This is a genomic window from Dongia sp. (assembly GCF_041909655.1).
Taxonomy (GTDB): Bacteria; Pseudomonadota; Alphaproteobacteria; order Dongiales; family Dongiaceae; genus Dongia.
The window spans coordinates 628,805-713,625 of sequence record NZ_JAYRDA010000001.1; the positions used below are offsets into that span (position 1 = coordinate 628,805).

General features: G+C 63.4%; 78 protein-coding genes and 1 pseudogene (1 of these 79 cut by a window edge). 52 read left to right on the forward strand and 27 right to left on the reverse strand.

Going from position 1 to position 84,821, the window contains the following annotated elements; translation table 11 throughout:
* From ACE3PR_RS02790 to ACE3PR_RS02825, 8 genes are all read left to right on the forward strand, one after another.
* A protein-coding gene (locus tag ACE3PR_RS02790; RefSeq protein WP_374367891.1) for an MmgE/PrpD family protein crosses the window boundary here: on the forward strand, positions 1–385 show its final stretch. 1,010 nt of this gene lie to the left of the window's left edge; only the last 385 of its 1,395 coding nucleotides appear in the window; its start codon lies off the left edge, out of view; its stop codon occupies positions 383–385.
* Positions 386–420: 35 nt separating this feature from the next.
* Positions 421–1,842: an MmgE/PrpD family protein gene (locus tag ACE3PR_RS02795; protein ID WP_374367893.1), complete on the forward strand. Its 1,422-nt coding sequence runs from the start codon at positions 421–423 to the stop codon at positions 1,840–1,842.
* A gap of 7 nt (positions 1,843–1,849) precedes the next feature.
* Positions 1,850–3,214 carry an MmgE/PrpD family protein gene (locus ACE3PR_RS02800; protein ID WP_374367894.1) on the forward strand — a complete coding sequence of 455 codons (1,365 nt, stop codon included), beginning with the start codon at positions 1,850–1,852 and terminating at the stop codon, positions 3,212–3,214.
* Positions 3,215–3,227: 13 nt separating this feature from the next.
* Positions 3,228–3,980 carry an SDR family NAD(P)-dependent oxidoreductase gene (locus ACE3PR_RS02805; protein ID WP_374367897.1) on the forward strand — a complete coding sequence of 251 codons (753 nt, stop codon included), beginning with the start codon at positions 3,228–3,230 and terminating at the stop codon, positions 3,978–3,980.
* A gap of 122 nt (positions 3,981–4,102) precedes the next feature.
* Positions 4,103–4,849 (forward strand): GntR family transcriptional regulator, encoded by a 747-nt coding sequence (locus ACE3PR_RS02810; RefSeq protein ID WP_374367899.1) that lies wholly within the window; start codon positions 4,103–4,105, stop codon positions 4,847–4,849.
* A gap of 76 nt (positions 4,850–4,925) precedes the next feature.
* Entirely contained in the window at positions 4,926–5,903 is a 978-nt protein-coding gene (locus tag ACE3PR_RS02815) for a tripartite tricarboxylate transporter substrate binding protein (protein ID WP_374367901.1), read from the forward strand.
* 29 nt (positions 5,904–5,932) lie between these two features.
* Positions 5,933–6,484, forward strand: a complete 552-nt coding sequence (locus ACE3PR_RS02820; protein WP_374367903.1) for a tripartite tricarboxylate transporter TctB family protein — start codon at positions 5,933–5,935, stop codon at positions 6,482–6,484.
* Positions 6,485–6,498: 14 nt separating this feature from the next.
* Positions 6,499–7,992 carry a tripartite tricarboxylate transporter permease gene (locus ACE3PR_RS02825; RefSeq protein WP_374367905.1) on the forward strand — a complete coding sequence of 498 codons (1,494 nt, stop codon included), beginning with the start codon at positions 6,499–6,501 and terminating at the stop codon, positions 7,990–7,992.
* A gap of 4 nt (positions 7,993–7,996) precedes the next feature.
* On the opposite strand, the gene ACE3PR_RS02830 is transcribed toward ACE3PR_RS02825, so the two are convergent.
* The 6 genes from ACE3PR_RS02830 to ACE3PR_RS02855 are packed head-to-tail and all read right to left on the reverse strand — an operon-like array spanning position 7,997 to position 13,429.
* On the reverse strand, positions 7,997–8,899 hold the full coding sequence (locus ACE3PR_RS02830; RefSeq protein WP_374367906.1) for a flagellin: 903 nt from the start codon (positions 8,897–8,899) through the stop codon (positions 7,997–7,999).
* 18 nt (positions 8,900–8,917) lie between these two features.
* Positions 8,918–10,663, reverse strand: a complete 1,746-nt coding sequence (flgK, locus tag ACE3PR_RS02835) for a flagellar hook-associated protein FlgK (protein ID WP_374367908.1) — start codon at positions 10,661–10,663, stop codon at positions 8,918–8,920.
* 32 nt (positions 10,664–10,695) lie between these two features.
* Entirely contained in the window at positions 10,696–11,130 is a 435-nt protein-coding gene (locus ACE3PR_RS02840) for a hypothetical protein (protein ID WP_374367910.1), read from the reverse strand.
* A gap of 26 nt (positions 11,131–11,156) precedes the next feature.
* On the reverse strand, positions 11,157–11,462 hold the full coding sequence (locus tag ACE3PR_RS02845; RefSeq protein ID WP_374367912.1) for a hypothetical protein: 306 nt from the start codon (positions 11,460–11,462) through the stop codon (positions 11,157–11,159).
* The gene (gene flgE, locus ACE3PR_RS02850) at positions 11,459–12,736 is read right to left on the reverse strand and encodes a flagellar hook protein FlgE (RefSeq protein ID WP_374367914.1); all 1,278 of its coding nucleotides are present in this window, start codon (positions 12,734–12,736) and stop codon (positions 11,459–11,461) included. The genes ACE3PR_RS02845 and flgE overlap by 4 nt, the downstream gene beginning before the upstream one ends.
* A gap of 27 nt (positions 12,737–12,763) precedes the next feature.
* A complete protein-coding gene (locus ACE3PR_RS02855) occupies positions 12,764–13,429 on the reverse strand; it encodes a flagellar hook assembly protein FlgD (protein WP_374367916.1) in 666 nt (221 codons plus the stop codon).
* A 259-nt stretch (positions 13,430–13,688) separates the two neighbouring features.
* On the opposite strand from ACE3PR_RS02855, the gene ACE3PR_RS02860 reads away from it, so the two are divergent.
* The 13 genes from ACE3PR_RS02860 to ACE3PR_RS02920 all read left to right on the forward strand — a co-directional run bounded on the left by ACE3PR_RS02860 (position 13,689) and on the right by ACE3PR_RS02920 (position 27,206).
* Positions 13,689–14,516 (forward strand): flagellin, encoded by an 828-nt coding sequence (locus ACE3PR_RS02860; protein WP_374367918.1) that lies wholly within the window; start codon positions 13,689–13,691, stop codon positions 14,514–14,516.
* A 78-nt stretch (positions 14,517–14,594) separates the two neighbouring features.
* Positions 14,595–16,274 (forward strand): flagellar filament capping protein FliD, encoded by a 1,680-nt coding sequence (gene fliD / locus ACE3PR_RS02865; RefSeq protein WP_374367920.1) that lies wholly within the window; start codon positions 14,595–14,597, stop codon positions 16,272–16,274.
* Between the two features lie 29 nt (positions 16,275–16,303).
* A complete protein-coding gene (locus ACE3PR_RS02870; RefSeq protein WP_374367922.1) occupies positions 16,304–16,744 on the forward strand; it encodes a flagellar protein FliS in 441 nt (146 codons plus the stop codon).
* 94 nt (positions 16,745–16,838) lie between these two features.
* Complete coding sequence (locus ACE3PR_RS02875; RefSeq protein ID WP_374367924.1) at positions 16,839–17,399, forward strand: sigma-70 family RNA polymerase sigma factor; 561 nt, start codon at positions 16,839–16,841, stop codon at positions 17,397–17,399.
* A 34-nt stretch (positions 17,400–17,433) separates the two neighbouring features.
* A complete protein-coding gene (locus tag ACE3PR_RS02880) occupies positions 17,434–17,847 on the forward strand; it encodes a hypothetical protein (RefSeq protein ID WP_374367926.1) in 414 nt (137 codons plus the stop codon).
* A gap of 16 nt (positions 17,848–17,863) precedes the next feature.
* Entirely contained in the window at positions 17,864–18,313 is a 450-nt protein-coding gene (locus tag ACE3PR_RS02885) for a periplasmic heavy metal sensor (protein WP_374367928.1), read from the forward strand.
* Between the two features lie 111 nt (positions 18,314–18,424).
* A complete protein-coding gene (locus tag ACE3PR_RS02890; RefSeq protein WP_374367930.1) occupies positions 18,425–21,148 on the forward strand; it encodes a LuxR C-terminal-related transcriptional regulator in 2,724 nt (907 codons plus the stop codon).
* Positions 21,149–21,310: 162 nt separating this feature from the next.
* Positions 21,311–22,411 carry a class II histone deacetylase gene (locus tag ACE3PR_RS02895; RefSeq protein ID WP_374367932.1) on the forward strand — a complete coding sequence of 367 codons (1,101 nt, stop codon included), beginning with the start codon at positions 21,311–21,313 and terminating at the stop codon, positions 22,409–22,411.
* Positions 22,412–22,503: 92 nt separating this feature from the next.
* Entirely contained in the window at positions 22,504–23,829 is a 1,326-nt protein-coding gene (locus ACE3PR_RS02900; RefSeq protein WP_374367933.1) for an ABC transporter substrate-binding protein, read from the forward strand.
* 19 nt (positions 23,830–23,848) lie between these two features.
* Positions 23,849–24,649 carry an ABC transporter ATP-binding protein gene (locus ACE3PR_RS02905; protein WP_374367935.1) on the forward strand — a complete coding sequence of 267 codons (801 nt, stop codon included), beginning with the start codon at positions 23,849–23,851 and terminating at the stop codon, positions 24,647–24,649.
* Positions 24,646–25,359 (forward strand): ABC transporter ATP-binding protein, encoded by a 714-nt coding sequence (locus tag ACE3PR_RS02910; RefSeq protein ID WP_374367938.1) that lies wholly within the window; start codon positions 24,646–24,648, stop codon positions 25,357–25,359. The genes ACE3PR_RS02905 and ACE3PR_RS02910 overlap by 4 nt, the downstream gene beginning before the upstream one ends.
* A 3-nt stretch (positions 25,360–25,362) precedes the next feature.
* Complete coding sequence (locus tag ACE3PR_RS02915; protein WP_374367940.1) at positions 25,363–26,241, forward strand: branched-chain amino acid ABC transporter permease; 879 nt, start codon at positions 25,363–25,365, stop codon at positions 26,239–26,241.
* Positions 26,241–27,206 (forward strand): branched-chain amino acid ABC transporter permease, encoded by a 966-nt coding sequence (locus ACE3PR_RS02920; protein WP_374367943.1) that lies wholly within the window; start codon positions 26,241–26,243, stop codon positions 27,204–27,206. Before ACE3PR_RS02915 ends, ACE3PR_RS02920 begins: the two co-directional genes overlap by 1 nt.
* Before the next feature lie 5 nt (positions 27,207–27,211).
* On the opposite strand, the gene ACE3PR_RS02925 is transcribed toward ACE3PR_RS02920, so the two are convergent.
* The 4 genes from ACE3PR_RS02925 to ACE3PR_RS02940 form a co-directional block, all read right to left on the reverse strand.
* Positions 27,212–28,075: an inositol monophosphatase gene (locus ACE3PR_RS02925; protein WP_374367945.1), complete on the reverse strand. Its 864-nt coding sequence runs from the start codon at positions 28,073–28,075 to the stop codon at positions 27,212–27,214.
* Between the two features lie 23 nt (positions 28,076–28,098).
* Positions 28,099–29,034 (reverse strand): diacylglycerol kinase family protein, encoded by a 936-nt coding sequence (locus ACE3PR_RS02930; RefSeq protein WP_374367947.1) that lies wholly within the window; start codon positions 29,032–29,034, stop codon positions 28,099–28,101.
* 2 nt (positions 29,035–29,036) lie between these two features.
* On the reverse strand, positions 29,037–29,654 hold the full coding sequence (locus ACE3PR_RS02935) for a hypothetical protein (RefSeq protein WP_374367949.1): 618 nt from the start codon (positions 29,652–29,654) through the stop codon (positions 29,037–29,039).
* A gap of 268 nt (positions 29,655–29,922) precedes the next feature.
* Entirely contained in the window at positions 29,923–30,942 is a 1,020-nt protein-coding gene (locus ACE3PR_RS02940; RefSeq protein WP_374367950.1) for a zinc-dependent alcohol dehydrogenase family protein, read from the reverse strand.
* Between the two features lie 223 nt (positions 30,943–31,165).
* On the opposite strand from ACE3PR_RS02940, the gene ACE3PR_RS02945 reads away from it, so the two are divergent.
* The 3 genes from ACE3PR_RS02945 to ACE3PR_RS02955 all read left to right on the forward strand — a co-directional run bounded on the left by ACE3PR_RS02945 (position 31,166) and on the right by ACE3PR_RS02955 (position 36,634).
* Positions 31,166–32,083 (forward strand): LysR family transcriptional regulator, encoded by a 918-nt coding sequence (locus tag ACE3PR_RS02945; protein WP_374367952.1) that lies wholly within the window; start codon positions 31,166–31,168, stop codon positions 32,081–32,083.
* Positions 32,084–32,209: 126 nt separating this feature from the next.
* Complete coding sequence (locus tag ACE3PR_RS02950) at positions 32,210–33,439, forward strand: efflux RND transporter periplasmic adaptor subunit (protein ID WP_374367954.1); 1,230 nt, start codon at positions 32,210–32,212, stop codon at positions 33,437–33,439.
* 24 nt (positions 33,440–33,463) lie between these two features.
* On the forward strand, positions 33,464–36,634 hold the full coding sequence (locus ACE3PR_RS02955) for an efflux RND transporter permease subunit (RefSeq protein ID WP_374367957.1): 3,171 nt from the start codon (positions 33,464–33,466) through the stop codon (positions 36,632–36,634).
* A gap of 33 nt (positions 36,635–36,667) precedes the next feature.
* Here ACE3PR_RS02955 and ACE3PR_RS02960 read toward each other — a convergent pair whose 3' ends face one another.
* The 4 genes from ACE3PR_RS02960 to ACE3PR_RS02975 all read right to left on the reverse strand — a co-directional run bounded on the left by ACE3PR_RS02960 (position 36,668) and on the right by ACE3PR_RS02975 (position 42,064).
* Complete coding sequence (locus ACE3PR_RS02960; protein WP_374367960.1) at positions 36,668–37,366, reverse strand: endonuclease/exonuclease/phosphatase family protein; 699 nt, start codon at positions 37,364–37,366, stop codon at positions 36,668–36,670.
* Complete coding sequence (locus tag ACE3PR_RS02965) at positions 37,363–39,513, reverse strand: VTT domain-containing protein (protein WP_374367962.1); 2,151 nt, start codon at positions 39,511–39,513, stop codon at positions 37,363–37,365. Before ACE3PR_RS02965 ends, ACE3PR_RS02960 begins: the two co-directional genes overlap by 4 nt.
* A gap of 108 nt (positions 39,514–39,621) precedes the next feature.
* Positions 39,622–41,397, reverse strand: coding sequence for an SLC13 family permease (locus ACE3PR_RS02970; RefSeq protein ID WP_374367964.1), 1,776 nt, complete (start codon positions 41,395–41,397; stop codon positions 39,622–39,624).
* An 82-nt stretch (positions 41,398–41,479) separates the two neighbouring features.
* The gene (locus ACE3PR_RS02975) at positions 41,480–42,064 is read right to left on the reverse strand and encodes a helix-turn-helix domain-containing protein (RefSeq protein WP_374367966.1); all 585 of its coding nucleotides are present in this window, start codon (positions 42,062–42,064) and stop codon (positions 41,480–41,482) included.
* A 194-nt stretch (positions 42,065–42,258) separates the two neighbouring features.
* Here ACE3PR_RS02975 and ACE3PR_RS02980 point away from each other — a divergent pair, with 194 nt between their 5' ends.
* From ACE3PR_RS02980 to ACE3PR_RS03045, 14 genes are all read left to right on the forward strand, one after another.
* Complete coding sequence (locus ACE3PR_RS02980) at positions 42,259–42,678, forward strand: hypothetical protein (RefSeq protein WP_374367969.1); 420 nt, start codon at positions 42,259–42,261, stop codon at positions 42,676–42,678.
* A gap of 23 nt (positions 42,679–42,701) precedes the next feature.
* Positions 42,702–44,402: a methyl-accepting chemotaxis protein gene (locus ACE3PR_RS02985; protein WP_374367971.1), complete on the forward strand. Its 1,701-nt coding sequence runs from the start codon at positions 42,702–42,704 to the stop codon at positions 44,400–44,402.
* A gap of 385 nt (positions 44,403–44,787) precedes the next feature.
* Positions 44,788–45,342 carry a hypothetical protein gene (locus ACE3PR_RS02990; protein ID WP_374367973.1) on the forward strand — a complete coding sequence of 185 codons (555 nt, stop codon included), beginning with the start codon at positions 44,788–44,790 and terminating at the stop codon, positions 45,340–45,342.
* A gap of 17 nt (positions 45,343–45,359) precedes the next feature.
* The gene (locus tag ACE3PR_RS02995) at positions 45,360–46,118 is read left to right on the forward strand and encodes a response regulator transcription factor (protein WP_374367975.1); all 759 of its coding nucleotides are present in this window, start codon (positions 45,360–45,362) and stop codon (positions 46,116–46,118) included.
* A 73-nt stretch (positions 46,119–46,191) separates the two neighbouring features.
* The gene (locus tag ACE3PR_RS03000) at positions 46,192–47,679 is read left to right on the forward strand and encodes a sensor histidine kinase (protein WP_374367977.1); all 1,488 of its coding nucleotides are present in this window, start codon (positions 46,192–46,194) and stop codon (positions 47,677–47,679) included.
* Positions 47,680–47,825: 146 nt separating this feature from the next.
* Positions 47,826–48,818, forward strand: a complete 993-nt coding sequence (locus ACE3PR_RS03005; protein WP_374367979.1) for a BMP family protein — start codon at positions 47,826–47,828, stop codon at positions 48,816–48,818.
* 21 nt (positions 48,819–48,839) lie between these two features.
* Positions 48,840–50,423 carry an ABC transporter ATP-binding protein gene (locus ACE3PR_RS03010; protein WP_374367981.1) on the forward strand — a complete coding sequence of 528 codons (1,584 nt, stop codon included), beginning with the start codon at positions 48,840–48,842 and terminating at the stop codon, positions 50,421–50,423.
* Positions 50,420–51,553, forward strand: coding sequence for an ABC transporter permease (locus ACE3PR_RS03015; RefSeq protein WP_374367983.1), 1,134 nt, complete (start codon positions 50,420–50,422; stop codon positions 51,551–51,553). The genes ACE3PR_RS03010 and ACE3PR_RS03015 overlap by 4 nt, the downstream gene beginning before the upstream one ends.
* Positions 51,546–52,520 carry an ABC transporter permease gene (locus ACE3PR_RS03020; protein ID WP_374367985.1) on the forward strand — a complete coding sequence of 325 codons (975 nt, stop codon included), beginning with the start codon at positions 51,546–51,548 and terminating at the stop codon, positions 52,518–52,520. Before ACE3PR_RS03015 ends, ACE3PR_RS03020 begins: the two co-directional genes overlap by 8 nt.
* Before the next feature lie 7 nt (positions 52,521–52,527).
* Positions 52,528–52,917, forward strand: coding sequence for a cytidine deaminase (locus tag ACE3PR_RS03025; protein WP_374367987.1), 390 nt, complete (start codon positions 52,528–52,530; stop codon positions 52,915–52,917).
* A complete protein-coding gene (locus ACE3PR_RS03030; protein ID WP_374367989.1) occupies positions 52,914–53,714 on the forward strand; it encodes a purine-nucleoside phosphorylase in 801 nt (266 codons plus the stop codon). The genes ACE3PR_RS03025 and ACE3PR_RS03030 overlap by 4 nt, the downstream gene beginning before the upstream one ends.
* Positions 53,714–55,030: a thymidine phosphorylase gene (deoA, locus tag ACE3PR_RS03035; RefSeq protein WP_374367991.1), complete on the forward strand. Its 1,317-nt coding sequence runs from the start codon at positions 53,714–53,716 to the stop codon at positions 55,028–55,030. Before ACE3PR_RS03030 ends, deoA begins: the two co-directional genes overlap by 1 nt.
* A gap of 13 nt (positions 55,031–55,043) precedes the next feature.
* Positions 55,044–56,264: a phosphopentomutase gene (locus ACE3PR_RS03040; RefSeq protein WP_374367993.1), complete on the forward strand. Its 1,221-nt coding sequence runs from the start codon at positions 55,044–55,046 to the stop codon at positions 56,262–56,264.
* Positions 56,264–57,127 (forward strand): phytanoyl-CoA dioxygenase family protein, encoded by an 864-nt coding sequence (locus ACE3PR_RS03045; protein WP_374367995.1) that lies wholly within the window; start codon positions 56,264–56,266, stop codon positions 57,125–57,127. Before ACE3PR_RS03040 ends, ACE3PR_RS03045 begins: the two co-directional genes overlap by 1 nt.
* Before the next feature lie 78 nt (positions 57,128–57,205).
* Here the strand turns inward: ACE3PR_RS03045 and ACE3PR_RS03050 are convergent, their stop codons facing one another.
* Positions 57,206–57,493 (reverse strand): GIY-YIG nuclease family protein, encoded by a 288-nt coding sequence (locus tag ACE3PR_RS03050; RefSeq protein ID WP_374367997.1) that lies wholly within the window; start codon positions 57,491–57,493, stop codon positions 57,206–57,208.
* A gap of 67 nt (positions 57,494–57,560) precedes the next feature.
* Positions 57,561–58,340 (reverse strand): helix-turn-helix domain-containing protein, encoded by a 780-nt coding sequence (locus ACE3PR_RS03055; RefSeq protein ID WP_374367999.1) that lies wholly within the window; start codon positions 58,338–58,340, stop codon positions 57,561–57,563.
* 107 nt (positions 58,341–58,447) lie between these two features.
* Between ACE3PR_RS03055 and ACE3PR_RS03060 the strand changes: the two genes are divergently transcribed.
* The 3 genes from ACE3PR_RS03060 to ACE3PR_RS03070 all read left to right on the forward strand — a co-directional run bounded on the left by ACE3PR_RS03060 (position 58,448) and on the right by ACE3PR_RS03070 (position 61,712).
* Positions 58,448–59,701 (forward strand): MFS transporter, encoded by a 1,254-nt coding sequence (locus ACE3PR_RS03060; RefSeq protein ID WP_374368001.1) that lies wholly within the window; start codon positions 58,448–58,450, stop codon positions 59,699–59,701.
* A gap of 148 nt (positions 59,702–59,849) precedes the next feature.
* On the forward strand, positions 59,850–60,335 hold the full coding sequence (locus tag ACE3PR_RS03065; RefSeq protein ID WP_374368003.1) for a hypothetical protein: 486 nt from the start codon (positions 59,850–59,852) through the stop codon (positions 60,333–60,335).
* A 141-nt stretch (positions 60,336–60,476) separates the two neighbouring features.
* Positions 60,477–61,712, forward strand: a complete 1,236-nt coding sequence (locus ACE3PR_RS03070; RefSeq protein WP_374368005.1) for a multidrug effflux MFS transporter — start codon at positions 60,477–60,479, stop codon at positions 61,710–61,712.
* Here the strand turns inward: ACE3PR_RS03070 and thpR are convergent.
* The 4 genes from thpR to ACE3PR_RS03090 all read right to left on the reverse strand — a co-directional run bounded on the left by thpR (position 61,709) and on the right by ACE3PR_RS03090 (position 65,232).
* Positions 61,709–62,272, reverse strand: coding sequence for an RNA 2',3'-cyclic phosphodiesterase (gene thpR / locus ACE3PR_RS03075; RefSeq protein ID WP_374368006.1), 564 nt, complete (start codon positions 62,270–62,272; stop codon positions 61,709–61,711). The two genes, ACE3PR_RS03070 and thpR, sit on opposite strands and share 4 nt — an antisense overlap.
* A gap of 96 nt (positions 62,273–62,368) precedes the next feature.
* On the reverse strand, positions 62,369–63,412 hold the full coding sequence (locus ACE3PR_RS03080) for an NADP(H)-dependent aldo-keto reductase (protein ID WP_374368008.1): 1,044 nt from the start codon (positions 63,410–63,412) through the stop codon (positions 62,369–62,371).
* Positions 63,413–63,436: 24 nt separating this feature from the next.
* Positions 63,437–64,591, reverse strand: a complete 1,155-nt coding sequence (locus tag ACE3PR_RS03085) for an FIST C-terminal domain-containing protein (RefSeq protein ID WP_374368010.1) — start codon at positions 64,589–64,591, stop codon at positions 63,437–63,439.
* Positions 64,588–65,232 carry an arylesterase gene (locus ACE3PR_RS03090; RefSeq protein WP_374368013.1) on the reverse strand — a complete coding sequence of 215 codons (645 nt, stop codon included), beginning with the start codon at positions 65,230–65,232 and terminating at the stop codon, positions 64,588–64,590. The genes ACE3PR_RS03085 and ACE3PR_RS03090 overlap by 4 nt, the downstream gene beginning before the upstream one ends.
* Positions 65,233–65,254: 22 nt before the next feature.
* Between ACE3PR_RS03090 and ACE3PR_RS03095 the strand changes: the two genes are divergently transcribed.
* Complete coding sequence (locus ACE3PR_RS03095; RefSeq protein WP_374368014.1) at positions 65,255–65,932, forward strand: ABC transporter ATP-binding protein; 678 nt, start codon at positions 65,255–65,257, stop codon at positions 65,930–65,932.
* Positions 65,929–68,472, forward strand: coding sequence for an ABC transporter permease (locus tag ACE3PR_RS03100; RefSeq protein ID WP_374368015.1), 2,544 nt, complete (start codon positions 65,929–65,931; stop codon positions 68,470–68,472). Before ACE3PR_RS03095 ends, ACE3PR_RS03100 begins: the two co-directional genes overlap by 4 nt.
* A gap of 22 nt (positions 68,473–68,494) precedes the next feature.
* Here the strand turns inward: ACE3PR_RS03100 and ACE3PR_RS03105 are convergent, their stop codons facing one another.
* A complete protein-coding gene (locus ACE3PR_RS03105) occupies positions 68,495–71,317 on the reverse strand; it encodes a [protein-PII] uridylyltransferase (protein WP_374368017.1) in 2,823 nt (940 codons plus the stop codon).
* Positions 71,318–71,341: 24 nt separating this feature from the next.
* Entirely contained in the window at positions 71,342–71,908 is a 567-nt protein-coding gene (locus ACE3PR_RS03110) for a hypothetical protein (RefSeq protein ID WP_374368019.1), read from the reverse strand.
* 205 nt (positions 71,909–72,113) lie between these two features.
* Here ACE3PR_RS03110 and ACE3PR_RS03115 point away from each other — a divergent pair, with 205 nt between their 5' ends.
* From ACE3PR_RS03115 to ACE3PR_RS03125, 3 genes are all read left to right on the forward strand, one after another.
* Entirely contained in the window at positions 72,114–72,890 is a 777-nt protein-coding gene (locus tag ACE3PR_RS03115; RefSeq protein ID WP_374368021.1) for an ABC transporter ATP-binding protein, read from the forward strand.
* A gap of 18 nt (positions 72,891–72,908) precedes the next feature.
* Positions 72,909–73,508, forward strand: coding sequence for a hypothetical protein (locus ACE3PR_RS03120; protein ID WP_374368024.1), 600 nt, complete (start codon positions 72,909–72,911; stop codon positions 73,506–73,508).
* Positions 73,509–73,736: 228 nt separating this feature from the next.
* Positions 73,737–75,095, forward strand: coding sequence for a sensor histidine kinase (locus ACE3PR_RS03125; RefSeq protein ID WP_374368026.1), 1,359 nt, complete (start codon positions 73,737–73,739; stop codon positions 75,093–75,095).
* A gap of 21 nt (positions 75,096–75,116) precedes the next feature.
* Here ACE3PR_RS03125 and ACE3PR_RS03130 read toward each other — a convergent pair whose 3' ends face one another.
* On the reverse strand, positions 75,117–76,037 hold the full coding sequence (locus ACE3PR_RS03130) for an AraC family transcriptional regulator (protein WP_374368028.1): 921 nt from the start codon (positions 76,035–76,037) through the stop codon (positions 75,117–75,119).
* 122 nt (positions 76,038–76,159) lie between these two features.
* Between ACE3PR_RS03130 and ACE3PR_RS03135 the strand changes: the two are divergent.
* Positions 76,160–76,618, forward strand: a pseudogene (locus tag ACE3PR_RS03135) ((2Fe-2S)-binding protein); the annotation flags it as partial.
* Between the two features lie 3 nt (positions 76,619–76,621).
* Complete coding sequence (locus ACE3PR_RS03140; protein ID WP_374368031.1) at positions 76,622–78,859, forward strand: molybdopterin cofactor-binding domain-containing protein; 2,238 nt, start codon at positions 76,622–76,624, stop codon at positions 78,857–78,859.
* A gap of 62 nt (positions 78,860–78,921) precedes the next feature.
* On the opposite strand, the gene ACE3PR_RS03145 is transcribed toward ACE3PR_RS03140, so the two are convergent.
* Entirely contained in the window at positions 78,922–79,578 is a 657-nt protein-coding gene (locus ACE3PR_RS03145; protein WP_374368033.1) for a PRC-barrel domain-containing protein, read from the reverse strand.
* Positions 79,579–79,849: 271 nt separating this feature from the next.
* On the opposite strand from ACE3PR_RS03145, the gene ACE3PR_RS03150 reads away from it, so the two are divergent.
* The gene (locus tag ACE3PR_RS03150; protein ID WP_374368036.1) at positions 79,850–80,098 is read left to right on the forward strand and encodes a GlsB/YeaQ/YmgE family stress response membrane protein; all 249 of its coding nucleotides are present in this window, start codon (positions 79,850–79,852) and stop codon (positions 80,096–80,098) included.
* 7 nt (positions 80,099–80,105) lie between these two features.
* Here the strand turns inward: ACE3PR_RS03150 and ACE3PR_RS03155 are convergent, their stop codons facing one another.
* Positions 80,106–80,765 (reverse strand): HAD family hydrolase, encoded by a 660-nt coding sequence (locus ACE3PR_RS03155; RefSeq protein WP_374368038.1) that lies wholly within the window; start codon positions 80,763–80,765, stop codon positions 80,106–80,108.
* 185 nt (positions 80,766–80,950) lie between these two features.
* Here ACE3PR_RS03155 and ACE3PR_RS03160 point away from each other — a divergent pair, with 185 nt between their 5' ends.
* On the forward strand, positions 80,951–81,460 hold the full coding sequence (locus tag ACE3PR_RS03160; RefSeq protein WP_374368040.1) for a hypothetical protein: 510 nt from the start codon (positions 80,951–80,953) through the stop codon (positions 81,458–81,460).
* Between the two features lie 9 nt (positions 81,461–81,469).
* Here ACE3PR_RS03160 and ACE3PR_RS03165 read toward each other — a convergent pair whose 3' ends face one another.
* Together ACE3PR_RS03165 and ACE3PR_RS03170 are read right to left on the reverse strand one after the other, a co-directional pair.
* Positions 81,470–81,736, reverse strand: coding sequence for a hypothetical protein (locus ACE3PR_RS03165; protein WP_374368042.1), 267 nt, complete (start codon positions 81,734–81,736; stop codon positions 81,470–81,472).
* Positions 81,737–81,776: 40 nt separating this feature from the next.
* On the reverse strand, positions 81,777–82,145 hold the full coding sequence (locus ACE3PR_RS03170) for a hypothetical protein (RefSeq protein WP_374368045.1): 369 nt from the start codon (positions 82,143–82,145) through the stop codon (positions 81,777–81,779).
* A 205-nt stretch (positions 82,146–82,350) separates the two neighbouring features.
* Between ACE3PR_RS03170 and ACE3PR_RS03175 the strand changes: the two genes are divergently transcribed.
* Both ACE3PR_RS03175 and ACE3PR_RS03180 read left to right on the forward strand, forming a co-directional pair.
* A complete protein-coding gene (locus ACE3PR_RS03175) occupies positions 82,351–83,613 on the forward strand; it encodes an MFS transporter (RefSeq protein ID WP_374368047.1) in 1,263 nt (420 codons plus the stop codon).
* A 154-nt stretch (positions 83,614–83,767) separates the two neighbouring features.
* Complete coding sequence (locus ACE3PR_RS03180; protein WP_374368049.1) at positions 83,768–84,544, forward strand: substrate-binding periplasmic protein; 777 nt, start codon at positions 83,768–83,770, stop codon at positions 84,542–84,544.
* Positions 84,545–84,821: the final 277 nt, after the last annotated feature.

Consider the following 84,821-nt stretch of genomic DNA (forward strand, 5'->3'; position numbering starts at 1 on the left):
CAGCATGCCCTTCTGCATGGCGGTCGGCTTCTTCGACCGTGCTGCCGGGCTCGAACAATTCAGCGACGAGAAGGCGCGCGATCCCCGCATTCTGGCACTCGCCAAGCGCATCAGCTACGTGATCGATCCCGACAATGAATATCCGGTGAATTATTCCGGCCACATCAAGGTTACCTTGCGGGGCGGGAACGTCGTCGAACTGCGCCAGCCGCATATGCGCGGCGGCCGGCGCGAGCCGCTCTCGCGCGAGGAACTGATCCGGAAATACCACGACAACGCCGTCTATGGCGGATGGCAGAGACCGGATGCCGAAAGGCTGCTCGATTTCTGCCTGAACATTGCCGACCAACAGGATCTGGGCGGGCTCAAAGCTGCCCGGATCTGATCGATAGAACGAAAAGAAAAGAGTGAACCAACATCATGACTGACATCACGCCCACCAATGTCACGCGCGGCGCCTGCGCCTTCATCGAAGCCAGCCGCTTCGACAATTTGCCGGCCGAGGCGATCCGCATCGGCCGCCGCTGCGTGCTGGACGGCTTGGCGCTCTATGTCGCGGGCAGTGACGAGGAATCGGTTCAGGTGCTGATTGAGGATGCGCGCGAAGTTGGGGGCAAGCCGGAAGCTTTGCTGCTGGGTGGCGGCGAGATGAAGATCCCGGCAGCTCTGGCTGCCCGCGTGCTCGGCACCGCCGGTCACGCTCATGATTGGGACGACACGCAGGTTTCGCGCGATCCCGCTCATGTCTACGGCCTGCTGACGCATCCGACCGTGCCGCCGCTCACCGCCGCGCTGGTGATGAGCCAGAAACTGGGGAGTGTCAGCGGCCGCGACTTCCTCAACGCCTTCATCACTGGTGTCGAGGTCGAAAGCAAGATTTCGGAATGGATGTTGCCGGATCATTACAAGCGCGGCCTCCATTCCAGCGGTACCGTCGGCACATTCGGCGCCTGCGCCGCGGCGGCCAAGCTGCTCGGCCTCACCGGCACCAAGCTTGCCCATGCGCTCGGCATCGCGGCGAGCTTTGCCGCCGGCATCCGTTGCAATTTCGGCACCATGTCGAAGCCGCTCCATGTCGGCCGCGCCTCCGAGAATGGCGTCACCGCGGCACTCCTCGCCGCGCGCGGCTTCACCGCTGATCCGGAAGCGCTGGACGGTCGCTGGGGCTTTATGCAGGTCCAGGGCGGTGGCGCCACCGCCGCGAAGCTCGAACAGGGTTTCGGCAAGACCTGGTCGATGGTCGAGCCCGGCATCAGCATCAAGCCCTATCCCAGCGGCATCGTCACCCATCAATCCATGGACGCCATGCTGAAGCTGGTGACCGAGAAGAATGTCGACCCCAAGAAAGTCGAGCGGATCGATTTTTATGCCGGCTCCAACATCCTCAACCCGATCCGCTATCCGATTGCGCAGAATCACCTGCAGGCGAAGTTCAGCATGGCGGCGCTCCTGGCGATGATCGTGCTGAAGCGCCAGGCCGGCCGGCAGGAATTCACCAACGCCTTCATCCAATCAGAGGCGACGCAGGACATGCAGCGCCGCATCAACGTGCATCTCGACCCCGAGATCGAGGCGCGCGGCTGGGACATCATCCGCTCGCGCATCGAGATCACCCTGAAGGACGGCAGCAAGCTCACCGAATGGGCCAACGAGCGCTATCGCGGCGGCCCGGATAACCCGATGAGCGACAAGGATCTTGAAGGGAAAGTCGCGGCCTGCACCGCAGGGCTGCTCGACGACAAGCGCCGCGAGGCGCTGATCGCCGCGGCCTATGGCGTCGAAAAGATGGCCGATGCCGGCCAGCTCGCGACGATCATCCAGCCCCAATCCAGCGAGGCCTGAGGCCGACATGAAGAAATCTGTTTCCCAGCATCTCGCCGATTGGGTGGTCGGGCTCACGCCGGAAAACCTTGATCCGGCCATGGAACGCGCGACCCTCGACACCGTGGTCGACGTGCTCGGCCTCTGCGTCGCTGCACGCGACAACGACTACACCAAATCGACCATCGCCGCCTGCGACGAGGCGGGCAATGCGACGGTGATCGCGCAGGGCTGTCAGCTCGCTCCCATCGGCGCCGCGCTGATCAACGGCACCGCGGCCCATGGTGAGGATTTCGACAACACTTTCGAAGGTTGCCCGGTCCATTCCGGCGCGGTGATCGTGCCGGCGACGCTCGCCATCGCCGAGCAGCGCGGGCTGGACGGCGCGCGGACGGTGCTGGCGATCGCAGCCGGCATCGAGATCATGTGCCGCCTCGGCCTCGTCTCCAACAAATCGGTGCACCAGGCGGGCTTCCATCCGACCGCCGTGCTCGGTACCTTCGCTGCCACCATCTCGGCGGCGATCGTGACGAAGCTCCAGCATCAGGCCGTGGTCAACGGTTTGGGTGTTGCCGGCAGCCTTGCGTCCGGGATCATCGAATATCTCGCCGACGGTTCCTCGACCAAACGGCTCCATGCCGGCTGGGCCGCGCAATCAGGGCTGCGCGCGGCGGCCCTGGGTGGTGCCGGCTTCACCGGTCCGGTCACGGTGTTCGAAGGTGTCCATGGTTTCTTCTCGGCCTTCGCACCCTCGATCAAGCCGGATTTCTCGCTGTTGCTCGACGATCTCGGCCGCAAATGGGTCGGCAGTTCTCTGGCATTCAAGCCCTATGCCTGCGGCACCATGGTGCAGCCCTATATCGATTGCGCGCTCGCCTTGCGCAAGAAGAACATCCCCGCCGACAAGATCGCTGAAATCGTCTGCGCCGTGGGCGAGGGAACCGTGCATCGCCTGTGGGAGCCGCTTGCCCTGAAGCAGCAGCCACCCACCGCCTATGCCGCCAAGTTCAGCACGCCCTATTGCATGGCGGTCGCCTATCTCGACGGCGATGCGGGTCTCGCCCAATTCACTGAGGCGAAGATCAGGAATCCCGACGTGCTGAAGCTTGCCGCCAAGATCCGCTTCGTGGTGGATCCCAAGAACGAATATCCGAAGAACTATACCGGCCACCTCCACGCCAAGTTGACGGATGGCAGCGAGATCAAGCTGGATCAGCCACATCTCAGGGGTGGCAGCCGCGATCCGCTGTCGCAGGAGGAGCTCGATTTCAAGTTCCGCCAGAACGCGGCTTTCGGCGGCTGGCAGAGCGACCGGGCCGAAGCGCTGCTCGCTTTCGGGCGCGGCTTGAGCAGCCAGCCGAACATGTCTGCGCTCGCCAAAGTGGGCGCATAAAGGGGAGAGATCAATGTCGCGTGAGCTGGACGGAAAAGTCGCCATCGTCACCGGTGCCGCCCGCAATATCGGGCGCGCAATCTGTGTGGCGCTGGCCGAGGCGGGCGCCAATGTGGTGGTCAACACCAAGAGCTCGGTCGATCTTGCGCAGGAGACGGTGCGCCAGGTACAGGCCGTCGGCGGCAAGGCGCTTCTGGCGCCGGCTGACGTGACCGATCCTGCCGCCGTCGAGCGCATGGTCGAGGCCGCGAAGAAGGCCTTCGGCGGCGTCGACATGCTGGTGAATAACGCGGCGGTGCGCAAGGAAGCTCCTTTCGATCAGATCACCTTTGCCGAATGGCAGCAGGTGCTTTCGATCATGCTGGACGGTGCTTTTCTGTGTACCAAGGCTGTTGTGCCGTCGATGCGCGCGCGGGGGGGCGGTGCCATCGTCAATATCGGTGGCCTTACCGGGCATAGCGGTGCCAAGCACCGGGTCCATGTGGTCACCGGCAAGGCAGCTTTGGCTGGCTTCACCAAGGCGATTGCCCACGATCTCGCTGGCGACAAGATCACGTCCAATTGCGTGGTACCGGGCATGATCGAGACCGAGCGCGGCCAGCACAATCCGCTGGCGCCCAAGCATCACGCCGAACGCCCACGCCTGATCGAGCCGCTCGGCCAGCCGTCGGAAATCGCCGCCTTGGTGAGGCATCTCTGCGGGCCGCAATCGCGTTATATCACGGGTCAGAGCATCCATATCAACGGCGGCGTGTTCATGCCCTAGGGCGGGAACGCGCCGGAATCCGGCCGGAATATTTGGCCGGGTGTCTCCGATCCCTGTGTTATATTCGTGCCACACAGCAATGAAGGGCGCGCATATCATAACGCGCCGGCATGGGGAAGAAGATGTCAGTCCGAAAGGCCGAAATCGAGCCGCGGCCGGAATTTCAGCCGCTTTATCTGCAGATCAAGCAATTGCTGATCCAGCGTGTGCTGAGCGGCGATTGGAAGCCTGCGCAATTGCTGCCGAGCGAGATGAAGCTGGCGGACGAATACAATGTCAGCCAGGGCACGGTGCGCAAGGCGATCGAGGAAATGGCGGCCGAAAATCTTGTCGTGCGTCAGCAAGGCAAAGGCACCTTCGTGGCGACGCATCGCAGCAGCGTGCGGCCCTATCGTTTCATCCGTTTGAAAAGCGATGCCAGCAACGAAGCCCATCCGGCCACGAAGTTCGTCTCGATCAAGACAGGCATTGCGACCCAGGCCGAGCGCGAGCGGCTGGGGCTTCCGGCAGGCGACCGTGTGCTGCGCGCCGAGCGGCTGCGCAGTTTCGCCGGCCGAGACTGCATTCTGGAACGCATCGTTCTGCGTCTCGACCGTTTCCCGGGCCTCGAGGATATTCTTGGCCGGTTGCGGCCGGGCTCGATCTATTCCCTGCTGGAACAGGATTACCGCGTCATGATCGTCCGCGTGGCCGAGCAATTGCGGGCCGCAGCCGCCGACAAAGCCGATGCCAAATTGCTCGGCGTCGCGGTGGGGTTCCCGCTGCTGGAGATCGACCGCATCGCCTACAGCCTCGACCAGCAACCCATCGAATGGCGGGTAAGCCGTTGTGATTCCCGCTTTCTTCATTACGCCGTGGAAAATACCTGACCCCCGTTTGACTTCACACCTATGATCTTATATCTTATATAAGACTTAATATAACAAGCGACCTCGGGAGGGTCATATGGGTCAGGTATTCAAAGCCACACTGGCGGCTGCGGCCATGTCTGCGATCGCCGCGTTCAGCGCCCCCGCCGGGGCACAGGAAGCGACCTATCCGGTCGACACGGTCACCATCTATACGCATTCCAAGCCGGGTTCCGGCTCCGACCTGTTCCTGCGGGCGATCAGCCAGCCGCTTTCCAAATATCTCGGCGCCAAGGTGGTGATCGATTACTGGGCCGGCGGTTCCGGTGCCAAGGCGATGGCCAATCTCGCGGTCGCTCCTGCGGATGGCTCGGTGTTCTATGCCACCACGCCGACCCATATCACCACCTCGCTGCTCAGCCAGCCGGAGAAGACCTTCAAGGACATCGATTACGTCGTGAACTTCTTCTACGACCCGGAAATCTTCTACGCCAAGGCCGACAGCCCATTCACCACGATCAAGGACGCGGTCGATTTCGCAGTCGCCAATCCGGGCAAGGCAAAGTGGGGCGGCGCCAGCGCCGGCTCGCTGGAACGGCAGATCCTGGAAAAGATCAAGCAGAAATCGGGCGCTCAGGTTGCTGTCATCCCGCATGAGGATGGCGCTGGTCTGTTGATCAACGTGCTCAACGGCACCGTCGATGTCGGTGTCGGCGAGCTTGGCGAACTGGTCGGCCAGATCGCCGGCGGCGAGTTGAAGGCTCTGGGCGTCTATATGCCGGAACGCCTCAATACGCTCGTCGATGTGCCCACCGCCAAGGAGCTGGGCGTCGATGACGAAGTGATCATCAAGTTCCGCGGCCTTGCCGGCCCCAAGGGCATTCCTGCCGAAACGATCGCCCTCGTGGAAGCGGCCGCGCAGAAGGTGCTGGCGGATTCCGATTTCAAGGCGGAATATGAAGCCATGAATCTCATTCCCGGTTACATGGGCCAAGAGGAATACCGCGCCTATGTTGCGAAGTTTATCGAAGCCCAGACCAAGTTCTATACCGATTTCGGCGTCACTGCCGAATAGTCTGACGGCATTGAAGACGGAGTGACGCCGTGGCCATCGCGAAAAAAGACGTCCTGCTCGGCGTCGCTCTGATCGTCCTCGCCGTGATCTACTGGCTTGGTGCCGATGCTCTCCCCAGGAGTATTCTTGGGGGTGGTATCGGCGCCGATGCCTTGCCGAAAATGCTCGGCATCGCGCTTGGGATTCTGTCGTTTATCCTGCTTCTGCAATCGGTCTTCGCCCGGCCTGTGGCCGCCGATGGCGAGGATGCTCCGCAAGAGCAGGCCTTCGACCACCGGACACATCTGCGCGCTTGCGGGATGCTTTGTATCGGCATCGGCTATGTTCTGCTGGTCGAGACCATTGGCTACATTCCTGCCATCGCCTATCTCCTGGGTGCGGTCGCCCTCTTTGTCGGCGGCGCTTCCTGGCGGCGGATCATTGTGTTCGCCGTGCTTGGCGCCATCTTCTTCTGGACGCTGTTCGTTGTCGTCCTTGATATTCGCCAGCCCAAGGGCTTTTGGCCGGAACTCTGGAAGCAGGTCCAGGCATCGCAGTCCCAGGCGACCCTGCTTCTCCCCGTTTCGCCCCCCGCTGCTTAAGGCAGACATCGATCATGGAAGCTTTTGAAATTGCGTTTGGCGTCCTTTTTGGTACGCCGGCCATTCTCGCCGCTTTTGCCGGCGTCGCTTACGGCATTCTCGGTGGTGCCATGCCGGGCATCTCGCCCTCGGTGGCGATGGCTCTGCTGGTCCCCTTTACCTTCACCATGGATCCGACCACTGCCATCATCCTGCTGGCCTCGGTCTATGTCGGTGCGGAATATGGCGGTTCGATCCCGGCTATTCTGATCAATACGCCCGGCACCAATGCGGCTGCGGCCACCACCATTGACGGCTATGCGCTCCATCAGCAGGGACGGGGCGGCGAGGCGCTGGGTATTTCTCTCATGGCCGGCGTCTTCGGCGGCCTGGTCGGTGTCATCGTTCTCGTCATGCTGACCGAACCCTTGGCGAAGCTGGCGCTTGCTTTCACGCCGGCGGCCTATTTCTCTCTCGGAATCCTCAGTCTCAGCGTGATCGCCAGCCTCACCGAAGGCTCGCTGGTCAAGGGCCTCATCATGGGTGTGCTCGGGCTGATGCTTGCCACGATCGGTTCCGATCCGATCTCCGGCGTCACCCGCTTTACCTTCGGTTTTCCGGAACTTTTCGGCGGCATCCATTTTGTTTTGGTGATGATGGGCGTGTTCGCAGTCGCCGAGTTGTTCAGTCAGGTCGGCAAGACGGACGTGGAGGTCAAGGGGCGTGACGCGCGCATCCGTCTGCCCAAGCTCAAGGATTGGAAGCGCCTCTGGTTCCCGGTCTCGCTGGGCTCGGCGCTGGGTACCTTCGAAGGCATCACGCCGGGTGGCGGTGGCGCCGTCGCTTCCTTCCTCAGCTATAACGAGGCGCGTCGCTGGTCGAAGCATCCGGAGGAATTCGGCAAGGGCTCGATCGAAGGCATCGCGGCGCCGGAGGCCGCCAACAATACCGTCGCCGGCACCGCCCTCATTCCGACTCTTTCCTTTGGCATTCCCGGTTCGAATTCGACCGCCGTGCTCCTCGGCGCGCTGCTGGTTCATGGCATGCAGCCGGGACCGATGCTGTTCGCGCAGAATCCGCAGGTCATGTACGGCCTCTATGGTGGCCTCTTCGTCGCCAATATCGCCCAGCTCGCGATCGGTCTGCTGATCATGACACCCTGCATCTGGCTAGTGAACCGCCCGAAGCGTTATCGCCTAGCGGTGATCTATGCTCTGGTGCTGTCGGGTGTCTATTCGATCGACAATTCGGCGCTGGATCTCATCATCGTTCTGGCCGCCGGTCTCGCCGGCTACGTCCTGAAGCGCATGCGCTTTCCCATGCTGCCTTTGGTGCTGGGGCTAATGCTGGGCTACATGGTGGAATCGAATTTCCGCCGTGCGCTCATGGTCTCCAGCGACGATCCGATGACCTTCCTCGAGGACAAGATTTCGCTGGGCCTCCTGCTGCTGTCGGCGGCGATGATCTTCGGCTCGGCGATCTGGCCAGCCTTGAAGAGACTCCTTCGCGGCAGGCTGCTGCCGTCCTGATCTCTTAAAGGTAATCCAGCAGGTTGATCGATTGCAGTTTCTTCAGCACGCTGAAGGCCGATTCCAACTGCAATTCGGTCGCCGCCAGTTGTGCCGTGACTTCGGCCACGTCAACATTCTTCAGATCGCCGACCAGCGCATCGACGTAAAGCTGGAAATCGAGATTGCGGTCGAGCGCATCATCGATGCTGGATGCCACCCCGGACAGGCGTGACTGCTCCACCGACATCTCTTCGATGGCCTCGTCGAGGAGGCTGAAGGCGTCCTGCAGCACATCGATATCGGCCGGGTTTTCGTCGGCCTGCGCCACCAGGCTGAGGGATCGTAGCAGTTTCTCGAATCCGCTGGCATCGGCGCGCGCGCCATAGGTGATGGTGAGGTCCGGGGCTGCTTCGTAACTGGCGAGGGTGTCGCCGCCGCTATAATAGCTGGTATCGGCGGTCGCGGGATCGGCTGCGGCATAGCCGGTGATGTCCACCGGGGCGGCACCGCTGATACCGCCGGCAAAGACATAATAGCCATCGACCTTGCTGTTGAGCATTCCGGCCGCTTCGGCGAGATAGGCTTCCGCCTTGACATTGGCCCCGCTCACATCGTCCGTGGCACCGGAGATCAGCGACGAGAGCCAGCTTCTGGCATTGGTCGCCAGATCGAGCAGCGAGGTCGTGGCCGAATAACCGGCTTCGACCCGGCTCGAGATGATCGTTCCGTTGCTGATATATTGATCCGCGGCTTTCATCTCGCCTTCGAGGCTGATGATCGTGCGCGTGCTGGCGCCATAGCCGTCATAGGTCAGCGACTTGGCGCCGGTCGCCAATTGCGTCTGCTCGACCGCATAGCGCTTCTGCACCTCAAGCGCCTGGGTGATGAATTGCCGTTGCTGGCTGAAAGTCGAAATTCTGTCCATGCCCGCCGTCCAACTTTCCTAAACCATGTTGAGGAGCGTGTCGTACATCTCCTGGATCACCGTGACGACCTTCGCCGCCGCCTGATAATTGGTTTGCAGGATCTCAAGCTCTGCCGTTTCTTCATCGAGATTGACGCCTGATTTGCTCGCCAGACTGTTCTCCAGGCTGGAAAGCGCGCCGCTCTTGATGGCAGCACTCGCCTCCGCCGTGCTGGCGCTTACCGCGACATGCGAGATGAAGGCACCGGCATAGCTGGCAAGATCCGTGGTGGTCGCTGCCATGCCGCCGGCACCGGGAAAGCTGCGATCCTCGGCCAAAGCGGCGATCATCGCATCGATGGCCGAGGTGTCGCCGCCGGCGATTCCGGCATCGCCCACCGCCAGCGCGGCATCGGTCGACAGCGCGCCCACGGCCAGTAATGACGGGTCGGCGAGAATGTCGGATCGCACCGACAGCTTTCCTGTGGCATCCCGGGTCATCAGATCGTTGAGGCCCAGGGCCGCCGAGAGCGTTTCGTTGTCGCTGCCCACACCACCCGAGATCTGGGCCATGCCGATCCCCAGCGATGGATCGTCCGATGACAGCACCAGCTTGCCGGCACTGTCATAGCTGGCCGAGATTCCGGCAAGGCCATCGAGCGCTCCCACTAGATCGTCGATGGTGGCATAAGCCGAAAGGTTGAGATCGGTATAGGATTGCACATTTCCGGAGGCGTCGAGGAGGGCGATGCGCAAGGTCCCGGTTCCGTTCAATGCATCGCCGCCCGTGAGGGCCTGGGAGCTGGTGAGGGTGCTGGGAGCCGGCACCGAGGTACCGGCATTCTGCGCCGTGTTGACGGCATCAAGAATGCCGGCGGTCAGGTTGTCGACCAGCGCTTGTTCGGCGACCAGGGTGTCGTCGCGTACGGTAAGAAGGCCGCCGATCGCGCCACCGCTGATATAGGACGTGATCTCCCGGTCGCCGACACTGATCCCGGAAAGTCCACCGGCCGAACTCGGGTCATAGATATCCGTGCTGTCGATCCCGGATGTCGCCGTGAAGCTCAGCTCGTGCACCGAATCGGTGAGCAGGCCGACGCCACCCGGCCCATAGACCGTCATGGCCCCGTTGGAATCGGTGAAGTAGCTGACGTTGATCTGTCCCGAGATAATCGCCACCTGCTGCATCTGCTGATCGACCAGATCGGCGGTGCTGGCGCCGGCGGCATTGGCGCGCAGGATCTGCTGGTTGAGCTCGTCGAGATTGTGCAATGCCTGGTTCACCGTATCCACGCTGTCGGCGATCTTCTGGTCGGCATCCTGGCGCAGCGACTGGATCGAGCTGGTGAGCTGGTTGGCGGAATCCGCGATCGCGGCGAGGTCCGAGACCACGTTCTGCATCTCGCTGCCGCTTTCGGGCGAGATGGCGAGGGCCTTAAGGGATGCGGTGAGATCGCCGATCACGCTGGCGATGGTGTCGTCGTCGGTTGTGCTGCCGAGCGCCGAGGACAATTCACTGAGATAGGCGGCGAGGACATCGGCCTCGGCGCTTTGAGTGCGTGCCGTATTGGTACGTTTTTCCAGGCCGGCATCCACCAGGCGCTGGATATCGGAGAGCGAGACGCCGCTGCTGATGCCGCCCACCACCACCGTCTGCGGCGCCGCCGTCTTGCGGGTATAACCCACGACATCGGCATTGGCGATATTGCTCGAAGCTATCGAGATCGCAGTCTGCGTCGTCTTCAAACTGGATGTTGCGATGGTGAGAGCGCTGCCGAGTGACATGGTTTTTCCTGCCTCAGTGGTGGGGAAGGGGCTCAGGCATTGGTGGAGCGCGAATTCATGGCGGCGCGATACATCCGCCCCTTGCGCATCCTGGCCTGCGGACCATAGGTCTCCTGGTCGCTATAGACGCTCTGGCGCGCGTCGATCACCACCTGGATGCGGTCACGGGTTGCCTCGATGGCGCCTTGCATGCATTGCCGGTGGCGTTCGGCAAGCTCGATGAGATCGGAAAGAGTGCCTTTGAGATGGTCCAGATCCGGCAATTCATGCGCCTCGACCTTGGCGCAGAGGTGCTGCAGGAGAACGGCCAGCTCATCGCGGAGGAAAGCCGCGGCCGCAAGCTTCTGCCGGTTGCCGCTGACAAGCGTTGCGAAGCAACCGCTTGCGATCTGGGCCATGTCCTGTTCCAGCAGCGTACGCAGGCCGTTGAGCGTTTCGATCGTGGCATTCACTTTCCGGTCGGTCATATCGGCACCTTTCTCCTGATATTAGGTCAGCTTGTGCTTTTTGCCCTGGTGTAGGCCTGGGCCGCCTGTACGGCGGAGTTGGTCAGGCGCAAGCGCAAGGCAAGGTCGCGGCGATGCTGGTCGAGTTCGCCGAGATCGGCATCGATCTCGTCCAGCAAGGCACGCACGCGGATACTGCGTGCCGCAAGCCAGGGCGACCGGGCGGCCTTCAATTCGGCAAAGGCCATGACCTCGACGCGCCCGGTGATCTCCAACCGCTTGGACTGCCGCAATTTCTGCTCGATCCGCGCCGCTTCGGCCGCGTCGCGTGCCTTGATGCCGTCGCCGGTCATCTGATGGCGCTGATCAATGTGTCGATCATCTCATCCGCCGTGGTGACCACCTTCGAGGCGGCTGAATACGCCTGTTGCGCGATGATCATCCGGCTGAATTCGTCGGCGATGTCGACGGTCGAGGATTCCACCGAGGAACCGCGAATGAGTCCCGCATTGCCATCGCCGGAATCGCGCAGGATGTAATCGCCCGAGGCCACGCTCGGCAGGAAAACATTGTCCGAGAGGGCCTGCAATCCGTTGGGGTTGGTGAAGGTGGCGACCGGAATCTTGTAGATCGGCAAGGTGAGGCCATTGTCGAAATAGGCGGTGACCAATCCGTCCGAACTTACCTCGACGCTGGTAAAGGCGCCGTATTTGGCGCCGTCGACATCGAGGCCGTCGAGTTGCAACTCGATGACGCCGTCGTCCGAGGCGTATTGGGTAAGGGCGCCTTCATCCTCGATATCCAGCGTCAGATTGACATCGGCGGCACCCGTGGTCATGCCGGTAAAGCTCAGTTCGGCGGGCGAGGGCACGATGGTGGCGAGGGTGCCGTCCGAGTTGAAATTGATGGCGAAGGGGCCGCTGGCGCTGGTGCCCGTTACGATACTGGCGTCGTCGGGATCGGTGGCATTGCCGACCGTCATCTCCCAGGCATTGGCGCCGGTCTTCTCCCAGGTCAATGTCGTCTCGTGGGCGACACCCAGGCTGTCATAGAACTGGACGTCGAGCGTGACCGTGTCGCCGACCGCCGCATCCGCGGGGAGGCCGGCGGCAAGTTCGATGACGCTGCTGGCCTGGGCCAGACCCGAGACGACGTCGACATCGATTTGCGACAAATCGTTGACATTGGTGACATCGCCCGCAATCGAGTTGCCATCGGCATCGACCCGATAGCCCATCAGGTAATAATCACCGCTGGTTGAGACCAGATACCCATCCTTGTCGGCAGAAAATTCCCCATTTCGGGTATAGGCAAAATCTTCCCGGCCATTTTTGCCTACCTGGGCGACCACGAAGAACCCGCCGCCATCCAAAGCGAGGTTGGTCGAAACGGTGCTTTTCTGAATGAGGCCCTGGAACCCGACGTTGCGGCTGTCCGTGACCGAGACGCCGCCCGAGGCATAGGCCGAGCTGCTGTAGTTCTGTGTCACCAGCGACGAGAAGCTGGCGGTGGTCGCCTTGTAGCCCACCGTGCTGCTGTTGGCGATGTTGTCCGAGATCATCGAGATCGCCTGGCTCTGCGCGTTGAGCGCGGAAACGGCGGTGTTGATGGCGCTACCGAGGCTCATATCTGTCTCCGTAATATGCGGGTGGAATTAGGATTCGAGGGCGACGATCGAGCTGATCGACAGGGCAAGGTCGCCAACGATGAGGACGATTTCGTCACCGCTAGTGCTCACATTGGTGATCTCGCCGATGCCATAGATGTCGGCCTCGATCTCGGTGCCCTCGGCGGATGTGGCTTCGACGGTGATCGAATAGGCGCCGTCTTTCAGCACGTTCCCGTCGGCATCCTTGCCGTCCCAGGTGAAGGTGTTTTTGCCGGAGGCGGTGTCGCCCTCGCCTTCGTAGACGATATTGCCGTCCTGATCCTTGATCGTGATGGTGACGTTTTCCGCCTCTTCGGCGAGATCGTAGCGCCAGGTCGCCTCGCCATCCGTCAGCATGCTGTACTCGCTGGCGTAGGTGGCTGTCTTGCCGATATAGGAGAGTGCCAGCGTGTTGGTGTTCCAGCTCACTAGGCTGAGGATGTCGGCTAGCGTGTCATTGGTGGCGATCGCCTGTTCGACATCGGCGTATTGTACCAACTGATTGGTGAACTCAGCCGTATCCATCGGGTCGAGCGGATCCTGGTTCTGCAACTGCGTGGTCAGCAGCGTCAGGAACGCCTCGTAATTCTCGAACAAGGTGGTCGACGAGGTGGATGAGGTCGTCGACGTGGTAGTGGTCGCGGTTGTCGTGGATAGGGCGCTGACCGACATGGCGATGTCTCCTTGATCCAGCCTTGCATGAGATCAAACGCGCCAGGAGCCGATGTCGGGCGGCGAAATTTCGATGGGCCGTTAAATTTCCATTAATCTCGCCTTGCTCAAAAATTGAGCGCCCGATTGCGGCTTCAGGCCCGTTCAATCTTCAGTCAGCCCGCATAGCCCGACGGCTCTATGGCCAGATGACTGGGGTTGATGGTCGCGTCCGGCTAAACGGCCGGCGCTGGTTCTCTCAAGCGGGTGGAGACATCTCATGCCTGTCATTGCTACCAATACCGCGGCCAATACGGCCTTGCGTTACCTCAACCTCAACTCGGCTCAGGAATCGAGCTCGGTCGCCAAGCTGTCGAGCGGCTCGCGCATCACCAAGGCATCGGACGATGCGGCGGGTCTTGCAGTCGGTGTGCGCCTCCAATCCGACGTCACAGTGCTCCAGCAGGCCTCGACCAACGCCTCTCACGGCGCTTCGGTCCTGCAGACGGCGGATGGCGGCGCGGCGCGTATCTCCGATATTCTTCAGCGCATGAAGACCCTGGCGGCACAATCGCTCTCGGGTGCCGTCACCGATGACGAGCGCACCTATATCAACGCCGAATTCGCCGAACTGATCTCGGAAATCGACAGCATCGCCTCCGGCACCCGGTTCAACGGCGAATCCCTGCTCGACGGGACGACCGATTTTGCGACCGGCGTCGACTTCCTGCTGGGAACCGATGCGGCGACCGATTCCCTCACCGTGACCATCGACGACATCGATGCCACGGCTCTGGGCGTCAATGCCTCGACGGTCGATACCCAGGCCAATGCCGATACTGCGGCGGCGGCGATCGATGCGGCCATCGATCTGGTGTTGAGTGCGCGTGCCAGCATCGGTGCGCAGATGTCGCGCTTCGACTATCGCGGGCAGATGATCGATACGTCGATCGAGAATCTCTCGGCGGCGCAATCGGCGATCATGGATGCAGACGTGGCCGAGGAGCAGAGCACCTTGACCACGGCCGAAGTCCTGACCGACGCCAGCATCTCGGCGCTGAGCCATGCCAATGACATGGCGACGCGTCTCTCGAAGCTGCTGCAGTAATCGCGGGGCGGAAACCCGGGCGGCGCAGCTTCGCCGCCCGGGACATTCCGTCCTGGCTTGTGAGAGTGGGAGAGGCAAATGGCCGTTATATCCGCGACCGGTTCCTCGAGTATCAGCGCCGTAACCTCCGCCAGCGCCAGCCTGGATACCGAGACGCTGATCAAAAATGCCGTCGAACAGCGGCTGGCCGCCGCCGATGCCATCGAGTTGAAAATCACCGATGCCGAGGCCCAACTCGCGGCCTATCAGGAGCTGGAGACATTGCTGCTCGCCTTGTCTCAGGCGTCAGACGATCTCCGTAATCCGGCCGGCTCGACCCAATCCGACGCTTTCGACGAGCGCGCCATTGCCCTCACCGCCAGCAATGGCGCCACCGCAACCGATCTGATGGGTGCCGCGGTCGAGCCCGGTGCCCAATTGGGCAGCTACGACATCGTGGTGGAGCAGGTGGCCACCAGCCACAAAATCGCGACCGACAGCATTGCCAGCAATTCCGAAGATCTCGGTCTTTCCGGCACTTTCTCCCTCGGCGCGGGTGACGGTACTGCTGTCGACATTGATGTCAGCGCCGACATGTCGCTGGCCGAAATCGCCGCGGCGATCAATGCCGAAAGCGGCGCCAGCGGCGTTTCCGCCTCGGTCCTTAAGGTCGACAGCAATTCCTATATCCTGGTATTGACCGCCGCCGAAACCAACGCGCCGATTTCCCTGGCCGACGGCGCCGGATCGGTGCTGGAAACGCTTGGCCTGGTGACGGCCGGTGGCGCGATCGGCAACGAATTGCAGGCGGCCCAGCCCGCGATTCTCACCGTTGACGGGATCGAAATCACCCGCTCGACCAATGAAATAGACGACCTCATTGAAGGCGTGACGCTTTATCTCTATGGCGCGGACGCCGGCACCACGCTCACGCTCGATATCGGCGCCGATCTTGCCGGCGTCAGCAATGCCATCACCGATTTTGTCGATGCCTACAATGCCATACGCGATTTCATCCTGACGCAGCAGGCAACCGGTGCCGATGGCGCCGCCGCGGATGACGCTGTCTTGTTTGGCGATTCACTCCTGCGCGAAATCAGCACGGACCTCCAGGCCTTGCTGACGACCAGCACCGACGATGCCGCGACCCAATTGTCCACTATCGGCATCACGATGGATGTCAATAATTATCTGGTGATCGACAGCACGGCTTTGGCCGACGCCTTGTCAGGCGATCTTGACGCCGTTGCGGCCCTCTTCCAGTTCGACGTCGCCACCTCATCGGCCGATCTCGCCATCGTCAGCAACGGCGCCGGGACCGCCGCAGGGGACTACACCTTCGATATCACTGTCGATGCCGATGGCAATCTCACGGGCGTATCGGTAAACGGCGACACTTCGCTCTTCACCGTCACCGGCAACAGCATCAAGGGCAAGGACGGAACGATCTTCGAAGGCATGACCTTCGCTTATCTTGGCACTGAATCCGCGTCGATCGAGGTGTCGATCGGCCGCGGCCTCGCACAAAGATTTTCTGATAGTCTAGCCGATTATGTGGGGGCCTATGCCGGTGCGGTGGATTCGCGCCTGACTACGGCCACCGACGGCTTGCAGGATGGCATTACGCGGATGGAATCGGATGTGAGCTCGATCGAACGGCGAACCGAAGATTACCGCCTCTGGCTGACGGAATATTACGGCCGGATCGAGGCACAGATCAATGCGGCCAGCCGCCTGCGCGAACAGCTGCAAGTATTGCTGTCCAGTGATGACGATTGAGATTTGAGGCAATGGCCTGGGGGATATGAATGCAATATCGGACGACCAAGGCAGCCACCGGCGCCTATCGTATGGCACAAACCGGCAGCCATACCCTCGATCTCATCGTCTCGTTGCTGGATGCGGCGATCGTGGCGCTGTTGCGCGCGGGTGATTCCCGTCGCAATGGCCGTCTCGATGCCGAACTGGCGGAACTGGAGACCATCTCGCGCATCATGCTGGGTCTCAACGGCGCTCTCGACCGCGGCCGTGCCTTTCCGCTCATCGCCCATCTCGAACGGTTCTACTTGACCACCAGCTTTCAGGTGCTGGCGATTCCGCGCCAGCGCGATCCGCTGGCGGCGGGGTCGCGGCTCGTCGCCCGGCTGCGTGGCATGCGGGATGCTTGGGCGCGCGTGGCCCGCCAGGATGTCAAGGCGGGTGGGGGCAGCGGCTCGGCCGCAAATCGGGACACCAATGTCGTTCTCTAGGCAAATAGAAGGATCGACGGCCTTCATGCCGGGCGAGGGCGTCGGGCGCTCGGACCTCGCGTCCGACGACCGGCGGAATGCGGGATATCACGGGATGTCGGACGAAGATCTGCTGGAGATGATGCGCGCCGATGACGAGGCGGCGTACCGTGTCCTCATCACCCGGCATGTCTATCGCTGCCAGCGCCTCGCCATCCGGGTGTTGCATGACAATTCCCTGGCGGAGGACATCGTTCAGGACGTGTTCCTGCAACTCTGGATCCGCCGCGCCGATTGGCGGCGTACCAATGCCAAATTCACCTCCTGGCTGTTCCGGGCCATCTTCAACCGCTGTATCGATGTGCGCCGCAAGCGCCGCGACGTGGCCCTCGAAACGACCGACGAACCGGCCGATCTTCAGGCCGATGCGGTGACGCGGATCTATCAGAGCCATGTGATGCGGCGCCTGCGGGAAGCCATGACGCGGCTGCCCAGCTCACAATATGTTGCCTTGTTTCTCAGCTATCACGAAGGCTATAGTATCAAGGATACTGCTTCGGCGATGGGTATCTCGGCTTCGGCCGTGGAGTCGCTCCTAAAGAGGGGCCGACAAAACCTCAGGGACCAATTAAAACGGGACCGCCTCAATGTGCAGCAAGCCTTCCCCGATTCATGAGGCAAAGCCTCGGCAATCGGTGTCTCCGCCCGTCATGTCGCTCGAGACGTTCGAGGATGGGCTCGACCGTTACGGCGCCGTTCTGGCCCGGTGGCCGGAGGATCTCCGCCCGTCGGCCGAGCGGCTATTGGCCGAATCAAGTCTGGCCAAGGCGGCTTGGCACGATGCCGGCCTGATCGACGATTTCCTGGCCTCGCGTTCGGAAGCCGGATCCCAGCCGGATCTCGTCGACAAGATCATGGCGCGGCAGCGTGCCTTGGCACCGGCTGAGGTCCCGGCCATGCATGCGGGTTTCCGGCGCAAATGGCCGAATGCCCTGGGACCGGCCTTGTTGTGCGGCGCCTTCGTGCTTTTCGGTGCCGCCGCCGGATTCATGGTCATGCCGGCTGCTTCGAGCTACGATGTCTCCGGCGTCCTTCTGCTCACCTCCGATACTTTTTATATGTAAGGCAGCGTGACGGACCATGCGTGACTCCATCGGCGGCATTCCGGCAAGCCGGCTCCTGTTTCTTTCCCTCCTGGGCAACCTGTTCCTGATCGCCTTCATGGCGGTTCAGTTCCTGGAAATCGGCCGCCCTCCGGCACCACCCATGCCGCCGCCGCCGCCGGCCATGATGGTCGAGCGGCTGGCAACCTCCGTCTCGGACGAGGGGCGCGCGATCATCATGGCGATCTACGAGCAGCGCCAACAGGTGCTCGATACCTTGTTCGGCGAAATGGGCCATGCCCAATTGCAAACCCAGCAAGTCTTCGCCGGCGAGAACTTCGACGAGGCCGGCTACAAGGCGGCGATCCTGCACCGCAAGGAAGTGGCCGACCGGTTCTTTTCCGAAATGGCCGACATGTTCCTGGAAATCGGCCAGCAATTGTCGCCCGAGGACCGGCGGGAAGCCTTGAAGCGGGGCCGTTTCTAGCGCGCCGTCTTGCCGGTTGCTGACGGCCGCCGCCCGACGTTAAGCTGGCGCTCTCGGCCATTGGCCCGTTGCATGCCGGCCAGCCGCTGATTCCGGGGGAGTTCTCGCTGCGTGCTGATTGAGACCAAGCTCCGACCGCCGCCTTTACGCGATGGCCTCATCGCCCGGCCGCGTCTCATCCGGGCCCTCGATGGCGCCCTGGCAGCACGCCTTTCCGTGGTCTCTGCGCCGCCCGGTTTCGGCAAAAGCACGTTGCTGGGGCAATGGATCGCCGAAATCGAAGGGCGCGACGCCTCGGTTGGCTACCTGGCACTTGATGGCGACGATGACGAGATCGGCCGCTTTCTCACCTATCTCGTGGCCGCGATCCGCCGTGCCGATCCTCAGGTCGCACAGCAAGTCCCGGCCTTGCTGCAATCCAGTCCGGTCCTGCCGATCGATTCCGTCCTCACCCAGATCGTCAATGACCTCGCGCAACGCGCGCAACCCTTGTTCCTGGTGCTCGACGATTGCCAGTTCCTGCAGGCGCCAGAGATCTGCCGCTTCCTCGATGCGCTGCTGACCTATGCGCCTTCCTGTCTGCATCTGGTGGTGGCGACGCGCGGGCCGCTGCCCTTCGGCCTCGCCCATATGCGGGTCAAGGGCCAGCTCATCAATCTCGACGACATGCAGTTGCGCTTCTCGCTCGACGAAACCGAAAGCCTGCTCAATGCAGCGCGGGCGCTCGATCTGCCGATGGCCGATCTTGTCACCCTGCAGCACCGTACCGAAGGCTGGGTCGCCGGTCTGCAATTGGCCTCGCTCTCGCTGGAACAGCGCGCCAGCCGGGCTGACTTCATCCGGCATTTCTCGGGCAGTCAGCGCGACGTGGCCGAATTCCTGGCCCAGGACGTGCTCGACCGGCAGCCGCCGGATCTCGCCGAGTTTCTGCTGCAAACCGCCATCCTCGACCGCATTTCGGCGCCGCTCGCCGATGCCGTGATGATGCGCGGCGACAGTGCCGCCCGGTTGGCCGAAATCGAGAACGCCAATCTCTTTCTCATTCCGCTCGACAGCGCGCGGCACTGGTTCCGCTATCACCACCTCTTTGCCGAATTCCTGCAAGCGCGCCTCGCACGGCGCGGTATCGCCGAAATCGGGGCACTTCATGCGCGTGCGGCTACCTGGCTTTCCGCCAACGGCTTCACCTCCGAGGCCGTCGCTCATGCCCTGGCGGCCGGCGATGCCGATTGGGCGGCAAGCCTTGTTGAGGATTGTGCCATGCCCCTCATCATGGCGAGCCATCTCACCACCGTGCGCGCCTGGCTCAGTCGGTTGCCGGCGGATCTCATTGCACGCCGCCCGAAATTGCAATTGGCCGAGGTCTGGATCCAGTTCCACATGAGCCGCCCCCAGGAAGGCGCGCGTACCTTGCAGGCGGCGAAGCGCAGCATTATCGCCGCCGTTGCGCGCGGTGATCTCGACGCCGGCGCCCGGGACGCTCTGGTGGCGGAATTGCGCACACTCACCGTGGGCGTCATTTCGGCCGCGGATCGATCGCGCTCGGCGCGGCATCTGGCGCGGCGCTGGGCCGAGGAATTGCCGGAGAACAAGCCTTTCTTCAAGGGAACGCTCGGCAATATCGAAGGCTTCTGCTGTCTTTCGCTGGGTGATCTCGACGGTGCGCGGCTCGCCAGCCTCAAGGCGCGCGACAGCCATGCCGCTGCGCAATCGGTCTTCGGCATTGTCTATTCCGATCTCATTCTGGGCCTGGTCGAAAAGGCCGCCGGCAATCTTCTGGCCGCCGGCCAGCTCTTCGCGCGGGCGACCGCGCGGGCGCGCGAAACCCTCGGCGCCGGCTCCTATGCGGAGGCGATGGTGGCGATCTTCGAGGTCGAGCTGCTCTACGAATGGAATGATCTCGCGGCTGCGGAGCGCCTGCTGCATACCCACCGCCAGATTATCGAGGAATGCGGCCTGGTCGTTCATGAAATGGCCTGCAAGCTGCACCTGGCGCGCCTGGCGGCGGCACGCGGCCGTCACGACGAGGCGATGGCGGTGCTGGAACGCGCCGAACGTCTCGGCATCGAAAAGCGCTATCACCGCCTGACGGCGGGTGCTCTCAACGAGCGCGTGCGGCTGCTGCTCACGCGCGGCGATACCCAGGCGGCGCGTTATGCCTTGGTGGCGCGCGGTGTGGGCGCGCGGAACGGCATGCCGGCGGCCGGCATCACGCCCTCGATCGAACCGGAATATTTGGCACTTGCGCGTGTGCAGATCGCCGAAGGCCGGCCGGAAAGCGCGCTGCACCTCCTCGATCAGGTGGCGGCGAAGATTCGCGGCGATGGCCGTTTGCGACGTCTTGCGCAAGTGCGGGCGCTCTCGGCCATCGCCGCCTATCAGGCGGGCGATGCGCTCTCGGCGCTGGCCGCGGCCGTCGATGCCGTCTCGATCTGCGCGCCGCAGCGCGCCTTGCGCACCTTGATCGACGAAGGCGGCGCCTTCCGCGAGGTGATCGATTTTGCCCGCGCGCGCATGCCGAGCTGGTCGGGTGATACGCCAGCGGGCAGCTTCATCGATGAATTCATCGCCGTCTGCGACCGACCCCAGCGCGCCGGTATCCGGCCCGCCGGAAGGCGCGGCGATCCGGATTTCAGTCAGCGCGAGAACGATGTCGCGCGCCTGCTGACCGCCGGCCAGAGCAATCGCGACATGGCCCGCAGCCTCGGCATGGCGCCGGATACCGTGAAATGGCATTTGAAGAACATCTTCGGCAAGCTGGGTGTGGCCAACCGCACGCAGGCGGTTTTGCGCCTGCAGGAAATCGGTATCGATTCCCGCCAGCGACTTTCCTGATTTTTCAATAACCTGACTCGTCTCGCCACCCGTTCGGGTGGGCGTGCCGATCCCCCCTCTACCCGTCGGGGGCGGGACAGTTCCCCGCACATGCGTCACTCTGGTGACCAATCGATGTCCGGTTTCATGAAGACCGGATGCAAGTAGGGTGGGGCAGGGCTGATGGCGACGGGTTTCGTCTTCCACGAACTCTATATGTGGCACAACACCTGGAATTGGGCGCAGGTCTTTCCGCCCAGTCTCACGGTCCAGCCCGGCGAACATGCCGAGAATCCGGAAAGCAAAAGGCGCCTGCGAAACCTCCTCGAGGTGAGCGGCCTCCTCGATCATCTCACGCCGATCAAGCCGCGTTATGCGACCGAGGACGAGATCGCGCGTTTCCACACCCGCCCCTATATCGCCAAGATCAAGGCTTTGAGCACCGAGAATGGCGGCGAGGCGAGCGCGCTAACGCCGTTCGGCCGCGGCAGTTTCGAAATCGCCCAGCTTTCCGCTGGCGGCACCATGGCTGCCTTCGACGCGGTGATCGAGGGTCGCGTCAAGAATGCCTATGCGCTGGTGCGACCGCCCGGACACCATGCCGAAGCGGATGTGGGCATGGGCTTCTGTCTCTTCGGCAATGTCGCCATCGCCATCATGCATGCGCAGAAGGTGCATGGCCTCGGCCGCATCGCCACGGTGGATTGGGACGTGCATCACGGCAACGGTACCCAGGCGGCTTTCTATGGCCGCAAGGACGTGCTCACCATCTCGCTGCATCAGGACAATCTCTATCCGCCCAATTCGGGTGCGGTGGCCGAGAACGGTGCGGGCGAGGGGGCTGGTTACAACCTCAACATTCCGCTGCCGCCCGGCTGCGGCAACGGCGCCTATCTCGCCGCCTTCGAGCGTGTCGTTCTGCCGGCCTTGCGCAAATACAAGCCTGACCTCATCGTGGTTCCGTCGGGCTTCGATGCCTCGGGCGTCGATCCCCTCGGTCGCATGATGGTCAGCGCCGAAGGTTATCGTCAGATGACGCGTCTCCTGATGCAGGCGGCGGACGAGCTTTGCAGCGGCCGGCTGGTCATGTCGCATGAGGGTGGCTATTCCCAGATGTACGTCCCCTATTGCGGCCTTGCCGTTCTCGAGGAGATGACCGGGATCAAGACGCATATCGACGATCCCTGGGCCGAACCGATGTCGACCTGGGGCCAGCAGGATCTGCAACCGCATCAGGCGGCGGCAATCGATGCCGCTGCTGCTATGCTTGAGCGGATTCGCTGATCGATAAAAGGTAAAAGGTTCGCGCCGGGCCAGCCGCGCCGGCAGCAGCCAGATCAAGCCTCACCGCGGCTGTTCGAGGGAGATGCTGAAAAATGTCCGAGACGATCAAGAAGCCCAATATCATTCCCAGCCGCCGCCTGTTCCTGAAGGGTGCCGCGGCGATGGGCAGCGGTGCCGCCATCCTCGCCGGTATCAATGACGGCGCCCGCGCCGATGGCGACCCCATTCCGGTCGGCCAGGCGGCGCCCCTCACCGATTTCGCCGCCGCCGATGGCGTCGAGTTCAAGAACGGCCTGACGCTCGCTTGCGAGGAGATCAACGCCATGGGCGGCATCCTCGGCCGTCCGCTCGAGCCCTATTTCGAAGACACCAAGCAGATGGGCGATCCCACCAATGTCCAGGCCGTGCAGCGCCTGATCGATCGCCATGAAGTGCACGCCGTGATCAACGGCTACAATATCGGTTCCGGCGCCGCGGTGCAGGACGTGATCGCCGATTCCGGCATCATCTATGTCCATTACGACACCACCATCGGCCACAACAACCTGATCAAATCGGACCCCGAGCGCTATTTCGGTTCGTTCCAGGGCGATCCCGCGGAATTCTGGTACGGCCCCGGCTTCCTCAAATTCGTGCAAGGGCTGGAGGAGCGCGGCGAATACAAGCGCCCCAACAACAAGATGGCCGTGGTGCTCTCGGCCGGCGTCTATGCCGCCAACATCGCCAACGCAATCAAGGAAACCGGCGCGCAATATGGCTGGGAGATCAGTCTCTTCGAGACCGTGAACGTGCCGATTTCGGAATGGGGGCCGACTCTGGCCAAGATCCGTCAGGATCCGCCGGCGGTCATCGCCATCACGCATTTCCTGCCGGCCGATCTGGCCCAGTTCATGGTGCAGTTTGCACCCAATCCGACGCCCAGCCTCGTCTACATGCAATACGGCCCCTCGATTCCGGCTTTCCGCGAGATCGCCAAGGAAGCCTCGGTCGGTGTGGTCTATGCGACGTTGGTGGGCGCTTTGCAGGACGAAATCGGCACCGCCTTCGAAACGCGCTACAAGGAAAAGTTCGGCGCCAATGCCGGCCACAATTCCGGCGCCCAGCCCTATGACGGCGCCTATGTCTGGGCGACCGCCGCGGCCCTGGCCGGCGGCACCGGCGAGCCGGGCAATGATGCGCAGAACCGCAAGGTGGCCGCGCGCATGAGTTCGCTCATTTATCGCGGCGTCACCGGTACCACCCGCTTCATGCCGAACGAGAACACCGCCTATTCCTATCCGACGCAGGTGGGCGATTCCTCCCTTGGCATGCCGCACCAGTTCCTGCAGATTCAGGATGCGGCGAAGAGCGGCGGCCTGATCGCGCCGCCGCCTTACAACACGACCGGCTTCAAGATGCCGCCTTGGATCAAGGGCTGAGATCAAGGGAAGTTTGATTATGGGGACGGCTGCTGGGGGTAGTCTGCTTGCCTGCCGGAATGTCAGCAAGCATTTCGGCGCGCTGGCGGCCGTCAACAATCTGAGCTTCGAGCTGCAGGCCGGCGAAGTGCTCGGCATCGGTGGTCCCAACGGGGCGGGCAAGACCACCTTGTTCGAATCGATCAGCGGCCTCAACCCGGCGACCGGCGGCGAGATTCTGTTTGAAGGCCGCGACATCACGCAGCTGCCGCCGGAAGCCGTCTGCCATGCCGGCATTGCGCGCACCTATCAGCTCAATGCCGGTTTCGATTCAATGAGTGTCCGCGACAATGTCCGCGTCGCCGCCTATTTCGGCCGCGACAACCGCGTCATTCCCGGCTTCCGTTTCGGCCGTGCCGTCGACGATCAGGTCGATGAGGCGCTGAGCCTCGTCGGTCTCTCCGATAAGCATGCCGAGCTTTTCGGCCGGCTGCCGGTGGTCGACCGCAAGCTCCTGATGCTGGCCAGCGCCTTGGCCACCAACCCGAAGCTCCTGCTGATGGACGAGCCCGTGGGCGGGCTCAACCCGAAGGAGATCGACCAGATCATGAATGTCGTGCGCAATATCGTCGGGCGCGGCATCACCATCATCCTCATCGAGCACGTCATGCGGTTCCTGGTCCAGCTTTCCAGCCGCGTCCTCATCATGCATCACGGCGAGAAGATCTATGAAGGCTCGCCCCAGGGCCTGGTCCATGACCGCAATGTCGTCGACGTCTATCTCGGCGAAGGCGCCTCGCAGCGCCTGGGTGCGTTGCTGGAGGGGCAGGGCGCCGGATGAGCACGCTGCTGCAACTCGATAACGTCACCGCCGGCTATGGCAGCCAGATCGTGCTGCGCGAGATCTCGCTTGCGATCGCAGATGGCGGCATGACCGCGATCATCGGCCCCAATGGTCATGGCAAGACCACCTTGTTGCGGGCGATCTCCGGCCTGCTGCCCTTGCGTGGTGGCGGCATTCATCTCGACGGCCGCGCGGTATCGGGCCTGCGCCCGGACGAGATCGTCGCCGCCGGCATCATCCATGTCCCGCAGGGCGACATGCTGTTCCCGGAAATGACGGTGCTCGAAAATCTGCTGATGGGCGCCTATCTCCCCGCCGCCGCGGCGGAAAGCGGGCGCCGTCTCGAGGAAGTCTTCACGCTCCTTCCCAAGCTTCGCGACCGCCGCTCCCAGATCGCCAGCACCCTCTCCGGTGGCGAGCGGCGCATGGTTGGCATCGGCCGCGGCCTCATGGCCGGTGGTCGGTTGCTGATGCTCGACGAACCTTCGCTCGGTCTCGCCCCCATCGTGATCGACCAGATCTACCAGGTGGTGGACGAGCTCGCCCGCTCCGGTCGCGCGGTGCTGGTGGTGGAGGAGAATGCCGCGCGTGTCGCCGACAAGGCCGCGCTGATGGCGCTCCTCGACAATGGCCGGCTGGTCTGGACCGGCGGCGGGGCCGAATTGATGGCGCGCCCGGAAATTCTCGCAACCTATCTGGGAGCCTGATGCATGGATGTCGCCATCCAGATCCTTGCCTCGGGCCTCACCATGGGCGCCATGTATGCGATCTCGACCATCGGCCTCGCTCTGGTCTATGGCGCCCTCAACATGCTGAACATGGCCCATGGCGCGCTTTTGGCACTGGGTGGCTATGTCTGTTATTTCGCCATGGCGCATCTGGGGCTCCATCCCTTGCTGGGCCTCGTGGCCGCCATGCTGGTCTGCGGCCTGGTCGGCCTCGGCATCTTCTGCGTGGCGGCGCGGCCGATGCTGCGTGCCGAGAATTTCGAAACCCGTATCTTCATCGCCACCATCGGCATCGGCGCCATTATCGAGAATGTCGTCCTCCGGCTCTTCGGCCCGCAGCCGACGCCGCAGCCGCTCAATCTCTCCGGCGCCATCGTCATCGGCTCGGTCCATGTCCCCAATCAGAATTTGCTGATCCTGGGTCTGGCACTCTTTCTTATGGCGGCACTCGCCTTCCTGCTGCAGAAGACACGGCTTGGCCGCGCCATCCGTGCCACCGCGCAGAACCGCGAGGCCGCGCAATTGATGGGCGTCCGGGTCGGTATCGTCTATGCCCAGGTCCTGGCCTTGTCCGGTGGCCTCGCCGCGATCTCCGGCGTCATGATCTCGTCGCTCTCCAGCCTGCTCCCCAACATGGGTGGAGATCCGATGCTGAAGGCCTTCATCATCTGTGTCGTGGCCGGTCTCGGCAATGTCTATGGCGCGGTCGCCGCCGCGGTGGTCCTCGGTCTGCTGGAAGCGATCGCGCAATATGTGCTGGGCGTCCAATACAGCTTCGCCATCCTGCTGCTGCTGGTGATCGCGGTGCTGATCTGGCGGCCCTACGGATTGTTCGGCCGCCGCCAGGTGGTGCGTCTGTGATGCTGCAACGTCGCGATCTCATCACGCTTGCGATCCTCGTGGCGCTGGCGGCCCTGCTGCCGGCACTGACCGGCATGCGCTATATCATCACCCAGGCGACCCTGTTCTTCATCTGGGCCATCGTGGTCACGCAATGGAATTTGGTGCTGGGGGTGGGCGGCATCTTCTCGCTGGCCCAGATGGCGCTCTTTGCCGTCGGCGCCTATACGACAGCGATGCTCGGCTATTACTTCGCCATGCCGATGGTGCTTGCCATGCCGCTCGCCGCTTTGGCCACCGTCCTGGTGAGCACGCTGGTGGGGGCGGCCTGCCTGCGGCTGCGCGGCCCCTATGTCGCCCTGCTGACCTTGGCCGTGGCGCAGGTGCTCTATCTTCTGATCACCAATGATACCGCCTGCTTCACCAATCCGCCCTCGGGCTGCATGCCTTTCTTCGGCGGCGTGCGCGGCTTCACCCGTTTCGGCGATCTGGGTTTTCGCGAGCTCATCGGTGGTAAATGGTTCATCGCCCATTATTATGTCGGCCTTGGCTTGCTGGCCTTGGCCGTGCTCTTTTCCCTGGTGATCATCCGTGGGCCGATGGGCCTGGCCTTCCAGGCGCTCCGCGACAATCCCGGCTGCGCCATGTCGCGCGGTGTCAGCCGCTTCAAGTATCAGCTTTGGCTGTTCGCACTCTCGGCCTTCTTCACCGGCCTTGCCGGAGCCTTCTACGCCGTCCAGTTCGCGGCTGTGGGGCCCACCGTCTTCTCGATCTCGATGCTGCTCTTTCTCATGTCGATGATCGTCGTGGGCGGGATCGGCACGATCTGGGGACCACTCCTCGGTGCGCTCATCCTGATGCTGGCCGATGAGGCGATGCGCGAGATCGGCGATTGGCGCGATATCGGCCTCGGCGTGATCCTGGCCGGTTTTGTGATCTTCTTGCCCAAAGGCCTGATGGGCCTCCTCGAGCGCTTCCGGCGCTGACCGGGTCAGGCCCGATATTGCTCTTGCAGTAAAGCCACGCCCTCGGCATCGCCCAGCAGCAAGGGACGCCGCCAATTGCGCATCAAGGCCGGGCCGTCGGGCGGGGAAGCGCTGGGTTCGAAACGCTTGAAATCCTGCCAGTGACCGTCATCGAAGATTTTGATTTCGGCGCCGCTCGCGCGCAGTAAGGCTATCCCGCCGGCGACGTCCCAGATATTGGGGCGTTCGAAGCGCGCGACGCGCATCAGCCCCGCCGCCACGAAGGCGCATTCGAGCGCTGCCGAGCCGGTCTGCCGCGTATCCCAGGGAAAGTCGCCGCTGCTGCCGGCATGGGGTGATCCGGCCAGGCGCCGCTTGATGGCGGGGTTGATATTGACCAGCAACGGTTCGCCGTCAAAGCAGAGCTCGCCGCTCTCGCGGGCGTGATAGGTCCCGGCATAGAGCGCATGACTGGCCGAGCACCAGACCGCGCCGACCACCGGCACGCCGCGATAGAGCACCCCGATCGACGCGGCAAAGAGCGGAAAGCCGTTGATAAAATTCGCCGTACCGTCGATGGGATCGATCGCCCAGATGAAATCACTCTCATGCAACAGCGCGGTATCGACCTCCTCGCCGAGAATGTCGTGATCGGGGAAAGTCTTGCCGACACGCGCCCGAATCATCTGCTCGACCGCCTGATCGACCTCCGACACCGGGTCGCGCCACATGCCGCCGGCGGCGATGGCCTTGGCGAGCTTCGCCGTTCCGACTTCCTTGTAGCGGATGGTGAGCGTGCGGCCGAGCGCTGCCACGATCTCCTTCCCGGCGAGCTTGGCAAGATCCACGACGGTCGCCTCGATTTCGTGCAGCAACCTGGCATCGAGCATGTGGCTCGTTTTTCGCGAGGCGTTTAGAGACATGTGGCTGTCCTCTCGAAAGTACTGGCATCTTGCGCCAGCGGGACCAGCACCGCCAGGCGCTGTGTTGCAAATCCGATCGAGACGCGGCCCGAACGATCCATCGTCTTCGGGCTATAATCATCGATCCGCAACAATTCGCCCTGCCATTCGATGTCCACGGCACGGGCGCGGCGGATCGTGACGGGCGGCAGATCCTTGTCCGATCCCTTCGCCAGCCAGGCGCGGAAGTCGTCGCGTGCCGCCGTGGCCAGCGTGACGACATCGAACAACCCATCTCCGGAATCCGCGTCAGGCGCCAGGCGCACGCGTGAGCCGGCATGCTGTATGTTCATGATTTCCGCCATCAGCAGGTCTTCGGCGGTCGGGGCACCATCGATCCGCAGAGGCGAGGCGAGGCTGGTCGCATACGCCACATTGCGGCTCAAGGCCTCGCGGCCCAACCGCATGCTGTCGACGGCACTCACGCCCTCGCTCTTGAACTGGATGATCGTCCGCGCCAGGGGACCGATTCCAACACCTTCCACGAAACGCTGTTCGCCCCAGGGGCCTTTGGCAAGCCCGATATCGATGAACCGCGTTTCGGCATGCTTCCAGCCGGACAGGATCTCTTCCCCCGCGCCTGGTTCGATCGAGCTGAGGATGCCCAGGGATTGCGCGATGTTGTTGGCGGTGCCGAGGGGCACGATGGCGATTCTGCGGTCGGCGCGATCCGGCAATTGCGACAGGATGCGCGCCACGGTGCCGTCACCCCCGGCCAGAATAACCAGGTCCTCCGCGCCGGCGAGACAATCGGCCAGTTGCGGGTCTTTCGGCGAGCAATGCCGCGTCGGAACGCCGGCGGCGGCCAGCACCTTTATCAGCGCCTCGGCGTCGATCTTGCCGTCGCCGGCCCCTTCGTTATGAATGAGGATCGAACTCTTCATCATCGTCACAGGACCGGCATGCGCGGGTCCTGCCGCGCGCGGGCCAGTTCTTCCTCGCTCTCGGCGCGCGCTTCGTCGTCGAATTGTCGCCAGCCATTGTCGCGGAATATCTGGGCGCGCGTTTCGAGATCGACGGTATCCATGTTGTCGAAAATCTCGCGCGCAATCTCGGCGCGCTTTTCATTGCACCGGACCGAGACTAGGGTGCCGCCGCGTTTGACGCCTTCGGCATAGACATTGGCCTCCGGTGCCGCGATGCCGGAGCGGGTGAGGGTGTCCACCAACCCGCCTGCCAACCCGCCGGCGAGGGCTCCCGCGGCGGCGCCCACTGCCATCGCTCCCAGCCATCCGATGGCGGCGACGGGACCAATCCCGGGCAGGACGATCATGCCTAACCCCGCTAGCAATCCAGTGCTGCCACCCAATGCCGATCCGATCCCGGCTCCGCCCGCGGCGGCGGCGCTGACGCCGCCTTCCTTGTCGTCGGCCGCGACATAATGTTTGTCGATCTTGTTGGAGATCAGGCTGATATCGGCCGGCGGCAAGCCGGCATCTTCCAGGGCGGCTACGGCTATTGCCGCATCGTCGTAGGAATCGAACAATGCGCTGACGGTCTGGGTCATGGGGTGGCTCCTCGCAGGAAGGGCCCGGATGATGCGCATCTTTGAGCGCGTGCCGGCGTCAGCAGCCGAACTGCGCTTCTTCCCCGAAGTTCCGCCTGGCCTTGCCAGGCGACAAATCTCTCAAAAAGCCTGGAACTCTTGGCGATCACGCCCGTTTACAAGCACATGCCGTCGATTTCCCGCCCCCCAGGCGGGCACGCCTTTCCCCCAAGGGCTCGATCGATGGCCGCGGCGGTCGCACCCCACGGCCGCCGCTTCCTTTTGGGGGCTAAAGCGTCAGGGCGACGCGGCCCAGGGTCGGGTTCGCCTCGAGATGCCGGTGCGCGGCCACGAAATCCGTGAAGGGAAAGGTCCGGTCGATGATGGCGCGCAGGGCACCGCTTTCGGTCTGCTGATTGATCCAGTCGAGAGCTGGCCGCACCACTTCCTTGTTGCAGCGGATGCCAAGTTCCATCTGTCCGGTATAATCCACCAGCGAGAAGGGGGCGAATTGCAGATGCTTGCGGAACGCGGTCCAGGCCGGGAAGGCCGCCTCGTTGCCGCCATCCAGCCCATAGAGAATAAGCTTGCCGCAGGGGGCTGCGACATCGCCCAGCACCGCCATCTTGTTGCCGCCGCAGCCATCGGCGATCACCTCGACGCCCCGCGTATCGGTGAGCTTCGCGACCGTCATGGCAAGATCCTGCTCCTCGGTCAGCACCACCGCGCTGGCGCCCAGCTTCTTCAGCAAGTCTTCCTTGTTCGCAAAGCGCGTCGCGGCGATAACCTCGCCACCCAGAGCATGGGCCACTTGCACCATGGCACCGCCGATGCAGAGGCCCGATTCCGTCACCAGCACGCGCTGGCCGGGTTTCAGCCGGGCGATATGGGTAAGGGCCAGATAGGCCGATAGCATCGCGGAGAAATAGGTGGCGGCCGCGGCCGGGCCGAAATCCTCGGTCTTCTTGTAGGCGGTGAGGGCCTCGCGCGGCATCACCATCATGTCGCCATAGGCGGGATAGCGGTTGGGGGTATGCGCCTTGAAGCTCGCCACGTTCTGGCCGATCTCGAAGGCCGTCACGTCCTCGCCCAGCTCAACCACGGTGCCGGCCAGTTCCGAACCGATCCCGGCCGGCAATTGTGCCTGCTCGGCGGCCAGGTTCTGACGCCACAGCACATCTTCCCAACTGACGCCAATAGCTTCCACCTTGACCAGGATTTCTCCCTTGCCCGGACGGGGCGTAGGGACTTCCTCGCATTGCAGGACGTCCGGCGGGCCAAAGCGGTGAAAGCGGATTACGCGGGACATGATGGCAACTCTCTCATACGCCGAACGCTCTTAAAAAGGCTGTGTACAACTACCCCATATAGAAAGGTTTCTGGAAGGGCTATTCACTCCGGTCGATAGTCCCCATGCCTTACTGTGATGCAAGAATGGGAGACGATTGGGCAATATATTAAGGTTGGCACTTGCCCCCGCCATGGGCATATATACGGCACTGCAACCAAGGCAGGATTCCCGAGCCACCCGCATGAACAGAAACGATCTCAGGCGCGTCGACCTCAACCTGCTGATCGTCTTCGAGACGCTGATGCATGAGCGCAGCGTCACAAAGACCGCCGAGAAGCTGTTTCTGGGCCAGCCAGCGATCAGTGCCGCGCTGGTGCGGCTCCGTGCCCTGTTCGACGACCCGCTTTTCGTCCGCACCGGCCGGGTCATGGAACCCACCGCCCGCGCCCAGGAGATTTTCGGTTATCTCACCCCGGCGCTCGATTCCATCTCCACCGCGATCAGCACGGCCCAGCCTTTCGACGCGGCGACCGCCACCAACGTCTTCCGGGTGGGCCTTTCCGACGACGTCGAATTCGCGCTGCTGCCGCCCTTGCTGCGGCGGATCCGGTCGGAAGCGCCGGGGGTCATCCTGGTCATCCGTCGGGTCAATTATATCCTGGCCCCGGGCATGCTGGCGTCGGGCGAGATTTCCGTCGCCGTCTCCTATCTCGACGAATTGCCGGCTAATGCCAAAAGGAAGGCGGTCCGCCGGGTGAAGGCCAAATTGCTGCGCGCCGATACCAAGCCGGGACCGATCACCCTGGATGAATATTGCGCCCGGCCGCACGCCATCGTTTCCTTTGCCGGGGATCTTAATGGCTATGTCGACGACGCTTTGGCGAAGGTCGGCCGCAGCCGCAAGGTGGTCCTGGCGGTTCCCCAGTTCAACGGCCTGGGCTCGCTTCTGTCCGGCACAGATATCCTCACAACGGTGCCGGATTACACCGCCGATTACCTGGCGGCGGCGGGCGGCCTCAGGATCGAGGAACACCCCGTCGAGCTCACGGGCGGGTCCCTTTCCATGGCCTGGCGGGGGGCGCAGGACGACGATCCGGCCGAAAAATGGCTGCGCTCGCGCATCGCCATGTTCGTCGGCGACGAGACGATCTCGCGCTGATACGGGGGTTTCCGCCCCCATCATCTCCAGTGATAGTGACTTTCACTGCGTTCTATTCGCGGGTGCACAAAACTCCCGCCACATTCCCCCAATCGCAGAATCTTCCCGCAAAGCAGGAGTGGGGGCATGTCCATGCCAACAAGTCTTAAGAATATCGCCATCGGCCCCGTCGCCGTCGCACTCGCCGCTTTATTGGCCCTCAGCGCCTGTGAAAAGCCCCAGGCAGCCCAGGAATCGGCGGCACCGCCGGCGCCCAAGGTCAGCGTGGCCGAGGTGCTGCAGCACCCGATCAATGAATGGGAGGAAGTCACCGGCCGCCTCGAGGCGCCGCAATCGGTCGTCATCCGCGCGCGCGTCTCGGGCTATATCGACCAGGTGGCCTTCGAGGAAGGGGCGCTCGTCAAGAAGGGGGATCTCCTCTTTCAGATCGACCCGCGACCCTTCGCGGCCGAGGTGAAAAGGCTGCAGGCCCAGCTCGTCCGTGCCCAGGCTCAGGCCAAGCGCGCCGAGAGCGAAGCCAAGCGCGGCGAGCAATTGCGTGCCGGCAAGGTGATCGGCATCGAAGAGGCCGATGCCCGCCAGAGCACCGCCGACGAAGCCCGCGCCGCCGTCGTCGCCACCCAGGCCCAGTTGGAATCGGCCCAGCTCAATCTCGAATTCACCGAAATCCGCGCGCCGATCGACGGCCGCATGAGCCGCGCGGAATTGACCGTCGGAAACCTTGTGCGCGCCGATGACAGCCGTCTCTCCAGCATCGTCTCCACGGACGAGGTCTATGCCTATTTCGACATCGACGAGAGCGTCTACCTGAAATACACCGCGCTCACCAAAGCGGGCGAGGTGGGCGAAGCGGCGCCGGTCTATCTCGGCCTCACCAACGAGGAAGGCCATCCGCATGAAGGCCGCATGGATTTCCTCGACAACCAGGCCAATCCGGCGACCGGCACCATTCGCGGCCGTGCCGTTTTCGACAACAGTGACGGCGCCTTCACGCCGGGTCTCTATGCGCGCATCAAGCTGATCGGCAGCGCCGGTTATGTGGCCAGCCTCGTCGATGACGCGGCGATCGGCACCGATCTGGGCAAGAAGTTCGTCCTGGTGCTCGACAAGGACAACAAGGTCGCCTATCGCGCCGTCGAGATCGGCCCCAAGCAGAACGGCCTACGTGTCGTGCGCCAGGGTCTGGAGCAGGGCGACGTCATCGTCGTCAATGGTCTCCAGCGCGTCCGTCCGGGCATGGTGGTCGATCCGCAGACGGTTCAGATGGCGGATGACAAGACCCTGGCCGGCTTCGTCACCGCCGCCGGGGGCAGCAAGCTGGCTGTCCGCAAGGCGCCGCAAGCGGCTGCGAACTAAGATCTCGTCTCAGAGGGCATCGTCATGAACTTCTCGCAATTCTTCATCCAGCGGCCGATTTTCGCGGCGGTGCTCTCGCTCCTCATCCTGATCGGCGGCGCCATTTCGCTGTTCCAACTGCCGATCGGCGAATATCCGGAAGTGGTACCGCCTACGGTCGTCGTACGCGCCACCTATCCCGGTGCCAACCCGAAGGTGATCGGCGAAACCGTGGCGGCGCCGCTTGAACAGGCGATCAACGGTGTCGAGAGCATGCTCTATATGTCCTCGCAATCGACCGCTGACGGCAAGATGACGCTGACCGTCACCTTCGCGCTGGGCACCGATCTCGACATCGCCCAGGTCCAGGTGCAGAATCGCGTTACCCGTACCCTGCCCAAGCTGCCGGAGGAAGTGCAGCGTCTCGGCGTCACCACTGATAAGTCCTCGCCGGATCTGACCATGGTGGTGCATCTGACTTCGCCGGACGAGCGTTACGACATGCTCTATCTGACGAATTATGCGCTCATCAATGTGAAGGATGAACTCGCGCGCCTCAACGGCGTCGGCGATGTGCAATTGTTCGGCCTCGGCGATTATTCGCTGCGCGTCTGGCTCGATCCCAACAAGGTCGCAAGCCGCGGCCTCACCGCGACCGATGTGGTGGCGGCGATTCGCGAACAGAACCGCCAGGTGGCCGCTGGCTCCCTCGGCGCACCGCCGGCCCCCGGTGATTCCTCGTTCCAGCTTTCCATCAACACCCAGGGCCGCCTTGTCACCGAGGACGAATTCGCCAACGTCATCATCCATGTCGGCGAGAACGGCGAAATCACGCGCCTTCGGGATATCGCACGGGTGGAACTTGGTTCCAGCCAGTATGCCCTGCGCTCGCTCCTCAACAACCAGCCGGCCGTGGCGATTCCGATCTTCCAGCGCCCGGGCTCCAATGCCATCGCCACCTCGGATGCCGTGCGCGCCAAGATGGCCGAGTTGAAGCAGGCCTTCCCGGAGGGCATCGATTATTCCATCGTCTACGATCCCACGGTTTTCGTGCGTGGTTCGATCGAGGCGGTCGTTCATACCCTGTTCGAGGCGATCGTCCTGGTCGTCCTGGTGGTGATCCTGTTCCTGCAGACCTGGCGCGCCTCGATCATCCCGCTGGTGGCCGTGCCGGTCTCGCTGATCGGCACCTTCGCGGTGATGCATTTCTTCGGCTTCTCGCTGAATGCCCTCTCGCTCTTCGGCCTGGTGCTGGCGATCGGCATCGTCGTCGATGACGCCATCGTCGTCGTCGAGAATGTCGAGCGCAACATCGCGCTGGGCTTGAAGCCCGTCGATGCCACCAAGCGCGCCATGCGCGAGGTGACCGGCCCGATCATCGCCACCGCTTTGGTGCTCTGCGCGGTCTTCGTGCCGACCGCTTTCATTTCGGGCCTCACCGGCCAGTTTTATCGCCAGTTCGCGCTCACCATCGCGATCTCGACGGTGATCTCGGCCTTCAACTCGCTCACTTTGTCGCCGGCCTTGGCCGCCTATCTTCTCAAAGATCATCACGCGCCCAAGGATTGGTTCTCGCGGCTGCTCGACGGGCTGTTCGGCTTCTGGCTGTTCCGCCCCTTCAACCGGTTTTTCGACAAGGCGAGCCACGGTTATGTGGGGGCGGTGCGGCGCATCCTGCGCATGAGCGCGGTGGCACTTTTGGTCTATCTGGGCCTCGTGGGGCTCGGCTATTGGGGCTTCGCGACCACGCCGACAGGTTTCGTTCCGCAGCAGGATAAGCAATATCTGGTGGCCTTCGCTCAGCTTCCCGATGCCGCCACCCTTGACCGCACGGAATCCGTGATCCGTGACATGTCGGCGCGTGCTTTGGCCCATCCCGGCGTCGAAAGCACCGTTGCCTTCCCGGGTCTCTCCATCAACGGCTTCACCAATTCGCCCAATAGCGGCATCGTCTTCGTGACGTTGAAGCCGTTCGAGGAACGGCAGGACCCGTCGCTCTCGGCCGGTGGTGTTGCCGGGGCGCTCAACGGCGAGTTCGCCGCCATCCAGGAAGCCTTCGTCGCCATCTTCCCGCCGCCCCCCGTCATGGGCCTCGGCACGATCGGCGGCTTCCGCCTGCAGATCCAGGATCGCGGTGGCCTCGGCTTCGAGGAACTCTACAAGGTTACTCAGAACGTGCTGGCCAAGAGCCGCGAAGTGCCGGAGCTTGCCGGTCTCTTCTCCAGCTATCAGGTCAACGTCCCGCAGATCGATGCCGATATCGACCGCGAGAAGGCTAAGACCCATGGCGTCGAGATCAGCGACATCTTCGATACGCTCCAGGCCTATCTCGGCTCGTTCTATGTCAACGACTTCAACCGCTTCGGCCGCACCTATCAGGTGAACGTCCAGGCCGATCAGCAATTCCGCCTGGAATCCGACCAGATCGGCCAGTTGAAAGTGCGCAACGCGGCGGGTGATATGGTACCGCTCTCGACCTTCGTGAAGGTCAAGGACAGTTCCGGCCCCGACCGCGTCTCGCATTACAACGGCTATGTCACGGCCGAGATCAATGGCGGCGCCGCACCCGGCTATTCCTCCGGTCAGGCGGAAGAGGCGATCACAAGGCTCCTGCAACAGGAATTGCCGAACGGCATGAGCTTCGAATGGACCGAGCTTACCTATCAGCAGATCCTCGCCGGCAATACCGCCATCTTCGTGTTCCCGCTCTGCGTGCTCCTCGCCTTCCTGGTGCTGGCCGCGCAATATGAAAGCTGGAGCCTGCCGCTGGCGGTGATCCTGATCGTGCCGATGACGCTGCTCTCCGCCATCGCGGGTGTCATCTATGCCGGCAGCGACAACAACATCTTCACCCAGATCGGCTTGATCGTGCTGGTGGGATTGGCCTGCAAGAACGCCATTCTGATTGTTGAATTCGCCAAGGACAAACAGCAGGAAGGCATGACGCGCCTCGATGCGGTGCTCGAAGCCTGCCGCCTGCGCTTGCGGCCGATCCTGATGACCTCGATCGCCTTCGTGGCCGGTGTCGTCCCGCTGGTTCTGTCGACCGGTGCGGGCGCCGAGATGCGCCATGCCATGGGTGTGGCGGTCTTCTCCGGGATGCTCGGCGTCACCTTCTTCGGCCTGCTGCTGACACCGGTCTTCTACCTGGTGATCCGCGCCATCGTCGAAGGCCGCCGGCCGAAAGAGAATCTGGTCGCGCACCCGGCGGAGTAACGCATTCCCTCTCCTCCACGCGGGGAGAGGGAGCTATGCCATTTCTGTCATCGAAAAATCCGCCAGCACCGGCAGATGATCGGATGATTGCCGACCGGCGGGATCGAGCCACCAGCCGATTGCCGCTTCCGCCGGCCGCCAATAAAGGCCGTCGAGCTCCAGCACGGGATAACGCGCGGGAAAGGTCTTGAGATTAGAGCGGCCGGGAAGGAGTGGGCGCATCGCCCGACGCAGCAGCCGGTGCCAATCGTTGAAATCCCCCATCAGGATCACGCGGCCTTCGAGGCGCGCGATGATGTCGACCAGCCGCGCCACCTGCTGCTGGCACTCCGCATAGCCGAGGCCGAGATGCGTGGCGATGACGGTAAGGGCACCATCGGGCAAGCCCACATTGGCCTCGATGGCAAAGCGCGGTTCGCGCCGGTTGACCGACAGATCGTGCAGCATGGTGGTGCGCATCGGCCAGCGGCTCATCAGCACATGGCCGTAATGACCGTCCGGGGCGACGATGGTGCGCGCCTCGGCCGCATGATGGCCCAGCGCCGTCTTCAGCGTTTCCAGCGGCAAGGCATGGCTGCGCCCGCGGGAATCCACTTCCTGCAGCGCGATGATATCCGGCTCGTGCTGGCGGATGAGGTTGATGACACGGTCGAGATCGTATTTCCGGTCCGGCCCGATGCCGGCATGGATATTCCAGGTCAGCACGCGGAAACGGTCGTTCCAGCGCGTCACGAAGAATTCTTCCGGATGGCCGAAATGCCCATCTGCAGCAGCAAGGACAATCCCACCGACAGCATCAGAAGGAGGGCGAGGAGGCCGATCCCGCCAGGGCTGGGATCCCGGATCACGTCGATCACCTGCTGGCCGACCAGGCCCATGATGGCAAAGCCCGGCAGCAGACCGAGGAAAGTGCCGATCGTGTAATCGATGGGCGATACACGCAGCGCGCCGGAGACCAGATTGACCAGGGTATAGGGGGCGACCGGTAGCAGGCGGATGATGGTCACCGCCAGGATGCCGCGTTCGGTGAGCTTCTCGGAAACACGGTTGAGGCGCGGTCCCAGAAAGCGGCGCAGCAGGGGATGCCCTACCCAGCGGCCGATGCAATAGGTCGCCAGCGCGCTGCTCATGGCACCCAATGCGGCATAGCCGAGGCCCGGCCAGATGCCGTAGATCGCCGTTGTGGCGACGATGAGGACCACGATGGGGAAGGCGATGAAGCCGGCCAGCACGAACACCGTGACGACCGCCATCAGGTTCCAGGCATTGCCGCGCGTCGCGATCCAGGTCTCGATCTCGGCGATACCCTGATCTTCCACCAAAGGCGACCAGGCCCAGGCGGCGGAAAGGCAGGTAAGGCCGATCAGCAGGGTCGCGCAGAAGACCAGGGTTGAATGTTGCGCCAGCCAGGTTGAAGCCGTCTGCATATGCTTCCTGACCGGCGGCAGCAAGGCGGGCAGCGGCTGTGCCGGGTCCGCCACGGCGAGCATGATCGGCAGGGTCGATTGCTTCTCGTCATCCTGGCGATCGATCTCCATCAGTTTTCCGGAGTCACGGGTGAGGGCTCGCATCGCCGCGACGATCGATCCATGCTTCTTTTGCGCAATCGTGAAAGCCTCCTGCGTCACGCCGCAATGTTCAGCCAGCAGGTTGTTGCGGATGCGCGCGATGGCGGCCGCATTGTCTGCATCTTCCGAGATCATGACGACGTCGCATTCGGTATCCGTCCCCATCGAGCGGTTGCACAGATTAGCCGAGCCGATACGGAGGTAACGGTCATCCACGATCATGACCTTGGAATGGATCGATATATCGATCGGCTCGCGGCCGTCGATGGCGCGCGGTGCCGCGACGATGCAGCGATCGCGTGCGCCGGCCTGTTCCAGGATGTCGACGAATTGCGCGCGGCCGGCCAGCATGGCCTGACGCTCGAACTGGCCGTGATAGCTCAGTGGACAGATCAGCACGGCCTCGAAATCCGGATCGGCGCGCAGCCGCCCGGCGATGGCTTCGGCCACTGGTAGATAAGTCAGATACTGGCTCTCTATGTATAAGGTCTTTTCCGCGGCCCCGATCATGTCCAGGAACAGGCGCTCGGCTTCCCGGATGCCGGGATCATCCGCCGTTTCCGCAGGCTCCGTGCGGGCGATCCCCACTTTGACGTGCGCCAGATCCGTCGCGACATCCGCCGGCCAGGGTGCCGCCGGGCCACGCGCGGCTTCCGGCTGCTCGCAGGTTGCCGCCTGCCAGCGCTTGCGCACGAGGTCGGCGAGTTCGCCGGCGGCCGGCCCGTCCAGCATCATCTGTACGTCATGGAAGGGGGCATAGGGTTTGCCGGCGGGATCGACGCGGAAGAAATGTTCGCTCACATGCCGCGAGTCATCCCAGCGACGGATGGTGAGGTCGAGACCGCCCACGAAGGCGAGGCTGTCATCGATCGTCACGATCTTCTGGTGATGCGATGATCCGCTGGGCACGGAATCGTCGAGGCAGAGGTCGATCTGCGGTGGCCGCTTCCAGCGCAAAGCAAGGGTCGGCAGGGGCTCGCGCTCTGTTGCGAAGAAGACCGAATAATCCCACAGCAGGATGCGGATGGTGAGCCAGGGCTTGGCCGCGGCGAGGGCATCCAGGAAATCGCCCAATGCGACCGGCAACCCATCTTGCGCCTCTCCTTCCGGCCCGACCAGTGGCGTGCGGCTGTCGACATCCCAGCCCACGATCTGGATCGACGTTTTGGCTTCCAGCATGGCTGCGCGCAACGCGCCGAAATAGCTGGCGGCGTCGATCAGGACGGCCACGCGCGCCGCTTCGCTTTCGCGCCAGACATTCTCGCCCGAGCGCAGCATCAGGTCAGTCGATTTTTCAAGCAGCGTATCCATGGCTGGCGGCATTCCCATCGGGAGGTTCCCCCGATGAAACGCCCGGCGCTGCCAAGAGTGCCCCCGACGGCGCCTGGAACTGGAAGCCGGTCGCCGGTGTTGTGCCTCTTAGACCGGCCAGACCATCAGCAGCGCAGGCACAGCCGCGGCAATCACCAGCAGCGAGAGGGGAATGCCCAGGCGCGGATAATCGGCGAAGCGATAGCCCCCGGGTCCCATTACCAGCGTGTTGCATTGATGCCCGATGGGGGTGAGGAAATCGCAGCCCGCGCCGATCGCCACCGCCATCAGAAACGCATCCGGCTTGTAGCCGAGGCTCGCCGAGAAACTCGCGGCGATGGGCGCCATCACCAGAACCGTCGCGGCATTGTTGAGGAAGGGTGTCACCAGCATGGCGACACCCAGCATCAGTGTGAGCGCCCCATAGGCCGGAAGATCGGCCGCCACGGCGGAAAGCCAGGCGGCGATGAGGTCGGTGCCGCCCGTGCTCTGCAGCGCGCTGCTCACCGGAATAAGGGCCGCCAGCATCAGGATGATCGGCCATTCCACCACTTCATAGACCTGACGCAGGGAAATCGCGCGGACGATCACCATGAGGACGGCGGCCCCGAAGAAGGCCAACGCCACCGGCACGATGCCGAGCGCGGTCGACGCCATGGCGGCGATCAGAATGATGAAGGGGAACAGCGCCCGCCGCCCCTTGCCGAGATAAATTTGCCGCTCCGCCAATGGCAGGCAGTCGAGCGCGCGCAGCCTCTCCGGCAATTGTTTGGCATTCCCCTGCAGCACCAGCACATCGCCCAATTGCAACTCGATCGTACCCAGGCGCTCGGTCAGTCGCTCGCCGGTGCGGCTCAGCGCCAGCAGATTGATGTCGTAGCGCTCGAACAAGGCGGAAGCCTGCGCCGACATGCCGATCAGCGGGGAATTGGCGCCGATCACCGCTTCGATGCTCAATACTTCCGCCTGCGGTTCCTTGGCCTCGGGCATGCGATGGCCGGATTCCAACTGCAGCTTGCCCAGCGAGACCACACGCTCCAGCGCATGGTGATCACCCTCCAGGATCACCGTGTCGCCGAGCTTCAAAACAGCGTCGGGCAATGGAGAGACACGCCGCTCGTCCGGCTGCAGAATGGCGATGATCTTGATCTCGCCATCGGCCAGGGCCTTCAAGTCAGAGAGGGTCTTGCCGAGCAGTGTCGATTTTTCCGTAACCTCGGCTTCGGTGACGTAATTTTTGATATCCACCGCCTGGTCTAGCCCCTCGGTGGTGCGCTTGCGCTCCGGCACCAGCCGATTGCCGACCATCAGGAACAGGATTCCGATCACGGCCAGCACCACGCCAACGGGCGTGAAATCGAACATGGTGAAGGGTTCGCCCGTCATTTCCGCCCGCACCCGCGAGACAATCACATTGGGCGAGGTCCCGATCTGCGTCATGAGACCGCCCAGGAGAGCGCCGAAGGACATCGGCATCAGGAAGCGCGACGGGCTCACGCCGGATTTTTTCGCCATCTGGAAGGCGATCGGGATGAGGATGGCGAGCGCGCCGATATTCTTGATAAAGGCGGAAAGCACCGTCACCGTGGCGACCAGCACCAGCATCTGCATCTGCACCGAACTCAAATAGGGCGAGATGCGGCGCATGATGGATTCGAAAATGCCGGTCTGGGCGATGGCGCTCGAGACCACCAGCGCCGAGGCAACAATGATGACGATGTCGTCGCTGAATCCGTTGAACGCATCCTCGGGTTTGACGATGCCGCTGACCACCGCTGCCAGCAAAGCGAGACAGGCGACAATGTCATAGCGCGGCCGACCCCAGACGAAGAGCGTCATCATGCCGATGATGATGGCGAAGGCCAGGCCCTGGTCGATACTCATGCTGTCTGCTGCTCCGCCATAAAGGGGCCCGGATGGGGCGACCCGGAACAGAATATCAGCTTGTTGGTTCCCCCGCGCGCTCTCAGTCGAGTGGCGTTACCAGATCATAGCGGCGTCGCAGGGCGGTGTAGTCGCGGTCGTCCAGGAACTGGATTTGATGGAACATAACGATGGCGCCGTCGAAAGGGATCGGTGTCGTTACCGTATCGAAGGTGCAAGGGCGGCCGTCGCTATAGACGCCGCGCGCGATCAGCCGATAGGAACCGGGCGCCCCCAGGAAGAAGCCCCTTTCGGTAAGGATCCGGATCGCCTGTTCCATTTCCGCGGTTGCGTGATCCTTGAGAGCCAGCCCGCGCAAAGCGGTGACGCTGGCCCCATTGAGTTCAGCCAGGCGTGGCGAAACGGCGATAAGGGTCCAATCCCGCGCGATCAATGCCATGACGAAAGGCGAATGCGCGATGATCTCTTCCGCCGTGCGCCAGGTCTTCATGTCATCCAGAAACAGCGACAGCTTCCGGCGCATCGCGGCATTCGGCTCCTGCGCACCGATTTCCCAGCGCGAAATGGTCGCCTGGGTGACGCCCAATCTCTTGCCAAGCTCGGCTTGTGACAATCCGGCTTGCGCGCGTGCCGCGACGATATCGGCCCCGCTGATCCCGCGCCGCATCGCGTGTTCCTGAATTCTGACTGGATTATGCGTTTCATACGCGGCCGCTTAAACGCGGCTTAAGCGGCGCCCATCATATTGGGGGTTGTAGGTACATATTCTTCCCCTCGCGCCGAATCCAAGAATCTTACGGATCATTTTCCTATGATTTGGTCAAATTGCAACCTGAAACGGGCTTCTGGAGGCCTGTGGTCATGACGCCGGACGAACCTTGTCACTCGCCGCTCGCCGACGTGACGTTACCCGTGGCGCAGATTGTTCCGCCGGCCATTTTGCAATTGAAACGACTTACGCGCGACCTCCGCCACTATGTCGGCGCGTTTCAGGAATTGCTGCGCGAGGCGATGGCCCAGGAAGACCGGCCCAGCCGCGAAGCCTTTCTGGCGCTTCGTGCCAGTATCGAGCGCATGCGCCACGAGATGATCGCCTCGGGCGAGATCGCGCGCGCCTCGGTGGCGGCCATCGCGCGCCAGGATCCGACCGAATTGCTGGCCTTGCGCGACCAACTGACCGGTTATCTGGCCGCTCTTAATCCCGACGCAACATCACCCAATCAGCACGCAACTTCCGTGGCCACAGGTGGGGATGCCGGCCCGGATCAACCAAATCGGTAACGGCGCAGGAGGAGGCGCCAGCCATGATCAATCTGAGCAATTGGAGAATCCGTTCCAAACTGCTGCTTCTGGTAACGGTGATGGCGGTTATTATCGCTACCGTCGCCGGCGTCGGTATCTTCTATCTCAGGAGTTCCGCCGACGGCCTCAACCTCGTCACCATCAGTGCCGGCGAGGGATTGACCAGCGCCCGCATGAACCAGAACGTCATCGCGCTCAACCGCGTCGAGTACAATCTCGCCGCCGAACCCGACAGCCTTGAACAGCGCGAAGTGCGGTTCAAGGAAGAAAAGGCCACGTTCGAGGAGCGCATGCAGATTCTGCGCAGCACGGCAGGCGAGCTGCGCAGCGCGAAACTGGACGAAGTGCAGCGGCTCTTCGACATCTACACGGCCAAAGTTGAGGCCAGCTTCAACATCGCCCGGCAGACCGCCAGCGCCGTCACGTTGTCCGATGCCCAGCGCGCCATCGTCGATGCGGTCGCTGAAAGCCGGCAACATGCCGACGCATTGCAGAAGGCCGTGCGCGCCTATTCCGAATTGGTCGACCAGCAGGGTAAGGATACCACCGATACCGCCGTCACCAATGCCGACTTTGCCCAGATGTTGATGATCATTGTGGCCGTGGCTGGTGTCGTCGGCGGTGTTGCCTTCGGCTATCTGCTCGCGACTTTGGGCATCAGCAAGCCGCTCGCAGTCTCGATCGACAGCCTTAACCGCCTCTCGCAGGGGGATCTTACGATTGAAATTACCGGCAAGGAGCGGCGTGACGAAATCGGCGACATCGCCGGCGCCCTGCAGGTATTCAAGGACACCGCAACGGCGGCCGAGGAGATGCGCGCCCAGCAGGCGGAGGAGCAACTGGCCAAGGAGCGCCGCCAGGCGGTGATCGACGGCCTCATCAAAACCTTCGACGATGCGATGTCCAGCGAGTTGTCGCAATTGACGGCGGCTTCCACCGAATTGCAGGCGACGGCACAGAGCATGTCGTCGACCGCCGAGGAAACCAGCCGTCAGGCGACGGCGGTGGCGGCGGCTTCGGAACAGGCTTCCGCCAACGTGCAGACGGTGGCCTCCGCCGCCGACGAACTCGCTGCCTCCGTGGCCGAGATCAGCCGCCAGGTCGAACAATCGACCCAGGTCGCAAGCCAGGCGGTGACCGATGCAGAACGCACCGATGCCGCGGTGAGGCTACTGGCCGAAACCGCGCAGCGGATCGGTGCGGTGGTGGGTCTCATCAATGACATCGCCTCGCAGACCAACCTGCTGGCGCTCAACGCCACGATCGAAGCGGCGCGGGCGGGCGAAGCGGGCAAGGGCTTTGCCGTCGTGGCCTCCGAGGTGAAGAACCTCGCCACCCAGACCGCCAAGGCGACCGAGGATATCAGCGCCCAGATCACCGGCATGCAGAGCAGCACGGAGGAGGCCGTCTCCGCGATCAAGGGCATCACCAATATCATCGGCCAGATCAACGAGATCACGACCACCATCGCCTCGGCCGTGCAGGAGCAGGGTGCTGCGACCCAGGAAATCGCCCGCAACGTGCAGCAGGCGGCTCAAGGCACCCAGGATGTCTCCGCCAATATCGGTGGCGTCACCCAGGCCGCGGGCGAAACCGGCGCCGCCTCGACCCAGGTTCTGGGCACGGCCAATACCTTGTCGCGCCAGTCTGAAACCCTGCGCAGCTCGGTCAACGAATTCCTCCACGGGGTTCGTTCGGCGTGAGGAAGGGCCGGCGGGCTGGCCGGCACTGTTATTCTTCCCATGTCCAATAAGGGGCGCCGTCTTGCGGCGCCCCTTTTCATTAATTTTAATATCGAGGCGCCGCCTTGGCGCCCGATGTGAGTTAAAATTTTTTTGAGCCCGGCGGGAACTCAAAGGGACCGCGCTCATTCTACAGTTGCTCCCAGCGTGGCTGCGTGATCACTATCTTGATCTTGTCGGGCCGGGGCGGGTCGGGTATCAGCGGCATCGCTTCGGTTGGGATCAAAAGCAGGTCGCTTAGGGCATCAGTATGAATTCTCGCGTTTTTTCGCAGCTAGCTAACGGAATTGTTGCGGCTTTGCTCCTTTCTGCCTGTGCTCAGACCGGTCAGGATCGCCCGAAGACGGTGGCGCCGCCGCCGCCGGCAATCGTTGAAACCACTCCGCCACCCCAACCGGTCCTGCCGATTTTGAAACCCGGAACCAAGAAGCGCGCCCCTGCCAAGCCACGGCTCGATCTCGAGGCGGTGGATGCCGCTGCCGCGGCCGCCGCGGCGGAAAGCAGCAGCACCGCGTCGCCTGGCGCCACCCTGCCGGATCCAGGCCAGGATCCGGTTGGTTCGGCGACCGGCACAGAGGGTATCGGCGCGACGGTCCCGCCCGCTTATGTTCCGGCCCCGCCCGAGCCCGAAGAACCCGCCTCGCCCGACGAATTGCGCGGCCAGACCGAGATCCAGGTGATGAATGTCCTGGGCTCGCCGGTTTCCACCCGCGCGGAAGGCACCGGCACGATCTGGAGCTATCGGCTCGATGGCTGCCGTCTTGATGTCTACTTCTTCCTTGATGTCGCCGACAATCAACGCCGCGCCCTGAGCTATGAACTCACTGCTGCCAATAGATTCGAACCGCTGGCCGACCAGCGCTGCTATCTGGCGCTCAAAAACGCCTCCGCCTCGCGCTAGAGAACGAAAGGGATTAGATGACCGAAGCCACCCGCATTGTCGTGGTTGATGACGATGACTTGTTTCGCCCGATGCTGGTCGGCAATCTGACCGAGGCAGGTTTCGCCGTGCGCGAATATCCGGCGCCCGATCTGGCGCTGGAAGCCCTCAGCGCCGACAGCGTGTTGCCTGACAGCAATCTTGATCTCCTGATCCTCGACTGGAAAATGCCCGGCCTTACCGGCCTCGAATTGCTGCAGCGCCTGCGCCAGATCGGCTTGATGACGCCTGCCATCTTTCTCACCTCGCTCGACGACGTGATTTACGAGGAAGCGGCCTTGAAGGCCGGCGCCATCGATTTCGTCGGCAAGACCCGCAGCTTTGCCATCCTGCAGCGGCGCATCGAGCTGGCCTTGAGCCGCAGCGAAAGCCAGGAAGGCGACGACGCGGCCAAGGAACCCGCCGACGGCATCATGCAGGTGGGACCGCTCACCCTCGATGCGGGCTCGCATGCCATCACCTGGCAGAACCAGCCGGTCAGCCTGACTTTGGGCGAGTTCAAATCGGTGGCGCTGATGGTGCGCGCCGGGCGCGATGTCAGCTACCGCGAAATCTACGACGCCCTGCGCGGCGAGAATTTCGCGGCGGGGCAGGGGCCCGATGGCTACCGCGCCAATGTCCGTGCGCTCATCAAGCGCGTGCGGCAGAAATTCATCGCGGTCGATCCGGGTTTCGACGCGATCGAGAATTTTCCGGGCTTCGGCTATCGCTGGCGCAGTGCGGAAAAGGATTCTTGAGCTTATTGGGGCGTTGGACTGCAACGCTGTGGCGCGTGATCGCTCGAAGATGCGCGCCGGTTAGGGGTGGGGGATGTTGAAGACGCTGGTGGGGTCGGTCCTCGTCAAGCTGGTGCTGATCGGCCTGGTCTTCTTGACGGTGCCGATGATGCTCTATGGCCGCTTTGCCGCCGTCGACGAAGAACGGCAGCAATTGCTGCTCTCCAATTTGCAGAACCAGGGCCACCTGCTGGCGCAGAGCCTCGAGCTGGCCTTGCGCGCCGAAGGACCCAGGGCGCCGGTCGCTGCCGCCGGCTGGGTCGCCAAGCTCGGCACCTCGTCGCTGCGTATCAAATTGCTGCTGCGCCCGGCGGGCGAGCAGCAGAGCTTCTATTACGTCGCCGCCTTTCCCGCGATCGATGCCGCCTATCTCGATGCCGAGCGACAGGCACTCTTGAACGCCGGGCTCTTGAGCAAGGTAGAGGAAAGCTGCGCCGGCAACCGGTCGCTGAGCCAGACCTTCACCGGTCCCACCGGCACCATCGAGATCCTGACCTCGATCTCGCCCTTCCATACCGAGGTGGGTTGCTGGGCGGTGATCACGGCCTATGCCGAAAGCGATCCCGCGGGTGCCACCTTGTCGCGCCCCTTCGCCTCGGCACCGGAAGTGCGCTGGGCCGGCGTTTTCTACGGCGTCATGGCCCTGTTGATCCTTGCCGTCGCTGTCTCGGTGACCCTGGGGCTGCGCCGCTTTGCCCGATTGGCGCGTCTCATCCGGCGTCTCCCCGGCCGCCGTCAGATCAGCTTTGCCCAGGCGACCCCGGTCCCGGAACTCAAACCCGTCGCGGTCGAGTTCGACAGTCTTGTAACCACCCTGGAAACTTCGGCGCGCTCGATCCGCGAGGCCGCCGAGGAAAACGCCCATGCCTTGAAGGCGCCCATCGCCGCCATGGCGCAGGCGGTCGAACCGGTCCGGCGCATGGCGGCTGCGACGGGCGATCCCCAGGGCAAGCGCGCGGTCGAGACAATTGAACGCGCGCTCGAGCGGCTCGAAGATCTGGTCGCATCCGCGCGGCGCATCGACGAGGCGATCGCCGAAATGATCGACGCGCCCTCGGCGCCGATCAAGCTCTCCGATATGGTGGCGAATACCGGCCGTGCTTTCGCCGAAGCTCACGGCAACAACGTCAAGATCGTCACCGATATCGAGCCCGGCATCAAGGTGGCGGCTAGTGAAGAGGCGCTGGAAACCGCGATCGAGAATCTGGTCGACAACGCGGTGAGCTTTGCGCCGGCTGGCTCGACGGTGCGTCTCGAATTGAAGCAGGGCGGCGGCCGCGCCAAGCTCTCTGTGATCGATCAGGGGCCGGGCGTTCCGGTCGATCTCCTGCCCGCCATTTTCGAGCGCCACGTCTCGCACCGCCCGCAGGGAAATGGCGCCGGTGCCGCCGGCGGTCCGCATTTCGGCTTGGGGCTGGCCATCGTCCGCCGGAACATCGAGCTGATGGGCGGCCGCGTCGCCGCCCGCAACCGCCCCGAAGGTGGCTTCGAGGTAACGATCTCGCTACCGATGGGCAATTAACGGCTAACGGCCGCATTTTCATTGATTCCTGTCCAAAGGGTCAGCATTATTCCCGCAACCACGCTGGCATTGCACCAGCCGCCGGCGCGGGCTTGGATACAGGGAATGCAATCGGCCGAAAAAGGCCCAGACGCGGGAGACGCGAAATGACCAAGAAGATGTTGTCCGCCGCCACGGCGGTGGCGCTGCTGTTTGCGGCAGGTACAGCCATGGCCGAACCCGCCGTCGTCTATGACGCTGGCGGCAAGTTCGACAAATCCTTCAACGAGGCGGCCTATAACGGCATCGAGAAGTACAAGGCCGATAGCGGCGATTCCTATGCCGAATTCGAGGTGCAGACCGATGCGCAGCGCGAACAGGCCTTCCGCCGCATGGCGCAGCGCGGCGCCGATCCGGTGATCGGCATCGGCTTCAGCCAGGCGCCGGCACTCGAGAAGGTCGCCAAGGAATTCCCCGATCGCCATTTTGCGATCATCGACATGGTGGTCGATCTCCCCAACGTGCAATCGATCGTGTTCAAGGAACATGAAGGCTCGTTCCTGGTCGGCATGCTGGCGGCGATGGCCAGCAAATCCGCCAAGGTCGGCTTCGTCGGCGGCATGGACATTCCGCTGATCCGCCGCTTTGCCTGCGGCTATGCCCAGGGTGCCAAATACGCCAATCCGGATGTCGCCGTGACCGAGAACATGACCGGCACCACGCCCGCCGCCTGGAACGATCCCACCAAGGGGGCCGAGCTTGCCAAGGGCCAGTTCGATGCCGGCGTCGACGTGATCTTCGCCGCGGCCGGCGGTACCGGTTCGGGCGTCTATCAGGCGGCCAAGGATGCCGGCAAGTTCGCGATCGGCGTCGACAGCAACCAGAACCATCTCCACCCCGGCACCATGCTGACCTCGATGCTCAAGCGCGTCGATGTCGCCGTTTATGATTCGGCGATGGCCGCGAAGGAAGGCAAGTGGAATGCCGGCGTCACGGAATTGGGCCTCGCCCAGGATGGCGTGGGCTGGGCGCTGGACGAGCACAACGCCTCGCTCATCACCGACGACATGAAGGCCAAGGTCGAGGCCGCGAAGGCCGACATCATCTCCGGCAAGATCAAGGTCCATGATTACATGGCCGACAATTCCTGCCAGCTCTAAGCTACGCGTCCCGGCAGTCTCATGCCGCAAGTGACCGATGCTACGGCAACGGCGGTGCCCGATAGGGCGCCGCCGTTCGCCATTGAACTGATCGGCATCGACAAGAGCTTCGGCGCCGTCCATGCCAATCGCGACGTCTCCATCGCCATCGCAAAAGGTGCCGTTCATGGCATCATCGGCGAGAACGGCGCCGGCAAATCGACCCTGATGTCGATCCTTTACGGTTTTTATGAGGCCGATCGCGGCGAGATCCGCGTGAACGGTAAACCTGTCACCATCCGCTCTTCATCGGCGGCCATCGCTGCCGGGATCGGCATGGTGCACCAGCATTTCATGCTGGTCGATACCTTCACCGTGCTTGAGAACGTGATGCTCGGCGCTGAGGGCGGTGCGCTGCTCAAGGAAGGTGCGGTGAAGGCGCGCGCCGAATTGCAGCGCCTCGCCAGCGAATTCGGCCTCGGGCTCGATCTCGATGCCCGCATCGGCGATCTGCCGGTGGGCGACCAGCAGCGCGTCGAGATCCTGAAGGCGCTGTTCCGTCATTGCGAAGTGCTGATCCTCGACGAACCCACCGGCGTGCTGACGCCGCAGGAAACCGAGCAACTCTTCCGAATCCTGCGCGCACTCAAGGAGCGCGGCGTCACCATTCTCCTCATCACCCACAAGCTCAAGGAAGTGCTCGCCATCACCGATCATGTGACAGTGATGCGCCGGGGCCAGGTGGTGGCCGACCGTCGCACGGCGGAAACCAATGCGACCGAGCTCGCCGAATTGATGGTCGGGCGCAAGGTGCGCCTCGATCTCGACAAGGCCGTGGCCAGCCCGGGCGATCCGGAAATGACCGTCGAGGATCTGGGCCTCGTCGATTCCCGCGGCGTCACGCGCCTCGCTGAGATCAGCTTCACCCTGCGCGGCGGCGAGATCGTCGGCATCGCGGGCGTTTCCGGCAATGGCCAGAGCGAGCTCCTCGAAGTGCTCTCCGGCATCCAGGCGCCCACCAGCGGCCGCATCAAGCTTCGCGACACCGAAATCAACGCCGCTCAGCCTAGCGATCCCGCCACCTTGCGCAAGCTGGGTGTCGCCCATGTGCCGGAGGACCGCCATCGCCTCGGCCTTGTCACCGGCTTTGCCGCCTGGGAATCGGCGGCGCTTGGCTATCAGGACGATCCCGAACTCGGCGGTCGCTTTCTGCTCTCGCCCAAGGCGATGCAGGCGCGTTGCGGCGATCTCATGCAGGGTTTCGACGTGCGCCCGCCCAATCCGATGCTAGGCTCCAGCAAATTCAGCGGCGGCAACCAGCAGAAGCTTATTCTTGCGCGCGAGATGGTGCATGGCCCGCGCATCCTCATCGTTGGCCAGCCGACCCGGGGCGTCGATATCGGCGCCATCGAATTCATCCACCGCGAGATCGTGGCCATGCGCGACAAGGGTTGTGCCATCCTGCTGGTCTCGGTGGAACTCGACGAGATCCTGGCGCTCGCCGATCGCATCCTGGTCATGAATCAAGGCCGCATCGTCGGCGAGATCGCTGGCGACAAGGCCGATGAGCAAAAACTGGGTGTGATGATGGCCGGCTGTGCCCTCGACGAGCGGGCGGCGTCATGAGTACCAACCCCACGCAACTTCCGCGCTGGATCGATATCGGCGTGCTGCCCATCCTCAACGTCCTCATGGCGCTGGTCATCGCCGGCATCATCGTGGCGGCGATTGGCGCCGATCCCTTTGCCGCCATCGGCTGGCTGATCCAGGGCGCCTTTGGCAGCGGTTATGCATGGGGCTACACGCTTTATTATGCGACCAGTTTCATCTTCACCGGCCTCGCCGTGGCGGTCGCCTTCCATGCCGGCCTCTTCAATATCGGCGGGGAAGGGCAGGCCTATATCGGCGGCCTCGGCGCCGGCCTCGTGGCGCTCGCCTTCGACAACGTTCTCCCGGCGCCGGTCCTCCTGCCGCTCGCGATCCTCGGCGCCGCCGCTTTCGGCGCCGGCTGGGCGATCGTGCCGGCCTATCTCCAGGCCTATCGCGGCAGCCACATCGTCATCACGACGATCATGTTCAACTTTCTCGCCTCGGCCCTCATGGTCTATGTCATGGTCGATCTCCTGATCGAGCCCGGCCAGATGTCCGCCCATAGCCGCGAATTTGCGACCAATGCCTGGCTTCCCACCATGCGCGAGACCTTGGGCCTGATCGGCATCGACATGGCGGATTCGCCGCTCAACCTCTCGCTCTTCTGGGCGCTCGCCTGCTGCTTCCTGGTCTGGCTCTTTATCTGGCGCGCACGTCTTGGTTACGAGATTCGTGCGACCGGCTTGTCGCCCCGCGCAGCCGTTTATGCCGGCATCCGCCCGGTACGCGTGACGATCATCGCCATGGCGCTCTCCGGCGCCCTCGCGGGTTCCGTCGGCGTCAACGAGATCCTCGGGCTGCAGCATCGCCTGCTGCTCGATTTCGTGGCCGGCGCCGGCTTCACTGGTATCGCGGTCGCTCTCATGGGCCGCAACCATCCGATCGGCATCATCCTTGCCAGCCTCCTCTTCGGCGCGCTCTATCAGGGCGGGGCGGAACTCGCCTTCGAGATCCCGACCATCACCCGCGACATGATTATCACCATCCAGGGCCTCATCATCCTGTTCTCCGGGGCGCTCGCCTATATGAACCGGCCCTGGGTCGAGCGGCTCTACCTGCGCTTTGCCGCGCGCCGGGCCGCAATCGAGGCGCCGGCCCATGGATGATCTCTTCTATCTCGCGGTCTCGACCTTCGCCGCCACCCTGCGCCTTGCGACACCGCTCATTCTCTGCGCCATGGCGGGCCTCATCTCGGAGCGCGCCGGCGTTATCGATATCGGCCTCGAGGGCAAGATGCTGGCCGGCGCCTTTGCCGCCGCCGTCATCGCTGCCGTGACCGGCTCTGCCTATCTCGCCCTGCTTGCCGGCCTCGCCGTTGCCGTTCTGCTCTCCCTGGTGCACGGGCTTGCCTGCATCACCTATCGCGGTGACCAGGTGGTTTCGGGTGTTGCCATCAACATCATCGCCGCCGGCATGACGGTCGTGCTTGGCAATGCCTGGTTCGGGCGCGGTGGCTCGACGCCGGATCTCGGGCCGGAAGCGCGTTTCATGCCCGCGCATTTCCCCGCCGCCGCCGCGCTCCGCGATGTGCCGGTGATCGGCCCGATCTATGCCGACATCATCAGCGGCCATACCTTGCTCACTTATCTCGCTTTGGCCCTGGTGCCGCTGGTCTGGTTCCTGCTCTACCGCACCCGTTTCGGTCTCCGCCTGCGCGCGGTGGGCGAGGCGCCGGCGGTGGTGGATACCGCCGGCATCTCGGTCATTCGGCTGCGCTACACCGCGGTGATGCTGGCGGGGCTGCTCTGCGGCATCGCCGGTACCTTCCTCGCCATCGCCCAGAACGCAGCCTTCCAACGCGAGATGACGGCGGGGCGCGGCTTCATTGCGCTTGCTGCGATGATTTTCGGCAAATGGCGGCCCTGGCCCGCTTTCTTCGCCTGCCTGCTGTTCGGTTTCCTGGATGCGGTTTCGATCCGCCTGCAGGGCGTCGTGCTGCCGGGGATCGGCCCGGTGCCGGTTCCCTTGATCCAGGCCTTGCCCTATATCCTCACCATCGTGCTGCTGGCCGGTTTCATCGGCAAGGCCATGGCGCCCAAGGCGCTGGGCCAACCCTATGTCAAGGAGCGTTGATAGATCCATGGATGCGAAATTGTTCGACGCCGCCAAGGCGGCGATGGCCCGTGCCTATGCGCCCTATTCGAAATTCTCGGTGGGGGCGGCGATCCTCGCCGAGGATGGCCGCATCTATGCCGGCTGCAATGTCGAGAACGCCTCGTTCCCGGAAGGCTGGTGCGCCGAGACCTCGGCTCTGGGCGCCATGGTGACGGCGGGCGCCACGCGCATCCGCGAGATCGCGGTCATCGGCGCCTCGGCGCTCACCACACCTTGCGGCGGTTGCCGCCAGCGCCTGGCTGAATTCGGTGCTGCCGACACGCCGGTTCATATTTGCGGGCCGGAAGGCCACCGCAAGACCTTCCGTCTGGGCGAATTGCTGCCCGCCGCCTTTGACAAGGACCATCTCGGATGAATCCCGACATTCAAGCGATCCTTGGCCAGCGCGCGCCGGACTTCCGAGCAAAGATCGGCATGGTGCTGGGGTCCGGCATGGGCGGTTTCGCCGATACGCTCGCCGATGCCATTTCGATCCCCTATGCCGATCTGCCGGGCTTCGGTCGCTCGGGGGTGAGCGGCCATGCCGGTCGCCTGGTACTGGGCAGGATCGGCGCGACATCCATCGCGGCACTTCAGGGCCGCGTTCATTACTACGAACGCGGCGATGCGGGTGCCATGCAGGTGCCGATCGCGACCCTCGCCGGCCTCGGCTGCGAAATGCTCGTCGCCACCAATGCCGCCGGTTCGCTTAAATCCGACATGGGGCCGGGCTCCTTGATGCTGATCGCCGACCACCTCAACCTCACGCAAGTCTCGCCGCTTTTCGACGTCGAGGGTGACAATCGCTTCGTCGACATGGTCGATGCCTATGATCCCGCCTTGCGCATGGCCATGAAGGAGAAGGCCGCCGCCCTCGAGATCAAATTGCATGAAGGCGTCTATGCCTGGGTCTCCGGCCCCCATTTCGAAACCCCGGCCGAGATCCGCATGCTGCAGACCATGGGCGCCGATGCGGTCGGCATGTCGACCGTGCCCGATGTCATCCTGGCTCGCTACCATGGCATGAAGGTCATGGGCGTCAGCGCCATCACCAATCTTGGTGCCGGCATGAGTGACGGCAATCTCAGCCACGAACACACCATGTCGCAGATGCTGGCGGCCTCCGGCCAGCTCTCGCGGTTGCTGCGCGCCTGGATCGAAGGCCTCGCCTGATGCTGCCGCAGGAAATCATCCGCAAGAAGCGGGACAAACAACGCCTCACCGAAGCCGAGATTCAGTTCTTCGTCTCTGGGATCACCTCGAAGGCGGTGAGCGAAGGCCAGATCGCGGCCTTCGCCATGGCGGTCTTCTTCAACGGCATGGACATGACCGAACGCGTGGCCTTGACGCGCGCGATGATGTCGTCCGGCAATGTCCTTGACTGGTCCGCCCTGCGCCTTGACGGGCCCATCCTCGACAAGCATTCGACCGGCGGCGTCGGCGACAAGACCTCGCTGATCCTGGGACCGATCATGGCGGCCTGCGGCTGTTACGTGCCCATGATCTCCGGTCGCGGCCTCGGTCATACGGGGGGCACGCTCGACAAATTCGACGCTATTCCCGGCTACCAAACCGCGCCCGATCTCGATACCTTCCGCAAGGTGGTGAAGGAGGCGGGCTGCGCCATCATCGGCCAGACCGCCGATCTGGCGCCCGCCGACCGCCGCTTCTACGCGATCCGCGACGTGACGGCGACGGTGGAATCCGTGGCGCTCATCACGGCCTCGATCCTCTCGAAGAAACTCGCCGCCGGCCTCCAGGGTCTGGTGATGGATGTGAAGACCGGATCTGGTGCCTTCGCCGCCGAGCTCGAAATGGCGCGCGAGCTCGCTGATTCCATCGTCCGCGTCTCCAACGGGGCCGGCGTCAAGACCAGCGCCCTCATCACCGACATGAATCAGGTCCTCGGCCGCACGGCGGGGAATGCCGTCGAGATGCAGGAATCGATCGATTGTCTCAAAGGTGCGGCGACCGATCCGCGTCTCCTCGATTGCACCCTGGCCTTGTGCGCGGAACTGCTCGTCATCGGCGGCAAGGCAGCCGATACCCGCGAAGGCCGCCACATCGCCGAACGCGCCCTCAGCTCGGGCCGCGCCGCCGAACACTTCCAGCGCATGGTGGTGGGCCTCGGCGGTCCCGCCGATTTCCTGGAACGCCCGGACAAGTATCTTGTTAAGGCTCCGGTGACCTTGCCTTGCTATCCCGAGGAACCGGGCATAATCCACAGCATGGATGTACGCGCGATCGGCATGGCCGTGGTCGCCTTGGGAGGTGGCCGCACCAGACCCGAGGACCCAATCGACCACCGCGTCGGCCTCACCGACATCGTGGGTCTTGGTGCCGAAATCGGCCCGGACAAACCCATCGCTTTGATCCACGCCGCCGACGAATCTTCGGCCGCGATTGCCATGGACCGCCTCCGCCGCGCCATCCGTGTGACCGGTCCCGCCGGCCGCGACGGTCCGGTGGTGATCGAAGAGCTACGGTGAGTTAGAATAGAACATGACCAACCGCGCTTTCATTCTGGTGATGGATTCCTTCGGCATCGGCGCCGCACCCGATGCCGCGCGTTTCGGCGACCAGGATGCCGACACCCTGGGCCATATCGCCGCTGCCTGCGCGGCGGGGCAGGCGGATCGCATGGGGATCCGCCAGGGCAAATTGCGCGTGCCCAACCTTGCGCGTCTTGGTCTTGGCCGCGCCGCGGAACTCGCCGGCGGCGAGGTGCCGGTCGGCCTCGAAACCGCCGAGACCATTGGTGCCTATGGCGCGGCGGCGGAACTATCCGCCGGCAAGGATACGCCGAGTGGTCATTGGGAAATGGCGGGCTGTCCGGTGCCGGTCGATTGGGGCTATTTCCCGCACACGATCCCGGCTTTCCCCGCGGAATTTCTCGAAGCCTTCCAGCGCGAGGCGAATATTCCCGGCATTCTCGGCAATTGCCACGCCTCCGGCACGGAGATCCTGGACCGGCTCGGCGAGGAGCATATCCGTACGCGTTATCCCATCTGCTACACCTCGGCAGATTCCGTTTTCCAGATCGCGGCCCACGAGCAGCATTTCGGTCTTGAGCGCCTGCTCGACATCTGCGCCGTCGCCAAAAGATTGCTCGAACCCTATCGCATCGCCCGCGTCATCGCCCGGCCCTTCCTCGGCGAGAAGAGCGGCGCCTTCCAGCGCACCGCCAATCGCCGCGACCTCACCACGCCGCCGCCCGAACCCACCTTGCTCGACGTCCTGAAGGAAGCGGGGCGCGAGGTGATTTCCGTGGGCAAGATCGCCGACATCTTCGGCGGTCGTGGCCTCACGCAGAAACTGAAGGCCCCCGACAACGCGGCCCTCGCCGATGTGACGCTGGATTGCGTCGCTAAGGCCCCGGCCGGCAGCCTCACCTTCACCAATTTCGTCGATTTCGACACGCTCTTCGGTCATCGCCGCGACGTGGTGGGTTATGCGACGGCGCTCGAAGCCTTCGATGCGCGGCTGCCATCCTTCATGGCGGCCCTCCGCCCCGGCGACCTTGCCCTCATCACCGCCGATCACGGCTGCGATCCCACCGCGCCGGGTACCGATCACACCCGCGAATTCGTGCCGGCGATCTTCTTCGGCCCGGCAGCGCCCAAGATGTCGCTCGGCCGCCGCGACAGCTTCGCCGATATGGGCCAGACCCTCGCCAAACATCTCGGCATCAACCCCCTCAAACATGGCAAGGCCTGCTTCTGATGTCGGCGCCACGTTTTACTGCCACCGATCATGGCCTCTCACCTGAAATGCGCGCGGCCTTCGAGACCGACGGCTACCTGCTGATCGAGGATTTCGTCACGCCCGATATGTGCGATCGCCTGATCGCGCGTGCCAACGCGTTGGTCGAGGGTTTCGATGCGGCGGCGCAGCGCACAATCTTCTCGACCAAATCCGTGGCCCATGCCGCCGACCGCTACTTCCAGGAATCTGGTGATTCCATCCGCTTCTTCCTGGAGGAGGAGGCGCTGGACGCGGCTGGCAATCTCACGCGGCCGAAGGCGCTTGCCATCAACAAGCTCGGTCATGCCATGCATGACCTCGATCCCGTCTTCTCGGCGTTCTCGCGCCAGCCACGCCTTGCCGCCCTCGCGCGGGGCTTGTTCCGCGATCCGCTGCTGCTGCAATCCATGTACATCTTCAAGCAGCCCGGCATCGGCGGCGAGGTTTCCTGGCATCAGGATTCCACCTATCTCTATACCGAGCCGATGAGCTGCATCGGCTTCTGGTTCGCCCTCGAAGATGCCGATGCCTCGAATGGCGGCATGCTGGCGATGCCCGGCGCCCATCGCGGTTCCTTGCGCAAGCGCTTCCGGCATGTCGGTGATAGCCTCATCACCGAAACGCTCGATGAAGCCCCCTGGCCCGATGCAACCCCCGTCGCGCTCAACGCACGCAAGGGCTCGCTGGTGGTCCTTCACGGCCTGCTGCCCCATTACAGCAGCCCCAACCGCTCCCCCCGCTCGCGCCACGCCTACACGCTCCATGTGATCGACGCCGCCGCCACCTATCCCGCCGACAACTGGCTGCGGCGAGGGGCACATCTGCCCCTCAAGGGGTTTTGAGCGCCTAGCTCTTTCCCGACTGCAAGCAAACTCGTGGATGGTCGGCCTTCGCCGACCATGACAGGTAGTTTCGAATTTCTATTCCATCAGCGTCTCATAGAGGTCGATCCAATCTGGGTTATCTTTGACGATCAATCGGACCTTCCATGCGCGCCTCCATCCTTTGACCGTTTTTTCGCGCTGGATGGCGGCGTTGATATCGTCATGCCCTTCGAAATAGACCAATTGATTAATGCCATATCGCTTCGTGAAACCAGCGATGGTTCCTGTTCTGTGCTCCCAGATCCGCTTGGCTAAATCTGTGGTGACGCCCACATAGAGCGAGCCGTTGGGACGATTGCTGAGGATGTAAACCCATGCGTACATCTTCGTAACTCTATAATTGTCATGGTCGGCGAAGGCCGACCATCCACGAGTTTCTTCTACTAAGGTCTCACCCCGCCGCCGCCTCCAGATAGCGGCTGGGCGGGAAGCCCAGGGTCTTGCGGAACATCGTCGTGAAGGCTGCCGGGCTTTCATAGCCGAGATCGAGGGCGATCGCGGTCACGGCCTCGCCTTGCGCGAGGCGGGGGAGGGCGGCGAAGAGGCAGGCGCGCCTGGCCCAGGCCGCAAGGCTCATGCCGCATTCCAGCTTGAAATGCCGCGTCAGCGTGCGCCGGCTCATGGCCAGCGCATCTGCCCAATCGTCGATCTTCACGCTTGCCTGCGGCGCGCGGATGAACTTCTGGCAATGCCGCACCAGCTTCGGGTCGCGCGGCAAGGGCAAGGAGAGCGGCAAGACGGGGAGGGCGCGCAATTCGGCGATCAGCAATTCCATGGCAAGGCCGTCGCGCCCGTCGATGTCGTACTCGACCTCGATATCGACCGCGCGCAACACCAGCGCCCGCATCAGCGGCGACATCGCCAGCACCTGGCATTTGTCGTGGAAGCCCGCCAGCCGCTCGTGCGTCACATAGATGCTCCTGACCTCGACCGGCCCGATCGCGCGCACGCTGTGATCGATGCCGGGCGGAATCCACACCGCCTGGTCCGGCGGCACGATCCAGGCGCCATGCTCGGTGATCACCGTCATCACGCCGGTGGCGCCGTAGAGCAGCTGCCCGCGCGTGTGCCGATGGGTCTCGATCTCGAAATCATGCGGCCAGTCATTGCCCACCGCCACCACGGGGCGCGCCACGGCTTCGTAATCCTTGCTGCGGACATTCCGGACCATGCACGGCCTCTCAATGTGGCCCAAATTCGAAAGAATATGACCCATTATGGCAAGCAGGCCGAGATTTGTGGAGTAAATTCGCCTGGAATACCGCTCAGGAGACGACATTGACCATCGAGGCGAACAATCCGGTGAGTGCAGCCGACCTCAACCCGGCCCGCGCGCAGGCGAGTCATCACACCGGCGACCAGACCCGCACTTTGGTCCTGGTGACGATCAGTTGCTGCCACATGCTCAACGACATGATGCAATCGCTTCTGCTCGCCATCTATCCGATGCTGAAATCGAACTACGCGCTCGATTTCGGCCAGATCGGTCTCATCACGCTCACTTTCCAGGCGACCGCCTCGCTGCTGCAGCCGATCGTCGGCCTCTATACCGATCACCGGCCAAAGAATTACGCGCTCTCCATGGGCATGGGCTTCACCTTCGCCGGCCTCATGCTGCTCGCCTTCGCGGATTCCTTTCCGCTCATTCTCTGCGCGGCGGCTCTCGTCGGCATGGGCTCCTCGATCTTCCATCCGGAATCCTCGCGCATTGCCCGGCTCGCTTCCGGCGGCCGCCACGGCTTTGCGCAATCGCTCTTCCAGGTGGGGGGCAATATCGGCTCGGCGGTGGGACCGCTGGTCGCCGCCTGGTTCATCGTGCCACATGGCCAGGGTGCCATCGGCTGGTTCTCGATCGCGGCCCTCGTCGCCATAGCACTCTTGGCCGGTATCGGCACCTGGTACAAGAACCACCGCGCGGAACTCGCACGCCGTCCGCGCAGTGCCCCGCAGGGCCACACGCTCTCGCGCAATCATGTCATCGGCATTATCGCGGTGCTGCTGGTACTGCTCTTCTCGAAATATTTCTACACGGCGAGTCTGAGCAGCTATTACACCTTCTATCTGATCGAGAAGTTCGGCGTGTCACTGCCCGACGCGCAGATATATCTCTTCCTGTTCTTGGGCTCGGTGGCGCTCGGCACCATCCTGGGCGGTCCCATCGGCGACCGCGTCGGACCCAAGCGCGTGATCTGGGGCTCGATCCTCGGCGTGCTACCTTTCACCCTCATCCTGCCGCATGTAGGGCTCATCTGGACCGTGATCCTCACGGTGCCGATTGGCCTCATCCTCGCCTCCGCCTTCGCCGCCATCGTCGTCTATGGACAGGAGCTTATTCCCGGCAAGGTCGGCATGGTGGCCGGGCTCTTCTTCGGCTTCGCCTTCGGCATGGGCGGTATCGGTGCCGCGGTGCTGGGCGAGCTTGCCGATTGGACCGACATCACTTTCGTCTACCAGCTCTGTGCCTTCCTGCCGGCCTTGGGACTCTTCGCCGCCTTCCTGCCGGATCTCGGTGGCAAGCGCCGCCACCGCTGACGCCCGCATTTGACGCGAATGTGAAGTGCCCGTGACAGCGCTCACATCGCCTGCCATTGCACAATCCTGCCAGCCGCGATAGTTAGAGCGGAAGGGGACGCTCATGAACGACGCCGCCCGGATGGGGTCGGCGGGAGATAATGTGCGAATGACAAAAAGATTTCTGCTTCTGGGCGCGGCCACGCTGGCGATCGCCGGCATCGCCGCCGGCATGTTGCTGCGGCCGGGCCTCGCCGATGCCGAGGAGCCCTTTGCCGGGTCCTGGGACGTGGTCGATGTGCAGCCGGCGCCCTGGGTCGAAGGTGGCGCACAGGCGCCGATCCACGAGGAGATTGCCAAGGGCCGCATCACTTTCATGGCGAATTCGGTCCAGGCGCCTGGCTTCCTCAATTGCGACAAGGCGCATTTCGAAATCACTAAGGTGCCGCCGGAATTTCTGTTCCAGGGCGGATTGACCGATCCCACCACCCAGGCCGCGGCCATGGGCTATAAGGGCGGCGAGATCGAGAATCTCGCCATGACCTGCGAGAGTGGCGACGCCGACATCTCCATGGATTTCAGCCTGATCGAGGATGGCGTGATCGTCTTCGCCCTCGACAACATGATCTACCGCATGCAGCGCGTGACGGAATAAAGTCTGCCGCCGCATAGCACCCATACGGTGAGTGCGGTGGACCTCGGGCCGGCCGGCGCCTAATGTTACTGCATCACGTCACCCATCGGGCCGCTTTCACGGGCGGCCCGATGCGTTTGTTGCGATCGGACCGCTTTCGTCATGCAAGTTTCTCCATCCTCCAGCACGTCCGCCGGCCCCGCCAAGCCGGGCGTCGAATTCGTGGTGCTGCTGGCCCTAACCATTTCCCTGGTCGCACTCGCCATCGATTCCATGCTGCCGGCCTTGCCCGACATCGCCCGCGATCTCGGCGCCACTGATCCCAACGACCGGCAGATGGTGATCACCATCCTCTTCGCCGGCTTCGGCATCGCGCAGATCCTCTATGGCCCGGTTTCGGACAGCGTGGGCCGCAAGCCCGCGATCTATGCCGGCTTCGCCATCTTCACCCTGGGCAGCATCGTCTGCCTCGCCGCGAATGATTTCGACACCATGCTGATCGGCCGCTTCCTGCAAGGCTTCGGGGCTGCGGGACCGCGCACCGTCACCATCGCCATGGTGCGCGACCGCTTCGAGGGCCGCGCCATGGCCCGGATCATGTCGCTGGTGACCTCGGTCTTCATCCTGGTGCCGGTGCTGGCACCCTCGATCGGCCAGGGCATCATGCTGCTCTCGTCCTGGCACGCGATCTTCTGGATGCTGCTCATCCTCGGCATGCTGACGGCGCTCTGGTTCGCCCTGCGCCTGCCGGAGACGCTCGATCTTTCGCGCCGGCGCGAGCTTTCCCTGGGCCGCATCCTGCGCGCCATCGTCGAGGTATTCCGCAATAGAATCTCCCTGGGCTACATGACGGCGACCGGCCTCGTCTTCGGTGCCTTCATCGGCTATCTCGCTTCCTCGCAGCAGATCTTTCAGGAGATGTACGGCGTCGGTAAATGGTTCTCGGTCTGCTTCGGCGTCCTCGCAGTGTCCTTCGGCGCGGCCTCGCTCCTCAATGCCAAGCTGGTGATGCGCTTCGGCATGCGCCTGCTCTCCAACCGCGCGCAATGGGCCCATACCCTGCTCTCGGTCGCCTTCGCTTTCGTCGCCATCGTCTATGACGGCCAGCCGCCTTTGGCCCTCTTCATGGCCTATATGATGACGACCTTCTTCATGGTCGGCATCCTGTTCGGGAATTTCAACGCACTCTCGATGGCACCCCTGGGCCATATCGCGGGCGTGGGTGCCGCGGTGATCGGCGCCTTCACCACCTTCGTCTCGGTGGGCAGCGGTGCCGTCATCGGCCATGCCTATCAGGGCACGATCCAGCCATTGGTGATCGGCTTTGCCATTCTCGGCGTGCTCTCGCTTTGCGCCACCCGCTGGGCTGAAAGCGGCCGCTCAGGCGAGACGCTCTAACCCAGCGCTGTCCGGTACATCGCGTTTTGCGAGAGGTCGTAGGAGCGCTCGGCGTGATAGATCGGCGTCTCGCTGCCGAGATGGCTGGAGAACAGGGTGAATTGCGTCACCTCGAACGGATCCGAGCGGAAGAGGTTATGCATGGCGAGATATTGCTGCAGCTTGTGCGGCGGCGGGTCCTTGGGCCGTGCCAGCGTCACATGCGGCCGGTAATTCTGCCCCTCGGGCGTGAGCCCGGCACGCACCACCGCCGATTCGACCTTGCCCTGGAGATGGGTGAGAGCCGGTTCTTTGGCGACGCCCGCCCAGATCGCCTTCACCCGCCCGCCACTCGCGAAATGCCCGACCTCGGCCAGGCGCAGGATGAAACTTGGCGCCCGGATGCCGGCCAAAGCCGCATCGACATAATCGAGATCGCGTCCGTCAAGTTCGCCCAGGAAGCGGAGCGTGATGTGGAAGTTTTCCGGCGGGACCCATTTAGTCGTCGGCAAACCGCCGCAGAGCAGGCGCAATTGCCAGCGCACCTGGTCGGGCAGGGAAAGGGCCACGAAAAGGCGCATCACACACCTGCCGGAAAAAATACGGCCGAATCGCCACTCCGGCCATCATATCAGCGAACCCGATGACAGAACAATGAAACCGGCCGACTCGATCCCTTAAGGGCACGGATAGGTATGCTCCCGGTGGATCGCCTCGATCCCGTTAACCACATCCTCCGAGAGCTTGATATCGGCGCTGGCGATGTTGCTTTCAAGTTGGGCGAGTGTGGTGGCGCCGATGATATTGCTGGTGAGGAAAGGCCGGCTGTTCACGAAAGCCAGCGCCATCTGCGCCGGATCGAGGCCATGGGCGCGGGCGAGCGCCACATATTTCGTCGTCGCCGGATCGGCATGCGGTCCGCGATAGCGCTTGAAATGCGGATATTTGTTGAGCCGGTCGGCCGGGCCGGCGCTGCCGTCGAGATATTTGCCGCTGAGAGCGCCCATGGCGAGCGGTGAATAGGCGAGGAGGCCACAATCCTCGCGATGCGCCACCTCGGCCAGACCCACCTCGAAGCTGCGGTTGACCAAAGAATAGGCATTCTGGATCGAGGCCATGCGCGGCAGGCCCAGCCGTTCGGCTTCGGTGAGCCAGCGCATCGTGCCCCAGGCGCTCTCGTTGGAAAGGCCAATGGCACGGATACGTCCCGCCTTGATCTCGTCGGCGAAGACCTGCAGCGTTTCCGCGAAGGGCGTGAAGCTCTCCTCCGGCTTGTGGACGTAAGCAAGACGCCCGAAATTATTCGTGGTCCGCTCGGTCCAGTGCAATTGGTAGAGATCGATGTAATCGGTCTGCAACCGCTTCAGGCTTTCATCCAGCGCCGCCTTGATATTGGCACGGCCGAAATCGAGTTTGCCGCCGCGCACATAAGTGAGGCGCTCGTCCGACCCCGCGATCTTGCTGGCGATGACCACCTGGTCGCGCTTGCCTGGATTTTTCTTCAGCCAGGTGCCGATGATGCGCTCGGTGGCGCCATAGGTCTCGGCCCTCGGCGGCACGGCATACATCTCGGCCGTGTCCCAGAAATTGACGCCGCGTTCCAGCGCCAGATCCATCTGCTGATGGCCTTCGGCTTCGGTGTTTTGTTCGCCGAAGGTCATGGTGCCCAGCGAAATCAGGCTGACATTGATATCCGTGCGCCCGAGGCGGCGATATTCCATGGTCGAAATCCTATGGGATGAAAATCAGAGAAAGAGGGTGAGCACGCCGGTATAGGCGTAGAATCGATCATGGCTGATCTCGCCATTGGCGAAGAAGCCCGTCAATGGAAATTCGCCCAGATGCTCGGCGATCATGCGTGTTTCCGCGGCATCCTGGCCGAAGAGATTGGGGCCGCGCGCGACGCAGGAAACATAGAGCCCGCCCTTGATCGGCCGGTCGATGCGGGATTTGAGGCGCTTGAGCATGCGCCCGAAATCCGCCTTGGCACTGGCTTTGTCGCGCTTGGCGAAAAGGATCGGCTGGCCTGCCGCAATCTCGGCGCCGATCGCCAGCCATTGCCGTTGCGTGTCGATGCCGGTGATGTTGCGCACCAGGTAATCGCCGGTATCCGAGCCCGCGACCGGCAGGGCCGCGAAGATGAAACCGCCGACACGATTGAGGTCGCGCGCCAGCACCTCACCGATCTCCTCGCGGAAGACCTCAAGTGCCGGTCGTCCATCGATCTCCTTGACGATCTCGTCCTCGGCCTCCGTCACGATATGCTGCGGGCCGATCGGCACGCAGCCCTGGCTGAGGCCGGTCACCAGGGCAACCTCATCGGTGAGCAGCGCGCCGGAAAGCGCTGCCTCGCCGGTATCGCCCGCCACTTGCAGATAACCCTGCCGCGACGAGGTGAAGCCGCCCAGCAGAAAGAGGCCCGCCGTGCCGCTTAGCTGCCGCATCAAGGCCGGTAAGTGCCCGTTGGTGGGATTGCCATGCACCAGGCCGACGCTGGGCTTCTTCGCCGCCATCCAATCCGAGATCGCGCGCAATCGGCTCGACCCGCCGCCGGGATTGGGATCCAGCAGGCGGAAGGAATCCGCCGGCACGGGAAGGACCATCAGGCTCATCGCCGGTTCGTCGTAATATTCCGCGATGCCGCCTTCATTGTCTTCGCCCAGCACGCCAATGCCGATCGTGCCGATCCAGTTTTCGAGCCCGGTCGTCAGGCGCAATTGATCGACGATGGCCGGCAGATGCGGTGCCAGATGATCGGTCACATAGACGAAGCCGAGTGCGCCCGCTTCCACCTTGCCGAGTGCTGCAAGACATTGCCGCGTGATGTCGGCCCAATGCTCCCCGCGCGCATGGGCGCTGCGGCACACAGGCGCATGCGCGCTTCGGCTGGTGTCCGTCATGACGTCTGGTCCAGCATCTTGGTGAGATGCGGCAGGATGCCCTCGACGATCACGGCGACACCTTCCTTGGTGGGGTGCAGGCCGTCGCCCTGATTGAGCTCCGGCTTGGTGGCCACACCTTCCAGGAAGAAGGGGTAGAGTTCGAGGCCATGGGTGTTTGCCAGGTCGGGATACATGCCGTCGAAGGCTGTCGCATAATCCTCGCCCATATTGCGCGGCGCCAGCATGCCGGCCAGCAGGATTTTTGCGCCCGTCTCTTTCAGCCGCAAGATGATCGTCTCCAGGTTGCGCCGTGCCTCGGCGGGGTCGAGGCCGCGCAAGGCGTCATTGGCGCCCAGTTCCAGAATCACCAGATCCGGCTTGTCGGCCAGCATCCAGTCCAGCCGGGCGACACCCCCGGCGGTGGTGTCGCCGGAGACGCCCCCATTGATTACCAATGCCTCGCGCCCCATCTTATCGAGGGCTTTTTGGAGTTGGGGGACAAATCCATCCTCCTGCGGGAGACCGTATCCCGCGGTGAGGCTGTCGCCGAAGGCCAGGATGCGGATGGGCTCGGCTTCGGCCCGCCCGGACGATAGGAACAGGCCAGCCAGCAGCAGAAACAGGCTGGCGGCGCGGAAATATGGCTTCAGACTGAACATGGGGAATCCGGAAAAGGACGGCATGATCGAACTCTCAAAGGTTGCTCTTAAACTGGGCAGCGCCGCTGGCGAGGTCAATATCCTCAACGGCATCGATTTGCGGATTGCGGCTGGCGAGACGGTCGGCCTGGTGGGTCCTTCGGGTTCCGGCAAGACCTCGCTGATGCTGCTCCTGGCCGGCCTGGAAAGCGCCAGTTCGGGGCGGATCAGCATCGCAGGTGCCGATATTTCGGGCATGAGCGAGGATGCTCTCGCTTTGTTCCGGCGTCGCCAGATCGGCATTGTGTTCCAAAGCTTCCACCTCATTCCTACCATGAACGCGGTCGAAAATGTGGCGGTTCCGCTGGAACTGGCCGGCATCCCGGATCCGTTCACAATCGCGTCAAAGGCCCTCACCGATGTGGGCCTCGGCCATCGCCTCACGCATTATCCATCCCAGCTTTCGGGCGGCGAGCAGCAACGTGTGGCCCTGGCGCGCGCCATCGCGCCCAAGCCGAAACTGCTGCTGGCCGACGAACCCACCGGCAACCTCGATCACGATACCGGCGAGCGTATCATCGAATTGCTGTTCTCCTTGCGCGAGCAGGTGGGGGCGACCTTGCTCCTCATCACCCACGACCCCAGCCTCGCGCGGCGCTGCGACCGTACCTTGCGCATGGCCGATGGTCTTATCGTCAGCGATGAGCGGTTGGCCGCATGAACGTGGAAAATTTCCTGATCGCCGCCAAATTCGCGCGGCGTGAATTGCGCGGTGGCTTGCGCCGTTTCGGCATCGTCATCGCGGCCCTTGCGCTGGGTGTCGGCATCATCGCCGGCGTGGGCTCGCTCACTTCCGCGATCGAGGCCGGCTTTGCCGCCGATGCGCGCGGCATCCTGGGCGGCGATGCCGAATTGCGTCTCGCCTATCGCGAGGCCGATGCCGCGGAACAGGCGGCGATGGCCGCGGGCGGGCGCGTCTCCCATGCCATGGAAATGCGCGCCATGGTCAAGGCGGCGAATCCGGAGATTGCGCCGACGCTCGCCGAACTCAAAGCGGTCGACGATCTCTATCCGCTCTATGGCGCGCTGGAGATGGAGCCGGCAATCCCGCTCCGGGACGCACTCGCCCCGCAACCCGACGGGCTTTACGGCGCGGTGCTGGAGCCCACTCTGGCGGACCGCCTCGGCGTCAAGGTCGGCGATGCCGTGACCGTGGGCGGCGCCACCTTCCGCATCACCTCGCTTCTGGCCTTCGAACCGGATCGCGGCCTGCGTGGCTTCTCCCTCGGCCCGCGCCTGATGGTCAGTCCCGCGGCGATGGCCGAAACCGGGCTGCTGCAGCCGGGTGCGCTGGTCTATCACCTCTACCGCATCGCCTATGAACCTGGTTTCGACGGCAAGGCCTTTCTCGACAAACTGCGCGCCGATCTTCCCAAGGCCGGCTGGCGCATCCGCGAATTGGGCGACGCCGCCTCGGGCGCCAAGCGCTTCATCGACCGCACCGCGCAATTCCTCAATGTGGTGGGCTTCGCGGCCCTGCTCATCGGCGGTATCGGCATCGCCAATGCGGTGCGTGCCTATCTCGAAAGCCGCGCGCAATCGCTCGCCATCCTGCGCTGCGTCGGGGCGACGTCGTCGATGCTCTTTGCCATCTACGGCTTGCAGATCCTGGCGATGACCATCGTCGGCATCGTCATCGGCCTCGCCATCGGCATCGCCTTGCCTTTCGCGGCGCAATCGGCGCTGAGCGGCTACGGCCTCAGATTGCTGCCGGGCTTCTATGCGCTGCCTCTGCTGTTCGCGGCGGCGGTCGGCCTCTGCACCGCGGCGTCCTTCGCGCTCCTGCCGCTCCTCCGTGCCCAGCGTATCCGTCCGGCGCAGCTCTTTCGCGCGCTCTCGCTGGAACTGGGCGCGGTGAAGCGCATCGACGCGATCCCGCTCGTCCTCATCGGCGTGGTGCTGGCTGGGCTGATCCTGCTCGGCAGCAACGATCGCATGCTCGGTTTCTATTTCATCCTCGCGGCACTGGTTGCTCTGCTGCTCTTCCGGTTGCTCGCCATCGGCATTCACGATCTGGCCTATCGTCTCCGCGCCCGCGCGCAAGCGGGAAGCTGGCCGCAATCGATCCGCTTTGCCCTCGGTGCCATGGTGCGGCCGCAGGCGCCTGCCGCTGGCATCGTCATTTCATTGGGCCTCGGCCTCACCGTGCTGGTGGCGGTCGGCCTCATCCAGCGCGGCCTCACCCGCGACATCCAGGAAACCCTGCCGGCCCAGGCGCCCAGCTTCTATTTCATCGACATCCAGCCGGCGCAGCTCGAAGGTTTCGTGGCTGACGTGAAGGCCTTCCCGACCTCCAGCGATCTTTCGCATGTGCCGATGCTGCGCGGCAGTGTTTCCCGCGTGAACGACGTACCTTCGGACCAGGTCGAGGTGCCGCCCAATGTCGCCTGGGTGCTGCGCGGCGATCGCGGTGTCACCTGGTCGGCGGTGAAACCCGCCAATGCCAAGGTGGTCGAGGGCGAATGGTGGCCGGAAGATTATCAGGGCGATCCCCTGATCTCGCTGGATGTCGAAACCGCGCGCGGGCTTGGCCTCAAGATCGGGGATTCGCTCACGGTCAACATCCTCGGGCGCGAGATCACCGGGCGGCTTGCTAATTTCCGCGAGATCGACTGGGCGCATCTCGACATCAATTTCGTGATGGTGTTCTCGCCCGGCCTCATTTCTTCGGCGCCGCAGACCCATATCGCCACCGTGCGCGTGGATCCCGACCGCGAGAGCGATCTGGTGAAAGAGCTTGCGGTGAAATATCCTAATGTCTCGGCGATCCGCGTCAAGGATGCGATCTCCACCGCGACCCGCATCCTCGAGGCGGTCGGTTGGGCCGTGCGCGTCGCCGCCGGCATCGCCCTCGTCGTGGGTGCCCTGGTGCTTGCCGGCGCCATGGCGACCGGTCAGCAGCGCCGCATCTACGAGGCGGTGCTCCTCAAGATGCTGGGCGGCACCCGGCGCGACGTCGCCATGGGCTATGTCACCGAATTCGCGTTCCTGGCCTCGCTCAGCGCCGCCCTCGCTTTGGTGATCGGCAGTTTCGGCGCCTGGGCCTTCCTCACCAAGGTGATGGAGAGCAGTTGGACCTTCGACCCACCGCTCGCCCTCGGCATCGTGGTGATCGCCCTCGTCCTCGCCCTGGGCCTCGGCTTCGCCGGCTCCTGGCGCGCGCTGGGGGCGCGGGCAGCGCCGTATTTAAGGAACGAGTGATCGCAGGACGCAATACCTTGATTTACTGCGCCGCCGTCACGTTCTTCGTCGGGCGCGGCGGCCAGGAATCGAGGGTGGTGACGCGGGTTTCCCCCTCGGCCGGTTCTTCTATCTCCGTCAGCACGTCCATCAGCGCCGCGCGCAAGGCCTTCAACCGCTCATCATTCTCGACCTTAAGGCCGAACTGATCCTTCACATAGAAGACGTCGACGGCGCGATGGCCGAAGGTCGAGACCTTGGCGCTGAAGATCTGGAAGTTGAGGCGCGTGAGTGCTGCCGTCAGGCGGTGCAGCAGGCCGCGCCGGTCGCGGCCATTGACCTCGACCACCGTATGCGTGGCGCTCGCCCGGTTGTCGATGAGGACGCGCGGGATGATCGGGAAATTGCGCGCCGCCGGATTGGCGAGCTGCGGCAAGGCATCCAATTGTGCCAGCGTCCGCTGCGGCTGCTCCAGCACCAGGCGGATCGTGGCGGTCAATTTGGCCAGCCGCGCCGGCTGGTCGAAGGGCCCGCCTTCGGTATCCTGCACGAAGAAGGTATCGAGCGCCTTGCCGTTCCGAAGCGTGAAGATGCGCGCATCGACGATGCTGGCGCCCGACAGTGCCACCGCACCCGCCAATTGCGAGAACAGGCCCTTCGCGTCGGCAGTATAGATCGTGATCTCGGTCATCGCGCGCCAGCGGTCGACATGGAACTCGACCGAGAGCGCCCGCTGCTCGCGATCCGCCTCGCGCATCATGCGTGCATGGCGGGCGAGGGTGGGCGCCGGGAAGGCCAGCCAATAGGAGGGATGGCCGCGCTGGGTATGCGCCGTCCAATCCTCGTCCGGCCAGGATTTAAGCTCGGCTTTGAGATCGCTGAGCGCCGCCACGGCGCGGTCCTCGCGCGCCTCGGTGAGGCCGCCCATCATCATGTCTTCGGCGCGATGATAAAGCTCGCGCAGAAGCTGCGCCTTCCAGCCGTTCCAGGTCTTCGGCCCCACCGCGCGGATATCGGCGACGGTCAGAACCAGGAGCAGGCGCAGGCGTTCGGGCGATTGCACCAGATCGACGAAATCGGCGATGGTCTTCGGATCGTCGATGTCGCGGCGGAAAGCGGTGTTGCTCATCAACAGGTGATAGCGCACCAGCCAGGCGACCTGCTCGGTCTCCTCCGCGGTCAAGCCCAGGCGCGGGCACAGCTTCTCGGCGACGTCGCCGCCCAGCAGCGAATGATCGCCGGCGCGGCCCTTGGCGATGTCGTGGAGCAGGACTGCGAGATAGAGCACGCGGCGCGAGAGCACATCCTTCACCACCTGGCTCGCGATCGGCGCCTCGTCCTTGAGTTCGCCGCGCTCGATCCGCGCCAATATGCCGATCGCAAAGATGGTGTGCTCGTCGACCGTATAGGAATGGTACATGTCGTATTGCATCTGCGCCACGACACGGCCGAAATCGGGAATGAAGCGGCCCAGCACGCCCACTTCGTTGAGGCGCCGCAGGCTGAGCTCGGCGCCCTTGGTTGAGGTCAGCAGCTCCAGGAACAACGCATTCGCTGCCGCATCCTCGCGCAGTTGGTCGACCAGGCGCAGGCAATGCGAGACCGCGGTCATGGCGCTGGGATGAATCTCGACGTCGTGCTGCTGCGCCACCAGAAAAATGCGGATGAGGTCGATCGGGTGCTGGTTGAAGTGATCCGCCCTGGGAATGGTGAGGCGCCCGTTCTCCAGCGGAAAGCCGCCCAGTTCCTTCCGCAAGATGCCGAGTGTGGGCAGGCGCAGCAGCGGCTTCTTGAAGCACTGGCTCTCGATCCCCGCGCAGACATAGCGGGTGAGGCCGCCCACCGATTTCACGACCAGGAAGTAATGCTTCATCAGCCGCTCGACGCCTTTCGAGCCGGCATGATCGGTATAGCCGAGGCGCCGCGCGATTTCGGGCTGCAGATCGAAGGTCAGGCGCTCCTCGCCGCGGCCGGTGAGGTAGTGAAGATGACAGCGCAGCGTCCACAGGAAGTTGAACGCCTTGTCATAGGTGGCGCGCTCGGCATTGGTAAGCAGGCCCTGTTCGACCAGCGCCTGGATGGAATCGGCGCGCACCACAAAACGCGCCAGCCACAGCAGGGTCTGGAGATCCCGCAGGCCCCCCTTGCCGTCCTTGATGTTGGGCTGCAATTCGTAGCGCGAGCCGCCATGCAGCTTGTGCCGCCCCTGCCGCTCGGCGAGCTTCTCGTGATAGAAGGCCTCGCCATGCCCCTTGATGACGCGTTTGGCGAAGGCGGCGCGGAAATCCTCGAACAATTGCTGGTCGCCCCAGACATAACGCGCTTCCAGCAGCGTCGTGCGAATGGTGAGGTCGCCTTCCGCCTGGCGCAGGCATTCTTCCACGCTGCGCGCGGCCTGGCCGACCTTGAGCCCCAGATCCCACAGGCGATAGAGCATGAACTCGACCACCTGCTCGCAATAGGGCGACATCTTGTAGGGGAGCAGGAACAGGATATCGATGTCGGAATGGGGGGCGAGCTCGCCGCGGCCATAGCCGCCCACCGCGATCAGCGACAGGCGCTCGGCCACCGTGGGGTTGCCCAGCGGAAAGGCCTTCTGGGTGGTGAAGTCGAAGAGGCCGCGCAGCAATTGGTCGACCAGGAAGGACGCTTCATGGGCGCTGGTGAGGCCCGCTTGCGCCCCCCGGCTGTTGCTCATGAAGCGCGCCTGGATTTCCTCGCGCCCGGCCGCCAGATACCGTTTCAGGATGGCCGACAGCTCCGCCCCGGCCGCGGCGGCATCGCCGGCGCCCTCCGCCAAGGCGTCGAGTTCCGCCATGAGCCGCCGCCGATCGATGACGGCGCGCTGGTTGTCGATCGCGTTCATGCCTGGAATGTAGCAGGAACGCCCCTATTCGGGGAAGGTGACATGCCGCATGGCAGCATAGACCTTCTCGCGGTCCCCGGTGCGGCTGCAGCCGAAGCCGACGATGCGCCGCCGATAGCCGTTATATTCCCGCCGCATGTTGCGCTCGAAGGCGACGCAATCGGAAGGAATGTGTTTGAGATCGGCCACGAATTCCGCGGTTTTCAGGTTCTGCTGTGTCTTCCCCGACCGCCATTCCTCGATGGTGAGGTTGAAACTGTCGGCGATCTCGGCGCGGAACCCGCTATTGGGCACGAAAACGAAGGTGTATTTGGCCGTCCGGTCCGCCACGACCAGGAAATGCGACCCGTCGATGGCGTTGGTTTCCAGAACCTCGGTCGAGCCGGTGGCGCCGCTATAGAGAAAGCAGGTGTTGTCATAACCGGCATCGCTCATCTGCAAGCGGAGCGAGCTGCATTCGACCTCGTCCTCGGCCCGCGAGGGCGCGGCATCGGTCACAAGCAATGTCAGGAAAGCCGAGCAGGAGAACAAGAGGGCGGAACTGATCTGGACGACGCGGCGGCGGGCGTGATGGCCCTGGCTGAAACCCATGCGGCAATTTCCCGGACTGGTTGACGGAACCACTGTGCAAAACTCCCCCCCTTAAGTCAAATGCCGCCCGGTCGCACCACCGAGGGTACTCTGGGGTAAGGATTTTTCCGTGGCGGGGACGGCAAAAACCGGTCTATTTTGCCGCTCAGGACGGCTGCCTAGACCGTCCGGCAAAACGGTAAGACAGGGACGAGGGGTATAGCTCATGGCTCAGCCGGCGCTGGTCGTTGAGGATCTGCACAAGAAATTCGGCGAGCTCGAGGTGCTGAAAGGCGTCTCGGTCACCGCCCATACCGGCGACGTGATTGCGATGATCGGCTCGTCCGGCTCGGGCAAAAGCACCTTGCTCCGCTGCATCAATCTCCTCGAGACGCCGGATTCCGGCCATGTCACCGTCAATGGCGAGCTCATTCGCATGCGCCCCACCAGGGGCGGCCATGCCGTGCCGGAAGACTGGAAACAGGTCGACCGCATCCGCGCCAGCCTCGGCATGGTGTTCCAGAGCTTCAATCTCTGGTCCCACATGACCATCCTCGAAAACGTGATCGAGGCCCCGGTCCATGTCCTGAAGGTGCCGAAGAAGGAGGCGATCGAGCGGGCCGAGCAATTGCTCGCCAAGGTCGGCATCGCCGACAAGCGCAACCACTATCCCAGCCATCTCTCCGGCGGCCAGCAGCAGCGCGCCGCCATTGCCCGGGCCCTTGCCATGGAGCCCAAGGTGATGCTGTTCGACGAACCCACCTCGGCCCTCGATCCCGAACTGGTGGGCGAGGTCCTGCGCGTCATGCGGCAATTGGCCGAGGAAGGCCGCACCATGCTGGTGGTGACCCACGAAATGGGCTTCGCCCGCGAGGTCGCCAACAAGGTGATCTTCCTGCATCAGGGCCGTATCGAGGAAGAGGGGAACCCGAAAGAAGTCTTCGCCAACCCCAGCTCCGACCGCCTCCGCCAGTTCTTGAAGACCACCCAGCATCAGCACTAGGGCGTAACGCGGCTTCTGATGGACGGGCCAAAGACAAGACGGATCGCGACAATACTCGCAGCACATCTCCTGCTGCTACCGCTCGTGCATACCGCGATCGGTCAGGACGGCACCTATCTGATCGGCACACCGACCAAGGACAGCGATTTCGTCGAGGCGGTGTCCAAGATGCCCGCGTCGATGCTGGACATTGGTTTGATGCGTCTTGAAGACAGGCTTTGGAGACGCTTCGGCCTATTAGAACCGTTATCAGGGATGCGTCTTCAGAACATCGGTGTCTATATCCACGATGGCGCCCTGGTTGCCCAAATCATCGGCGAGGACGCAGAGGGGCAACCGGATGATTGCATCGGGGCTTGGCACGATGTTCGCGCTGCATTGTCGATGTACCCGAAGGAAGTACTTCTCGCCCAGAAAGGTCCCGATGCGTGCTTCCATATTGCCGACGCCTTCTCCCCGGCCGGAGGGCCGGACGTGGGACTCATGGTTCACGATCAGAAGCAGGATCCTTGCGCCATCATGCGGATTGTCGTCCAAGTCAACAAAGTCAGCAAATCGGAACGGTCGCTGTATCGGTGCGACGGTGATTTCTACGGCGATCCGGTTTCCCGTCCCTAGGCCTGTTGAGGCAACCTGTCCGGTCGGCCGTCAGTAAGAGCGCGCGTTGGGCCTCAATTGCGTCCTCACCAACGACGCTGCCCGGAATTCCCATAGTGATTTCAAGGGTTGGGTGAATAATTTCTTAACCCTCTTGCCCGAAACTGCCTAAGTCGCGCCGGGATGACGGTATTCCGACATCCCGGAGAAGCGCGATATTCCGTTCTCGGCAGAACCATTCGGGGTCGTGTGAGCAAGCGAGCCAAGGGGATAACCCGCGATCAGCGCCAGCATCAGATCGCCTCGATCAGCATGCTGACGATCAATTTCACCGGTCTCGCCGCGGCGCTGACTGGATGCTGGTACGCGTTCACGGACCCGTCGGCGGTTGCGCTGCCGGCGTCGCTCCTCGTCCTGCTGCTGATTCTGGCCATCAATATCGGCGCCTTCTGGCTGTTCCGGGCGATCCGGAAGCGCAACACAGCCTATCGCGGCGCCTTCGTCTCCCTGATCCTGGATTCCATCGATGCCGCTGTCACCGTCTACGATTCCACCGGCCGTCTGGTCCGGGCCAATCGCGGCGCCGAGCGTCTCTCTGGGTTCAGCGAGGCGGAACTCAAGAATCCGGAAACCTGGAAGCACATTCTTCCCGGCATCAATTACGAGAAGGTGACGGGCATTCTGGTCGGCCGCCCGGCCAGCGATTATCCCATCACCAACACCAATCCCTGGGTCGCGCGCGATGGGACAGAGCGCTTGCTGCGCTGGTCCAATGTGGCGCTCACCGACGATGACGGCCAGGTGGCGCTCATCGTCTGTATCGGTTTCGACATCACCGAGCAGCGCCGCTTCGAAAAGGATCTCATCAACGCCAAGAACGACGCCGTGCTGGCCAGCCGCGCGAAATCGGAATTCCTCGCCAATATGAGCCATGAATTGAGGACGCCGCTGAACGCGATCCTGGGCTTTGCCGAGGTGATCCGCGATCAGCGCATGGGCGGCAATGCCGAGACCTACCGGAACTATGCCGTCGACATCTACGACAGCGGTCAGATGCTGCTGCAATTGATCACCGATCTCCTCGACATGGCGAAGCTGGAATCGGGCCAGGTCGTGCTCCATGAAACGGAACTCGATGTCGAGGCGATCATCGCCGCCTCGCGCCGCATGGTGCTGGCGCGCGCCGAGGAGGGCAGCGTGCGCCTCGCCGTCGACGTCCAACCCCATCTGCCGCCGATGCGGGGCGGCGAGCGCGCCTTGAAACAGATCGTGCTCAATCTGCTCTCGAATGCGGTGAAGTTCACGCCGCAGGGGGGCAAGGCCGCGATCAAGGCCGGGCTCAACGCGCAAGGCGGAATCGAGATCACGGTCAGCGATACCGGCATCGGCATTCCTCCCGAGGCGATCGAGCGTCTGTTCCAACCCTTCTATCAGGTCGATGCCAAGATCTCGCGGCGTTATGGCGGCACCGGTCTCGGCCTTGCCATCACCAAGAAGCTGGTCGACGCTCATGACGGCCAGATCGCCGTCGCCAGCATTCCCGGCGAGGGCACCCATGTCACCGTTTCCTTCCCTCCGGCCCGCACGCTGGTGCCGGCCGGCCGCTGAGGGATCGCGGCGCGATCGCCATCAGCCGGCGGCGGAATCGAGCCGGCTGTATTGCCGTGGCGAACAGCCCATCACGCGCTTGAAGGCCGTGCTGAAGGCACTCTCCGATTCATAGCCGAGCGACAGGGAAATGACGGAAATGGAATCGCCGGAGTTTGACAGCCTGTCTCCGGCCAGCAGCATGCGCCAGCGGGTCACGTATTCCATCGGGGACTCTCCGGCTGTCTCCTTGAATCTCTGCGCGAAGGTCGATCGTGACATGCCGGCCAGTGCCGCCAGTTCCTGCAAGGTCCAGCGATGTGCGGGATCGGCGTGAATGGCGTTGATCGCAGCACCCAATTGCTTGTCCGCCAGCGCTGCGAACCACCCGATGCCGCCGCCAGGTTCTTCAGCCAAGTTCACCCGCAGAGCGTGAACCAGCATCATATGGGCCAGGTGCTGCGCGATCAGATAGCCGCCTGGCTGCCGCTCGCGCAGTTCCAGCATCATCTGCTCCACGGACCAGCGCAGGGCCGCCTGATCCGATTCCTTCCGGATATGCACGATGGGCGGCAGCATTCGCAGCAGGCTGCCCGCGTGATTGCCGGCGACAGCGAAGCGGCTGCCGACCAGAAAAAGATCGCCGCCGCCGTTGAAGGTGACAACACCACCCTCCCGGGCCGGCGGAAAAATGGTGCCGGCATCGATCGGTGTCACCGTCATGTCGCTGGCCAGGCGGAAGGGCCGCCCGCTCGGCAGGACGAAGCAATCCCCGGCGGTCAGGCGCACCGCTTCTGGCACATCCTCCACCGACAGCCAGCACGCCCCGGAGATCACGGCGTAGCATTTGATGCGGCCGTTCTGATCCGAGAACTGGACCGACCAATCTCCACCGGCATCGAAGCCGGCGGATACATAGCTGCGCGGTTTCAGCAGCGACAGGACATCGGAGAGCGGATCCATGAACCATCCGGACGATTGCAAAGATAAAACGGACTTTGCAGCATAGCCCGTATTTTCCAAGGCTTCTATCGTGGCGCCATCTTGTGAAGTGATCTGATGAGCCGCAACCGGATAAGGAAGCCAGATTCGTGACAGCATTCAAGATCAATGGGCAAGAAGTGAATGTCGCCGCCGAGCCCGATACCCCGCTGCTTTGGGCGATCCGCGAGCATTTGAAGCTCACCGGAACAAAATTCGGCTGTGGCATCGCGCAATGCGGCGCCTGCACCGTTCATGTCGATGGCGAGCCGACGCGGTCCTGCGTCACCCAGCTCCAGGATGTTGCCGGCAGGGAAGTGACCACCATCGAAGGCCTGTCGCCCGATGCCAGCCATCCGTTGCAAAGGGCCTGGATTGCCGAGCAGGTACCGCAATGCGGTTACTGCCAATCGGGGCAGATCATGCAGGCGGCGGCACTCCTGAACAGCAACCCCAAACCCACCCGCGATCAGATCGTTGAACACATGGACGGCAATATCTGCCGCTGCGGGACCTATGTGAGAATCATCAAGGCCATCCAGCGCGCGATCGGGGAGGTCTGAGTCATGAGCAAGACATTGCAGCTAACCGCCAGCTCGCTCTCGCGACGCAGCTTCCTCATCACCATCGGCGGCGCCGGAATCGCGGTGACCTTCGGTGGTTTGGCACGGGACGCCCTCGGCGCCAACATGGCCACCGCTCTTGCTGGCGATTATCGACCGAATGTCTGGGTGAGCATCGCCGCCGACGGGACGGTGAGCATCATGTCGCCGGCTTCCGAGATGGGGCAGGGCGTCATGACCACGCTGCCGCTGCTCATCGCCGAGGAGATGGATGCCGATTGGGACAAGGTTCGCATCCTTCAGGCGCCGTCCGACGCAGAGCGTTACGGCAATCCGGGTTTTTTCGGCATTCAGCTCACCGGCGGCAGTGAATCGACGCGCGGCTATTTCAGCCTGCTCCGTCTGGTCGGGGCGCAGACCCGCAAGGTTCTCCTGGCAAGCGCCGCGGACATCCTGGGTGTACCGGTTGGCGAGCTTGCGACCGAACCGCATAAGGTCGTGCATGCGCCATCGGGCCGCTCGCTTGCTTACGGCGAGATCGCGGCGGCGGGCTCGCTGCCAGATCCCTTGCCGCAGGCAAGCGAGGCTGATCTCAAGTCGCAAGATCAATGGCGCTATATCGGCAATCTCACCATGCCGCGCATCGACGTGCCCGCCAAGGTCGACGGAACCGCGAAATTCGGCATCGATGTCCAGCTTCCCGGCATGCTCTACGGTGCCGTCTTGCGGGCGCCGGTGCAGGGCGATGGGCCTGCGAATATCGACGCTGCCGCCGCGCAGGCCGTCAGGGGCGTCACGCAGATCGTTCCGCTCCCCTATGGAATCGGCATCGTCGGCGACACGCTGGAAGCCGTCTGGCGGGCAAAGGATTTGCTCAATGTGAGCTGGACGACGTCATCTCGTGTTCGCAATTACACCAGCGCCGATTTGCTTGAGCGCTATCGCAGCATCGGCCGTGATCTCGAACGCACCGGCGTCACCGTTCACGCGGAAGGCGACGCGGTGGCGGCGATCGCGAAAGCCGCCACGATCATCGAGGTCGATTACCTCGCTGATCATGTTCATCATGCGACCATGGAGCCGATGAACGCCACCGCCCTGGTGACGGGGGACGGGGCGGAAATCTGGGCGCCCACTCAGGGCCCGACCGGCACGCAGGGCTTTGCTGCCGAATTGCTCGGCATCACGGCTGACAAGGTCAAGGTGAACACAACTCTGCTTGGCGGTGGCTTCGGTCGCAAGGCCGAGGCCGATTTCATCATCGATGCGGTGTCACTGGCCAAGGCGGCGCCCGGTCGCCCGGTCAAGGTCATCTGGAATCGCGAGGACGACGTGCGGCACGGCAAGTATCGGCCTCTGGCCGCGCAGCATATGCAGGTCGGCCTCGATGAGGCGGGCAACATCACCGGCTGGCGGCACCGTGTCGTGGCGGATTCGATCTTTGCCCGCACGCTCCCGGAAGTGTTCGACAGCGAAGGCGGTCGGGACAGCGTCGTCACCGAAGGCACGGAGTTCGGTTATCACGTACCGTCCCATCTCATCGAGTATCTGCGCCAGGACAATGGTCAGGATGTCGGGTTCTGGCGCGGGGTCGGGCTGGGCTACACCAAGTTCGGCGTCGAATGCGTGATCGACGAAATCGCGGCGGCCAGAGGTATGGATCCCCTGGCGCTTCGGCTGGAATTGCTGCGGGATCAGCCGCGCGCCCGCCACGTCATCGAGACGGTGGCACAGATGGCGGAATGGGACCGAGCACGTGATGGCCGGGCGCTGGGCCTCGCTTATTCGGACGGCTTTGGCGCCCATTGCGCGCAGATCGCCGAAATATCGCTCGACCGTCAAAGCGGGGAGATCCGCGTACACAACGTTTGGTGCGCTGTCGATCCTGGATTGGCGGTGCAGCCGCTCAACATCGAGGCGCAGATGATCGGCGCGATCACGTATGGCGCCAGTCATGCCCTGTTCGAACAGATCAACATTGTCGGCGGTGAGGTCCAGGAATCGAACTTCGATACCTACCGCGTGATGCGCATGTCGGAGGCGCCGGAGATTCACGTCACGGTGATTCCGACGCCGGAAAATCCACCCGCGGGTGTCGGCGAGGTGGGACTGCCGCCGACGGGTCCTGCCATCGCCAATGCCGTGGCGCGTCTCACCGGCGGCGTCCGGCTGCGCCATTATCCGTTCCTGCCGGATCGGGTGTTGGCAGCACTGGGCGCCTCAACGTCGTCGGCCGGATAAGGAACATCCCCGGCGTAAGGGCGCCGGGGATGCCTTGACGAGGAGCCGTGCGATGGAATCGCCTACTGGGTCGGCTCCGCTGCCGGCGCCGGGGGGACGGTTCCGGCTGCCGGTTCCTCGAGGTCGCCAGGAATAGTGCCGGGCTGGTTCATCTGGCTTTGCTCGGCCTCGATGGTTTCCTGCGTCTTGAACGGCGGTGCCGCTTCAAGCTGCGCCTTGGTGTAATTGATGCGCACCACATCCGGTTCCGGGCGCACATCCACTTCCTGCCAGGCGAGGCCCACATCCTTGGCGCCGAGGCCCATGATGCCGCCCACCGACAGGACCATGCCCGTGGCGGTGCCGCTGGTGTCGAACAGGATGTCCTTCACCTTGCCGACTTCCTCGCCTTCGCCATTGATCACCGTGGCGCCAATAATGTTCTCGCTGCGGATTTCATTCGGCCGCTGCGCCTGGATGAGCGCTTCGGCCGGGGGTGGCGTCACCGCCGGTTCCACCACCACGTCGCCCACGGCATCGTCGCCCATCGCGGGCTCGCTGGCGGGGGCCTGGGCCGGGGCCTCCGATTGCGGGGTGTCGCTATCCATCGGCGCCTGTTCGGCCGGGGCCTGTTCCTGTGCCGGTGGCAGCAACGGATCCTGGGTGCTTTCCTGGGCGATCGCCGCCGGGGCCAGCGCCAGCGCCGCCGCCGTGGCCAGTAACATCATACGGGTTTGCATGTCGTCTCTCCTTCTTGATCCTTGGGCCTTTTCGATCTTGGGGGAGGCCAACAAGCCGGCCGATCGGTTCAAGCCCGATTCCAGCTCTTGCGTCCCTCGATAATCAAATGGCCCCTATAGGATGACGTTCCATGACCCCCGCGTGCAGGTTTCAGATCGGTCACAGCGGTGGCGCGGCACCCGCCTGATAAAGCGATAAAATTGCGACATTGGCACGCGGCCGCCGCCTCGCGTAGAGTGACGTGACAATTGTCACAGGGGAGAGATGAAGATGGGCTGGCTATCCTGGATCGTGTTCGGACTCATCGCGGGAATCGTCGCCAAATTCATCATGCCGGGGCGCGATCCCGGTGGCTTTATCGTCACCATTCTGCTGGGCATCGTCGGTGCCTTCGTCGGCGGCTGGCTGGCGACGCAACTGGGTCTGGGCAGCATCTCCGGCTTCGACATCCGCAGCTTCATCATTGCGGTGGCGGGCGCGCTCATCGTCCTCTTTATCTATCGCCGCATCCGCTCGTAAGTTCCGTTCAGGGCGCGCGCCTGGCCGTGATGAAGCCGCGCACGCGGCCGTCGCGGTAATCGGCGATGGCGAGAGCTGCCCCCGCCGCGATCAGGGCCGCTTCCGACATCGAGGTCATCAGCCCGAAAACCGGCATGCCGGCCCTGGTGCCGGCGGTGATGCCCGAGGGCGAATCCTCGAACACGACCGAATGCGCCGCCTTGGCGCCCAGGCGCTCAAGCGCCGTGAGATAGGGGAGGGGGTGCGGCTTCATTTCCGCCAGCTCGTCGGCGATCACCACTTCCTGGAATCGCCCGCGCAGTTTCAGCGCATCGAGCACCAGATCGGCATTGGCGCGTGGCGCATTGGTGACGACACCCAAGGGCAGGCCCTGCCCCGCTGCCCAATCCAGCAAGTCGACCAGCCCGTCGATCGGCGTCAGATCCCGCACCAGCGCGCGATAGATCCGTTCCTTCTCGTCGAGGAGGTGGGCGGCTTCCGCGATCGGCATGTCCGGGACCAGCGCCGCCGCGATCGCCACATTGGCCTTGCCCATCACGCGCTGTGTGTATTCCGCCCGGTCCATCGTCCCGCCGAAGCGGCCGAAGACATGGTTGAAGGCCTCGAGATGCAGATGATCGGTATCGACCAGCGTGCCGTCGAGATCGAAGAGCAAAGCGGATGTCATGCGCGGGGGTCGTCCTCATTGCCAAAGCGGGACGGCATGCCTACAAGCCGCGCGGCTATCCTGCAAGTCCGGATCGCCAAAAAATCGCCATTCTCGCGGGTATCGTCCGGCATGGGCTGCACGGACTGGACGTGCTGCTGCCGATTTTGGCAGAATGCCGCCGATCCGACGGAAAGGGGAATCCGATGTCTTGTCCGCGCACGCCGATGGCTCTGCTCGCCGCCACCCTGCTCGCCGGCTGCGCGACCGCCAAGGTCGATACCAGCGGCTATGCGGCTGACCTCGAATTGGCGCTGACGAAGCACATGGATTTCACCCAGCCCGCGGAAGTGGCCGCCGCCGATTGGCCGGCGGTCAAGGCTTGCGCCATTCCCGCCATGGTCTCGGCGATACCGCCCATGGATCAGCGGGTCCTGACCATGGCGCTCAATGGCCAATATGCCGATGGCCGCGCCGATAATGCCTTCGGGAAATATTTCTGGTTTTCGCCCTATAGCGGCCAGATCGACATGAATGCCAAGGCGTTCCTGTTTGATAACGCACTTCACCTGCATTTCGAGGACGGGAATTTCATCGAGCGGCCCGACATGTCGATCCGCCAGCGGATGCGCGACGATTTCGAACGCCGCTGTCCCGATCTCGCGCGGGCTTATCCTGGCATCCTGGCGCCCCTCTGGATCGAAAACGACATCTGAGTGCCGCCGCTATTCCAGCGCGCGGGGATGGGTGGCCAGGAAATGCACCAGCACGGCGCGGAGCGATTCGGCGTGATGCGCGTCGTGGCGTTTCTCGGCCACGGCGATGTCCTCGAGGATGAAGCGGCGGATGCAGCGCTCGCCGGCACTGTTCTGACAGAGATAGGCGGCCATCTCGGCGGCGACGATCTCGGGCACATGCTCATGCTCGGCGATGGCCGCGATCTCGCCCTTGGAAAGGCCGCACAGGCCCAGGCAATCGTCGAAGGTCAGCATGGCCAGATCCTTCCTGAGGGCCGGCCGGCCGCGCGCCGCCTTAAGTGATGGCGACGATGCGGAACGGCCGCGTGACGCCGTCATGTTCGGTGAGCGAGACATATTCGCCCACCTCAAAGCGGTGCTTGTCGAGCTTGAACGCCGGTTCGTCGTCATCCTTGCCCGGCGCATAGGAGAACACCCAGCGGTCCGGCCCCAGATGCTGCAGGTGGCCGTGTTCCGGCATGGCGCCTTCCCAGAAACGGTGCACGCGGCATTCGGCCTTCACGGCCTTGTAGGCCGCTTCATCGAGATGCCCGTCGGCGGTGAGCGGCGCCCAGAATTCGTAGCCGCAGCGCGGATTGCCCTCCGGCTGTTCCTTGGTCCGGCCCAGTTCCAGGCGAATTTTCTTCAACGCATTCCCGCTCATTTTGGCCGCCGCTCCCGCTCTCTTTGATCAGTATTACTATTATCCTGCCATGTCGGGGGCTAGGCTGCCTTGATCCAGGTCAAGTGAATGCGCACTCCCCCATGCCGGAATTGCAGGGCTCGCCCGCTTTCCCTGCGCCGCCGGATCGATGAGAATGCGGCCCCGCCTTTATCCATCCAGAGCCAGTCCCAGTCCCGAGCCGATCATGTCCGCCAAGCCCACCATGCTCTCCGTTCTGCGGAACCGGGATTTTCTCCTGTTCGAGGTGAATGGCGTCTTTGGCAATCTCGCGGCCGAGATCCTGACCGTGGCGGTCACCTGGATGATCTACGACCGCACCGGCGACGCGTTTCTCCTCGGCCTCACCGGCATCGTGCAATTCGCCCCCGTCCTCCTGCTGGTGCTGGTGACCGGCTCGGTGGCCGACCGTTACTCCCGCCGCAACATCCTCATCGGCTGCATCGGGGTGGAGTTCGTGGCGATCCTCGGCATCGCCCTTGTGGCCGAAAGCGGCGATCACACGATCTGGCCGATCATGGGTTTCCTCGCCTTGCTCGGCGCCGGCCGCGCTTTCTATAGCCCCGCCGCCCACGCCCTCGCTCCCAATCTGGTGAAGCGCGAGGAGATCGGCGCCGCCATCGGCTGTTCCACCGCCAGCTGGCAGTTCTGCTCGATCGCGGGACCGGCTTTGGGTGGCCTGCTTTACGGCATTTCCGCGTTCTTTGCCTTTGCGACCGCGCTGGTCATGGTGGCGATCGCAGCACTCGCGACCTTCTCCATCCGTCCTGTGCCCCAACGAGGGACCGACGGGCGCGCAGTGACCGAGCGCAACATGCTGACCTCGCTCTTCGGCGGCATCCGCTACATGAAGGCCGAAAAGATCGTGCTGGGCGCCACTACGCTCGATCTCTTCGCCGTCCTCTTCGGCACCACCATCATTCTGCTGCCCATCTATGCGCGCGACATCCTGGTGGCGGGGCCGTGGGAATTGGGCGTGCTGCGCGCCGCGATCGGTGTGGGGGCACTGGTGATGGCGCTCTGCCTCGGCCTCTATCCGATCCGCCGCCGCGCCGGGCATCTGATGTTCGCCGCCGTCGCCCTCTTCGGTCTCGGCACGATCGTCTTCGGCCTCTCGCACTCGCTCATCCTCTCGGTGGCGGCCTTGGCCCTCATGGGCGCCAGCGACATGGTCAGCGTCTATATCCGTGAGGTCCTCATCCAGCTCTGGACGCCGGACGATCTCCGCGGCCGGGTGGGGGCGGTGAATGGCATGCTGGTCAATGCCTCCAACGAACTCGGCGCCTTCCGCGCCGGCTCGGTGGCCGGCCTCATCGGCCCGATCGAAGCGACGGTGCTGGGCGGCATCTCGACTCTCGCCATCACCGCCCTCTGGATGCTGTGGTTCCCCAAGCTCCGGCAAGCAGACGACATCAGCGGCACCGACGACATCGCCGCCACGGACCCGTAAGGACTGAAAGCCTGCTGCGCTGCGGAAGAACGCAATCCCGTTATTTTCGCCGGATTTGTTAACACTGTTGAAACCCTAGCGTCAGCATGGTGTTACCGCCCCCGCGCACCGAAAGGGTGAAGCGGGCCGGCGGATTGGATCAACCGGCAAGACCATGACGATCGAGCGACGCAGCTTCATTCTGGGTGCCACCGCGATTCTCGCGGCGTTGCCGCGCGCGGCGGCGGCGCGGCATCCGCTCAGCATCGCCTATCCCGACAAATCGCCGCCCAATTCCTGGCGCGCCGATCGTGGCATCATGCGCGGCATCCTGGTCGATCTCATGGCCGAGGTCGCGGCCAAGGCTGGTTACGATTTCGATCCCCGACCGCTCCCTTTGCCGCGCGTCCAATCGGAGGTCGAAAGCGGTGCCACTGACGGCATGTGCCTGGTCGCCACACCGGCGCGGCTCAAATACGCCTTGCCCAGCGCCGAGCCCCTGACCACCGGCCATGTCACCATGTTCGTGCGCCGCGACAGCCCGATGCACGCGCGGCTCGAACAGGTCCGCTCGCTCGACGACCTCGCCGCTACGGGGGCCACCGTCATCGCCATCCAGGGGAATGGCTGGATCAAGCACAACATCGAAAGCCGCGGCATCCGCACCGTCTTTGCCAACGGCACCATCGGCACCGTGCGCATGCTGATCGGCAATCGCGGCGACGTCATCGTCGACATGTCGCACCAGATCACCTGGATCACCAAACATGTCGAAGGCGGCGCCGAGATCGAGGAACTCCCCGCCATCATGGACCGCGTCGACTGGCACCTCCTCATCAGCAAAAAATCCCCCGTGGCCGCCGACATGCCCAAACTCGATGCCGCCATCCACGATTTGAAAGCCAACGGCAAATTCGCCACCATCCTCGGCAAATACGGCATCAAGGCGTAAGGGCGGCGCGGCGCTCGCTCTCCCTTCAGGGGGAGGGCCCCGTCGGCGAAGGCCGACATGCATCGGCGGCGTGGGGGCGCAAGTGAAGATTGCCTCAAGCAACCCTCCTCCCTTGCTCCTCCATTATCTTGTCATTCCCGCGAAAGCGGGAATCCATCTATCCAGCAACTCGTTCCATGGATCCCCACGTCGACGCATGTCGGGCCTCGCCCGGGCCCCCGGGGGGACAACCAACAAAAACACAATCCCGCGGCACAAGAGACCCGCGCGCGGGGAG

Coding starts and splice junctions, on each gene's coding strand:
- ACE3PR_RS02905 (WP_374367935.1), top strand. CDS start 23,849: ATGGGGACGGCTGCTGGGGGTAGTCTGCTTGCCTGCCGGAATGTCAGC.
- ACE3PR_RS03030 (WP_374367989.1), top strand. CDS start 52,914: ATGAATCCCGACATTCAAGCGATCCTTGGCCAGCGCGCGCCGGACTTC.
- ACE3PR_RS02870 (WP_374367922.1), top strand. CDS start 16,304: ATGCAATATCGGACGACCAAGGCAGCCACCGGCGCCTATCGTATGGCA.
- ACE3PR_RS02930 (WP_374367947.1), bottom strand. CDS start 29,034: ATGATGAAGAGTTCGATCCTCATTCATAACGAAGGGGCCGGCGACGGC.
- ACE3PR_RS02885 (WP_374367928.1), top strand. CDS start 17,864: ATGCGTGACTCCATCGGCGGCATTCCGGCAAGCCGGCTCCTGTTTCTT.
- ACE3PR_RS03080 (WP_374368008.1), bottom strand. CDS start 63,412: ATGGAATATCGCCGCCTCGGGCGCACGGATATCAATGTCAGCCTGATT.
- ACE3PR_RS03040 (WP_374367993.1), top strand. CDS start 55,044: ATGACCAACCGCGCTTTCATTCTGGTGATGGATTCCTTCGGCATCGGC.
- ACE3PR_RS02805 (WP_374367897.1), top strand. CDS start 3,228: ATGTCGCGTGAGCTGGACGGAAAAGTCGCCATCGTCACCGGTGCCGCC.
- ACE3PR_RS03005 (WP_374367979.1), top strand. CDS start 47,826: ATGACCAAGAAGATGTTGTCCGCCGCCACGGCGGTGGCGCTGCTGTTT.
- ACE3PR_RS03180 (WP_374368049.1), top strand. CDS start 83,768: ATGACGATCGAGCGACGCAGCTTCATTCTGGGTGCCACCGCGATTCTC.
- ACE3PR_RS02910 (WP_374367938.1), top strand. CDS start 24,646: ATGAGCACGCTGCTGCAACTCGATAACGTCACCGCCGGCTATGGCAGC.
- ACE3PR_RS03055 (WP_374367999.1), bottom strand. CDS start 58,340: ATGGTCCGGAATGTCCGCAGCAAGGATTACGAAGCCGTGGCGCGCCCC.
- ACE3PR_RS03025 (WP_374367987.1), top strand. CDS start 52,528: ATGGATGCGAAATTGTTCGACGCCGCCAAGGCGGCGATGGCCCGTGCC.
- ACE3PR_RS02815 (WP_374367901.1), top strand. CDS start 4,926: ATGGGTCAGGTATTCAAAGCCACACTGGCGGCTGCGGCCATGTCTGCG.
- flgK (WP_374367908.1), bottom strand. CDS start 10,663: ATGTCACTCGGCAGCGCTCTCACCATCGCAACATCCAGTTTGAAGACG.
- ACE3PR_RS02975 (WP_374367966.1), bottom strand. CDS start 42,064: ATGCGGCGCGGGATCAGCGGGGCCGATATCGTCGCGGCACGCGCGCAA.
- ACE3PR_RS03150 (WP_374368036.1), top strand. CDS start 79,850: ATGGGCTGGCTATCCTGGATCGTGTTCGGACTCATCGCGGGAATCGTC.
- ACE3PR_RS03000 (WP_374367977.1), top strand. CDS start 46,192: ATGTTGAAGACGCTGGTGGGGTCGGTCCTCGTCAAGCTGGTGCTGATC.
- ACE3PR_RS02825 (WP_374367905.1), top strand. CDS start 6,499: ATGGAAGCTTTTGAAATTGCGTTTGGCGTCCTTTTTGGTACGCCGGCC.
- ACE3PR_RS02795 (WP_374367893.1), top strand. CDS start 421: ATGACTGACATCACGCCCACCAATGTCACGCGCGGCGCCTGCGCCTTC.
- ACE3PR_RS02945 (WP_374367952.1), top strand. CDS start 31,166: ATGAACAGAAACGATCTCAGGCGCGTCGACCTCAACCTGCTGATCGTC.
- ACE3PR_RS02925 (WP_374367945.1), bottom strand. CDS start 28,075: ATGCTCGATGCCAGGTTGCTGCACGAAATCGAGGCGACCGTCGTGGAT.
- ACE3PR_RS03090 (WP_374368013.1), bottom strand. CDS start 65,232: ATGTTCAGTCTGAAGCCATATTTCCGCGCCGCCAGCCTGTTTCTGCTG.
- ACE3PR_RS02855 (WP_374367916.1), bottom strand. CDS start 13,429: ATGTCGGTCAGCGCCCTATCCACGACAACCGCGACCACTACCACGTCG.
- ACE3PR_RS03015 (WP_374367983.1), top strand. CDS start 50,420: ATGAGTACCAACCCCACGCAACTTCCGCGCTGGATCGATATCGGCGTG.
- ACE3PR_RS02840 (WP_374367910.1), bottom strand. CDS start 11,130: ATGACCGACCGGAAAGTGAATGCCACGATCGAAACGCTCAACGGCCTG.
- flgE (WP_374367914.1), bottom strand. CDS start 12,736: ATGAGCCTCGGTAGCGCCATCAACACCGCCGTTTCCGCGCTCAACGCG.
- ACE3PR_RS03070 (WP_374368005.1), top strand. CDS start 60,477: ATGCAAGTTTCTCCATCCTCCAGCACGTCCGCCGGCCCCGCCAAGCCG.
- ACE3PR_RS02830 (WP_374367906.1), bottom strand. CDS start 8,899: ATGGACAGAATTTCGACTTTCAGCCAGCAACGGCAATTCATCACCCAG.
- ACE3PR_RS02995 (WP_374367975.1), top strand. CDS start 45,360: ATGACCGAAGCCACCCGCATTGTCGTGGTTGATGACGATGACTTGTTT.
- ACE3PR_RS03155 (WP_374368038.1), bottom strand. CDS start 80,765: ATGACATCCGCTTTGCTCTTCGATCTCGACGGCACGCTGGTCGATACC.
- ACE3PR_RS03175 (WP_374368047.1), top strand. CDS start 82,351: ATGTCCGCCAAGCCCACCATGCTCTCCGTTCTGCGGAACCGGGATTTT.
- ACE3PR_RS02955 (WP_374367957.1), top strand. CDS start 33,464: ATGAACTTCTCGCAATTCTTCATCCAGCGGCCGATTTTCGCGGCGGTG.
- ACE3PR_RS03050 (WP_374367997.1), bottom strand. CDS start 57,493: ATGTACGCATGGGTTTACATCCTCAGCAATCGTCCCAACGGCTCGCTC.
- ACE3PR_RS03045 (WP_374367995.1), top strand. CDS start 56,264: ATGTCGGCGCCACGTTTTACTGCCACCGATCATGGCCTCTCACCTGAA.
- ACE3PR_RS03105 (WP_374368017.1), bottom strand. CDS start 71,317: ATGAACGCGATCGACAACCAGCGCGCCGTCATCGATCGGCGGCGGCTC.
- ACE3PR_RS02880 (WP_374367926.1), top strand. CDS start 17,434: ATGTCGCTCGAGACGTTCGAGGATGGGCTCGACCGTTACGGCGCCGTT.
- ACE3PR_RS03130 (WP_374368028.1), bottom strand. CDS start 76,037: ATGGATCCGCTCTCCGATGTCCTGTCGCTGCTGAAACCGCGCAGCTAT.
- ACE3PR_RS03065 (WP_374368003.1), top strand. CDS start 59,850: ATGACAAAAAGATTTCTGCTTCTGGGCGCGGCCACGCTGGCGATCGCC.
- ACE3PR_RS03145 (WP_374368033.1), bottom strand. CDS start 79,578: ATGCAAACCCGTATGATGTTACTGGCCACGGCGGCGGCGCTGGCGCTG.
- thpR (WP_374368006.1), bottom strand. CDS start 62,272: ATGCGCCTTTTCGTGGCCCTTTCCCTGCCCGACCAGGTGCGCTGGCAA.
- ACE3PR_RS02985 (WP_374367971.1), top strand. CDS start 42,702: ATGATCAATCTGAGCAATTGGAGAATCCGTTCCAAACTGCTGCTTCTG.
- ACE3PR_RS03100 (WP_374368015.1), top strand. CDS start 65,929: ATGAACGTGGAAAATTTCCTGATCGCCGCCAAATTCGCGCGGCGTGAA.
- ACE3PR_RS03110 (WP_374368019.1), bottom strand. CDS start 71,908: ATGGGTTTCAGCCAGGGCCATCACGCCCGCCGCCGCGTCGTCCAGATC.
- ACE3PR_RS02940 (WP_374367950.1), bottom strand. CDS start 30,942: ATGTCCCGCGTAATCCGCTTTCACCGCTTTGGCCCGCCGGACGTCCTG.
- ACE3PR_RS02895 (WP_374367932.1), top strand. CDS start 21,311: ATGGCGACGGGTTTCGTCTTCCACGAACTCTATATGTGGCACAACACC.
- ACE3PR_RS03010 (WP_374367981.1), top strand. CDS start 48,840: ATGCCGCAAGTGACCGATGCTACGGCAACGGCGGTGCCCGATAGGGCG.
- deoA (WP_374367991.1), top strand. CDS start 53,714: ATGCTGCCGCAGGAAATCATCCGCAAGAAGCGGGACAAACAACGCCTC.
- ACE3PR_RS02845 (WP_374367912.1), bottom strand. CDS start 11,462: ATGACCGGCGACGGCATCAAGGCACGCGACGCGGCCGAAGCGGCGCGG.
- ACE3PR_RS02920 (WP_374367943.1), top strand. CDS start 26,241: ATGCTGCAACGTCGCGATCTCATCACGCTTGCGATCCTCGTGGCGCTG.
- ACE3PR_RS03160 (WP_374368040.1), top strand. CDS start 80,951: ATGTCTTGTCCGCGCACGCCGATGGCTCTGCTCGCCGCCACCCTGCTC.
- ACE3PR_RS03170 (WP_374368045.1), bottom strand. CDS start 82,145: ATGAGCGGGAATGCGTTGAAGAAAATTCGCCTGGAACTGGGCCGGACC.
- ACE3PR_RS02965 (WP_374367962.1), bottom strand. CDS start 39,513: ATGGATACGCTGCTTGAAAAATCGACTGACCTGATGCTGCGCTCGGGC.
- ACE3PR_RS02875 (WP_374367924.1), top strand. CDS start 16,839: ATGTCGGACGAAGATCTGCTGGAGATGATGCGCGCCGATGACGAGGCG.
- ACE3PR_RS02810 (WP_374367899.1), top strand. CDS start 4,103: ATGTCAGTCCGAAAGGCCGAAATCGAGCCGCGGCCGGAATTTCAGCCG.
- ACE3PR_RS02915 (WP_374367940.1), top strand. CDS start 25,363: ATGGATGTCGCCATCCAGATCCTTGCCTCGGGCCTCACCATGGGCGCC.
- ACE3PR_RS02970 (WP_374367964.1), bottom strand. CDS start 41,397: ATGAGTATCGACCAGGGCCTGGCCTTCGCCATCATCATCGGCATGATG.
- ACE3PR_RS03120 (WP_374368024.1), top strand. CDS start 72,909: ATGGACGGGCCAAAGACAAGACGGATCGCGACAATACTCGCAGCACAT.
- ACE3PR_RS03095 (WP_374368014.1), top strand. CDS start 65,255: ATGATCGAACTCTCAAAGGTTGCTCTTAAACTGGGCAGCGCCGCTGGC.
- ACE3PR_RS03085 (WP_374368010.1), bottom strand. CDS start 64,591: ATGACGGACACCAGCCGAAGCGCGCATGCGCCTGTGTGCCGCAGCGCC.
- fliD (WP_374367920.1), top strand. CDS start 14,595: ATGGCCGTTATATCCGCGACCGGTTCCTCGAGTATCAGCGCCGTAACC.
- ACE3PR_RS02980 (WP_374367969.1), top strand. CDS start 42,259: ATGACGCCGGACGAACCTTGTCACTCGCCGCTCGCCGACGTGACGTTA.
- ACE3PR_RS03020 (WP_374367985.1), top strand. CDS start 51,546: ATGGATGATCTCTTCTATCTCGCGGTCTCGACCTTCGCCGCCACCCTG.
- ACE3PR_RS02900 (WP_374367933.1), top strand. CDS start 22,504: ATGTCCGAGACGATCAAGAAGCCCAATATCATTCCCAGCCGCCGCCTG.
- ACE3PR_RS03140 (WP_374368031.1), top strand. CDS start 76,622: ATGAGCAAGACATTGCAGCTAACCGCCAGCTCGCTCTCGCGACGCAGC.
- ACE3PR_RS02935 (WP_374367949.1), bottom strand. CDS start 29,654: ATGACCCAGACCGTCAGCGCATTGTTCGATTCCTACGACGATGCGGCA.
- ACE3PR_RS02860 (WP_374367918.1), top strand. CDS start 13,689: ATGCCTGTCATTGCTACCAATACCGCGGCCAATACGGCCTTGCGTTAC.
- ACE3PR_RS03115 (WP_374368021.1), top strand. CDS start 72,114: ATGGCTCAGCCGGCGCTGGTCGTTGAGGATCTGCACAAGAAATTCGGC.
- ACE3PR_RS02950 (WP_374367954.1), top strand. CDS start 32,210: ATGTCCATGCCAACAAGTCTTAAGAATATCGCCATCGGCCCCGTCGCC.
- ACE3PR_RS03165 (WP_374368042.1), bottom strand. CDS start 81,736: ATGCTGACCTTCGACGATTGCCTGGGCCTGTGCGGCCTTTCCAAGGGC.
- ACE3PR_RS02800 (WP_374367894.1), top strand. CDS start 1,850: ATGAAGAAATCTGTTTCCCAGCATCTCGCCGATTGGGTGGTCGGGCTC.